The sequence below is a fragment of the Pseudomonas sp. MIS38 genome (assembly GCF_019891575.1).
Taxonomy (GTDB): Bacteria; Pseudomonadota; Gammaproteobacteria; order Pseudomonadales; family Pseudomonadaceae; genus Aquipseudomonas; species Aquipseudomonas putida_A.
Map to the genome: position 1 here is coordinate 56,077 of NZ_JAFLXF010000004.1, position 114,769 is coordinate 170,845.

Sequence of the window (114,769 nt, forward strand, 5' to 3'; positions counted from 1 at the left end):
CGACTATCGTGGTGACGCGCTGCGTATTTCCGGCGACTTCGCCTACCAGAAAGAACGCGTCAACGGTGGCCGCAACTCGGTCAACCTCGGCACCGCCACGCACATTCCGGACGCGCCGTCGGCCGACACCAACTACGCGCCAAAGTGGGGCTACACCGACATCGAAGACACCTTCGGCATGCTCCGCGCCGAGTACGACCTGAACGACAACTGGACCGCGTACGTCGCTGGCGGCGCCAAGCACACCCGCGAGGTCGGGCGCTACAATTCGACCACGCTGGTGGGCAACAACGGCGCCTCCTACACCACCGGCTCGTTCATCCCCCACGATGAGGACAACACCAGCCTGATGGCCGGTCTCAACGGCAAGTTCAACACCGGCGCCGTCAGCCACAAGCTCAATTTCGGCCTCAGCGGTCTGTGGGCCGAACAGCGCAGTGCCTATGATTTCGACCTGACCAAGTACGCCAACAACATCTACCACCCGGTGGAAACGCCGTCGCCGGTCGGCAATTTTTCCGGCGGCGATCTCAATGACCCGGGCATCGTCGGCAAGACCTTCAACCGCAGCCTCGCGCTCTCCGACACCCTCGGTTTCTTCGATGATCGCCTGCTGATCACCGCTGGCCTGCGTCGCCAGCAACTGGTGGTGCAAGGCTACAACTACGCCAGTTACGGCAGCGGCAGCCGCAAGTCGAGCTACGACGAATCGATCACCACGCCGGTCTACGGCATCGTGTTCAAGCCGTGGGAACACGTGTCGTTCTACGCCAACCACATCGAAGGCCTGGCCCAGGGGCCGACCTCGCCGACCAGCGCCGGCGGCTTGCGTGTGACCAACGGCAACGAAGTCTACGCGCCGGCGCGCTCCAAGCAGACCGAGGCCGGGGTCAAGGTCGACATGGGCACTTACGGCGCGAGCCTGGGCGTGTATCGCATCGAGCAGCCGAGCGACGGTTACTGCGAAATCAACAGCGCCACCACCTGCACCTACGTGCGTGAAGGCGAGCAGATCAACAAAGGCATAGAGATGAACGTGTTCGGCGAGCCGATCAACGGCCTGCGCCTGATCAGCGGCCTGACGCTGATGGACACCGAACTGCGCAACACCCAGAACGGCGCCAACGACGGCAACCGTGCCATCGGCGTGCCGAGCTTCCAGTTCAACGCCGGCGCCGACTGGGATGTACCGGGCCTGCAAGGCGTGGCGCTGAATGCGCGGATGCTGCGTACCGGTGGCCAATATGCCGACGCGGCCAACAACCTCAGCCTGCCAACCTGGAACCGCTTCGACGCGGGTGCGCGTTATGCGTTCAAGGTCTCGCAGAAAGACGTGACCCTGCGCCTGGGCGTCGAAAACCTGGCCAACAAGAAGTATTGGGAATCGGCGCAGGGCGGTTATCTGACCCAGGGTGAGCCGCGGGTGGCGAAGCTGTCGGGCACTATCGATTTTTAAAGCTGAGAAGCCCTCACCCTCAAAAGCCCCTCACCCTAGCCCTCTCCCGTAGGGAGAGGGGACTGACCGCGGTGTTCTTTCGAGTCACGCCGACGTGTGCCACCGAGTCGAACTAAGGTTTTGAAAGGCACCCAAATCGGCTCCCTTTCCCCCTCGCCCCCTTTGGGGGAGAGGGCTGGGGTGAGGGGGCAAATTTCACTGTCACCAAATCTCCTGCCAAACACCCGAAAAAAGGCCCCACAGCCCCACCGCTGCGGGGCCTTTTTCCGTCTGACCGATCAACTGGCCACCCTTCCCATCTGATCCATACTTGCTGCACAGCAAACAGAGGACAGGCCCATGAACCGCAGCGACGTACTGATCATCGGTGCCGGCCCGACCGGTCTGGTGCTGGCCCTGTGGCTGAGCAAACTGGGCGTGCGCGTGCGCATCATCGACAAGACCTCCGCGCCCGGCACCACCTCACGAGCACTGGCGGTGCAGGCGCGCACCCTGGAGTTGTATCGCCAGTTGGACCTGGCCGACACCGTGGTGCGCAACGGCCACAAGGTCGCGGCGGCGAATTTCTGGGTCAAGGGCAAACCGGTCGCGCAGTTGCCGTTGCAGCGCATCGGCGAAGGCCTGACGCCCTACTCGTTCATCGAAATCTTTCCCCAGGATCAGCACGAACGACTGCTGCTCGAACGCCTCGAAGACTATGACGTGACGGTTGAGCGCAACACCGAGCTTGAGAGTTTCGAAGAAACCGGCGATGGCCTAATCGCGCATTTGCGCTTGCCGGACGGGCTGCAGGAAATCTGTCAGGCGTGCTATCTGGCGGGTGCCGACGGCGCACGTTCGGTGGTGCGCAAAACCCTCGACACCGGGTTCCCGGGTGGCACCTATCAGCAGGTTTTCTACGTTGCGGATGTGCAGGCCAGCGGCCCGGCGATGAACGGCGAGCTGCATCTGGATCTGGACGAAGCGGATTTTCTCGCGGTGTTCCCGCTGGCCGGTGAAGGCCGCGCCCGACTGATCGGCACCGTGCGTGACGAACGTGCCGACCGCGCCGAAACCCTGCAATTTGCCGACGTCAGCAGCCGCGCCATCGAGCACCTGAAAGTTCACATCGACGAGGTCAACTGGTTCTCCACCTACCGCGTGCATCACCGCGTGGCCGAGCACTTTCGCAGCGGTCGGGCGTTTCTCCTCGGCGACGCCGCGCACGTGCACAGCCCCGCTGGCGGCCAGGGCATGAACACCGGCATCGGCGATGCGATCAACCTGGCGTGGAAACTCGCCGCCGTGCTCAACGGCAGCGCCACGGCGAAGCTGCTCGACACTTACGAAACCGAGCGCATCGCCTTCGCCCGGCGGCTGGTGTCGACCACCGACAAGGTGTTCAGTTTCGTCACCGCCGAGGGGCGCATCGCCGATTTGCTGCGCACGCGTCTGGCACCGTTTCTGATCCCGAAAATGGCCACGTTCGAGGCCAGCCGCGAATTCCTCTTTCGCACCGTCTCACAGGTCACCCTCAACTACCGCGGCATGCCGCTGAGCCAGGGCACGGCCGGCCACGTCCACGGCGGCGACCGCTTGCCGTGGGCGCATGATGGTGAGGGGGATAATTTCGAGCCGCTGCGCCAGCCCTGCTGGCAGGTGCACGCGTACGGCGAAACCAGCGACGAGATGATCGCCTGGTGCAATGAACACCATCTGTCGCTGCACGTGTTCGACTGGCGGCCGGCGTTTGAAACGGCGGGATTGGGGCGTAACGGTTTTTACCTGTTGCGCCCGGATACCTATGTGGCGATTGCCGATAACAGCGCGGATCCGAAGGTGATCGAGCGGTACTTTCGGGATCACGGGATCCGACCCTACTTCCACTGCCCCTGACCCTACACAGTCCCAATGTGGGAGCGGGCTTGCTCGCGAAGGCGTCGTGTCAGTCAACCTATTCGTTGCTGATACACCGCATTCGCGAGCAAGCCCGCTCCCACAGGGGGTTGTGCGGTATTCGTCAGATCCCGGCCAGCGCCAGATCCATCGCAAAGTAAGTGAAGATCAGATCCGCACCCGCGCGCTTGATCGCGCCCAAACTTTCGCGCACCACGCGATCCTCGTCGATTGCACCGGCCTGCGCGCCGAACTTGATCATCGCGTACTCGCCGCTGACCTGATACGCCGACAGCGGCAGGTTCGAGGCTTCACGGATGTCGCGGATGATGTCGAGGTACGCACCGGCCGGCTTGACCATCAGCGCATCGGCGCCTTCCTGCTCGTCGAGCAGCGATTCGCGCAGGGCTTCGCGACGGTTCATCGGGTTCATCTGATAGCTTTTGCGATCACCTGTCAGCGCACTGCCACCGGCTTCGCGGAACGGACCGTACAGCGCTGAGGCAAATTTGGTCGAGTAAGCCATGATCGGAATCTGGGTGAAACCGGCGGCGTCCAGCGCCTGGCGAATCGCCTGCACCTGGCCGTCCATCGCCGCCGACGGCGCGATCACGTCCGCACCGGCACGCGCCGCGGCCACGGCTTGCTTGCCGAGGTTGATCAGGGTCTGGTCATTGTCGACTTCGTGGTTGTGCATCACACCGCAGTGGCCGTGATCGGTGTATTCGCAGAAGCAGGTGTCGGACATCACGATCATTTCCGGCACGGCGTCCTTGGCAATCCGCGACATGCGCGAGACCAGTCCCTCTTCGCGCCAGGTGTCGCTGCCGTTGGCGTCCAGGTGATGGGACACGCCAAAGGTCATCACCGACTTGATCCCGGCACGGGCATAACGCTCGATTTCACTGGCCAGCTTGCGCTCGGGAATGCGCATCACCCCCGGCATGCTCTTGATCGGCACGAAGTCGTCGATCTCTTCTTCGACAAAAATCGGCAGCACCAGATCATTCAGGCTGAACTCGGTTTCCTGGAACAGGCTGCGCAGGCTCGCATTGCGGCGCAGACGGCGGGGACGTGCTTCGGGGAACTGGCTGGACATGGATCTTCCTGAAAACGGCAGATGAGACGAAAGTCGTAGGGGGCGAAGCTTATGCCTTCGGTGGGCGCAGGTACAAACCTGGATCAATCAACAGTGCGTTACCGAGGACGCAATAATCTGCGGGCGTCATCACTATTCCTGTGGGAGCGGGCTTGCTCGCGAAGGAGGTGTATCAGAAAAAGACGTATTGACTGACACGGCGCCTTCGCGAGCAAGCCCGCTCCCACAGGGTTATGTTTGGCCTCAGGAAGGAATGGTCAACCCGCGCACCACAGCCGGGCGAGCCAGAAAGCGCTCCAGCACCCGGGTCACGTTCGGGAAGTTGCTGATGCCCACTAGATCCCCCGCCTCATAGAACCCGATCAGGTTACGCACCCACGGAAACGTGGCGATGTCGGCGATGGTGTAGCGCTCGCCCATGATCCAGTCGCGACCTTCCAGACGTTTGTCGAGCACGCTGAGCAGGCGTCTGCTCTCCTCGACATAGCGATCACGCGGACGCTTGTCCTCGTAGTCCTTGCCGGCGAATTTGTTGAAGAAACCGAGCTGGCCGAACATCGGGCCGATACCGCCCATCTGGAACATCAGCCACTGAATCGTCTCGTAACGCAGCGCGCCTTCCTGCGCCAGCAACTGACCGCTCTTGTCGGCGAGGTAGATCAGGATCGCGCCGGACTCGAACAGCGGCAACGGCTGGTCTTGCGGGCCGTGGGGATCGAGGATCGCCGGAATCTTGTTGTTGGGGTTCAGCGACAGGAACTCGGGAGACAGCTGATCCTGCGTGTCGAAGCCCACGCGGTGCGGCTCGTAGGGCAGGCCGATCTCTTCGAGCATGATCGAGACCTTGACGCCGTTGGGGGTCGGCAGGGAATAGAGCTGAATCCAGTCAGGGTACTGCGCGGGCCATTTGTGGGTGATGGGGAACGCGGACAGATCGGTCATGGGAAACATCCAGTCACATGGAAAGCGCTGATCATAATCCAGGAACCGTAACATTCTGCAGCTAGTGTGCAGAAGCCAGGATCGAACCAAGCGGCCTCAGTGGACTCTGAGCTATGTCTTTGCAAGGGAAGTACGACACGACATGGACAACACCCGGCGCTGGGAGCCCGCGGTGTAAGGGTTGGTCAGCCCCAACCGAATTTGCTGAAGAATCCTATATTCAATGACGAACCTCATGAGTTTCGCCAAACGCTTCAAACATCGCGCCTATGTGGCCCTGCCCTCCCTGCTGGCAGTCAGTGCGCTGACCTTGTCGCTCGAATCGAGCCAGATTCGCGCGCAACCGGTGGACGGTACGCAGACGCTGATCTTCCTGCGCCACGCGGAAAAACCCGAGGGCGGTCTCGGCCAGCTCAACTGTCAGGGTCTGAACCGGGCGATCGAGCTGTCGACCCTGCTGCCGGAAAAATTCGGCAAGGCCGATTACGTGTTCGCCGCCAACCCGACGCGCAATGTCGAGGAAGGCGAACTGGACAATTCCTACAGCTACATCCGTCCGTTGATGACCATCAGCCCCGCCGCGATCAAGCTCGGCCTGCCGGTGAACATCGAGTTCTCCGCCAACGACACCAGTGATCTGGCGCGCGAGCTGACCGAGGACAAGTACCACAACGCGACGATCTACACCGCATGGTCGCACGGCTATTTGCCGGAACTGATCAACAAGGTTGCCGGCAAGGCAGTCGGCGAAAAGCAGACCATCACCGATGACTGGGCGGCTGGCGATTTCGATTCGCTGTACGTGCTGACCCTGACCTGGCACAACGGCAAGGCCAGTTTGCAGAGTCACAGCTACAAGCAGGGGCTGGATAACGGCAAGGTGACTTGTCCGACTTGAGTTTTGCGCTGCCTGTACCGGCCCTTTCGCGAGCAAGCCCGCTCCCACAGGGGATCTGCGTCAGGCAGAAATTTCTGCCCAGTGGAGACCCAATGTGGGAGCGGGCTTGCTCGCGAAGAGGCCCGCAAGAGCACCCTCAAACCCGCTGATTCACCCGCTCACGCAAATACTCCAGCACCGCCCCGCGCTCCCCGGCAAACTCGATCCGCCCGCCCTTCTTCTCACGCTGGAACGCATACATCGGGTCGTAATATTCGCGCAGCAACACGCTGATCCAGTCACGAAACTGCTCGACCGAACCGCTGCGCGCCTGCTCCACCAAGGCCTCTTCCATCTGCAGGAACATCCGCTGATGGCGTTCGCCGCCCAGCCGGCGCTGGATATTGTTCAAACTCGCAATCAGCCGCTCGGCATACAGCGCAAAGCCCTGCTCGCCATGCACCGCGACAAACTCGGCGTGCAGGTTGATCACGTAATCCTGCAGAATCCGCTCGACCCGCTGCTCCAGGCTGTCTTCAAGCCAGACCATCGGCGCCACTTGCATGCCTCGGTACAGCGGCAATGGCAAGGCACAACTGCCGACTACCCGGCTCTCGTCTTCCAGCACAAACTGCTGGATCCCGCCGGCGCGTTTTTTCAGCACATCAACGGCCAGACGGTTTTCAAAATCGATGTTGGTCGGTTGGCCGGTGGCGCGCTTGCCGAAACTCGAGCCCCGATGATTGGCGTGGCCTTCCAGATCCAGACCATTACTCAACTGCACCAACAGTTCGGTCTTGCCGGTGCCGGTCATGCCGCCCAGCAGCACCATATCGCACTCGGCCACGGCGTGATCGATCGTCTCCAGCAGGAACGTACGCATCGCCTTATAGCCACCGCCGACACGCGGGTAATCGATCCCGCCCTCTTCCTTGATCCATTGCTGGACGATCTGCGAACGCAAGCCGCCGCGAAAGCAATACAGATAGCCGTCGGGGTGTGCCCGGGCAAACTCGACCCAGCCTTGAATGCGCTGCTCCCGCACTTCGGCAGACACCAGCCGCTCACCCAGGGCGATGGCGGCTTGTTGTCCATGCTGCTTGTAGCAAGTCCCCACCTGCTCGCGCTCGCGGTCGTTCATCAGCGGCAGGTTGACCACGCCGGGAAACGCGCCGTGGGCAAACTCGATCGGCGCACGGGCATCCATCATCGGCCGGTCGTTGAGGAAAATATCGCGGTAATCGGTGCAGTCGCGTGACATCAGTTCACCTCGACTGCGTGGGTCTGTCGCTCGACCAGCTCGCCGATCGGCGCCAGGTTCAGGCCCAGTTCGGCAGCCACGGCGAGGAATTCGGCGTTGCCTTCCGGTGTAACTGCAATCAACAGACCGCCGCTGGTCTGCGGGTCGCACAGCACGCGCTTGTGCAACTCCTGCAGACGGCCGAGCTTGCTCGAATAGCTGTCAAAGTTACGCAAGGTGCCACCGGGCACACAGCCCTGTTCGAGGTAGTACTCGACGCTGTCCAGACGCGGCACGTGGTTGTAGCCGATACGTGCGGTCAGGTGGCTGCCGTCGGCCATTTCCACCAGATGCCCGAGCAGGCCGAAACCGGTAACGTCGGTCATCGCGGTGACGCCGGCCAGTTTGCCAAAACGGCTGCCGGGTTTGTTCAGGGTGCACATCCAGTCACGGGCCACGCCAATGTCGCTGGAACGCAATTTGCCTTTCTTCTCGGCGGTGGTGAGGATGCCGATGCCCAACGGCTTGGTCAGGTACAGCAGGCAACCGGCGGTGGCGGTGTCGTTGCGCTTCATGTGGCGTTTTTCCACCAGACCGGTCACGGCCAGGCCGAAGATCGGCTCCGGCGCATCGATTGAATGCCCGCCGGCCAGCGGAATGCCGGCGGCGTCACACACCGCGCGCCCGCCGCGAATCACTTCCCGCGCCACTTCCGGCGCCAGCACATTCACTGGCCAGCCGAGGATCGCAATCGCCATCAACGGATCGCCGCCCATCGCATAGATGTCGCTGATCGCATTGGTCGCAGCGATCCGGCCGAAGTCGAACGGGTCGTCGACAATCGGCATGAAAAAATCAGTGGTCGACACCACACCGCGCTCGGCGTCGATCTCGTACACCGCCGCATCATCACGCGAGGCATTGCCGACCCACAGTTTCGGGTCAAGGTTCTGCGCACCGCTGCCGGCCAGAATCACTTCCAGCACCTGCGGGGAAATCTTGCAGCCACAACCGGCACCGTGGCTGTATTGGGTCAGGCGAATCGGCTCGCTCATGGGAGAGTCTCTGGCAGTTGATGGGGCGGATTCTAGCAGAGCGCGGGCCGGCTGATTTTTGCGCTGAATGTTCGGCCCCCTTCGCGAGCAAGCTCGCTCCCACAGGGGATCGCTGTCATCCACAAATCCTGTGTTCACTGAAGATCCAGTGTGGGAGCGGGCTTGCTCGCGAAAGCTATCGACGGGTCTCCACGGTTTCACGGCCGGGCACAAAAGTGCCCTGATGAAAAACCATCTGCCACTGCTCACCCTGCCGCCGCCATACCGAACTGCGCAAACTGTCCGCCGGCACCCGCTGGCCGCCAGCTACGGTATGGCAGTGATACGTCACCAGAGCCGAATCTTCCGACAATTGCTTGAGCGTGAACTGACTGACGGTACGTTGTGCGAACACTTGCTGCGGTAATGCTTCCAGTACATCGGATTTATTCCAGATGCCGCCGCTGGCGCCGAATTCGACAAAGTCGTCCGCGATCAATCTCGCCAGTTCTGCGGCATCCTCGCGCACGGCGCGCGACAGCAAGCGGTTTTCCAGATTTAACAAATGCTTCGACAGATCCATCTCGTTCCTACCTCAGTGCAGAAATCACTCGCCACAAAGGCTTTCGATTGTGCAAAAAAAACCGCCCTTTCGGGCGGCTAAAGTACTTCGACCATGATTCAGAAGCTTTGACTGAAGCTGATGTTGAACGCGCTGTCGTTGTTGTCGCTCGACACCTGGCCTGAGTAGCCGATGCCCAGCTTGCCGGTCGGGGTCACCTGGAAGTCGATGCCGGCTTCGAGCAATGCGCTGTCCTTGGCGATGGGTACGCCCTGGGTGCTGAACGAGGCGCCGCCGTCGATGAAGGTCAGGTCGGCGTCAGGTTTGGTGTCGCCGTAGGCATGCCGCCAGCCGATGGCCGCGCGTGGCGTCAGTTGGCTGCCGTTGGCCAGGGTCACCAATTTGCCGACACGCACACCGAGGGTCGAGTAGGTGATGTCCTGATCGGCGTCGGCCTTCAGGCGCCCCACTCCACCTTTTTCCTTGCCGGTGTCGCTGTCGTAGTTGACGTAGGCAAGCCCGGCGAACGGTTCGATGGCAACGCCTGCTGCGCTGATCGCGTAACCCACTTCACCGAACACCTGCGCACTGCGCGCGTCGTAATCGGCCTTCAGGCGATCGTTGTAAGTACCGACGCTGACATCGCGTTTGGTCTCGATGCTGTGCCAGCTGTAAGCCGCGCCGAGGCGCACCGCCAGTGCATCGAATTGCGAGTTCAGATAACCGGCCAAGTGGTAGCTGTCGACCTTGGCATCTGAGTTGCGATCGTGCGCATTGAGGTTACTGCGGGTGTAGCCGGCCGCCATCCCGGCACGCCAGGTGTCATCCAGCGCCTTGTCGGTGCCGAGCATGAAACCGCCAAGGTTGCGATCGACTTTCGCCGTGTTGCTGTCGCCGCCCATGTCGCCCCAGGCACCGATAGCCCGGATCCAGCCGACCATTTCCCCGTGGCAGCCGTTGCTGCTCAGTTGCGTGTCGCTCGGTGCCAGGGTTTTGCGTGGATCATCCGCGGCGCTGCACGATGGCTGGCGCATGCGGTCATTGACCGCCTCGCGGATGAAGCGCGAGTCCTCCAGCATGGCGCTGGCGGTGCTGGCGTGGATTTCACCCGACAGGCTGTCGAACGCATTGCGCGCACCGGCGACGCTGAGGTTGACGATCTGGTTCTGCAACGCCGCGCCGGCCGCTCCGTTATTGGACAGTGCCGTGGCGGTGCCGCGCTGGTTGCCCGTGGCAGCGACATCGGCGAACGAGTTGCCGTTGCGGCTCACGGCCAGGGTCACCGAATCGGCACCGTAGATCAGCGAGCTGTTAAGGAACGCGTACTGCGGCAGATCGGTGGCACTGAAGGTATCGGTCACCCCACCGCCCGCAGTGATCAGCGAGTAGGTGGTGTTGCCGGTGAATGGCGCCAGGCTGTTGACCACCAGACCGCCGCCCAATGCCGCCGTACCACCCACCGCCAACGGTGTCGCGGTTGGCGAGCTGACGGTCAGCGCCAGTACACCATCGCTGCTGTTGGTCAGGTTGCCGGCCACGCTCAAGGTGCCGTCAGCGCCACCGGAAGCCACCACACCGTGGTTGACCACCGAACCGACGCTGCCGTTACCGCTCAGGCCTGCGCCGTTGGCGACCGTGACTTGTGCGCCCAGCGAAGCCCGGGCCGCACGGCTGCCGACTTGCAGCAGGCCTTGATCGACGGAAACCGTACCGCTGAACGGTTGATTGCCGACCATCAACAGGCGACTCACGCCGCGTTTGAACAGCGCGCCGGTGCCGTTGAGCACACCGTTGAACTGGCCATCGGTGTTTTGCTGGAACACCAGCGTGGCGTTGTCGGTGATGTTGCCTTGCAGGCTCGTGGTGTTACCGATCAGCGTACCGCCACTGACGGTGGTGCCACCGCTGTAGGTGTTGGCGCCCGTCAGCACGAGGGTGCCGGAATCGAGTTTCTCGATACCGCCGGTGCCGATCAGCGGCACGTCGATTTCAGCATTGGCTCCGGCATTGACCCGCACCGGCGCCAGGCTGCCGTCGGCACCGTTGACTGGTGTCAGCGTACCGCCAGCGCCCGGCACCAGGCTGTAGCCGCCGGTGAGGAACTGCAGACCGGTGAAGTTCTGATTGCCCTGCACAGTGACGGTACCGGCCTGGCCACCAAACACTGCGAATTGACCATTGGACGCCAGCGCCTGCGTACCGCTCGGATCGGTCCAGTTGGTGCCCGGGCCCCACACGCCACTGCCGCCACCGATGCTGCCATCAGGGTTGGTAGTGCCGCCGTTCCAGAACTGCACCTCACCCGGCGTGCCTTGTACCAACAGGTTGACCTGATTGGCGATCGCGGTTTGCAGGGTCAGGTTGGCCGCCGACACCGGCAGGCTCCCGTAGACCAGCCCGTTGTCGGTCAGGCTGCCACCGTAGCGGAACAGTTGATAGACCCCGGTGCCGAAACCGCCGGCGTTGCTGATATTCAGCGTGCCGTCGAGGGTCAGGTTACCGGCGACGTTGACCACCGTGGTGGAGCTGGCGGCCGAGCCGAGGCTGAAGTCCAGGTTGGTGCCCGAGGACAGCGCCAGCGAGCCGACCGACAACGGTGTAGCCGTGCCGCCACCGGTCAGCGTCGCACCGCTGGCCAGTTGCACGTTGCCGCCCAGTTGCCCGCTGCCACCGACTTTCGCACCACTGGCGACGTTGACGTTGGCACTGTTGAGCACGCCGTTAACGATCAGGTTGCCGGCCTGCACCGAGGTATCACCGGTGAAGGTGTTGTTGCCGGTCAGGAGCAATTGGCCGGTGCCGGTTTTGTTCAGCGTGCCGGCGCCCGTCAAGTTGCCGGTGTAGCTGCCGTCGGCGTTCTGCGCGAAGGTCAGCGCCGCGTTGTTGACGATGGCGCCTTGCAGGCTGCTGGTGTCGCCGGTGGTAGTGCCAGCGTTCAGCGTGGTGCCGCCGCTGTAGGTGTTGGCGCCGCTAAGCACGAGGTCACCGTTGCCGTTTTTCACCAGACTGCCGGTGCCGGTGATGGCGCCGAGCAGCGTGGTGTTCTGGTTGCCGGCCAGGGTCAGTTGCGACCCCAGATTGATCGCGTTGGCCAGTTGCAGCGCCGAGGTGCTGTCGAGGCTGCCGTTGCCGGTCACGCTCAGTGCACCGCTGCTGATTGCGCTGTTGTTGCCCAGCACCAGCGTACCGCCAGCGAGCTGAGTACCACCGCTGTAGGTGTTGCTGCCGTTGAGGGTCAGGCTCGAAGCGCCGGACTTGATCAGGCTGCCCGCCCCACTGACTACACCGTCGAGGGTCAAGGCGTTACTGCCAGCGACAGTCAGGCCACCGTTCACCACCACATCGTTGCCCAGCGTGACGGCCGCGTTGCTGTCCAGCGCGGTGCCGTCCGCAGCGGTCAACACACCGCTGCCGAGCGCTGCGTTGTTGCCCACGACGATCTTGCCGCCATTGAGCGCGGTGCCGCCGGTGTAGCCGTTGGCGGCGTTGAGCACCAGCGTGCCGGTGTCGTATTTGCCGAGGGTGCCGCTGCCGTTAAGCGCAACGCCGACGGTCGCGGTGGCGTTCGGATCGACTCGAACCGTGGCGTTACCCAACGAACCGTTGACCAGATTCAGCGAACCCGCGGTGCCGTCCTGCAGGCTGTAGCCATCGGTGACGAACTGCATGCCGGTGATGGTTTGTGCGCCGTTCACGGTGACCGTGCCCGCCGTGCCCTGGAACACCGCGAAGTTGTTGGTCCAGGCCTGATTGGTGGTGCCGTTGACGTCGGTCCAGTTGGTGGTGCCGGCGCCCCAGGTACCGCTGCCGCCATCCACCGAACCGTTGGCGACGAGTTGATTGCCGTCCCAGAACTGCACGGTGACGCCCGGTGCGGTAACCAGCAGGTTGATCTGGTTGGCCAGCGCGGTTTGCAGGGTCAGATCGCCCGGAGTGACGCTGCCCGGCACCGTGCCGATCAGCATGCCGTTGTCGGTCAGGCCGCCGGTGTAGTTGATCAACCGGTACACACCGCTGCCGAAACCACCGATGTCGCTGACATTGAGGTTGCCGTCGAGGGTCAGGTTGCCGCCGACGTTGACCAGCGCGTTGCCGCCACCGGAGACCGGCGTGCCCAGTCCGACATCGAAATTGGAGTTGGCGTTGAACACCAGCGAGTTGACCGACAAGGTGCTGCCGGTGGCGCCGGCCAGATGACCGCCATCCGCCACGGTTACCGCCCCGCCGAGCGAGCCGCCGCCGGTCAGGGTGCCGCCGCTGTTGACCAGTACGCTGGCGCTGTCCAGCGCGCCACTGACGTTCAAGGTGCCGGCGTTGACCGTGGTGTTGCCGGTCAGGCTGTTGAGGCCGGTCAGGGTCAGCGTACCAGTGCCGAGTTTGCTCAACTCGCCGGTGCCGGTGAGCACGCCGTCAAAAATGCTGCTGGCGTTGTTGCCGCCGATGCTCAGGGTGTTGCCGCCGCCGATCAGCGCTGTACCGCTACCGGTCAGGCTGGCGAGACTGCCGGAGCCGCCGAGGTTCAGCGTCGCCGCAGCGCCGAGATTGACTCCGGCATTGCTGCCCAATGCCGAGTTGCCCAGTGTCGTGAGGCTGCCCGACTGCACATCAAAGGTGCCGCTGAAGGTGTTGTTGCCGGACAGCGTCAGGTCGGCCAGACCATTCTTGGTCAGGGTGCCCGCCCCGGCGATTACGCCACCGAGCGTCAGGTTGTTGTTGCCAGCCACGCTCAGGTTGGCATTGACGTTGACGTTGTTGGCCAGCACCAGCGGCGCGGTGGTGTCGAGGGTCGACGCACCCGCCACGGTTACCGCGCCGGAGCCCAGGCCCGCCGAGGTGCCAAGGGTCACGGTGCCGGCGTTCAGTGTGGTGCCGCCGCTGTAAGTGTTAATGCCGTTGAGCGTCAGGTTCGACGCGCCGTTCTTGATCAGACCGCCGGTGCCGCTGACCACGCCGCTGAGCGCTACGTCGCTGCTGCCGGTATTGGTCAGATTGGCATTGAGCACCACGTTGTTGCCCAGCGACACCGAGGTGTTGCCGTCCAGCGCCGAGGCACCGGCCACGGTCAGGTTGCCCAGGCCGAGTGCGCCGTTGCTGCCGACGGTCAATGTGCCGGCGTTGAGAGTGACGCCGCCGAGGAAATTGTTAGCCCCGCTCAGGATCAGGTTGGCCGCACCATTCTTGGTCAGGCTGCCGGCGCCATTGATCGCACCGCTCAGTGTCAGATCGTTGCTGCCGACGACATCAAGGTTGCCCGCCAGATTGATCGCGTTACCCGCCGTAAAGGCGCCGCTGGCATCCAGTGTGGTGCCGCTCGCCGCGTTCAGAGTGGCCGAGCCCAGCGCGCTGTTCGACGCCAGAATCAAGCCGCCCGCATTCAGCGCCACCGGCCCGAGGAAAGCGTTGTTGCCGCCGAGGGTCAGGCTGGCCGCGCCATTTTTGATCAGGCCACCAGTCCCGCCGATCACGCCGTTGAGGGTCAGCGCATTACTGCCGACCACCGTCAGATTGCCATTGAGCGTTGCCGCGTTCGCCAAAGTGACCGCTGTGTTGCTATCGAGTTGTGTGCCAGCGTTGGCGGTCAGCGTGCCGCTGCCCAGCGCGGTGTTGCTGCCGACGATGATCTTGCCGCCGTCCAGTTGCGTACCGCCGCTGTAGGTGTTGGCGCCGTTGAGCACCAGGGTGCCGGCATCGAGTTTGTTGAGGATGCCGCTGCCGTTGATGTCCACGCCGACCGTGGCGGTCACGCCCGGATCAACCCGCATCGCCGTGGTGCCGCCGCTGCCGTTGACGGCGGTCAGCAGACCCGACGTGCCGTTGACCACGTTGTAGCCATCGGTGAGGAATTGCATCCCGGTGAACAGTTGCGTGCCGTTGACCGACACTGTGCCGGCCGTGCCCTGGAACACCGCAAAATCGCCGGCCCAGGTCTGGTTCAGCGTGCCGTTGGAATTGGTCCAGTTGGTGCCGCCGGCAGTCCATGTACCGGTGCCGCCGTCCACATTACCGTTCGGGATGGTCTGGCTGCCGTCCCAGAAGCGCAGGTTCGTGTTAGGCGCCGACACCACCAGATTCACCTGATTGCCAAGGGTCTGCACAAGGATGTCACCGAGGCCATAACCCACCGGCACACCGGCCACGGTCAGGCCGTTGTCGGTCAGTGCGCCGATGTAGTTGAACAAGCGATAGACACCCACGCCAAAGCCGCCGGCATCGGTGACGTTGAGGTTACCGTCGAGGGTCAGGTTGCCGCCGATATTCATCAGCGAGGAGGTCGATGGCGTGGCAAGGCTCGCGTCGACATTGCTGTTGGCAGTGAGAATCAGCGACGAGGTGGACAAGGTATTGCCCGAGGACAACGCCAGATGACCGCCGCTGTTGATGGTGATGAAACCAAGCGCCGAACCGGTACCTGTGAGGGTCGCGCCGTTGTTGATGTTGAGCTGGGTGCTGGCCAGCGAACCGGTGAGATTCAGCGTACCGGCGTTGACGTTGGTGTTGCCGGTGATGCCGCTGCTGCCGGTGAGGTTCAGCGTCCCGGTTCCGACTTTGGTCAGCGCACCGCTGCCGCCGAGGTCGCCGTCGAAGGTGCTGGTGCTGTTCACGCCGCCCACCGTCAGGGTATTGCCTCCGGCGATCTGCACACTGCCGCTGCCGCTCAAGCCGTTGAGGCTGGCGCTGCTGTTGAGATAGAGATTGGCACCGGCGCTGATGTTGGCGCCGGAGGTGTTGCCCAGCGCCCCGCTGCTCACGGTGGTGACGCTGCCGGAGGCGATGTTCAGCGCACCGGTGAAGGTGTTGTTGCCGCTGAGCGTCAGATCGCCAAAGCCGTCCTTGGTCAGGCTGCCGGCGCCATCGATCACGCCGCTGATGTTCAGGGTGTTGCTGCCGGCCAGGGTCAGGCCGGCGTTGAGGGTGATGTTGTTGCCGACGCTCATGCCGGTGCTGGTGTCCAGCGTCGAAGCGCCACCGACGGTCAGGCCGCCACTGCCCAACGCAGCGGCCGAGCCCAGTGTCAGCGTACCCGCGTTGAGCGTGCTGCCACCGCTGAAGGTGTTGGTGCCGTTGACGGTCAGGTTGGCGCTACCGTTCTTGACCAGTTGGCCGGCGCCGCTGATCACGCCGCCGAGGGTCAGGTCCTGGGTGCCGCCGACGCTCAGCGCCGCATTGAGCACGACCGCGTTGGCCAGGCTGACCAGCGGCGAACTGCTGTCGAGCGTTGCCGCGCCGCCAACGGTCAACGCACCGGTGCCGAGCGCCGAACTGTTGCCGGCGGTCACCGTACCGGCGTTCAGCGTGGTGCCGCCGGCGTAGGTGTTGGTGCCGTTGAGGTTCAGATTGGCCGCGCCGTTTTTCACCAGGCTGCCGGCTCCGGCGACAGTGCCGGTGAGGGTCAGGTCTGCGCTGCCACCGATGTTCATCGCACCGGCCAGGTTGACCTGATTGCCCAGCGTGACGGCAGTGTTGGTGTCCAGCGTGGTGCCGGCTGCCGCGTTCAGCGCACCGCTGCCCAGCGCGGTATTGCTGCCGACGATCAGCTTGCCGACGTTGAGTGCGGTGTTGCCGAAGTAGGTGTTGGCGCCGTTGAGAATCAAATCAGCGGGGCCACTTTTGGTCAGGCCGCCAACTCCGGAAACCACCCCTGCAAGCGTCAGCGCATTGCTGCCGCCGATTGTCACGTTGCCGCCGAGGTTGACGTTGTTCGCCAGGCTGGTCGCGGTGCTGGCGTCCAGCGTGGTGTTGTTGCCAGCGTTGAGCACGCCGGTGCCGAGCGCGGTGTTGGAGCCGACGATCAGTGTCCCGGCGTTCAGCGACGTAGAACCGGTGTAGGTATTGGCGCCGGTGAGGGTCAGGGTCGAAGCGCCAGTCTTGATCAGGTTGCTGCTGCCGCTGATCACGCCGCCGAGGGTCAGCGGGTTGGCACCGCCGGCAGTCAGGTTGGCGTTCAGGGCAATCGCGTTGTTCAGCGTCACGTTGGCGCTGCTGTTAAGCGTTGCGCCCGCACCGCCCACGGTCAACGTGCCGGTGCCGAGTGCCGCGCCGTTGCCGACGGTCAGGCTGCCGGCGTTGAGCGCGGTGCCACCGGTGAAGGTGTTGGCGCCGTTGAGGGTCAGGTTGGCCGTGCCGTTCTTGATCAACTGGCTGGCGCCGCTTAGCACGCCGCCGAGGATCATGCCGTTGCTGCCGCCGATGGCCAGGTTGCCGTTGAGGGCGACGTTGTTGTTGAGGATGACCGAGGTGTTGCTGTCGAGGGTCGCGGCGTTCGCGACGGTCAGGTCGCCGCTGCCCAATGCGGCGGCGTTGCCAACGGTCAGGGTGCCGGCATTCAGCGTGGTTCCGCCACTGAAGGTGTTGGCGCCGTTGAGAATCAGGTTGGCCGCGCCGTTCTTGGTCAGCCCGCCACTGCCGCTGACTATGCCGCCGAGAGTCAGATTGGCGTTGCCGGCGATGTTCAGGTTGCCGCCGAGGGCGACCGCGTTGCTCAGCGCCACGGTGGTGCTGGCGTCGAGGGTGGTGCCCGCCGCCGTGGTCAGTGCGCCGGTGCCCAGCGCGGTGTTGGAGCCGACGATCAGCGTGCCATTATTCAGCGCGGTGCCACCGGAGAACGTGTTGTTGCCGCTGAGGGTCAGGTTCGCAGTGCCGCCCTTGATCAGGTTGCCGGCGCCGCTGATGACACCACTCAAGCCAAGCGCCTGAGTGCCACCGATGGTCAGCCCGCCTGCCAGCGCGACGGCATTGGCTAACGTCACGGCGGCGGTCGCATCCAGCGTGGTGCCGGCCGCCGCGTTCAATGCGCCCGTGCCGAGGGCGGTGTTGCTGCCAACGAGCAAGCTGCCGCCATTGAGTGCGGTGGTGCCGCTGTTGGTGTTGTTGCCGGTCAGGGTCAGGCTGGCGCTGCCGCTCTTGGTGATCGCACCGGTGCCGGAGACGATGCCGCCCAGGGTCAGCGCATTGCTGCCGAGCACGTTCAGCGCACCGGTGATGCCGACGTTGTTGCCCAGTGTCACGTTGCCGGTGCTGTCGAGGCTGGTGCCGTTGCTGGTGTTGAGCACACCGGTACCCAGTGCGTTGTTGTTGCCGACGCGCAAGGCCCCGGCACTGAGACTGGTGATCCCGGTGTAGGTGTTGATGCCGTTGAGGGTCAGGCTGCCGCTGCCGGTCTTGGTCAGGTTGGCGGCGCCGCTGATTACCCCGCCCAAGGTCAACGCACCGGTGCCGGTTGCGGTGAGGGTGCTGTTGAGCGTGATCGCGTTAGCCAGTGAAATCGGTGCCGTCGCTGAAATGCTCGAAGAGCCGCCAACCGTGATGCCACCGGTACTGAACGACTGGTTGTTGCCCACCAGCACCACACCGCCATTGAGCACGGTGTTGCCGGTGTAAGTGTTGATGCCGTTGAGGTTGAGCTGGCCGCTGCCGATCTTGGTCAGGCCGCCTGTGCCGGAAATCACACCGTTGAGGGTCGTGCCGTTGATGCCCTGCAGGGTCAGGCCGCCGGCGCCCAGGTTGATCTGGTTGGCCAGCGTCAAACCGGCATTGCTGGCCTGGAGGATCCCGCCGTTGGACGTCAGCACGCCGCTGCCGAACGCCGCGTTGTCGTTAAACTGCGCGACACCGCCATTGAGGGTGGTCGCACCGCTGACCAACGGCCCCTGCAAGGTCCAGGTGCCGCTGTTGAGGGTCAGGTTGTTGAAGTTGACGTAGGTGGCGCTGGACGCCGTGCCCGTCCCGGTGGTGCCGCCGCCAAGGCCGATCGGGTTTTGCAGAATCAGCGTGTTGGTACCCGCCGCGCCGCCATCGATCGTTCCGGTCGGGGCGAAGGTCAGGTTGATGCCGATCAGGCCACCGAGGCCGACGGAGACTTGCACACCGTCGCCGACGTTAACGCTGGAACCGGTGATCGCGTAGAAGGTGTTGGTGCTGCCCGCCCCCATCGACACACCGCCGGTGATGTTGCCGGCGTTGGTGAAGGTGTTGCCCGCCACTGACGTTTCGAACGCAATCCGGCCATTGATGGTGCCGCTGGCACTGTTGGTCATGTTGACTTGCGAACCGCCATACACCCCGACCACCGGGGTATCGGCCAGGGTGATGCCGCCGACCGACAGCCCGGTGGAGGTGATGGTGCCGTCGTTGGTGATGGTCGTGGTGCCCGACACCGAGTTGTTCACGGCAATCCCCAGCCCGTCGATGCTGGTCAGGTTGAGCCCGAGCAACATGCCGGTGCCGCGAATCAGCCCGGTGGCGTTGTTGACGATGCTCACCGTGCTGGTCGCGCCGGTACCGATGAACGCACCGCCACTGAGGATCGACACCAGGCCCAGCAAGGCCGGGTCGAGGGTGCCGGAGTTGTTCAGGTTGATGTTGGCCCCGGTCAGGTTGAGCACCTTGCCGCCCAGGGTGGCGTTCATCTGCGCTCCGTTGGTGACGTTGACCGTCAGGCCGCTGGTGGCACTGCTGTAGTCATTGAGAAACAGCGGCAGCGTCGGGACGCCCGAACAGGTAATCGTCGAACCTGCCGCCGAGCAGGTCGCGAGCGCCTGCTCGCTGACGCCGCCGAACAACAGTCCGGCAACGCTCAGGTGCACAGCAAGGGAAAGTGGGGAAAAACGCGAAACGAGGGCGACACCAAACCTTGCTTCCACGGGCTACTCCTTGTCGTGGCCAAATTCTTCCTTGAAGGCGTGGGAGACGTGCTTATTCCACACGCGAATCAAGACTGCGACGGTCATCACAAAACCGCGTCTTGGCTGACAAGCTAGTAGACGCCCCGCGATGGGGCACTGATTAAATGGTGTTAATACTTTAATACTAGGGCCTTCTAAACCGCGGGTTTCGGCCAGTAAACACTGGGTTTGGCGACACCTGACTAACCCTGTGGGAGCGGGCTTGCTCGCGAAAGCGGTGTAACTGAGAAGGATGTGTCACCTGACCCGACGCCTTCGCGAGCAAGCCCGCTCCCACAGGAGAATTTCAGCGTTTAAAAGAAACTGGTACGCCTTGTGCAAACGTTTGCGACCTGCCGATAACGGCTTTTTCGTAACAAAACCGTACAGACCCGCAGAACCCGGGCCTCGATCCGAAAAAAAGGACTTTGAATGCACGTTGCTTCCCTTCTTCGCGCCCCGTTTGCGCGCACGTTTGCTGTTTCCCTGCTACTGACCGGCGTTACCGGAGTTCTCAGCCACAGCGCGTTGGCGCAACCGGCGCTGCCCGACGAATCCGCTCAGGGCGAAGCCCTCAGCCCGGAAGCTGCCCCGCCGAAAAAAGGCGTGTATCTGTCGGACTGGTACAACCAGGACCTGACGCTGATCGGCAGCAAGGACATCAGCTTCGGGCCGCAACCGGCCGACGATATCTACCTGGAATACGAGTACTTCGGGCGCAAGGGTCCGTTCGAGCTGTACGGCTACGTCGACATTCCGAAGATCTTCAACATCGGCAACAGCCATGACAAAGGCGTGTGGGATCACGGCTCACCGGTGTTCATGGAACACGAGCCGCGCATCTCTATCGACTACCTCGCCGGCCGCAGCCTGGCCATCGGCCCGTTCAAGGAATGGTACGTGGCGTTCGACTGGATCTACGATCACGGCAGCCGCAAGGAGAACCGCGCCAACACCCTGTACAGCGGCTTCGGCACCGACATCGACACCCATTCGCGGGTCAACCTGTCGGCCAACCTGTACGGGCGCTACCAGTGGGAAAACTATGGCGCGAGCAATGAGTATTCGTGGGACGGCTACCGCGCGCAGCTCAAGTACATCGTGCCCATCGACAAATTCAGCAATGGCGCGTCGCTGACCTACATCGGTTTCACCAACTTCGACTTCGGCTCGGACATCCACAAGGACAACCCGGCGCGCACCGCCAATGCCACGGTGGCGACCAACGTGTTGCTGTATTCGTTCACCCACCTGCGCTTCACCCTGGTCGGCCGTTACTTCCATAACGGCGGCAACTGGGAGGACGGCAGTGAGTTGAACTTCGGCGACGGCAATTTCCGCGCGCGCTCCAACGGTTGGGGTTACTACGCCGGCATCGGCTACCAGTTCTGAAATCAGGAGATTCTCATGCAAGCAATGACGCGTCTGACCCTGGCCGCTGCGGCCCTGCTCTCTTCCACGGCGTGGGCGGCTGAAGCGCCGATCCAGCCGAAAGTCGTACTGATCACCATGTTCGCCCCCGAGGCGCAGAACTGGATCGAGCGCCTCGACCTAAAACAGGAAATCCGCGTACCGGGGCTGTCCGCCGAGTACCCGAGCATTCGCTGCAACAGCCAGCAGGTGTGTCTGCTGACCACCGGCATGGGCCAGACCAACGCTGCCGCCTCGACCCTGGCCCTGGCGCTGTCGCCGAAATTCGACCTGCGCAAAAGCTACTTCCTGATCGCGGGTATCGCCGGCATCAGCCCGAAGCACGGGACCATCGGCACCGCCGCGTGGGCGCATTACCTGGTGGAATTCGGTACCCAATGGGAACTGGATTCGCGCGATGCGCCGGCGAGCTGGCCGACCGGTTACCTCGGTATCAACACCAAGGGTCCGAACGAAAAGCCGCCGCTGGACTACAAGACCGAAGTCTTCGAACTCAACCCGACACTGCAGGCCAAAGCCTTCGCCCTGAGCCACAAGGTCGAACTGAGCGAGAGCAAGGAGTCGGCGGCGTGGCGCCGGAAATACCCCTCGGCCCCGGCCAATCAGCCGCCCGTGGTCACGCGCTGCGACACGCTGGCGGGCAACACCTGGTTCTCCGGTACACGCCTGAGCGAACGCGCCGAGGTCTGGACCAAACTGCTGACCGATAACAAGGGTGAATACTGCACCACACAACAGGAAGACAACTCCACCTATGAAGCGCTGCTGCGTGCCAGTCGCGAAGGTCTGGTGGATGTGCAGCGTCTGGCCGTGGTGCGTGCCGGCTCTGACTTTGATCGGCCGGCACCGGGCGGCAGTGAAGTGGATAATCTGCTGAAATACGCCGATCAGGGCGGGTTCGTGCCGGCGCTGGAAAACCTCTATCGCGCCGGCAACCCGCTGGTGCAGGACATTCTGAAACACTGGTCGGCGTGGGAAAACGGCGTTCCGCAATCCTGAGTACAACACGGTAAAAATGTGGGAGCGGGCTTGCTCGCGAATGCGGTGTATCAGCCAATACTTGCTTCGCTGACACACCGCTTTCGCGAGCAAGCCCGCTCCCACAGTTGTTTTGCGGTGTCAGGGAATCAGGATGACCTTGTCGCCACTGCCCTGATTCACCTGCGCGTAGCTGTCCACCCCCTCCGCCAATGGCACCTGCACCAACCACTGCGGCAACGGCAACAGATCCTCATCAAAGAACCGCCCAAACTGCTCGAGCATCGCCGCACAGGCTTGCACGCCGTACAGCAGCGAGTTGATCCCGACCACCGAACCGCCCTTGCGGTACAACGCCAGCGCCGGCAACTGCACATGGCCGTCGACCGGTGCGGCGATGATCGCGATGCGGCCGAACGCTGCCAGTGCCGCCACCGAGGCCGGCAGCCAGAAGCCGGTGGTGTCGAAGATCACGTCAGCGCCACCGCTGTACACCGCGTTGACCTGCGCGCCGAGGTCTTCGGGTTTATCCAGCTGAATCGTCTGGAAGCCCTGCGCCTGCAACTCCTTGACCTGCTCCGGCCGCCGCGCTGCCGCGAGGATCTGCGCACCGCGCACCTTGGCCAACGCCAATGCCGCCGTGGCCACCGCGCCGCCACCGATCACCAGCAAACGGGTTTCAGCCGTCACCAAGCTACGCTCCAGCGCATCCCACGCCGTGGTGTACGGCACGCCGAGGCTGGCCGCCTGGGCGAAACTCAAGTGCGACGGTTTGTGCGCCACGCCATTGGCTGGCAGTTTGACGAACTGCGCGTGCGAGCCATCGGCGAAAAAGCCCAGCTCACGCCCGGTGCCCCAGACTTCCTGACCGAGCAACGCCTGCGGGCCTTCGACCACGACACCGGCAAAATCACGCCCGGGAATCCGTGGCAACGTGGTGTACGGAAATCGCCCGAGCACGTTCTTCACATCGCTGGGGTTCAGACCGGCCGCCTTGATCTCGACCAGCACTTCATCAGCGCCGGGCACCGGGGTCGGTACGTCGACGAAATGCAGGGAAGACAGATCGCCGGTTTTATCGAATTGCAGTGCTTTCATGAGGACATCCATCAAAGGGAAAAAGGAATTCAGGACAGCCAACCGGCGACCAGTTGCCGGCCCATCGGCCACAGCTGCTCACCCGCGAGCATGCCCAGCAGCCCCACCAGCGCGATGGCCGGTGGTGCCGGGGAACGAAAATCCAGCGCGCCATAGAGCAGGCCGACACCGAGACCGATGGCCAGCGAAATCAGGTAGTTCATGGAGGAAACTCCGCCGCGTGAAAGGAATGGGCAAAGTCTAGGGAAGGATCGGCAGAGGTGTCGGCCAAGGACTTCTGAATTTCGGCCAATTCCCCGCGTTCACTGTCGTCCCCTGTGGGAGCGGGCTTGCTCGCGAAGGCGGCGGGTCAGTCACTTTATGCTTCACAGACAAACCGCTTTCGCGAGCAAGCCCGCTCCCACAGGGATTGCGTTCAGGTGGCCGTAAATTGCGAAGGCGCCACGCCCAGCTCGCGCCGGAACATGTCACTGAAACTGCTCGGCGAGTATCCCAGCTCGCGAGCGATCGCGCTCACCGGCACGCCCTGAATCAACTCGGCCACCGCCGTCGCCAGTTGCACCTGCCGCCGCCATTCGGCGAAGCCCATGCCGAGGCTGTCCTTGAACAGCCGCGCCAGCGTGCGCACGCTGGCCCCGGCGTTTTCCGCGTGCTGTTCGAACGGGATCTCCAGCGACGGTGCCGCCATCACCGCCTGGCACAGATTCATCAGACGCCGGTCGGAATCGTCCGGCAGCGGGATCTTCAATTGCGAGCGCCGGGCACGCTTGAGCTCTAGCAACGCCAGCCCGACCAAGGCGTCGTAATAAGCCGGCTCACCGCTGTCGCCCTGCTCCACCAGCCCGACGATCAACTCACGCAACAGCCCACCGACCTCGATCACCTGCACCGTCGGATCCAGCGTTGCCGCCAGCACCGGGCGCAGGTAGATATTGCGCATTTGCAAGTCCGAGACCACGCGAATTCCATGCGGCACCCCGGGCGGCAACCACACCGCCCGCTGCGGCGGCACCACCAGCGCCTCATGCGGGGTTTCGACCCACATCACCCCGCTCATCGCATACAGCAACTGCCCCCAGACATGCTCGTGCGGCTCGATGAACAAACCACGCGGATAGGTACGCGCCAGCGGTTGCACCGGCACATCGGTATCCGTGAGATCGGGGGGTGCGGCGAGGGCCATGGCGAGCATTCATTGGGGTTGGCGGAAGGCGCATGGTAACCAGTCGGTCACAGCGTCGACAACGATAGATACCGTCGGACAATCCGAGTGAATTTTCCCGACGCGCCGCGATCCTTCTAATACCACAGGGAGGATTACGGGCTTTATGAACAACGCAAAACTGTTTGTCATCGATTACACCCTTCACGGCACGCCTAAGTCGTTCATTATCCGCTCGGACAGAATGGACAACGCCGAGGCGTGGCACTGGGCAAGCTGCGACGCCGGTGTGGGTCGCATCCCGCGTTTCGGCCGGGAAAAAGTGCAAAAGACCAGCAAACCGATGGCGGAGAAATTCGGCGTGGAAAACGTCACATGGCGACCGGCGAGCTAGACTCTCGTCAGGCGATGGGGACTCTTTGGGGGCGTACACAATGACCAGCATCTTCAGCCCGGCGCATCTGGATTACGGACTGGACACCCTGTTCGGACGTATCACCAAAAGCGTGGACTGTCGGGTGGGTCTTGAGGCTGTCGAAGACGACCCGTATAGCTTCGCCCTGCGTGTGCCGGCGCCGTTACCGGAAGACCTCGACCAGGCGAAAACCGTGGTGGTCAGGGTTGACGGGCGACGACTGCAAGGCACGGTGCGCCGTACCGAACGGCTGGATGATGAAAGCCTGAAACTGCAAGTGGAGCCTGATTAGGCTCCACTTTTTTTGCGCGCGGTTATTTGGGGTGGGCGCAATGGCAGCCTTTGCTTGAACACTCTTCACCGCCCTTGTGGTGGTGCGCGCAGGCTTCACAGCAATAGTGTTTGCCGTGCACGGCGTAGGCGTGGTCGCCTTCCTTGATCGTGCATTTGCAGTTGGGGCAGTCGCATTTTCTATCGGGCATGGGGGCAGACTCCTTTTTTTGGTGGTTGTCTGGGCTTTTGGGATAAGCCGTAAATACCAGTGTAGGAGCTGACGAAGGCTGCGATCTTTTGATTTTGCTTGGGTGCGATTTGGATACTTGGTTTTTGGGTGTATATCCGTTTTTTCGGGTGCTGCCGCTGGCGGTTTCGCTCTTACAGCGAGTCACCTTTTCCAAACGCCGAAAAGGTAACCCAAAAGGCTTTGCCCCGGCGTACGGCACTTCGCTTAGGCTCAGTGTTCCCTCGCTACGGTGTCCATCCGGGGGCATCGCCTCCGGTTTGCTTCGCTGCACCTCCTCTCGATGTATGCGGCTTCGCCGCATGGCGCTGCGCGCCTAACCCCCGGATGAACACCTACGCTCGGCCTGCCGAAGGGGCAAAAGATCAAAAGCCAAAGCCACATCAAAAGCCAGATCAAGAGCCCCTCACCCTAGCCCTCTCCCGGAGGGAGAGGGAACTGATCGCGGTGTTTGGGAGAGGTGCGCCGACGTGAAACACCCAGTCGAACTCAGGTTCTGAAAGGCTCAAAAATCGGCTCCCTCTCCCTCGGGAGAGGGCTGGGGTGAGGGGTAGATCCAACACAGAACACAAGCCGACCGCATGCTTTTCCACCACTCAACAGGATGAGCGCAAGCTCGGCTGCAGCTTTTGATCTTGATCCACGGGCGACGTCGGAAGGCTGAGTGGAGGGATTCATCCGGGGGTGGGAGCGCAGCGACCGTTTGGCGCAGCCAAACACAGCGAGAGGAGGTGCAGCGAAGCAAACCGTAGGCGCTGCGCCCGGATGAAGCCCGGAGCGAAGGGCCCCCGAGCCCCAGCGAGCGGGCCGAACGTAGGAGCAAGCGTTTTTTTGCTTACTTTTTTTAGGCGTTTGTAAAAAAAGTGAGTCGCCGTAAGGGCGAAACCCTAAGCCGCCGTTACCGCAGCAACGGATATACACCCAATCTCAATCAGAACGACGAACACTACTCCGATACATAAAGACCAAAGCCAACCCCAGACACACCATCGCCAACACCCGCGAGGACGAAAGCTCGATCGCCGGATTCCCCAGCCAGCCAAAATTATCGATCAACATCCCCATCCCAAGTTGGCCAACAATCACCGCAACAGTCGCCACCGCAGTCCCCACAACAGGCACCGCGCCAACCATGACCATCATGTAAACCACGCCAAACAGCGCCCCGCAGACCTGCCACTTCGGCACATCAAGCAAACTCACCGCATGCGCCGGTTCAAAAAATACAATCAACAACCCGGTGACCACAGCCCCGACGAAAAACGTCAGCAAACTACTGCGCAACACCCCGACGGTCTCGCCCAAGCGCCCATTGATCGCCGCCTGCACACTCAACACCGCGCCAGCCAACACCACCACTGCCAACAAAATAACCAGACTCATATTCTCAACCCCGCGCAATCAGAACCAGTGCCACCACTATCAACCCCAACGCCAGCCAGCGCTCGGCATTGACCTTCTTGCGCGTCGCGCCGAACCAGCCGAAATGGTCGATCAGCACACTCTTGCCGACCTGCCCGGACAGGATCGCGATCATCGTCATCGCGATCCCGATATGCGGCGTCGCCAGGGTCAGCACCACCACGTACATCGGCCCGAGAAAGCCGCCGATCAATTGCCAACGCGGCAGATCGGTCAGCGCCGGGCCTTTCTGCGGGCCGGCGAACAACAGCAGCAAAAACAGAATCGCCGAACCCACGCCGAAGATGCTCAAGGTCGCCCACAGATGCCCGACCTGCTGCCCCAGCGGCCCCAGTAACCCGGCCTCCACCGACAGGCCCATGCCGGCCAGAATCACCAGCGGCAGCAACAACAGGCGCAACCACGACCGGGTCGCCGGCGCCGGCACACTCACTTCATCCAATGTCTGCATCATCCAAAACCCAAGCAAGTAAACGATGGCGCGGATTATCGGCTGGCGTAGCTGTGCGATAAATGGGAGCATCCGGACAACACTTTTGCGCAATGCGCACAGCAGGACGATCCATGCACGGGCTGAACGAACTAGGATTCAAGGCGCTGAGGCTGTTTGTGGCGGTGCTCGACCACGGCAGTTTTTCCGAAGTCGCCCGCCGCGAGGGCGTGGCGCCCTCTTCGATTTCACGGCAGATCCAGTTGATGGAGCAGGCGCTGAACCAGCAATTGCTCTACCGCCACACCCGCGCCGTGACGCCGACCGAGGCCGGGCGCATGCTCGGCCACCATGCGCGGCTGGTGCTGGTGCAACTGGAAGAGGCCGAGCAGGCGTTGCAGGAACAGCAAAGCGAACCCACCGGGCTGGTGCGGATCAACGCGCCGGTGGTGTTCGGCCAACGGCATCTGACGCCGTGGCTCGGTCAGTTGTGCGCGCGCTATCCAAAGCTGCAACTGGACATCCAGCAGACTGACCATTACGTCGACCCGTTGCAGGAAGGCGCCGACCTGCTGTTTCGCATCGGCCCGATGCACGACTCGAGCATGCAGGCGCGGATTCTCGCGCCGCACCGCTTTCAGGTCGCGGCCAGCCCGACTTATCTGAAGCGCCACGGCACACCGCAACATCCCGACGAACTCGCGCAACACCAGTGCCTGGCCTACAAAGGTGCGACCGGTCAGCAACGCTGGTTTTTCCGTCAGGATCAGGACGACTGGACGCCTTACTCGGTCAAAGGCCCGATCACTGGCAACCACGCCGACACCCTCACCCAGGCCGCCGAACAAGGCTTGGGGCTGGTGATGTTTCCGTCCTGGTTGATTGGTGAAGCGGTGCGCGAAGGCACGCTGGTGCCGGTGTTGCGCGAGTATCAGGTGTCGAACAGCCTGGAGCCGCAGCAGATCGCAGTGCTGTGGCCGGGGAGTCGAAGGTTGTCGGTGAAGGTGCGGACGGTGATTGATTTCTTTGTTGAGTGCTTCGGCGAAGTGCCGTACTGGGACAGACCTTGAAGCTGAAAATCAAAAGCCCCTCACCCTAGCCCTCTCCCAGAGGGAGAGGGGACTGATCGGGGGATAGTCAAGAGATACGCTGACATGAGTGTTGACGCGTGACCTAAATCATACCCAAGAAGCTAGATAAACCCGACACATGCCGGGCTACCCTGGCACAAACTGGGACACCATCTGCAATTCCCTTACACCCAGTGCAATGAAAATCGCCCCGTCAGTCATCAACCGACGGGGCGAACAGATCCGCCTGTCGACGCGCCACCTCATCCTTCCTCACAGCCTTCACAATCTTATAAATCCATTGCAGCGACACCGAATACCTGCGCGCCAGATCACTATGATTCGTCCCATTGAACGCCTCAAAGATCTCCCGATCTCTCCGACTCAACTTACCCGCCAGCCCCATCGGAAAATAGACATTCTGCCCGCCCCAATGCGCCGCCATCCGATCGGCCACCTCCTGAGCCACATGCCGAGCCGCCCCATCCTCCATCGACACCAGCTCGACCAACGAGGCAGCCACATGCTCAGTCAGATCAACCAACAACTCTGGCCCCTTACTACGGAAGTCACTCATACCCGCACCGCCGCACGCTCGAGGCCACCGATCATTGCGCCTGCTCCCTGACCAACGTGAGCCAAGCCACATCAACCCCACGCACAGTCACCGTATTACAAGTGAACTGCCCCGCAGACGAATAACGGACACCCCGCAAAACATCCCCGAACTGCTCAACGAACAGATCCGCACTAGCCTCATCAATAAACACCTTATTGTCCAGCAGCACCTGCTGCTTGACCTCAATACCAGCCCCACGCAACTCCCGGACCACTTCGTTGAAGGCCGAAAGCATGACCGCAAACCCCTCAGCCAAAATACTCAACGGCTCACGCCTCAACCGACCCGCCAGATTAAGAGACTCCAAATCACACCCCCTTAACCACATCAGCAGTCACCTTGGGCACCCCCAACTGAACCGCCAAATTCATCGCCGCAATCACCAGATTCCCAATCGCCAACGGATACAACAGCGAAACAGTCGAATCCCTCCCACCCTGGCGAGAGGACTGAGACAACCGCGCCGCAATCGCCTCAATAGCGCCTTGATCGACCACATCGCCCAGCGCCTTACCCACCCGATCAAACCGAAAGGTCAAAAACTCCCCCAGCCGCGAATCATCAACCGGTCCCAACGTCACACGCTCACACCGCTGCACCACCTCCCGCACATCGGCATTGCGCTCGCTCAACTTCACCCCCAACTCCGGCTGGCCGATCATGATCACGCTCACCAACTTCGTGAACCCGACCTCAAGCTCCAAAATTCGCTTCAAATGCTTAAGCGTCGGCACCGGCAAACTATGCGCCTCCTCAATCACCAGACAATGGCGATACCCGGCCGCATGCGACTCCTTCAACGCCCGATGCAACTGAGCAAACCGCGCCTCAGGACTGCTCTTAGGTTTGGCCAACGGCGCCACAGCCGCCATCATCGACTCCGCGATATGCGTACTCTTAAGCGATTTCCCCTTCGAATCGTTATCCTCAGACGCCAACACATACGGCTCAATAACCAGCACCGGATCACTGTTCTCAGCAAGGCGATTCACCAGGTCCCGGCGAAGCGTACTTTTACCGGCCCCTGATTCCCCCTCAACCGCCAAAAAACCACCATGGCGCGCCGTCTGATACATCGCCTCACGCACATAACGAATATCCGGACTCACCCACATATCCTGAGCACACTGCAACTCATCAAACGGATCACGAAACAGACCAAAAGCCTTGCGAGTAGCAGGTTGTAGCGTTTGCTTAGGCAACAACATCAATTCGTCCTCCTTGGACAGCTCCATCACCGCGGCCGGAATATCGGCGCTTACACACGGCACATCCACTTCATCAAAAGCCCCCTCAATCGCGGCATCATTCGCACCAGAAGCCGACAAAAAACGCCTGATACGAACCCGCAACTCATCACCGTCCAGACTGCGAGGCCAAAGACTGTGATTCACCAACTGCGCAACCGTGGCACTACTCAACCTCAACGACTGCGCCAACGCGGCTTGCGGCCGGCCCACATCCTGCAAAATCCCTTTCAGCTTCAACATCACTCACCCCCAACCGAACTGACCGGCCTACGCCTCACCTCAACAGGCCGCTTCAACTCAGCCTCAATCGCCTCAAGCTGCTCCTGAGCAACCCCATCGGGGAAACGCTCCAACAACCAGCCATACGTCTTCGGCGACCATAAATGGCCCAAGCGCGGGCGCAACAACTTCGCAGCCTCAACCAAACTCAGCGGGGGAACTTCAACAGTCGGGGTATTCACAGTCAGATTCGAACCACGGCGTGGCAAATAAGCCGGCAACACCGTGTCACTCACATACTTATGCGGATCAATCCGCCCACCAAACGGCACAGCCTTCGCCTTACGCGCGGCCTGCGCATCCGCCTCACAACTCGTACCAGTCGCCAACTGCTCCAACACCTTGCGCGACACCTGCGCCGGCGTATCCGCATGGCGCTTATAACGCCCACCGATCATCGCCGCCGACTCAGCAAACCCAAACGAATCAAAGCCGATACGCTCAATCACGTGATACGCCTCACGCCCGTCATCGCCCACCAAAACAGCCAGCGCGGAGTCTTTATCCCGCCAACAATTACGCGTAATCAGCAGCTTTTCACCCACCATCACCGATGGCACCGAACTCACATCAAACGAATCACCGCGGAACGACACCCGCAACAAATTACTCACCTTGCGATACTCAGGCGTACTAACCGCCAACTCGCGACACACCTCAACACTCGGCGCCAAGCGCAACTGCTCAGGCCTAATCAACTGCCAAACCCCATATCGAGTTTGCCGCGTGCGGGTATGAACAGCCGTCCCATTAAAAAACCGCATCCACTGGCCGGCCCACGAATTAACCTGCTCCAATGTCCTGGCCGCCTGAAACCTCAAAGCACTCTCAAACTCCCGCTCAACCAAATTGTGCGCCTGCTCAACCTGACCTTTCGCCCGTGCATTCCCGACCCGATTAATCACCAAATCAATCGACAACGCCCGGCAAAGATTACGGAAAATCCCACTCGTCATCGCCGCCCCGGGATCAGTCATCAACACCCACGGCACACCATGAAAAGGATCAGACTCACCGCGCTTCTGCATCGCATTAATCAACACACTGCACAAATTCTCGGCCGACTCGGCGCCCAGCACATACTCCACATACAGCGTCCCGCTCGTATGATCGGTCACCACATATCGCCACAACCGCTGACGCTCAATTCTCTTCAGATTCGCCGGCTTACCGTCATAAAACTCAGCCTTACTCATCACCCGCGCGCCATCATCGGCCAAATAAAACTGCGTCGAAATCGAAGCATCCACCTGCCACACATGATTGGGATGCAAACTCGCCAACGACACCGCCGGGGCATCCTGCAACAACTGCGAGGGATGCAACTTATAAGCGACCAATGCCCGACAAATCGCACTGCGGCTCAAAGGCCGAAACACACCCGTTGCCTCATCCACACGACCCGCCGAAATTAGACCATTACTGCGCAAACGCTCAACCGCCCGCACAATCGTCGACAACTGCTTATCGTTCGCCCGAATCGACTCCAGCAACAACGCCGAAATCAACCTAGCCTCCTCAAGCGGCAACGCACTGGATCCCGCATCACGACGACGCTTACGCGGCTTCGCCACACTCACCAACTTCAACTGGCGCTGCAGAGTAGAAAGCGACACCCCAAGCGCCAACATGCCAGCCTCATAAATAGCCGCACGCTCGCCATGCGCAGCCGCATCCAAACGCCGTGCAACCTCCATCAACTGCTGAACCTGAACAGGATTCATATCAAGCCTCCGCAGCCGTCAGCCAAACCGCCGAACCATCCACCCGATCCAGCAAATTAAACTCACTGCGAACCGCCCCCAACGTGACCTCCAACTGCCCAATCAAACCGGCCTTGAACACCCGATGCTCCTCACCGTCAGCGCCCAACGCCCCCAACTTCGCAAACCCCTCACGCAACGGCCCCAACACACAGGCCTCTGCCTCAAAAGCAATCGCCGCCACCTCAGCGCGCAACGCCTTCGCCACCTCATCGGCCGGCATCCCCTGAACCTGCTGCCGCGAACGCTCCAGCGCACGGCGAGCGTCATCCAACTCACCAGACCTCTTCGCCATCAACAGCCCTTGCGCCGTGTAATCGGCATTCACCGCCTCAAGGCGCTGGCCCAACGCATCCTTCTCCCGAGCATGCTTGGCAATAATCTCCTCAGCCAACTCAACAAACGCCTCCTTATCACCGGCCTTCGCCACCGCAATCAGCGCCGCCTGCTGGTCCTGCGGCAACTGGCGATACTGACGCAACTCCCGATACCCAATCCCCATCCGGGACATCGAATCCAGCGCCTCCTCACCAAAGGCCCGCACATTCGCAATATCCCGATCCACCTGATCAACCGAACGCCCCAACAACCCGCAAAACTCCGCCCACGTACCGCTCAACACCTGCGCACCGTGCGGACATTTACCCCCCGCAATCGCCCGATACAGCTTGTTCTCCTTAACAAACGCCAACTTCGAAATCCGCACCGTGCGGGAAAACGCCTCCAACGCACCCGCCATCTGCGCCTGGCCCAACACCTGATTCACCACATCCCGCTCATCACCGTGCAAAGCCTGCAACGACGCCATCGCATTCTGATCAGCCATCAACATCGCCCCATCCAGCGCTGGCAACACCAACGCCTCTGCACAACTACTTTTGCTCCGTGCCATACAACACTCCTTAAACCTGCGACCCCGCCGCAATCAACTGATTGATTTCCTGCATACGCCCCGTCAAACGCGCCATGTGCTCGACATGCGCCTGCGCGATCTGCAACACACCCACCGAATGAGCAAAGCGACCGTTATCCAACTTCAGCGCCAAACCTTCCTCAATCAGCGCCTGCATCGCCCGTGTCACATTGCTCGGGCTGTCCTGCGTCAAAACAGCCAATTCCGCATTACTCAAGCCCGTCACCGTGTGCCCCTTCAACGCTTTCAGCACACGCAACACCCGAGCCGACGCCGACACCGGCCGCCTCAAGACCTGGCCTCCAAACCCGCGCCGCTCAAACCCGACACAGTTCGCACAAAAAAATCGGGTAAATTGGCACCCTCAACACCAGAGTCAGGCGCTGCCCATTCATTAAGTCGCCCACGGGCAGTCCCCAAAAAAGTGGCATTTGGTGTGTTTTTTGTAGGAAATCTCTCTATTTGCACCGCGCACCGTCTCGGCGAACGTTTAAAAGCGGTAAATTCCCGATAGTCGATATGATTTTTCATCTAGAGCCTCACGCCACATAACGCGAAGGCTCAAGGGCCGCCGCCGGATCAACACAAATTTCTCCGGCCTTAAGCCCTAACTTGATCGCAATCTCGTGCGTCTGACCGCGTACACACTTCTTGCGTCCACCCAACACCTCAAACACCAGGTTGGGCGAAAAACGATTAGCGATTGCCCATTGAGTGATCGAAATACCTTTGGCCCTAAGCTCAGCTCTGGCCTCATCCGCAGTACGTAGCACCATGAAATCCCTCCGGGGTACAGCACCAGCCTTGGTGCCGATTAAGTTACCGTTCGTGGTCGGACGGTGTGAACCCATCATGGAACCGAGCGGTTCCCATGTAAAAGGATTTAGGCAACCGAATGGTTTCCTTTTGTGAACGGCTACGCGCCGAGCGGACACGGCTAGGCCTCAACCAAACCGACTTCGCCGCCTTGGCCGACGTAACCAAAAAAACCCAAATGCTCTACGAAGCAGGCGAACGCGTCCCCGACGCCGACTACATGGCCGCCATCGCCAACGCTGGCGCCGACATGTACTACATCATCACCGGCCAAAAAATCATCGACCCGACACAAGCCCCCCTATGGGCCCCCATCGACGGCGAAAAACTCGGACGAATCATCGAAATGCTCGAAGCCGCCGCCAAACAGGCCGGCCGGCGCTGGCCATCCAGAAAACTGGCCGAAGTGGCCGCAGAAATCTACAACGCGCTCGGACACGAACACACGTTCGACGAAGCGCGCGTTGAGCGCATATTGAAATTGGTAATAAATCGCTGAAACAGCAAAGGAAGACTATGCCAAGCGAGGACGGAGACCTGGTCAGCAAACTATCTGCCAGGCTTTCAGAGGAAATACAAAACCTCCCCAAGGATGGAAAAGAACATCAACTCACCATCAAAATCAAAGGCAACCGCGGCCACATCAACCTAGGCACCCAGACCTTCGACATCAACACCACCACCAAACACCCACCACCCCACGACAGCGACCGATCCCGCCAATGCCCCCAATGCGACCGTGACACCTGGCGCTACACCCAACTGTGCATGCACTGCGACTACAACCTGCATACCCACGACCACATTGCCGCCCAAAAAACAGCCCACGCCCGCCAGCAGCGCAACAACCGAATCATCCTGAAAGTCTGCGTGGCCTGCATCGGCCTCGCCGCCATAAGCTTCTCAATCAAAGACCACCTGCCCGACGCACTCAAAGCCTACGCCCTCATCACAACAGGCGCGTTCGGATGCCTCGCTTTCATGCTCGTAGCAGCACACTAAGCAACACCCAAGGACGAAACACCCACAAGGAGATTCAAAATGCCCCAGAACACCGCCACAAAACCGCAAAAAACCATCGCCAAAAAAATCGCACCACTGCTGACCTGGGCAATCCTCGTCGCCATAGGCTGGTATGGGCTCACCCCAAACAAACCCACCCCCGTAGAACCCGTTGTCGCCCAAACCAGCGAAACGCAGCCTCCACCGGCCGCCTACACCAGCGCCAGCCCCCAAGCCCTTGCCAGCGCCACCCAATACCTCGCAGACCTCGATACCGCTATGGCCCAAGGCCTGCCAATCCTCAAAGCCAACAACCTCAAAGACCTGTCGACCCACAGCCAACACTTCAAAACCCTGCGTGAAGCCGGCCAAGCTCAATTCGGTCGTTCCGCCTTCGAACCTTTGGGCAACTGCGCGTCAGCCGGCATCTTTGCCAACAGCTGGTGGCAGGCCCAAGTCGGCGCTGTGCGGCAAGGGGGCGAAGAGACTGTTCCTGGCGCTATCCAAAGTCATCGAGATGAGTACGACACAAATAAAGAAGCCTGCCTTCAGGCTGTTGGCGCGAGAGAACATCCCAACGGCGCATGAAAATGTGCAAATCCACTCAAAATCACATTAAAGTGCTGCCCGAAACCAAAAAGCCATCACGCGCAAGCTGTTACGGCGAATAACCAACGCAAGGAGTGAATAGAATGACAAAGGATTACGACAAAAATCAGCCGGACACCGACAAACTCATCGATAGCAATGAGGAAACAAGCTCCAACGAGGTGTGGCAAAACCCTTGGAGAGATACTGGCCTTGGCAATCGAAAAGATTCTTTTAGCAATGAGATCCCCTTCGGCGATGGGCCTGACGACATCAATGAAGTGATGAACACTTTGCCGGCGCCACGTCCGCGACCGGGCAGAGGCTGAAGCCGTGCTCGATGAGAATGCGGACCTAAAATTCCGCTGGGGTGACCAACTCTTCGACATACAAAGGTCAATCCGCTATCACCAACGTCGCCGCGGCTTCTACGACCGACTGGATAAAACATCCAACATGCTGTCCTTGATCTTCGGCTCAGCGGCGATATTTGGCGTTCTTCAAGACAAATACAAAGTCGTTGCGATTGTCGCCTCGGGTGTAGTCACCGTTGTCTCATCTATCAACCTTGTCGTTGGCAGTGCACAACGTGGGCGCGACCACACCGACTTCATGCGCAAATACGTTGAATTGGAAAAAAGCATGCTCGGCGAGGCTACTGAAGAGCGTCTACTCGCTATCAAAGAAGCACGCCTTTGTATCGAAGCCGAAGAACCACCAGTCATGCACGTACTCAATGCGATCTGCCATAGAGAACTCATGCGAGCGATCGGATATCCGAAAAAAGAGCTGCCACAAATAGGCTGGTTCCAATCTTCGATCGCCCAAATTTTCGACTTCCGAGAAAGCAGCATTCACGCGCCGAAATCCAAACGCAAATGCAAATGCCAAACCGCTGAATCTCCCTAAACCCATTTAAAAGCCCTCCAACCCCACGCCGCCCACCATAGCGGCGTGTGTATTTCTGGCACCCGCAAACCCGCGTGCCCTGACCGGAGGCAACCCCATGCGCCCGCAATCCCCCCGCAACACCCCCTTCACCACCCGGGGCCCCACATGAACCTCCAAGACCTCAACACCATCCTCCAAATCGTCCAATGGCTAATCCTCACCGTCCTCAGCCTCTACACCTGGATCGCCAAACGCCAAGCCGCCAGCGCTCAACAACTGCTTGAACTCGGCACCCGCATCGTCGCCCTCGAAGAACACGTCCGCCACCTGCCAGACCAAAGCGCCATCGCCGACCTGCTTGGCGACATGAAAGCCATCCGCGCCGAACTCACCGGCGTCAAAGACGCCCTCAGCCCACTGGCCCGCGCCCTCGACCGCATCAACGACTACCTCCTGCGAGAAAAACCATGACCCCATACACCGACTACCTGCGCCACGACATACGCCTCGTCATCCTGCGCTTGCTCGCCGACATGCCCGGCTACCGCGCCAACAGCTCCGTCCTCAACACCGCTCTGGACCACTACGGCCACAGCGCCAGCCGTGACCAAACCAAAACCGAACTGCACTGGCTAGCCGAACAACACGCCATCACCCTCACAGACATCGGTCCCATCCTCGTCGCCACCCTCACCGAACGCGGCCAAGACATCGCCGCCGGCCGAGCCCGCGTCCCCGGCATCCAACGGCCGGGCGCCTGACCATGGCCGGCAAATCCACCATCAACCGCCTGCCGGCCGACGTCAAAGCCTACCTGCACAAACTCCTGCGCGAAGACCGTCACACCCTCGACGCCATGCTCACCGACATCCAGGCCCGCTTCCCCAGCCAAAAGCCCCCCAGCCGCAGCGCCCTGGGGCGCTTCAAAGTCGGCTTCGACCAACTCACCGACAAAGTCCGCCAACAGCGAGAAATGGCCGAAGCCTTCGTCGGCGCCTTCGGTGAAGACGCCTCCGACAAAACCGGTGTACTCCTCGTCGAAGCCATCTCAACCCTGACCTACCAAGCCGCCTTGGGCGCCCACGAAAAAGACGACATCACCATCGCCGAAATATCCGCCTTGGCCCGCGCCGCCAAAGCCACCATGGAAGCCCGAACCCTCAGCGTCAAAGAACGCCAAACCATCGAAACAGCCACCCGCGAACGCCTCCTGCAAGAACAAGCCGCCCAACTCGACAACGCCGTCAAAACCCAAGGCATGACCGAAGACCAAGCCCAGTACTGGCGCCAAACCTTCCTCGGCGTCAAACCATGAAACCCTCCGCCAGCACACTACGCGTCATCGAATGGGACGAACTGCCGCCCAGCGTTCGCCAAATTCCCGAAGGCTACAACCCGCAAACCGAAGGCCTACTCATGGCCCACCAAGCCCAATGGCTCGCCATCGACGCGCAAATCAAACTCTGTGAAAAAGGCCGGCGCACCGGCATCACCTTCGCCGAAGCCCTCGACAGCGTCATCACCGCCGCCTCGCAAAAAAGCGCCAGCGGCATGGACTGCTTCTACATCGGCGACACCAAAGAAAAGGGTCTCGAATTCATCGGCTACTGCGCCAAATTCAGCCGCGTCATCGCCCAGGCCCAAGCCTCCGGCGTCAGCCAAATCGAAGAGTTTTTATTCCTTGATCAAGACGAGGCAGGCAACACCCGGCAGATCAACGCCTACCGCATCCGCTACGCCTCAGGCTTCAAAATCGTCGCGCTCTCCAGCAACCCCGCCAGCGTCCGCGGCCTGCAAGGCAAAGTCATCATCGACGAAGCCGCCTTCCACCGAAACGTCTCCGCGGTACTCGACGCCGCCACCGCGCTACTCATCTGGGGCGGGCGCATCGTCATCATCAGCACCCACAACGGCAAGGCCAACGCCTTCAACCAAATGGTCAGCGACATCCGCGACAAACGCTACGGCGACAGCGCTCAGGTCTACCGCGCCACCTTCGACGACGCCGTCGCCAACGGCCTGTACGAACGCGTCTGCTACATGGCCGGGCAAGTCCCGACCGTAGAAGGCAAAGAAGTCTGGTACAAAAAAATCCGCAACGCCTACGGGCCGCGCAAAGCGCAAATGCGCGAAGAACTCGACGCCATCCCGCGCGACGGCAACGGCGTCTGCATCCCCGGCGTATGGATCGACGAAGCCATGCGCCCGGGCAGCAGCGTCCTGCGTCTGGCCCTCGACGACGCCTTCACCCAACAACCCATCCATCGCCGCGAAGCCTACATAACCGACTGGATCGAACGCTACCTGACCCCCGTCATGCAACAAGACCTGACGCCCGACGTGCGCCACTTCCTGGGCATGGACTACGCCCGACACCGGGACTTCTCCATCATCTGCCCCATGTCCGTCGACCAAGCGCGGCACCGCGACGTACCCTTCGTCGTCGAACTGCACAAAGTGCCCACCCGGCAACAAAAACAAATCCTCTTCTACATCCTGCAAGGACTGCCGCGCTTCATCGGTGCCGCACTCGACGCCACCGGCAACGGCGAAACCCTCGCCGAAGAAACCGCCGACCAGTTCGGCCACAGCCGCATCCAACAAGTCAAAATCAGCCGCGCCTGGTACGGGGCCTGGATGCCCAAATTCGTCCAACTCTTCGAAGACGCCAGCCTCACGCTGCCCCTCGACGACTCCCTGCACCAAGACATCCGCGCCATCGAAACCATCGACGGCATCCCCATGATCGCCAAAGCCCGCCAACAAGACCTCAAAAACCCCGACCTCTACCGCCACGGCGACTTCGCTGGGGCAGGCGCCTTGGCCCACTTCGCCACACTCGAAGTCGCCGCCGGCCCCGTCACCGTCAAATCACGTCGCCCACGCCAGGGCACACGCATCACCCAAGGGTACGCATGAACAACCAAGGCCTATGGATCAGCCCCACACAATTCGTCAGCTTCACCGACGCCAAACGCAAGCCCGCACTCAAGCGCCACATCGCCACCCGTAGCCGCATCGAGGCCGGCAGTTTCGCCACCCAACTGCCAAACCCGGACCCCATCCTCAAAGCCCAAGGCAAAGACATCAAGGTCTACCGCGACCTGCGCAGCAGCGCCCTGGTCGGTGGCAACATCCGCCGTCGCAAAGCCGCCGTCCTCTCCTTGGAACGAGGTCTGAAACGCGGCGAAGCCTCACCCAAAATCGAGCGCTTCATCAACGACTGGCTCGCCGACCTCGACCTCGATCGCATCCTGCGCGAACTGCTCGACGCGCCGCTCTTCGGCTACCAACCTGTCGAACTGCTATGGCAGCCACTCGGCAAACACTGGGTGCCGCAAGACCTGCTCGGCAAACCGGCCGAATGGTTCTTCTACGACCAACACAACACACTGCGCTTTCGCGCCAAAGACGCCGGCCCCGACGGCGAGCCCTGCGACCCGCAACGCTTCATCGTCGCCCGCCAAGACGCCACCTACGCCAACCCCTACGGCTTCCCGGACCTAAGCATGTGCTTCTGGCCCGCCACGTTCATGAAAGGCGGGCTCAAATACTGGGTCCAATTCACAGAGAAATACGGCAGCCCCTGGGTCATCGGCAAACACCCACGCGGCGCCACCGACGACGAAACCAACCTGCTACTCGACAGCCTCGAAGCCATGGTCCAAGACGCCGTCGCCGCCATACCCGACGACGCCAGCGTCCAAATCATCGAAGCCGCCGGCAAAGCCGGCAGCGCCGACGTCTTCCGCCAACTACTCGAGTACTGCCGCAGCGAAATCAACGTCGCCATGCTCGGCCAAAACCAGACCACCGAAAAAGACAGCAACCGCGCCAGCGCCACCGCAGGCGCCGAAGTCACCCAAGACATCCGCGACGGCGACGCCGGCATCGTCGCCTCCGCACTCAACGCCTGCATCCGACTCGTCGTCGACCTCAACTTCGGCACCAACGTCGCCGCCCCGGTCTACGCCCTGTGGCAACAAGAAGAAATCGACAAAAGCCTCGCCCAGCGCGACAAAGCCCTCACCGAATCCGGCGTCAAATTCAGCAACGCCTACTGGCAACGCACCTACAACCTGCAAGACGGCGACCTCCAACATACGCCAGCACCGCAGGGTTCAACCGCATTCGCCGAACCCAACGTCAGGCCCATCCTCGACCAAATCGCCCTAGACCAAGCCATCCAAAGCCTGCCCGCCAACACCCTCCAACAATACAGCCAACACGCCATCGCCCCCTTGATCCAAGCCCTACAGCGCAGCCACGACCATACCGACGCCCTCGGCCAATTGGCCGAAGCCTACCCACACATGGACACCCAAGCCCTCGAACAACAACTCGCCCAACTCATCTTCATCGCCAACACCTGGGGCCGCCTCAGCGCCAACGCAGACACGGAAGACTGACATGGCCACCCACACCAAACGCCTCAACCCCCTCGACCTCAAAGCCATCTTCGGCCTCGAACCCGCCAACGCCATCGCCTACCTAAAAGCCAAGGGCTACGCCATCACCTGGCACTGGCAAGACCAACTCGACCAAGCCCACGACCAAGCCTTCACCGTCGCCAAAGCCATGCGCCTCGACCTGCTCTCCGACATCCGCGCCGCCCTCGAAACGGCCCTGCAACAAGGACAAACCCTCAAACAATTCACCGCCAACCTACAACCAACCCTCCGAGCCCAAGGCTGGTGGGGCAAACAAATCATCGTCGACAGCCAAGGCACCGCCGAGCCCGTACAACTCGGCAGCCCACGCCGCCTCAAAACCATCTACCAAACCAACCTGCAAAGCGCCTACATGGCCGGCCGCAAAGCCAGCATGGAAACCACCACCGACACCCACCCATACTGGATGCTCGTCGCCACCCTCGACGGCAAAACCCGCCCCAGCCACCGCGCACTCCACGGTCAAGTCTTCCGCCACGACGACCCAATCTGGCAATTCATTTACCCACCCAACGGCTTCAACTGCCGCTGCCGCGTCGTCGCCCTAACAGAAGCCGCCGTCAAACGCCGAGGCCTCACCGTCCAAACCAGCCAAGGCCGCACCTTCACCGAAACCGTAGAAACCGGCCACAACAAACACACCGGCGAAATCCGAACCGCCACCGTCACCGGCCTACGCCTCACCAACGCTCAAGGCCACAACATCACCTTCAAAACCGACCCCGGCTTCAACCACGCCCCTGGCACAGCCCTAAAACAAACCACCACCGACCACCCACCCAACTGAAACACCGCATCCCCCTGTAGGAGTGAGCCTGCTCGCGATAGCGCACAACCAGCCACCGCAACACCAAAGCCGAACTCTCACCCCTGTAGGAAATGGCGAAGCCTGCGATCTTTTGATCCTGACTAACCAACCCCACTAACAAACCCATCACCCAGAAACAAAGCCCCCATGCTCACCATCGAACTAAAACACCAACACCTACAACAAACCCTCAGCCAAATCGAAAACGTTATCGGCGACCTCAACCCTCTAATGCAATCCATCGCCGCCGAACTCGCCAGCCAAACCGAAGAAAACTTCGAACACGAAGGCCGCCCCGAGTGGCCCGAGCTCTCGGATGTCACCACTGAGAAACGTGCAAAGCACGGCCACTGGCCGGGGCAAATCCTGCAGGTCAATGCTGCTGGTTTGGCGGCCTCGATAACCACGCACGCAACCGACAGTTCGGCCATGGTTGGCAGCAACAAACCGTATGCGGCGATGATGCAGTTTGGTGGAGAACAGGCGGATTTTCCGCAGCTGTGGGGTGACATACCGGCGAGGCCATATTTGCCGATGGACAGCGAAGGCCACCTGCAACCACAGGCCGCTGACGCTATCCTTTCGCTGATGCTCGATTATTTACAAAGCGCGGTATCTGAGTGAAGGCCTACCGCCAAAAGGGAGGAAAAAGGGAGGCTTCGACCCTGCCGCCTGATTATTTCGCTCCGAAGACTGCAGCTCTCACGACGCATGCTGTGTAGCATTTGTATAGCTTGGTATTGACAAAAGCTACACAAGAGGTTAATATTGTTCTCAGTGGCACCACATCTGCCCTTACCCTTGAAGCCGACAGGCACTTAGGCTTACTGAAGCCAAACCGTGTGTACACACAAACTACCCTAAATGGAGTGGAACAATGAAAGTGAAAATTAACGTTTTGGGAATGATAAAGTCCTAAGGAGGAAGTAAGGAGCGAAACTTAACGCTAGTTTGAAGTTGGAATATTAAATTATGAAATCAGAATTAGAAATTATAAGCATGAAGGAAAAGCCAGCCGCGATAAATATGCGGGTGGACATAAAAAAACGAAACCTGATCGATATGGCAGCTGCAATATTGGGGAGTGACAGAACAAGCTTTATTGTGGATGCAGCCTGCCAAAAAGCGGAGGATGTAATTCTGGATAGACGATTGTTTGTGCTCGACGATGTAGCATTTGACCAATTCGAGAGGGCTTTAGAAGACAACCCAATCGGAGAAAACAAATGTCTCAAGGAACTACTGCAAAGACCAAAAATCTGGAGTTGAGTGCTCCCGAAAAACTGAACGAAATGCATGATTTTAGCGCTTTCGAATGCGGTGAAGCCTCAATCGACACATACGTCAAACGGGCTCTCAAAGCACAAGCGGCTAAAGACGCTGTCATTTACGTGACGTGCCGTAAAGGTTCAACCCAGGTGCTGGGCTTTTACACGCTCACCAATGGCGCGGTCGTGCGTGATGAAGCTCCAAAAAAGCTGCAACGCAATGCCCCAAATCCATGCCCCGTCACGATTCTTGGTCGCTTGGGTGTCGATAAAACGATCCAAGGACAAGGCGTGGCAAAAGCTCTGTTGCAAGACGCCATCGAGCGCTCAATCGCAGCATCAGAGACTGTAGGATCGCGCGCGCTTTTGGTTCATGCGCTCGATCAAGATTTGGCGAACTTTTATAAAAAGTACGCCGGATTCATTGAAAGCTCTATTTCACCTTTGACGCTGATGCTGTCACTGAAATAACCGCTTCGGTTTGGTCGAATCCAGAACCCCATCGAAGGTAATACTTCGTTGGGGTTGATTTATTCTACTAATGAGCTTGCCCAACACCTGATTAAGTCAAGAACTAATTGATTGTCCGCAAGTTAAACTTAGAGCAGAATATGTTCGCAATAGAATCATTACATATAGGGATTACCTTTAGATTTGTCTGGGCTTTAATACTGGCCGTGATCGGACTCCTGACTTTCTATTACATCGGGTCAACGATCATCGCAAAAAAAAATGGAAAAGACCTTTCGCATAGACTCAAACAATGGTGGCACATACTGCTTCTGAAGTCATTTAATGTATGGGGAATTCGAGTACTGCTCATATCCGTGGCATTCTGCGGTTCTTTGATAGGTTTTATCATACTTCATGATCTAATCAGTGCAGCAATGGGCACAGGTCTAGGCTTTGAATATTTGCCTTATCATAACTATCTTCCGAATATGGGAGGGTTAGCCTTTTTAGTAATCGGCCTAGTTATTCAAACTTTGTTAGGAAACGAGGGAATGCCTATTCCTATAGGAAATGGCTTGACGCTGAGCTACGACAAGGGAGCTGTTCTGGCTTTTCATTTAGATGAAGGCAGCCCCGATCTTCGCGTACAAGAGTTGCAAATAAAGAAAGAGATCGCCCGACTCAGGCTTAATGGCCACAATAATGCGATTAGAATTAAAAGCTGGTTGTGCGTTTCACGCTTGCCTAGAGATAACGCAGCAGTCAGGGATGTCAGACATTTATTTAGCGAACTTTTAACACTTCGCCTTTTCCTCTCCAGAAAAATGCCACGTACTTGGGCGTATATTTCCACAAGAAAATGGTACAACTCTAGTCCATGTATGCGACCGCTGAGAACTCTTAATAAGCTAATCACCACATTTATGGTGGCGACTCACACGTTAATAAATGCGCGAAAAATTCGCAAGGCAATTAACTGCCTACCAAAGACCCATATCAATCAGTCTACTATAAGAATGATGAACACGATTCGTTTGGAAATGGGTGAGGTTGTCTCGCCTATCAATGTGTCACCGGTATCGATTTTAACATTCATGAATCTTGGTTTAAATCTACCCGGTATCAGAAAAAAATTCATGGGGTTAGATGCTGGCTTTACAGTAAAACCTAAGTAAGGCGAAGCCCGTAAAGCTTACGGGCTCAATTAAGAAAATTAATGTCAGACCTCTGAGCCGATTCGTTTGAGGTAGTCCAATTTCGACTCATAAAGCATCTTCTGTATTTTTGCCTCTAGATGGCGGTAGCCATGGCCAGAGATAAGTCCTACGCGCTGAAAATGAAGCGAAACTTCTTTTTCAACATAATTATTGAATGCCTCATCTGCATCAGCAATTCTATCAATAAGCTTTTCTTTTGATTCTTTGTCGAGTTGCCACTCTGTTTCCCATTGACTTACTAATATCGCTGTCTGATCGCCGATTTTTGAAAAAAAATCCCCTGCCTTTTGCAAAGCTTGAACAGAGCTTCCGAATGCGTCACGTGATGCCCCTGGCCTGAGCTTCTGTTCAATTATCTCATGTGTTGCGCAAGCAAATTGCATAGCGCTCTCAAACCATCGGTGCAGCTGCTCTGCGCTGACTAGTCGAAAATTTGCTTCATGAGCCGCGATATGTCGTGCAGTAAATATGTCTTGAATATCGCCAATCAATTTATTTACGTCATCGACGACAAGCTCGCCATATTCGATCTTGTATTTACTGGGGTCATTCATTATGGCCTCTTCAGGAGGCTCTATGAACTCGCGCACCGTAGCTAAGGAGTGTTTGAAACTCCTATATCCATCATCTCCTTCGAATAGGGTATCAAAGTGCTTGATTATTTGGTCAGCACTGCTGATACCTACGATGTGAGCAACGAGATCTCCAAAAGATATCTCCTTACGACTCAATGCCTTGGTAAGCTCAAAATCAAAAGGCAAATCTTTGAATTTCTTCGCTCTTTCCAAATATGGACTTTCATCCGCATCAATCAGAATCTTCAGGCACGCCTTGGAAAAAGCCTCAATGCAGGAGGCAATAGCCACAACGTGAAGCGATATTTGATAGGGCTCCGGACTACTTAGCGAGCAGAATCCGCTATCCAACGTTGCAAGCTCACTCCAACCAGCATATTCCCAATTATCCGATCGAGCCTTCTTCTCAGCGATATAAAGCAATGGGTTCTTCTTGGACATGGCTCCCTCACGTTCTAGGTTGAATGCAACTGAAAAATGCATGGCAAAGGGGCTTCGACATTTTCGTGAACCTCTCTTGCATCGGCGATGCTCGCTGAAGAATGGCTGCTCATAATCGAGGAGTCAAAGTGCCACCCATTGCCTCAACAAATTCTGGATGGCAACCTGCCGCCGTTCACCAAGGATCGGAACAAGGAATCAAGGATTGAGTGGCTACGTCCCCAACCCGCCCAAGGGTTACCGCAACACCGGCGTCGACCCAGTCGACATCAACGCCCAACACTGGGCGCAGTACAAAGACCTCCCACCAGCGCCAGACACAAAACCCACCCCCATGGGCTGCGTCTTCGCCAAAAGCTGCAACCTGCCCGACGGCGAAATCAACCACACCAACCCCGCAGGATTCGTCCCCGTTGAAAAACTGGCGGACTACGGCCTATGGGCCGTAATGGCCACAGGTACAGCAATCACCGCCGAAGGCACCTCGCTCCAGTTAATCGCCGGTTCCACGACCGGCAGTGCCATCACCCAACGACTAGGCGGCTCCCTAGCGCTAGGTTTGCTTGAAAGTGCAGGTACATTGGCAGCAGGCGCCGCCGTCGGCACCGTCGCGCTATTAATGCCCAACACCAGCCTCGCACCCGACAGCGCCTTCTATAAAACCGACCAATACGCCACGCTCGAAACCGGTCGCACGCGTGTCCGCGTCAACGTTAAGACCTTGCCTGACGGCTCCGTCAACGCCTACGGCTTCTACACCGGCGGCAAAAAAGACTGGGAAAATGTCCCCGTCATCAAAGCTGAAAAGAATGGCGAAAAATACATAGCCGACATAGGCAATGGCATAGGCCTAACCTGGACGCCCGCAGCAAGCCCAGACGGAGTACTGGGTATCCCTGCTCTCGAAGGCGCCCCCCAATTACCCCCGGTATGGGTATACCCGCCGACAGCACAGTCAGACACGCTTCTGGCCAACCCGGCGCACCCGCCCGAGTTCCAAGACGCAATCATCTGGTTCCCCGATGATGCAGGCTTAGAGCCCATCTACATCGTGCTCAGCACGCAGCTAGAGAAGAACAAACAAAAGGGTAAAGCGTTCGAAGAGGCGTCCTTTGACGAGTTCAGCAAGACCAAACCTGAAGCCGCCCGAGAGGTCACAGTTAAAACCGACAGCGGTGTACGGACACGCATTGATATGATGGGCCGTGATGTCGATGGCAACATCTCATGCGTCGAATGCAAATCATCAGAAACAGCGCCGCTGACCCGCAATCAAAAACTTGGCTTTCCAGAAATAGAAAAGACCGGTGCAACCGTCGTCGGCAAAGGCAAACCCGGCTTCACCGGCGGCACCAGAATTCCACCCACCAGAGTCGACATCATTCGACCTGACCCGACCCTCTGAGGGAGCAGACATGTCCATCACCGAAACCAAAGTCGTCGACATCATCGCAGTACCCGAGTGGGAGCCAGATAACGTCGTACTTGTGATCACCGATCATCTGGAATGGGGTGACAAAGCCCAACAAGGCGAACACCTGCTGTTGCTTCAAGAGAAGATCAACACCTATATCGCTTTCATTGAGAGCGGCGAATTGCTGGAAAGCTATCCGCCAGCCAAGGGCAAAAACCCCAAGATTCGTATCAACGGCTTGTATGAGCTACCTGAACAAGGTGAGACCTTCATCGATCGCGTCACAGAAGTGCTCAAAGGTGTGGGTATCGGTGTGGAGTTTGTACTTAAAGACAGCTTGGGAACTCGCCATTAATTCGGGCTGAGCTCAACTGAGATCACACAGGGCTATGAGCAGCCCTGTGAGCGTCGACAGCGGCAAGAAGTCGCGGCAGCCGAACTAACCAAATCGAGAATTGGAATGTCCGGAGCGGCCCCGGAGCATTGACATCTGGGCACCCCAAATCGGAGCAACGGCAAGGGCATCTTACATACAGTGAATAACTGTGAAGGGCTCGAACAATCATCCGTTTTTGATCCAGAAAAGAGCCGCAAAAAACGCAAGTATTACTCCCAAACTCATCAGCCCAGAGTACTCGATATAGAGCCGCTTTAAAGCCCAGCGCAATGGCCGAGACTCGGCCTTTTTCAGCTCTTCCCTTAAATACGTATTTACCTGATCACGCGCTCCAAGCTCCAGCTGGACATGGTCGAACGCATCCAAACGTTCGCCCAGGTAGTCAAACATTCTGTGCTCGGAAATATTTTTTTCCCAACCATTCACAACAGTTAGGGATTTAACCTGCATTGGACGGGACACGCCCTCACGCTGCCCCGAATCTGAGTAGTCAAAACGCAGGCCAAATTGTTCATAGAATCTGTTACGCCGAGCCTTATTGTCACCTTTGGCCTGACCGCGGAGCAGCTCAATAGCGTTAACGTCAGCCTCTGGCCATTGCTGCACCCACTGGACGATTTCGTTCATCAAATAAGTGCCAACTCGCTGTCCTCGTAGCTCTGGCAAGTCTAGAAACACCGCCCCCTTGGCCATGGAGCTCGACGTAAGCGAAACCGCGTTAAAAAAACGCGAGTAGCTGCCGCAGAACTGGCCCTTGCCGTAGTCATAGGAAGAGCGTCTAGCCGTTATGGTTTGGTAAGACAGGCGTATTGAGGCCTCACAAACCTCACCATTGCCGGGGTCGCGTTCGTATGTTTCCTCACGCTCGACAACAACCCAGCCAATCGCGGGTGCTTCCATACGTTCTTTATCTTTAACCTCAAGCACCAAAATGCGTGGTTTGATTTTTTGCCCGTTACGCCAAGCCCAATCAAATGAGGGGAATGCCATTAACCTGCCTGCTTCAGTAAGTCTGAATCTGGGAAAACCAACTCATCCACTCTCGCGATGATGCGCAGCACGATAGGTTTCAATTCCTGTCCCAACGATCTGATACCGTCCGCGGTATCGCCCATTCCTAACTGAGCGGCCATGAACCCCACGCTGCTCTCGATGACCTGCTCTCGCATTTCGTCAGTTAATTCTTTGCCTTGATCGCGCGCGCGCTGCATGTAATCGCTCAAGTAACTCCGACCGAACTGAAGGGCTTGTTCGTAATCTCGATTGTTGATTTCGATCATCGCAATCACACCCTTTGCCCGCATGTAGAAGTAAATGATGTCCTTGGCCAGCTCGCGCGGTAGAAGGTTTAGCGCTTGCGGTGCCGATTCGAAAATCGGAAACGGTGAGGCGCCTAAGGGCATAATCACCAAAAAAGGAGTTTCAGGCGGGTGCAGTGATAAGGCTTGGCCGTACTCTTTCATGAAAATCTCCCACGCCGTGGCTATCTCTGTGCGCAGGAGCATCAGCGTTGTAATCATTTTCTCCCTGTCCGCCGCTTCCTCTTTTTTCAACGCCAGCTCATGCGCTTTTGTTGCGCCTTTCAGAGTGAAAAGACCACCGATGATAGCCCCGGAAAGACCTGAAAAAAGGCTCACGTAAACGTCAGTACTTCCAAGATCCATGTTTTTATTCTCCAGTAATCCTGCCCAGACGAGTCAATCACAACGGCGCTGCATAGACCGATTCAATCATCGCAGGCACGCTGAGATCTATTGACGAAAAAAGTGAGTCATAAACACTTTATAAAAGCTTCTCGCCGCATTCTGCCTCACACGCCAGCCTTCGTGGCTTGGCTGATGTGATTCCCCCCAAATTTCAGGCATGTCCCTAATCTCGATTAAAAGCCTCACCACAATCACCACCCCAAACTGCGCCCACCATCTCCAAACTAAAGCGCAGCCCTCATGAACTCCCTCCACATCTTCAAACCCGGCCTCCACACCGCCTCCTGCGGCACTACCCTAAACTTCACCCAATCCGACCTGACGGCCACCGTAGCCGCCTACAACCCAACCCTCCACGAGGCCCCGCTGGTCATCGGCCACCCCCAGCACGACGCCCCCGCAGCCGGCTGGGTGAAATCACTGACCGCCACGCCCGAAGGCCTGATCGCCACCCCCCAACAAATCGACCCCACCTTCGCCGAACAAATCGCCGCGGGTAGCTACAAAAAAATCTCCGCTTCCTTCTACCACCCAACTGCGCCCAACAACCCCGTGCCCGGCGTCTACTACCTGCGCCACGTCGGCTTTCTCGGCGCCCAGCCGCCGGCCGTCAAAGGCCTGCGCCCGATCGAACTCGCCGAAAGCGAACCCGGCGTCATCCACTTCAGCGAAAGCGCACCCGCGGCGCCGGCACCGCAACCCATTCCCCAAACACCGCCAACCACTGCGCCCGACACAGCCACCCTTCAGGCCGAAAACCACCGCCTCAAAACCGAACTCGCCCAACGCGACCAAACCGCCCGCATCACCGCCCAACAAGCCATCCACACCACCAGCGTCGCCTACGCCGAACAACTCGTCGCCGCCGGCATGAAGCCGCTGCACGTGCCGGTCGTCATTGCCGCCCTCAACGCCGCCCAGTCCGGCGCAACACCACTGCACTTCGGCGAAGGTGACCAGCGCCAGCCCCTAAGCGACGGCCTCAAAACCCTCTTCAAAGACCTCACCAGCGCCATCAGCTTCAGCGAAGTTGCCACCAAACACCGCGCAGATCCTGCCCTCGGCCAAACCACCAACCCCTTGCTGGCCGACGCCGAAGCCCGCACCCAAAGGCAGGGCTAACCATGGCCACCTACAACCAACCCAAAGACCTCGGCAACCTGCTGCTGGTGCAAGTCAGCCCCGGCTGGACCAAAGACAACATCACGCTTTTGGGCGGCAGCGTGTACGCCTTGGGCCAAGTTCTGGCCAAAGTCGACAACAAATACCAAGCCCTCGACCCAGCCGGCAGCGGCCCTGCCAACAAGGCCGTCGCTGTCCTGGCCGAACCCATCGACGCAACAACGGGCGACAAACCCGCCGTCGTCATCGCCCGCGGCGCCGTCCTAGCCCTGGCCGAACTTACCTGGCCGGCCGGAATCACCGCGCCGCAAAAAGCCGCCGCCCTCGACGACCTCAACACCTACGGCATCGTCACCCGCGCCACCCTCTAACGGAGCCCCCCATGAACCTGCAAGACCTCTTCACCGTCGCCAACCTCACCGCGGCCGTCAACAAACTCCCGGCCATCCCCGGCAAAGTCGGCGCCATGGGCCTGTTCGATGAAAAAGGCGTGACCACCACCAGCGTCATCATCGATGAGCGTGAGGGGCGGTTAGTGCTTGTGCCCAATACCTCCCGTAACGACGACCCGGCGCCCGTCAAAGCCAACAAACGCAAACGCCGCACCTTCGAAACGCTGCACCTGCCCATCAGTCGGCCGCTGCTGCCCAGCCAGTTACAGGGCATCGCCGCCTTCGGCCAGGAAAGCGCCACCGCGCCCATGGCCACCGTCATCAACGACCACCTGCAAGACCTCAAAAACAGCATCGAAACCACCCGCGAATTCCAACGCGTCGGCGCACTGCGCGGCCAACTGCTCGACGCCGACGGCTCGCTACTCTTCGACCTGTTTGATGAATTCGATGTCCAGCAAAAGAAAGTCACCGTTGACCTCAGCAATCCCGATACCGACGTGCGCAAAGCCTGCCTCGACGCCAAGCGCCACGCCGAGTCCAAACTCGGTGGCGTCATGGTCACTGGCTTCCGCTCGTTCTGCGGGCCGGACTGGTTCGACGCCTTCACCGCCCACGCCAGCGTCAAAGAGGCCTTCGCCCACTATCAAGAAGCCAAGGATCGGATCGGTGGCGACATGCGTTCAGGCTTCACCTTCGGCGGTGTGGAATTCATCGAATACGACGTCACCGTCAGCGGCCAACGCTTCATCCCGGCCGACGTCGCCCAGGTCTTTCCTGTCGCCCGTGGCGTCTTCCGGTTGTTCAACGCCCCAGCCAACTACAACGAAGCCGTCAACACCTTGGGCCAGCCGTTCTACAGCAAAGCCGAGCCACGCAAGATGGGCAAAGGCTGGGACGTCGAAGCCCAGGCCAACCCGTTGGCCCTGTGCCTGTTCCCCGAAGCCTTGGTCGAGCTGAAGGTGGGCTGACCCATGCGCTACTGCACCCGCGCCGACCTCGGCAACGCCATCCCGTTAATGACACTCACCCAGCTGTCCAACGACGACCCGGCCGCGCACCAGCCCAACGAAAGCGTCATCGACAACAGCGTTCGTCAGGCAGAAGAACTGGTCGACGGCTACCTGCGTGGTCGTTACAACCTGCCGCTCGACCCGGTGCCCACCGTCCTGCGTGACGCCGTCGTCTACCTGGCGCGCCACTGGCTCTACCAGCGCCGTCCCGAAGGCGCCTTGCCCGACGCCGTCATCAGCGGCCGCAAAGACACCCTAAAACTGCTCGAAAGCATCCGCGACGGCGTCATCACCTTGGGCCTGCCCACCGGTCAAGCCGTGGCAGAGCCCGGCGAGATCCGCGTCCGCGCACGCCCACAACAATTCACCGCACAGGCGTGGGAGCACTACGAGTGAGCACGCCGCCCAACACCCAAACCGAACAACTCATGGACGCCATGCTCGCCCGGCTACAAGCCGACTTCAGCGATCAACTCATGATCGAGCGCTTCCCCGAAAATCCGCAGCAATACCGCCTCAACCACGCACGCGGCGCCGTCCTGCTGGCCTACGGCAAATCAACCTTCGGCCACACGCAAAGCACCGACGCGATCGTCCAGGCACGTCACCTGGTGCTACGCCTCACGCTGATCTTCCGCCAACTCAACGGCCAAGATGGCGTGGTCAGCTACCTCGACCGCCTGCGCGCCACGCTCACCGGTTGGCGTCCACCGCACACCGACCAAGCCTGCCACCCCATCGGCGAGCAATTCATCGGCCACACCAATGGCCTCTGGCAATACGCCCAGGACTACGCCACCCGCGCCACCCAATTGCAAACCATCACCGACGAAAACGGCCCATTACTTAAAAGCACTGACTTCCAGGAGCACCCATGACCCTCACGACATACCGCTACGCCGGCCCCACCAGCGCCGTGTCGCTGCACGTAGGTGAAGCCTGCCAAAAGCTCGACGTGCTGTTACACCCCGGCAAAACCGTCGAGCTGCCCGCCGACCACGTCTACACCCGGGCCTTGCTCGCACTCAACCACCTGCACCCGCTGCCCACACACGCCAAATCCACCGCCAAGACGCGGCTGCTTCAACAACCCGCCAAGGACTAACGCCCATGCCCGCCAACTACCTGCACGGCATCGAAACCACCGAAATCGAGCGCGGCCCGCGCCCCATACGCGTCGTCAAATCGGCCGTCATCGCCCTGATCGGCACCGCGCCCACCGGGCCCATCAACGAGCTGACCCTCTGCCTCAACGACACCCACGCCGCGCAATTCGGCGCACACACCGCAGGCTTCAGCATCCCCGAAGCCCTGCAAGGCATCTACGACTTCGGCGCTGGCACCGTACTCGTCGTCAACGTACTCGACCCGGCCGTCCACACCAGCACCGTCGCTGGCCAGCTCAAACCGTTCGCCGACAACAACCAACTCCAGCTCGACCACGGCCGCTTGCAACGGCTGCAACTCAGGCCCGCCGAGGGCACCGACGCTTACCAGCAAGGCACTGATTACACCGTCGCCATGCACACCGGCCAAGTCACGCGCTTGCCCACCGGCACCATCCCCGCCAACGCACAAGTCAGCGTCGAATACACCTACACCGACCCTGGCAAAGTCACCCCAGCCGACATCATCGGCAGCATCACCGAAGCCGGCCGACGCACCGGCTTAAAAGCCTTTCAGGACAGCTACAACCTGCTGGGCTTCTTCCCCAAAATCTTCATCGCCCCAGGCTTCAGCCCCCTCGACGCCGTCACCGCCGGCTTAGCCGTCGCGGCCACACAGGTCGGCGGCGTCACCTACGTCGACGCGCCCATTGGCGCCACCGTGCAACAGGTAATCGCAGGCCGCGGCCCGGCCGGCACCCTCAACTTCAACACCAGCAGCGATCGGGTGCGCCTGTGCTACCCCCACGTCAGGGTCTACGACGCCGCGAGTAACGGTGACCGCCTGCAACCACTATCCATCCGCGCCGCCGGCCTGCGCGCTAAAATCGATAACGACCACGGCTACTGGTGGAGCAGCTCCAACCAACCGCTGCTGGGCGTCATCGGCCTCGAACGCCCACTCACCGCACGCATCGACGACGCCACCAGCGAAGTCAACCTGCTCAACGAAAACGGCATCACCACCGTCTTCAACGCCTATGGCACCGGCCTGCGCTTGTGGGGCAACCGCACTGGGGCCTGGCCCTCCGTCACCCACATGCGCAACTTCGAAAACGTGCGCCGCACCAAAGACGTCATCGACGAATCCATCCGCTACAGCGCGCTGCAATTCGTCGACCAACCCATCACCACCGCGCTCATCACCAGCATCACCGAAAGCGTCAACCTGTTCCTGCGCAAACTCATCGGCGACGGCGCCTTGCTCGGCGGCGAATGCTGGTACGACCCAGCCCGCAACCCACAAACCGAACTGGAACAAGGCCACGCACTGTTCAACTACAAACTCACCGTACCGCTGCCGTTCGAACGCGGCACCTTCGAAACCGAAATCACCGGGGATTACCTCGTCAACCTGGGGGCCGCATAAATGGCAGGCTTTAGCGCACACCGCATTACCAACGCCAACCTGTATCTGGATGGCGCCAGCTTCTTTGGCAAGTGTGAAGAGATCGACCTGGGCACCCTCAAAACCGTCATGAGCGACTTTCAGGGGCTGGGCATGGTCGGGCTGATTGAGCTGCCGGATGGCATCGACAAGCTGGAAGGGAAAATCACTTGGAACAGCTTGTATTTTGAAGCGGCCAGGAAGCTGGTCACGCCGTTCAAGAGTGTGCAGTTGCAGTGTCGGTCCAACGTGCAGGTGTTCAATAACGGCGGGCTGATGAACGAGATTCCGTTGGTCACGACCATGACCATCACCGGGAAGGAGTATCAGCTGGGCACGCATAAGCCGCGGGATCCGACGAAGTATGAGACACCGTTTTCGGCGACGTATGTGCGGCAGATGATCAATGGGGAAGAGGTGGTTTTGTTGGATTATCTAGCCAATATTTTTCGAGTGGGTGGGGAGGATCAGTTGGCGAGGTACAACAGAAATTTAGGAATTTCTTGAAAGCGATTTCCGACCGCGTTACCTGGCCCCAGCCATGAGTTGGTGTAGACTAATTTTTTATAAGGCATACAGGATGTTTTGAAGTAATGGGGGCTTTAGGTCACTATTACTGCCTACAAAACGAGCCCTCGAGGCAGCGCGAGCCAAATTATGACGGACGAAACCCATGACTCAACGGATGAAATCAACACCGCCGCGGCCAAAGACGAGACCGAAGAGCAGGTGAATGCAGCGAAGGAAAAGATCGAAGAGCAGGTGATTGCGGCGAAGGAAGAGATCGAAGAGCAGGTGAATGCCGCGAAGGAAGAGATCGAAGAGCAGGTGAATGCCGCGAAGGGAGAGATCGAAGAGCAGAAAAATGCAGCGAATGAAGAAGTCATGCCTCGCCCAGAACTCCAGGTTGGTAACCGCGAAGTTATCACGGATTTTTACGTCCAAAAAGATATCACGAATCAACCTGTAGACTATGCATTTAAGATTTATGTTCGACTAAACGCCATTAAAATGACGTTTCGCAAAGTGTCTTTTCAGCACTGCGTTTTTGATGGTTGTTATTTTAATAATTGCGTATTCGATACCTGCGACTTCACTGGATGTCGTTTTATCGGCTGTAACCTACATCAGTCTTCATTTCCCGGATGCAACTTCAAGTATGCGACCTTCGAACGCTGCCAGATTGACGACGATATTTTGGAGAGAGAAGCACCACGGGAGGAAAATCTAAAGCTGCGGTTTGCCAGATCTCTCCGGATGAATTTCCAACAAACGGGCGACGCTAAAGCCGTGAACAGGGCCATCTCTCAAGAGCTGGACGCTACATCTCACTACTTGAAAAAGTCTTGGTCCTCTAGTGAAAAATACTACAGAGAAAAATACCCAGGCTGGAAAAAAATCCCTCAACTTATAAAGTGGATTGAATTTAGAGCCCTCGATATGATCTGGGGGAACGGCGAAAACACTCTAAAATTATTAAGAACAATCTTCTTTATTCATCTGCTGATCGCGTTTTTTGATACCTACAATTACCACAATCCGTTGGATTTAAAGTCTTACTTTGATAGTTTTCTCGCCTCGCCAGGTGTATTTTTTGGCATAAGTATCCCAAAGGAATACCCGACTTGGTTTTCATCGATCATCGCTGCCACACGCCTGGTTGGTTTTGCATTTCTTACTGCAATTTTAGTAAAACGGTTTGGACGTCGATGAATATGCATATTTATGCTTTTGGCTCTATTTGCCGCGGGGAAATTGACATGGGCTCGGATGTCGATCTTCTTGCATGCACTGATAGGCCGGCGCCCAATATCGATACTGAAAAATATTCACTGTATAGATATGATCGGCTAAAAGCGCTTTGGAAAGAAGGCAATCCCTTTGCCTGGCATCTGCATTTAGAGTCAAAGCTACTTTTCTCTCCTGATGGTTCGGATTTTTTAAAAGATCTTGGCAGTCCCGCAAAATATCAAGCAGGGACGGAGGATTGCAAGAAGTTCAAAATACTGTTCGAAAATGCTTATAAGGAATTAATGCTCTCTTCAAATAGTGCAACTTTCCATTTGTCTTGCATATTTTTGGCAGTTCGTAATTTTGCAACATGCCACTCGCTATCCATCGGCAATCCAATTTTCTCTAGGAAATCTCCGTTGCTTGTTGAGCCGAGCCTGGTAATCGAACCTCAAGTATTTGAGGTGCTCACGCGTGCTCGCTTGCTTTCTACCCGCGGTTACGGAGAAAGCATCACCCCTGAGGAAGTCAGTGCAGCGATACAAGCTGTCAATGTCGTCCCACATTGGATGGAGACTCTACGGAGGTCAATCTTACAATGATCGAATTTAACAACAGGATCGACGCTCAGCGGGCGGTTCTCAATTATGTTAATCGGGTTGCCTGGCACGAAGAATTGCACGGTCTCTCTCGCGGCGCTATTGATCGTTGGGTACGAGTCAATAACATTGATCCGGATGGAGAGCTCGTTTTAGCGATACTAGAAGCAGCAGGCAAACTTTTCTTTCTGGCGAACAAAAGCCAAGAGCAAGTGACGGATGAGTATCGCCTACTTTCAGTCAAGGTTAATGATCTTACTTTAAAAATCGCAAACATCCTTAAAAAAATCAGCTGATAATTGATCGAGCGAGACGACTGCTGCAGCGATGGCAGTGTTAAGCTCGATCAAAAATCCAGAACTTCTAGCTTGCAACATCACACATAAGCAACTGACCGCTTCCACTCTTGCCGCAAGAAAATAGCTTTACAGGTATATAATGAAAGAGTGCTACGCATGCAAGGAAGAGATAAAAGACAAAGCGGTAAAGTGCCGTCACTGCAGTGCAATCCAAGGTTGGATGCGCCTCCTGAGTGCGCCAATCGTAATAACCGGATTGGTTTTAACTATTGTTTCAATTTACGCGTCAGAGCCAATTAAAAAATTTCTGGACCCCAAGAGCGCAGTCATCGAAGCAGTAATTCCTAGCGGAAACTTTCACCAAATTAGTATTACACTTACCAACGAGGGGACCCGTACCGCTACGCTATTGAATTTTAAAATTGAGGGCAGGACTAACCAAGGAAGAATGACGAGTTACCGCTTGAAAAGTGATTTGGATGGAAAGCTAATTGAACCCGGAAAACCCTACGCTGCTATCGCTTCCAACAGTGAGTTGATCCCCTCGTTTATTGAGCGCATGCGGAGCGCACCTCTGAAAGAAATGCATGGATTTAAAGAAAATTGTCGCTTATTGATTGATTATGTCGATTTTAATGGCCAGGAACTGATTAAGCCCTTTCCCTTTATGTGTGACCCGTTAGACTCTGATCCTCGACCAGGGCTCCCCATTACGACTGAGCCGAGGGGCATACCTCTAAAGCTAATTGATTGATCGCGTACATTCTTACGTACATCATCGTTCGATAAATTTAGTCACACTTCCACGACAACGTCCCTATCGCAATGAACTGACGAATTCCAAGAGATCCCCGTTCATTGCGTGCCTTGGAGCCCGGTCGTTCTAATGCGGCAACCACTGCAGCACGACTTGCCTCGTACATCGCAAACGCATTGAATTCCGAATCCAGCAAAACCAGCAGCACAGCATCAAAGGGCTTAGTCAAATCGATGCTACCCAAGCGACCATTGATCTTGGCTGGATTGGCGATACATCGCCCTTTGATCTGTATCTGTAATTCGTGGCCATTGCGCAAGATAGTCGCGTCGTAACCAGCCTGTCTGGCGCTATGCAATTTCAAGCCTAGCTTCGTAGCGGCCTCATACTCAGCCACCTCGCCAGTAATCCCCAGTGGTTTCCCGGTAAGCCGATAAAAGCGTCGGGCGAGGATTTTAGCTTCACGCAAGACGTCAAGAATTTCGCCATCTACACCTGCGAGATGAGGTCGAATCTCAGCAGCACGATCACACTCGAAAATCCTCGCCGACATACCTAACTCCCCTTATTTTTTATTCAAACTGACGAGACGCGCGTAACCCTTCAAATGCACCAACGCAGCTGACTCAACAGGCAACCCACGTAACTCAGTCGATCGCGCGTCACCGTTGGGCAAGTAGACCGTCAACGTGTCCCCAAACACGCTGTAGGTAGCAGTGTATTCGACACCTTCGTACTCAAGCGTGATTTCCTCATCCATCTACAAAACCTCATTGTCCATGTTCATTGATTGCCGCCGGCCACCGCCTCAAGTGGACCACTCGGTCGCAGTTGGCGGCAACGTTGCAGCCACACTAACTGCCACGCTTACGAAGGCCAACCTTAAAAAGTTGTAGTCGGTTTCGCTTGCGAACTTGCGCTACATACCGCGTCCTTCAAATGCAGCCCTATAAGGCTACCGAATCCGTTGCAATTACCTACAACCAAGACAGAATCCCCCGGCAGCGCATCTGTCAGCCCACCGGTATATTGTCTCCCGTCACCGCCCACAGTGACCAAGCAGAGCAACCAGTAGCACGCAAGTGCCTCTATGGACAGGACCGGTTGCTCACTGCCTGAGCTTTTGATGACGACTGTACGCCGGCCCCTTGATCACTCCGGCATTGCGAAATCCGCAACTCAATCGCTGGCATACAGTCGCCATTTTTTTTACAAACCGGTCACGTTTATGGTGGCTGTGCGAGGGTGCCAAAATGGGCATTGAGTCGCTTTGTTGGCGCCTCGCATAGCTGCCTCCCTTTGCGTCAAAGGGAAGGCTCCATCCCCGACCGCAGTAACTACCTACCAACAATGTGTTTCGGGCGAACGCCCAACGCTAGTACCCACTCAAAAGCCTACGCTCACGCGTACGTCATCCACTGGATTTTCCAGGTAGGATTGGCGTCACGTAGCGGCATCCAATCAAACGTCATGCTCGCGATAAACCACCAAATGTGGGTCGGAAGATTCTAAGGATTTACCGCGCTTAAACACGGCTGATTGATCGCGTTTAAATTACACCAACTGTTACGCCATAAAGGCTACAGCACCTTGCGCCGTTGCCTACGGGTGCTTCAGAATCCGCCGGCTTACACGGCTATGGGATGGGCTATATCGTTTTCCTGTCACTGCAAAACAGTGATCGGGTTTGGTAGCCCGTTTCTTGATAGCCGTATGGCGGCCCTAATGCAGTCTCTATTTTGAGGCTCAGCTTTTTATGGTGGCCATGCGTGGGGCTCATTCGTGAGCGCCGGGGTTTGCTATCTTGACCGGTCTACCAACCCACGCGTGGCCGCCACCCTTCGTTTGGTAGCGAGAGTGACGGCTCTTCATTCTTTAAAGATAGAGAGTCGATATGTTCAAGGTAACGCCAAACCCTCCGGATACTGATCCGATCCCGTACGATCCAGCGCTTGAACCTCAGAAGATAAAAGAGGCGACAGACCGCGCCATCAACTTTTACCTCAATCCTGGGGCATTGAAGATCTCGATACCTTCGCGTAAGTCAAACAGGATATTCCTGATTGATCCAACGGTGGACGAAGAAACCTTGCTCGTCGAAGCCTGCGAGTCGCTTGCCGCCGCCACTGACATGGCGCGTGATATCGGCGACGCCGTCGACCAGTCACAGCGCCGTGCCATGCTGATGCTGCATCAGGTAATCATGCTCAGTGAGCTCATCGTCAATCGAGTATTGGATAGCCGCCGTTTGCCAAACTAGTGGTCAGGCAGATAAGTGAGGGGGCATGCCCCCTCATCGAACAGAAGGCGTCAACGGCTATGGCCGTAGCACTTCACACTTTTTCAAGCGGCTTTTTTCGGGAGTTCCAGCTGATGTCCACGAATCCACCTACGGCGCCTGCCACCGACCCGGTGTCGCCTTATGAATCACTCGATTCGAAAAAACTCCACGAAGCGGCCGAGCGTGCGCTCGACCACTACCTCGCACCCGCAAAGATAATGTCCACCCCCTATAGCCCCAGCGATATGTTCATGGTCAACCCGCAATCCGATACCGAATCGCTGCTGGCGAATGCCTGCGAATCCTTGGCGTCAGCCGCCGTCATGCTTGGTAATTTTGCGGGGATGCTGGAAGGTTCAAACCGCAATACTTTGCTAGGGATTGCGCAAGTGGTGATGCTGGGGGAGCTTGCGGTCAACAAAGCCTTGGATAACGTTGTGCCAACAGCGTGAATACGGCCTGTAGGCGCATTACCTCAATGCGGTGTGGTGATTAAAGGCAGCCAGTCTGACAACTGACTGCCCCTTTTTTTATTTTTTTTGAGCTTCCAGTATGGACTCATACTGCTCTACAGATTTGGACGTCGCAACGTAATGGTCAGGCTTGCTTCCAACTCTGATAAAACCTTCAGCGACTAACCAGTCAAGCGTATCCCTCAGTAAATTCTCTTGTGATTTAGCGCTGTTGAAGGAATTGGGGATGTCGCATGCGTCGAACGACTCAGTGTCAATACCAAATGCATTAGCATTGAGCTCGACCTGCGCTGGACATGCATCTATAACTTTTTTCAGAATTTGAATGATCAGTGAATTGAGTTGCTCTTTGTGATCAGTACTCATCCTGCCTTACTCCTTTTTGGCTACAGACTTGTGTTTGGCCGGATGATCATAAGGCAATTTCGCCACGCGATGCCGCCTCTTTAAATCTGATTAAAAGTCAGCCGCTCAGCGTTCCACCACCATCAGCGCTCTTCTGACAGGCCACTGATGAACCTGGAGCAATGACCATGACCGACGCACTGACCTTCACCCTCAAATTCCCCTTCACCAGCGCCACTGGCGAGCTCGTCTCGACGCTGCCCATCACGCGCCTCAAACGCAAAGACATCAGCGCCGCACAGGCGGTGACCAAAGACGAAGGCGCGATGGAAGACCTGCTGGTCGCCAAGCTGCTAGGCATTACGCTGGAAGACCTCGGCGAGTTCGACATTGCCGACTCAACCCTTGCCACCGAGGTGTTGCGGGAAATGGCAGCCGGCAGAGCCCTTGCTCCAGTCCTGGGACGAAGCACTGCTGCTGGTGCTGAAAATGCAGCCGTCTGAGATCGAACGGCTCGACATGGTCGATTACTGGCGCTGGGTCGACGTGTGTCAGCGTGAGATTAATCGCCGGCTCGAGCTCGCCGAGCAATGAACAGCTGATCAGTGTCACCAGTCCCGCCACCAACCCGGCCAGCAACGCGCCGCCCGCAGCAATCGGGGCGGCCGCCATGGCCAAAAGGGGCAGCCCCAAACAGAACGCGACCACCGCCGCCCACCACGGCAGATGCATTAGGCACAGCCAGGCAAGCCAAAGCACACCGGCGCCAACGGCCAGTGCATACAGAATTTGCGCGGTGCGTAGAGCGGTTTTTTCAATCATTCCCAAAGCGTAGCAATGATGGCGAACGAAGTCCTCGTCGGTTTAAAAATTGGTGCCGTGGTTTCCGGCAGCCTCAACGCAGCGTTTGGCTCGGCGAAAACCACCGTGCGCCAATTAGGCCACGCCATGGAGGGGCTCACGGCCAAGCAACAGCAAATCGGCAACCAGCTCTCGGCGTCCTTGGCCCGTGGCGGTGTGGGCATCGAACGGCTGCGCCAGCAGTACGATGCAGTGGGCCAGACCCTCGAGCAGCTCAACGCCAAACAGCTACGCCTCACGGCCAGCATGGCCCGCGGTGCAGCGCTGAAAACCCAACGCGGTGACTTACGTGGCCAAACCATGGAAACCGCCGGCACAAGCGCGGCGTTGGGTGCGCCCATCGTTCAGTCGATGAAAACCGCCATCAACTTTCAAGACCAGACCCGCGACATTGCCATCACCGGCGGCTTCAACCCGGCGCAAGAAGCCCGCCTCAGCATGGCCATGCGTGGCGCCGCACTGGAGTGGAACCAGGCCCAAACCGACGTCGCCAAAGGCACCGCGGTGTTAATCGCCGGCGGCATTGCCAACCTCAAAGAGTTAGCGGCCTACGCCCCGGTCATGGCCAAAGCCGCAACCGCCACCCGCGCCAGCATGGATCACTTGGGGGCGGTGGCGATTGCGCTCAATGACAACCTCAACATCGGCGCCGCCGGCTTTGAGCGCTCGATGAACATGCTGGCCTTCGCTGGCAAAAGCGGCCAGTTCGAGCTGGCCGACATGGCCAAGTGGCTGCCGCAATTAACCCCGCAGTTTGCCGCGCTGGGTATCACCGGGGAGCGCGCCGTGGCAGAGATTGGCGCCTCGTTACAGATCGCCCGCCGCGGCGCTGGCAGCAATGACGAAGCCGCCAATAACTTCAAAAACTTCCTGTCCAAGATCACCGCGCCCGACACGCTCAAGGCGTTCGAAAAAGCCGGCATCGATCTAAAAGGCAGCATGAAGAATCTGGTCAGCCAGGGGCTGTCGCCCGCCCAGGCCATGATCAACATTCTCACCCAGCACCTGGGTCAAAAAGCCCCGGCCGCAGCAGCGCAGTACGGCAAGGCGCTGCACATCAAGGATGAGCACGAGCGGCAAATTGCACTGGCGCGGCTGGACGAGGCTTACAAACTCGGCGAGTTGTTTGCGGATCAGCAGGTGTTGTCTTTCATTCGTCCGGCGCTGGCCAACCAAAAAGATTTGGGCGGCATCCAGCAGGGCGGTAAAGACGCCGCCGACAAAGGCGTGCTCGATGACGATTGGGCCAAGCGGATGGGCAGCGCCAAAGAGCAATTGAAAGAACTGCGTATCAACTTGGCCGACATCGGCATTTCGGTCGGCAATGCGCTGTTGCCCGCGATCGTCGAGGTCAGCCGCGCGGTGGTGCCATTGATGCGTTCGTTCTCGACGTGGGCGGCTGAAAACCCGGCCTTGATCAAGGGTGTGGTCGGCTTGGTCGGTGGCCTGCTGCTCGGCAAAATGGCCTTCATCGGTCTCGCGTATGGGGCCAACCTGGTCATGGCGCCGTTTGTAGCCATGTCCACCGCGGTCACCTCGTTGTCCGCCAAGTTCACCTTGCTGCGCAGTGCGTGGCATATGGGCCGGTTCGTCCCGTTGATCACAGCGTTAAAACGCATGGGGGCGGGGTTTGGCACGGTCGGCAAATACGCTGGGCTGTTCTTGCGCGGCATGTTCATCGCCTTGACCGGCCCACTCAAGCTGGTCGCTCAAGGCGGATTGTTGTTAGGCAAGGTGCTGGGCGGGACATTGTTATTCGGGATAAAGCTCGCGGGCCAAGCCATCCTCTGGCTGGGCCGGGCCTTGCTGATGAACCCGATCGGCTTGCTGGTCACCGGCATAGCGTTGGCGGCGTATCTGATTTACAGGCATTGGCAGCCCATCAAGACGTTTTTCACCGGCTTATGGCAAGAGGTGAAATCGGGGTTTAGCGGTGGCCTGTCTGGCATCCTCGCTGTGCTCGTCAATTTCTCCCCCCTAGGCTGGCTGTACCGCGCATTTGCTGGCGTTATGAGTTACATGGGCGTTGAACTGCCCGGCAAATTCACCGAGTTCGGCAGCCTGCTCATCACCGGTCTCGTCAATGGCATCAGAAGTCGCGCTGGCGCCTTGAAAGAAAGCGTGATCGGCATCGGCGCCGCCGTCAAAGGCTGGTTCACCGAAACGCTCGGCATCGAGTCGCCCAGCCGTGTGTTCATCGGTTACGGCACCAACATTAGCCAAGGCGCGGCCATGGGCATCAGCGCTCATGCGGGCTTGGTGCGCCAGGCGGCGCTGGGCATGGCTGCGCAAAGTCGTGTCGACATGGCGCCACCTAATCCCCTGCTAGTGTCCAAAGCCAGCACGATGGTCGCCTCACGCGTTGTGTCCGGTGGCGCAAGCGCAGGGGCAGCCGGCCAAATGACTTTTCATTTCTCGCCGCAGATCAACATCCCCGCAGGGGTTGGCACCGATGCGATCCAGCAAGGGCTACAAGCCGGCTACACCGAATGGATGCGCATGATGGAACGCTACCTTCACGACACCCGCCGCCGAAGCTACGGGCCGTCAGAGCTGAGGGGCGTTTGATGTTTGCCATTCTGGGCGACATAGAGTTCACCGTGACCGGTGGTATCACCGCCATGGAACACAGCGGGTCCGCCGACTGGGCCGAGCACTCACGTATTCAGGGCAAGCCTTTGCTGGAATGGATCGGTGAAGGCCTCAATGAATGCAACCTCACCCTCGAACTGCACCCGGTGTTGGGCAATCCCGAACAACGCTTGCGCGCTTTGCGCCAGGCCAAAAGTCAGCACCAGCCCCTGGCGTTTGTGATGGGCAGCGGCGAATACCTGGGGCCTTACGTCATTACGCACCTGAGCAACACGGTGCGCCGTGCCACGGCCACCGGCCAGTTGATGGCCGCCACGGTGCAAATCAGTCTGCGCGAATACACGGGGGCGTTTACTCGCAAGCCCCATCACCCGGGCTTACTCGATCCCACTGTGAGCGACACCGCGGCAGCACACGGTTCGCCGGGGGTGATCTCACGCCAGGCGTCGGCGCCCAGCACGGCCCAGCGCGTCATCAGCCAGGCCAGATCCGCCGGCAACGTATTGCGCGCCGGACAAAACCTTTACCAAGCCGTCAAAACCGGCAACCCCTCAATCATCCTTGGCCAAGTCCCGCAATTACTGGGCGTCACGGCACGCGCCATAGAGCCGCTGCAAAGCTTCATCAACATGGCAGGCCTGTTGCGTGACGGCGCCGACTTATCCCGGCTGGGCGAGGATGTTTTAGGCAGCGTGATGGGCGCACGCGCCAGCCTCAACCCGGTCGACTTGGCCAACATCGTCGACCGCCTCGGCGCCTCACACGATGCCCTCGACAACGCCGTCACCGTGTTGGACAGCGCCAACACCCGCTTGGCCGAGCTGGCGGCCGACGTCCTCACCCGGAGAGTCTGATGTTCATTCCCCACCTCACCACCGAAGGCGAGCGCTGGGACCAATTGGCCTGGCGCTATTACGGCGATGCCCATCGCTACTGGCCCATCGTCGAAGCCAACCCGAACGTGCCGCTCAGCGGCACGCTGCCCTCGGGCCTGACCTTGGTCATACCGCTGCTCGCAGCACAACCCACCGCACAGGATCTCCCGCCATGGATGCGCTAAACCCGCAACAGGTCCCACAAGCCCGCTTTGTGCTGACCTACCAACAACACAACATCACCCGCGATGTCAGCGAGCACCTGCTGTCACTGACCTACACCGACCACCTGACCGGCCAGGCCGACAGCCTGGCCGTCGAACTCGAAGACACCCAAGGCCACTGGCGCGACGCCTGGTACCCAGGCCACGGCGACACCCTGACCTTATCCATCGGCTGGGAAGGCGCCCCCATCCGAACCCTCGGCCGTCTGGAAGTCGACGAAGTAGAACTCAACGGCCCACCCTCGACCGTCACCATCCACGCCCTGGCCACCGGCATCACCGGCCCGTTGCGTACACTCGAACACCGCGCCTACGAAAACCTCACCCTGGCCGCCATCGCCCAACAAATCGCCACACGCCAAGGCCTGACCTTAGTTGGCCACATCGAACCTATCCCGCTCGACAGGCTGACCCAACAAGAAACCGACCTGACCTTCCTGCGTAACCTTGCCGCCACCTACGACTACGCCTTCAAAATCACCGGCCAGCAACTCGTCTTCCACGCCATCAGCCAACTTACCAACGCCGCCCCCGTCGCAACACACCGCTTAACAGATCTGGCCAACATCCACCTGCGCGACCAAATCAAAACCCTCCCCAAAGCCATCGAAATCAAACACAAAGACCCGGTCAAAAAACAACTCATCACCTACACCCAGGTCAACAACCAAACCGTCGCCGCCCCCAGCAGCGCCACCCAAACCACCACCAGCGCCGACACCCAAAAAAGCCGCCAACGCACCACCTCCACAGAACAATCCCAAGCCCAGGCCAAAGCCCAACTTGCTCAAGCCAACCGCCAACGCACTACCGGCCAATGGACCACCAAAGGCCAACCCCAGCTCACCAGCGGCAACGTCATCACCTTACTCACCACCGGCCAACTCAACGGCCGCTACCTCATCACCTCATCCACCCACCGCATCACCCGCCAAGGCGGCTACACCACCACCCAACAAGTCACCCGAATCCCACACCCATAACCCAAACACCCCACAACTACTTGTAGGAGTGAGCCTGCTCGCGAGAGGCCAGCCCATTCACCCCAAACCCATCAGAGAAAATGAGCCCCCCCATGACCACCCACCTCGAATACGGCGAAGTCACCGCACTGGACCACAAAACCTGCCGCATCCGCGTCCGCCTAGACGACCGCGACGGCCTCCAGACCTACTGGCTCCAAATCCCCCAACGCAACACCCAAGGCACCCAACGCCGCCCACTCATGCCCGAACTGGGCGAACAGGTGGCGGTGCTGCTGAATGCGGATGGCGTGGGTGGGGTTTACCTTGGCGGGATCTATTCATCCGCAGAGCCACCACCGGTGGTGGATGAGGACACGGACTATGTGCGGTATAGCGATGGAACGGTGACCAAATACGACCAGGCGACCGGGTTGATGACGCTGGAGTGTGTGGGCGCTTTAATTCTGAAATGCGGAGGGAATATCACAATTCAAGCGAATCAACCGGTGGTGGTAAAAGCGCCGACGGCAACTCTCGACATCCAACAGGTTGCGTTTAATGGCAACCTGCTGGTGAAAGGCAATGTCTACGCGACAGGAACCGTGATGGACGGAGGAGGAAACTCTAATCATCACAAACACTAGGGCTTCTTCGTTGGAGGAGATTTCTTCTTTTTGTAGTTTTTTGTGAGGGCCATTGAAAGTGGGGTACCACTGCCAATACGTTTGAAATATTTGATGTCACTTTCCATTGTCGCTTCCAAGCTTTTCCATGTGCCAGCGGGGCCAAGTGCCGAAAGGTCGAAATTGTGTTCGATCAGCGCTTGCAGCATCTCTGGATAACGTTTGTAGTAGAAGTCCCAAGCAGTTAAAAACTTCACTCGCACGAGCGGAGACTTGTGAGAGCGCATTTGAACATAGACATCTTTCAAAAAACGCACCTGCCACGGCACATAAGGCGCGTAATCGTCACCCGGTAGTTCGAGATCGAATGGATAGCGGCCAGTTGAGAGCTTGTTCAGCGTTTCCAAGCTGCGATTGAGATAGACGAACTCGAACTCATCACTGAATGGAGCGGTACGGAAAAAACGGTTGTATTTAACGCACTCCGTGCTCATAAAAAGGCCAAGCGAAGGAATACCTTTTTCAGCGTTGTGCGCATCAATCAACGCACCACCGAAAAAGCATTCAACGTTATCCAGTTTGTAATGAGTGAAGTCCCCCTCAACCAAGACAGCACGAAAATAGATGTCCTGCCCCGTCAATCGGTGATGAAGATCCTCAGCGAATTCCGTCAGCAACCATACGCAATCCTCTCGCGCATGATCAGTATCCGCATCGGCTGTGTTGTAAACCAAAATGGTGTCGGAAAAAACGATAGTGCTGAAGTTGGTTTGATGATGGGCATTGAGCGTATCGAGGATCGAATAGACCCTTGCTACTTTCCGAGGCTCGGCCCGGGTCATCTCGGAGAACCCTAAGATATCGATGTAAAGAAGAAACCGGCTCATTCCATGCCCTTTTATTGGTTTTAGCGCCAGATACTGCCTCTCTTTAAACGCGATTAAAAGCTTGTTGCCCTAAGGCTTTCGCATCATGGGCCAATGACAACGCCCATCCCCCACACAAGCATCACCGCAGCCCACTGGCAGCCCGCACTCGGTACCACCGGCGAAGTCGTCGAGGGCCTACGCGACATCGACCAGTCCTTGCGCATCATCCTCACCACCCCCAAGGGCAGCGACCCACATCGCCCAGAATTTGGCAGCAACTTACACCTCTACCTCGACTGGCTCACCAACCGCGTCACGCCACACTTGGTACGCGAGGCCATCGAGTCCATCCGCCACTGGGAGCCGCGCGTTTCAGTAATCGCGGTACTCACCCAAATCAACGCCCAGCAAATCATCGTGCGCGTGCAATGGCGTGTCACCGGCCAGCTACCCCAGCTAACCGAGGTCCCTTATGCGCGAACTGCCTAAACCCCAATTCATCAAAATCGACCCCGCAGCACTCGAGGCTGAACTGATCGCCCGCTACGAACAAAAGTCCGGAAAAACCCTGTACCCAGCCCAAATCGAACGGCTCTACATCGACCAGATCGCCTACGCCGTCTCCCGCTTACAAATGAGCATCCAACACGCCGGCGAACAACTCTTGGTGCGATTCGCCCGCGGCCCAATCCTCGACTACCTCGGCGAACTGGTCGCCACACCCAGGTTGCTGGCAAGAGCCGCACGCTGCACCTTACGCTTCAGCCTACCGACCACACCAACCCAACCACTATTGATCCGGACCGGCACACAGGTCAGCACCCAAGACGCCAAGCTGATTTTCATTACCGACAAAGACGTGATACTGGCCGCCAACCAAACCCAAGTGACCGTCACCGCCAACTGCCTGACGGCGGGTGAACAGGGCAACGGCTGGACGGCTGGCCAGATCAACGTCCTCGGCAACCCACCCATAGCAGGCCTCATCGCCAGCAACACAACAATCACCGCCGACGGCGTCGAAGATGAAAACGACGACCGCTACCGCGAACGCATCATCCTGGCCCCCGAAGCCTTCAGCAACGCAGGCAGCCGAGCCGCCTACCGCTACCACGCGCTGGCCGTGCACCAATCCATCGTCGATGTCGCCGTACACGGCCCGGACGAGGGCCAACCCGACGGTCACGTGGCGTTGTACCCACTGACCGCCGACGGCCTGCCAACACCGCAACTGCTACAAGACATCCAGCGCCAGATCAGCGGCGAAAAACTGCGCCCGCTATGCGACACCGTCCACGCCATTGCCCCGATCGAAGTCAAATATGAAATCAATGCAAACCTCACGTTCTACGAGACCGCCGATCGCAGGGCCGCCATGGCCGCAGCCCAAACAGCAGCCGACACCTACGCGAAGGAGTGCAGCGCCGCACTCGGACGCGACCTCGTACCCGAACAACTCACCGCCACACTACAAGTCCCGGGCGTATATCGCGCCGACCTGCAAATGCCGCAAAAAATTCGTGAGCTGAACAGCAACGAGTGGGCGCACTGCACCGCAATCAAACTGATCGACACCGGGGTGGTCCATGGCTGACCAACCGCTATCACCTGCGTTGGCCGGCGACGAACGTTTCGCACTGCTGTGTCAACTGATCGACCATTCATTAGCCGACCTCGACCGCAACGCTATGCTGGTCTACCTGATCGACCTGGTGAAACCCAAACTACTGTCACACCTGGCCGACCAGTTCTCACTGCTCGACGAAGCCGCCTGGCAACTAGCCGAATCCGAACAAGCTAAACGCAACCTCATCAAAAACGCCATCGAACTTCACCGTTTCAAGGGCACCCCTTGGGCGATCCGTGAGGTCATCCGCCTGCTGGGCTTCGGCGAAGTCACCCTCCAAGAGGGGGCACAAACAAACCCCGACACCGGGCAGAACACCCAAACGATCTGGCCGCTGTATCGCGTCATCCTCAAACGCATCATCACCAACGACCAAGCGGTGCTCCTGCGCCGCGTTCTTCTGTCCGTCGCGCCGGCACGCTGCCGCCTGGTCTCACTCGACTACCAGTCTGTCGCCATCCGCTACAACGCAGTCGCCCGCTACGACGGCCAATACAACCATGGAAGCAGCTAATGGCCGACTTACCCGAAACCAACGAATGGACGCCCGGCGTCTACCAGATCGAAACCTCCGACCCGGTCGTAGGTGGACCAGACGGCGTTACAAACCTGCCGATCAAACAACTGACAAACCGCACGCTGTGGCTCAAAGAAAAACTCGAATCACTGCGAGCCGTTGCGGAAAAAATTATTCATGCCACCGAAAAAGCAGCAGGTATGGCGCGCATCGCGACCAAGTACGCCGTTAAAGCCGGAACCGAAACCAACACCATCGTCACCCCTAAAACCCTCGCCGACCTTTACCCGTTTCGAGGTCGCAACGTCTATTCCAAACCTGGCGTTTACAACTGGGACGTACCCTCAGGCGTGACCAAAGCATGGGTCGTCGTAATCGGTGGTGGTGGCGGTGGTGCGCGATCCTCTACCTTTCCAGGTCCCTCAGGTGGTTCAGGCGGCGGCATCGCCAGAAAGCTTGTCGACTTACGCGGCGTGGTCTCCGTAACGATTACCGTAGGTGCGGGCGGTACAGGTGCTACCACTCCCGACACCACAGGTGGGGGTGGCAGCAACTCTTCATTCGGTACCTACCTGATCGCCACCGCTGGAAGAGGCGGTTTACTAGATGGCAACGCACCGCATGGCGGTACCGGCATGGGCGGAGACGAAAACGATTGCATTGGCGTCGCCGGGCATCCTGTCGGAAACGCTCGAAACAGCGGCTTCCTTGGCGGCGCCGGCGGCGGCGGCGAATCCGGCGCATCCTGGAACGACGACCGCAAACCCCAAACACCAGGCCACGGAGGCGGGGGGCGTGGTGGTAGCTCCGCTCCAGACGGTGCCGACGGACGCGTAACTATCCAATGGTGATCAACACCAAGAGTCGAACTGACGACTCCGCAACGCAATGGACATAACCATGCAAGACATCCGCTGTGGCCAATGCCACCGCAAACTCGCCACCGCGCGAGGCTTCACCGAACTGCAAATCAAGTGCCCGCGCTGCGGAACACTCAACCACCTGAAGGCCCCGAGCCTCCTATCCGAGTGCCCTGAGCATCTGCCCACAAGAGCGCAGAAATGCCCCAGCCCACCATTGGAAGCCTGTTCGCAGGCATAGGAGGATTTGATGCAGGATTCGAAAACGCAGGCTATCGCACTGCCTGGCAAGTGGAACTCAACCCCACCAACCGGGCTGTCCTTACCGACCGATTTCCACACGCCACCCAATACGAAGACGTGCGCCACTGCGGCGCGCACAACCTCAGCCCCGTTGACGTCATCACCGCAGGTTTTCCCTGCCAAGACATCAGCATCGCCGGCAGCAGACCCGGCAACCAAAAAACCCGAGGCCTGCGCGGCCAACGAAGCGGATTGTTTTGGGAAGTCATACGCATCCTCCAAGAAACACAACCTCGCTGGGTGGTGCTTGAGAATGTCGTTAACCTGCTCGCTATCAACGATAGCCAAGACTTTGAAACAGTCATCCGGGCCCTTGCGGACGGCGGGTATGTGGGATTCTGGCGAGTGCTTAATGCTCAATATTTCGGAGTCCCCCAGCAACGTCGTCGAGTATTCCTGGTCGCAGGTCATCGAAGAATGCCCCCCATGGAGCTGCTGGCTGACGCTGCGCCAGTGGAAGCAATACTTCCAGCGTCTCAGTCGCAGCACTGGCCACGCCCCGCGGATGCATGGGCTGCCAATACTCTATTGGCAAACAAAGCCGGCTCCCAAATCGCTATGGGCTGTACCACTTTCATCGCTCAACCGAACGGATGGCATCAGATGGCTGAGCGGCAGCGAGCGTCTGAAAATGATGGGCTTTGCCTCGGACTGGATGCGGCCAACCTTGCAGAAGCTTTCGCTGCCGGAAACGCCGTCGTCCCGCAAATCGCACAATGGATCGCCGAAAAACTCATAAAGGCAAACTAAGACCAACAGCGGGAACCCAGTTCCCGCTACCATTCCCGCAATACCTTTGCACCCCACGCAAAAGAACCCAACCCCAAATACCGCGCACTAAGGCCCAAGTTTTAAGCGCGCGGCATCACATGAGCGATCGGCTTTGAATCCATAATCGACTGGTTTTTTCAGGTCGATGTATGACGCGAGACGCTGCGGTCGGTTCCCTCTCCCCCCGGGAGAGGGCTAGGTTGAGGGCCCGCTTGAGGATTCACACAATTATCAGATGCGGAACTGGCCCACCAGCTTGCCCAATCGCTGGCCAAGTTCGGCCAGGCTGCGCGAAGTCTGCGCGCCCAACTGGGTCTCATCCGCCACGCTGTCCACCGCCACCGCGATCTGATGCACGCTGCGGTTGATCTCTTCGGCCACCGCGGTTTGTTCCTCGGCTGCGCTGGCGATCTGCGCGTTCATCGAGTTGATCGTCGCGATCAGGTCAGCCATGGCATCCAGCGACGCCCCGGCCTGATTGGCCTGCGCCGAAGTGCCATCGCCCGCTTCACTGGAACGGCGCATCGCCTCGACCGCCGACTGCGTGCCGGCCTGCAGGCGATCGATCATGCCCTGAATTTCCTGAGTGCTGATCTGCGTGCGGCTGGCCAGTGCCCGCACTTCGTCCGCCACCACTGCAAAGCCGCGCCCGGCCTCCCCGGCGCGTGCCGCTTCAATCGCCGCGTTCAGCGCCAAGAGGTTGGTCTGCTCGGCAATCGAACGGATCACCCCAAGCACGCCGACAATCGACGACACGTCCTGCTGCAGGCTGTCGAGCGACACGCCGCTGCTGCGAATGTCATCCACCAGCGCATGAATCTGTTTGATGCTGCCGGCCACCACGCGTTTGGCGCTCTGGCCTTCTTCGTCGGTCTGCTGCGCGGCGACCGCAGCGTTCTGCGCGCTCTTGGCGACTTCCTGGGCAGCGGCGGACATCTCGTTGATCGCCGTGGCGACCTGATCGGTCTCGTGGCGCTGACGCTCCATCGCCTGATCGGAACGCTGGGCCTGATCCGACACCTGGGTCACCAGGCCGGTGAGTTGCGTGGTCATCTCGGTGATCTGCCGCACCAGACCGTGGATCTTGTCGACGAAGCGGTTGAACGAGCCGGCCAGTTCGCCGAGTTCGTCCTGGCTGGTGATGTTCAACCGGCGCGTGAGATCGCCCTCGCCCGCCGCGATGTCGTCGAGGTTGGCTTTCATCAGGTTCAACGGGCGCAGAATGGTGTTGGCCAGCAGCATCCCCGCGATGGCAATCACCAGCAGCACCAGCACCGCCACGCCGACGATGCTGAGGATCACGCCTTGCATGCGCTCCTGCACTTGCGCCTCGACCACTGCCACTTGCGCTTCAATGCCGTCGAGGTTGACCGAGGTACCGACCGCCATATCCCACTTCGCCAGGTACTCGGTGTAGCCGAGTTTCGGCACCAGCACGCTGGCATTGCCCGGCAGCGGCGAGCTGTATTGCAAATAGTGGGTGCCTTCCTTCGCCACTTTCACCAGGCCGAGGTTGACGTAGACGCCATTCGGGTCGCGGTTGTCCTTGAAGCTTTTGCCCACGCCTTCGGGGTCGTTGGCCTTGAACAGGCGCACGGTCTCGGAGTCGTAGCCGAAGAAGTAGCCGTCCTTGCCGTAGCGGATGCCCGACAGCAGCTTGATCGCCTGCGCCCGCGCCGCGTTGTCACCGGGGGCGGCTGCGTCGTACAGCGGTTTGATCGTGGTCATGGCCACAGCGACGTAACTTTGCAGCGTGGCCTTGGCGTCGGCGAGCAGGCGCTCGCGGGTCTGTTCGACTTCGGTGTGCGCCTGTTGCTGGAGGATAAACAGCGTGGTCAGGCTGATGACCAGCGCAAAGAGCAGCACCGGCAGGACGGCAAGGGACAGGACTTTGGCCTTGAGACTCAAGCGCATGGGGGGGCTCACTCTTTTGGTTTTATTGGCGTGGTTAAAGGCGTTAACGGCACGCGAAAGCAAAAGTTGAGCGGGGGTTCACCGCATTCCTCTGTGGGAGCGGGCTTGCTCGCGAAGGGCGTCGTGTCAGTCAACATTTATGTTTCTGATACACCGCTTTCGCGAGCAAGCCCGCTCCCACAGAGGATTGGCGGGTTTAGAGGACCATCGCGGCCACCCAACCGAACGCCAGCAGCGGCAGGTTGTAGTGCAGGAAGGTCGGGACCACGGTGTCCCAGATGTGGTGATGCTGGCCATCGACATTCAGACCGGAGGTCGGGCCCAGCGTCGAGTCCGAGGCCGGCGAGCCGGTGTCGCCCAGCGCCCCGGCGGTGCCGACGATGCACACGATGGCCATCGGGCTGAAGCCCAGCTGCACGCACAGCGGCACGAAAATCGCCGCCAGAATCGGCACCGTGGAGAACGACGAGCCGATACCGATGGTCACCATCAGGCCCACCAGCAGCATCAACAGCGCGCCGATCGCCTGGCTGTGATCGATCCACGCCGCCGCGCTTTCGACCAGCGAGCGCACTTCGCCGGTAGCCTTGAGCACTTCGGCGAAACCCGAGGCGGAGATCATGATGAAGCCGATCATCGCCATCATCTTCATGCCTTCGGTGAACAGGTCGTCGGTCTCACGCCACTTGACGATGCCCGAGGCCGAGAAAATCAGGAACCCGGCCAGTGCGCCGATAATCATCGAATCCAGCAGCAACTGAATGATGAACGCGGCGGCAATCGCCAGACCGGCAATGGCGATGGTCTTCGGGTTGTACGCCACGCTGACTTGCTCGACTTGTTCGATCTTCTGCAGATCGTAAACGCGCTTCTTGCGATAGCTGAAAAACACCGCCAGCAACAGGCCGAAGACCATGCCCAGCGCCGGAATCGCCATGGCGTGCATGACGTTGATCTGGCTGATATCGACCCCGGCCTTGCTGACGTTGGCCAGCAGGATCTGGTTGAGGAAAATGTTGCCGAACCCCACCGGGAACACCATGTACGGGGTGATCAGGCCGAAGGTCATGACGCAGGCGATCAACCGGCGATCCAGCTGCAACTTGGTCAGTACATAAAGCAGCGGCGGCACCAGCAGCGGAATGAACGCAATGTGGATCGGCAGGATGTTCTGCGAGGCAATCGCCACCACCCACAGCAGGCCGATCAGCAGCCACTTGACGCTGCCGCCGCCGGTCGAATGCTGACGATCGACCATCGCCAGGGCCTTGTCGGCCAGCGCATGGGCCAGGCCGGACTTGGCAATCGCCACGGCGAAAGCGCCGAGCAACGCGTAGGACAACGCCACCGTCGCCCCGCCACCCAGGCCGCTGTTGAACGCCTTGAGCGTGGCGTCAATGCCCAGACCACCGGTCAGGCCACCGACCAGCGCACCGACGATCAGGGCGATCACCACGTGCACACGGGACAGGCTGAGGATCAGCATGACGCCGACCGCAGCAATCACTGCATTCATTTCACTACCTCAAAAACACTGCGATGAAATCATCACCGCCAGACAGGATGAGTCCGCCAACGGTTAACCGGCGGATTTGCAAAGAGGGTCTTATTAGAAGGGCGCGCACTGTGCCGCAGAGTGGCGGCGGTGTCAAAGCGAGCGGCTGAACTGAAATGTAACGGGCAATGGAGAACCCTGCGGTAAGGAGATCAATGTAACGGGCAATGGAGAACCGTGTGGCGAGGGGATTTATCCCCGATCGGCTGCGCAGCAGTCGCCAAACCTGACTATGCAATTTCTCTGAACGATTGTGAGGGCGGCTTCGCCCCCCCATCGGGGATAAATCCCCTCACCACAGGTATCTGATCGCCAGCATGCGGCAATTGGTCATATTGCGCTTGAACAATAAAGAAAGCCGAAACGCGGCCGTTACAGTGCAAAGTCTCAGATATTTATCGAATAAGGACGTCTCCATGTCGCTCAGACAACTTTCCATTCAATGGAAAATCACCCTGCTCGCCGGCCTGTGCCTGGCGGGCATCGTGACCCTGCTGGTGGGTCTTTCGCTGTATCGCATGGAGCACAGCTCCGAGCTGGTGAAGGCTTCGAGCATGGAGATGCTGACCGAGTCGGCCCAGGCGCGCATTGAGTCGCAGGGTGAGGTGCAGGCTGCCGGGATTCGTCAGCAGTTCATGGACGCCTATCAATACGGTCACGGTTTCTCGCGGCAGGTGCTGTTTTTGCGCGAGCAGGCGGAGAAGCGCTTCCTCGATGCCTTCGACCTGCGCGAAGACATGACCCGTCAGGTCAAGTCCGCGCTGCAAGCCAACCCGGATCTGCTCGGTCTGTCGCTGGTGTTCGAAGCCAACGCGCTGGATGGCAAGGATGAACTGTTCGCCGGTCAGGCCGAGCTGGGCAGCAACGACAAGGGCCGCTTCGCCCTGTACTGGTCGCAGCCGACTCCCGGCAAAGTCACCTCGATGGCCCTTCCGGAAAGCGACATGGCCGACACCAGCACCGGCCCCAGCGGTCAAGCCGCCAACGCCTGGTTCACCTGCCCGCGCACCACGCTCAAGCCGTGCGTGATCGAGCCGTACTTCTATGTGATCGACGGTCAGAACGTGCTGATGACCAGCATCGTCTTCCCGCTGATGGTCAACGGCAAAGTCATCGCCTCGCTGTCGGTGGACATCAATCTCAACAGCCTGCAGGCGATCAGCCAGGGCGCGAGCAAAAAACTCTACGACGGCCAGACCGCCGTGAGCATCATCAGCCCCACCGGCCTGCTCGCCGGCTACAGCCCGGACGCCAGCAAACTGAGCAAGCGCCTGGATGCCGTGGATACCGTCAGCGGCGCTGAACTGCTGCGTCAACTCGCCGCCAGCAGCAGCGTCAGCAGCCTGCACAGCAACGGCCAGTTGAAAGTGCTGTCGCCGTTCCAGCCGATCCCCGGCGGCCCGTCGTGGGGCGTGTTGCTCGACGTGCCGGAAAAGGTGCTGGTCAGCCGCGCCGAAGCGCTCAAGCAGCAACTGGACGCGAGCAACAACTCCGGCACCCTGATCGAACTGAGCCTTGGCGTGCTCGCAGCCCTGGTCGGCCTGCTGCTGGTGTGGCTGATGGCGCGCAGCGTGACCAAACCGATCCTCGGCGTGGCCAACATGCTCGAAGACATCGCCAGTGGCGAAGGTGATCTGACCCGGCGTCTGGCCTATGACAAGCAGGATGAACTCGGTCAACTGGCCGGCTGGTTCAACAAGTTCCTCGACAAGCTGCAGCCGATCATCGCCGAAGTGAAACGCTCGGTGCAGGACGCACGCAACACCGCCGACCAGTCTTCGGCCATCGCCACCCAGACCAGCGCCGGCATGGAGCAGCAATACCGTCAGGTCGATCAGGTCGCCACCGCCTCCCACGAAATGAGCGCCACCGCGCAGGACGTCGCACGCAGCGCCGCGCAAGCCGCCGAAGCCGCCAAGGACGCCGACCGCGCCACCCGTCAGGGCCTGACCGTGATCGACCGCACCACCGCGAGCATCGACACCCTCGCCGCCGACATGAGCGCGGCGATGGTTCAGGTCGAAGGCCTGGCTGCCAACAGCGAGAAGATCGGCACCGTGCTGGAAACCATCCGCGCCATCGCCGAACAGACCAATCTGTTGGCGCTCAACGCGGCGATCGAAGCAGCGCGTGCCGGTGAAGCCGGGCGTGGTTTTGCCGTGGTCGCCGACGAAGTGCGCAACCTCGCCCGCCGCACGCAGGAGTCGGTGGAAGAAACCCGTCAGGTCATCGAACAACTGCAGACCGGTACCCAGGATGTGGTGGGGTCGATGGGCAACAGCCATCGTCAGGCGCAGGGCAGTGTCGAACAGGTCGGGCAAGCGGTGACCGCACTGCGCCAGATCGGCGACGCGGTGACAGTGATCAGCGACATGAACCTGCAGATCGCCAGCGCGGCGGAAGAACAGAGCGCGGTGGCCGAGGAGATCAACAACAACGTCGCGACCATTCGTGACGTGACCGAATCGCTGTCCGGACAGGCCAATGAGTCGGCGCGGGTGAGCCAGTCGCTGAACAGCCTGGCGAATCAACAGCAGAGTCTGATGGATCAGTTCCGGGTCTGAAAACCATCACCGTCCCTGTAGGAGTGAGCCTGCTCGCGATAGCGGTTTGTCAGACACATTGATTTCGAATGTATCGGCGCAATCGCGAGCAGGCTCACTCCTACAGTTCTTTGGCAGGCAGGGGTTAGCGTTTAGGCAACTCGATCACCACCTTCAACCCGCCCCACTCACTCTCGCCCAGCACCAGCAACCCGCCCCACGTCTCGACGATATCACGCACAATTCCCAGCCCCAGGCCATGCCCGTCAGTCTGCTCGTCGAGCCGCGTGCCACGACTGAACACCTGAGTGCGTTGCTCCTCAGGAATCCCTGGCCCGTCATCTTCAACGCTCAGGGCGTAGCCATCTGTTCTTTCGATCACACTCAGACGCACCTCGGCGTCCGCCCATTTGCAGGCGTTGTCCAGCAAGTTGCCGAGCAGTTCCAGCAAGTCCTCGCGGTCCCACGGCAGTTGCAGCCCCGGCGGCGCGACGTAACTCAACGCCAGATGCTCGCCGTGGATCATGTTCAGCGTTGCCAGCAATCCCGGCAGTTCCGCGTCACAATCAAACAGCGCGCCGGGCAGCGCATCACCTGACAACCGCGCGCGATTAAGCTCGCGATTGAGCCGCTGTTGCACCTGCTCCAACTGTTCCTTGAGGATCTTGCGCAGCTCCGGGTGGGCATCGAGTTTTTCGCTCGACGCCAGACTCAAAAGCACCGCCAACGGCGTCTTCAGCGCATGTCCCAGATTGCCCAGCGCATTGCGTGAACGCTTGAGGCTGTCCTCGGTGTGCGCCAGCAGATGGTTGATCTGCGCCACCAGCGGCTCCAGCTCGACCGGCACCTGATCGTCCAGTTGCGAGCGCTGGCCCTGCTGCAACTGGGCGATCTGCTCGCGCGCCCGTTCCAGCGGCTTCAACGCGCGGCGCACCGTCAGCCGTTGCAGCAGCAGAATCAGCAGCAAACCGGCCAGGCCCAGCCCGAGGCCGATCTGGCGCATGCGCTGGAAACTCTCGCGCACCGGGGTGTAATCCTGGGCGACGCTGATCGAGATCGACTGCCCCAGACGTCGATAGTCCGAGCGCAATACCAGCAACTGCTGACCGTCCGGGCCCAGTTGCAGGTTGCTGTGCAAACCCGGGTGCTCCAGCAGCGGCAGATCCTGATCCCACAGCGAACGCGAGCGCCAGTGGCTGTCGGCAAAATCGATGCGGAAGTAATGCCCGGAAAACGGTCGCTGATAGGCCGGTGACAGATGCCGCTCATCCAGTTGCAAACCTTGCGGGCCACGCACCAGCGCGACCAGCAGGCTTTCGCTGTCGTTGCGCAGACCGGCCTCGAGATAACGCTGCAACCCGACTTCGAACAACCACAGACTGGTTTGCGCCAGCACCAGACCGACGATCACCATCACACTGATCAAGCCCAGGCTCAAACGGCGCTGGATCGACCTCACGAAGCTTGCCCGCCGAACAGGTAACCCTGGCCGCGACGGGTTTCGATCACCGCTTTACCCAGCTTGCGCCGCAGGTGGTTGACGTGAACTTCGAGGACGTTGGAATCGCGCTCGGTTTCGCCGTCGTAGAGGTGCTCGGCGAGGTGGGTTTTCGACAGGATCTGTTCCGGGTGCAGCATGAAATAACGCAGCAGACGGAATTCGGCGGCAGTCAGCTGAATCTCGCTGCCGTCGCGGATCACGCACTGGCGACCTTCATCCAGATGCAGGCCGGCCGCCTTGAGCGTTGGCTGATTGGCCTGGCCCTTGGAGCGGCGCAGCAACGACTGCACCCGCAAGTGCAGTTCTTCAGGATGGAACGGTTTGGTCAGGTAATCGTCGGCGCCGGCCTTCAGGCCTTCGATGCGCTCGGCCCAGGAATCGCGGGCGGTGAGGATCAGCACCGGGGTCGACAGGCCACCGGCGCGCCATTGCGCCAGCACCTCCAGCCCGGGAACGCCGGGCAGGCCGAGGTCGAGAATGATCAGGTCATAGGGCTCGCTGCTACCCTGATAGACCGCATCGCGTCCGTCCGCCAGCCAGTCCACCGCGTAGCCTTGGCGCTGCAGGCCGGCGATCAGTTCGTCGGCGAGCGGCACGTGGTCTTCCACCAGAAGCAAACGCATCGGTCAATCTTCCTTGTCTTTGAGTAATTGGCCGGTATCGGCTTTCAGGTGCAGCTCGCGCGCCACGCCCTCGACCGTCAGCAGCTCGACTTCATAAACATAGACGTCGTGCTTTTCCTCCAGCTCGACCTCCAGCAGTTTGGCCCCCGGATAGCGATCCAGCGCCTGTTGCAGCACCTGCTCCAGCGGCAGGATCACGCCCTGCTGACGCAGCTTCAGCGCTTCGTCCTGATCGAGGTCGCGGGCCATCGCCGCCGAGCAAACAATTACAAGCGCCAACGCCGTGCGGCTGGTGGCGCGAACATTAACCTTCATTACGTATCCTGATGATCCTTGAGAACCTGCCCAGTGACCGCGTCTAATTCCAGATCCCACTCCAGCCCTTGCGGATCACGCATTTCGACCTGGTAGACATACTTGCCGTACTCCTCTTCCAGCTCGGTTTCGGTGATGGTCGAGCCCGGGTGTCTGGCCAGCGCCGTGGCGTTGAGCTTCTCGAAGGAGACGATAGTACCAGCGTCGCGCAGGCGCAGGGCTTCATCGGGGCCAAGATCGCGGGCGTGGGCGAGGCTGGCGGTCAGGCCGATGATCGCGGCAATGGACAGGGCAGTCAGGGTTTTCATGGGTGTCTCCGTGTTTTTATGTGCAGCTACGGTCGGCACCATAGCGGTGCGAACTTAACTGAAACTGAATTGCCATCATTGCGCCTGACACCAACCTCATTTGCAGATTCATGCAAAACCCTGTGGGAGCGGGCTTGCTCGCGAAGGCGGCTGGTCAGCAATAATGATGGCGACTGACACACCGCTTTCGCGAGCAAGCCCGCTCCCACAGGGTCAAGTAGTGCGCCTATAATCCAAAGCTTGCTAACGATCGAGACCGGTATGACTGCCATCCACATCAAGTTCCCTGCCCTTACCCTCAAGGCCGGCCCTCGGGCCATGGCGCGCATTCGTGCCCAAGGCCTGAACGCCGCTGACGTCGGCACCCTGCCCGGTGCGGCCGGCGGGCCGAAGGCATTGGGGATTCAAGGGCTGGATCTGGCGTTGTTCGGTGAGTGGCTGCCGAGCGCGCCGCGTGAGCGCTCGCTGATCGGCGCGTCGGTCGGTTCCTGGCGCTTCGCCAGCGCCTGTCTGCCGGACGCCGCTGAAGGCATCCGCCGCCTCGGTCAGTTGTACGCCGAGCAGAACTTCAACAAAGGCGTGACCATGGCCGAGATCAGCCAGAGCTCGCAGCGCATGCTCAATGACCTGCTCGACGGCCGCGACGCCAGCATCCTCAACAACGCCGACTACCGCCTGAACATCATGGTGGTGAAAAGCCACGGACGCCTGGCCGACGATCATCGTGGCCGCCTCGGTCTGGCGCTGGGCTCGGTGATTGCCGATAACCTGCGCGGTCGCGCGCGGCTGTCGCGGCACTTCGAACGCCTGATCATTCACGACCCGCGCCTTGCCCCGCCGTTGAATGCGCTGAATGACTTTCCGTCGCGCTTCGTCGCCCTCGACGCCGGCAATCTGCGCCAGGCGCTGCTGGCCTCGGGATCGATCCCGATGGTCATGGAAGGCGTGCGTGACCTGCCGGGTGCCGGTGCCGGCACGTTCCGCGATGGCGGGCTGCTCGACTACCACCTCGACCTGCCCTACAGCGGCGACGGCATCGTGCTCTATCCGCACTTCACCGACCGGGTGATTCCGGGCTGGTTCGACAAGACTCTGCCCTGGCGCAAGGCCTCGGTCGAGCGCTTGCAGGACGTGCTGCTGCTCGCGCCATCGAAGGAATATCTGGCGCGCCTGCCCTACGGCAAACTGCCGGATCGTAACGACTTCAAGCGCTTCATGGGCGATGCGCCGAGTCGGCAGAAATACTGGCACGCGGCGATGGACGAAAGCCGGCGACTGGGCGACGAGTTTCTCGAACTGGCGGCCAACGGTCGCCTCGCCGAGCGCTTGCTGACCCTTTAGTCAGTGTTTTCCCGCATCGCCAAACACAAGCTGGTAAACTCGCCGCCTGCCCGAATCGCTGCGGCGAACGCCACCTGAACAGAGCCGAAAATACTGTGGAAATTTTCAAAGAGTTTACTTTCGAATCCGCCCACCGCCTGCCGCACGTACCGGACGGCCACAAGTGCGGACGCCTGCACGGTCACTCGTTCAAGGTGGCGCTGCACCTGAGCGGCGACCTCGATCCGCACACCGGCTGGATCCGCGATTTCTCCGAGATCAAGGCGATTTTCAAGCCGCTGTACGAGCGTCTGGACCACAACTACCTGAACGACATTCCCGGCCTGGAAAACCCGACCAGCGAAGTCCTGGCCAAATTCATCTGGAATGAAATGAAGCCCCTGCTGCCGGAACTCAGCGCGATCCGCATTCACGAGACCTGCACCAGCGGTTGCATCTATCGCGGTGAATGATCCAACACAATCCCCCCTGTAGGAGTGAGCCTGCTCGCGATAGCGGTTTGTCAGACACATTGATTTCAGATGTGCCGATGCCATCGCGAGCAGGCTCACTCCTACAAAGGATTGATGTTTTGTCAGGAAAATAGAGAACAGCCCCCGAGGCTGTTTTTTTATGCCTGTGCTTTTTGGCTTACCGCGACATCCCCGACATCTGCCCCCCACACAGTTCAAAACTGTGGGAGCGGGCTTGCTCGCGAAAGCCGTGTATCAGTCGCCATCTGCATTGGCTGACCGGGCGCATCCGCGAGCAAGCCCGCTCCCACATTGGGCCTGTATGTGTTCTGGTGCACTGCTTTCGCGCCGAAATCCCTGACTCGGCTATACATAATCCGCATAACGGTCTTTGGCACGACCACTGCAACTTGCTTCGCGTCTCCCCAATCCAGCAAGGAACGCCCCATGACGCAGAACGACCCCGGCAACGACTACCCCCTCAGCGAAGTCCCGATGCATGCGCGAAAAGGCCTGGCCTCGACCGCCATGGTGCTGCTCGGTTTCACCTTCTTCACCGCAACCATGTTCGCCGGCGGCAAGCTCGGTGTGGCGTTCAGTTTTGGCGAGATGCTGGCGGTGATCATCGTCGGTAACCTGCTGCTCGGTCTGTATGCGGCAGGCCTCGGTTATATCGCCTTCAAGAGCGGGCTTAATTCGGTACTGATGGGGCGGTTCTGTTTTGGCGAAGTCGGCAGCAAGCTCAGCGACCTGATCCTCGGTTTCACCCAGATCGGCTGGTACGCCTGGGGCACTGCGACCGCCGCCGTGGTGCTCGGCAAATACTTCGATCTGGGGCAAGGCACAGTGCTCGGCTTGATGGTGCTGTTCGGCCTGGTGTTCTGCGCCACGGCGTATATCGGTTATCGCGGCCTGGAGATCCTGTCGTACATCGCGGTGCCGGCGATGATGTTGCTGCTGATGCTGTCGATGTGGGTCGCGACGGTAAAAGTCGGTGGCCTCGAAGGTTTGCTCAGCGTGGTGCCGACGAGTTCGCTGGACTGGTCGACCGCGATCACGCTGGTGTTCGGCACCTTCGTCAGCGGCGCGACCCAGGCGACCAACTGGACACGCTTCTCGCGCTCGGCACGGGTTGCCGTGCTGGCGAGCCTGATCGGATTTTTCATCGGCAATGGCTTGATGGTGCTGATCGGTGCCTACGGCGCGATCGTCTATCAGCAGCCCGACGTGGTTGAAGTGTTGCTGCTGCAAGGTTTCGCCATGGCCGCAATGGCCATGCTGCTACTGAATATCTGGAGTACCCAGGACAACACTATTTACAACTTCGCCGTCGCCGGCTGCAACCTGCTGCGCACCGGGCGGCGCAAAACCGTGACCCTGGCCGGCGCGGTGATCGGCACCCTGCTCGCCCTGCTGGGCATGTACGACATGCTGGTGCCGTACCTGATTCTGCTCGGTACGGTGATTCCGCCGATTGGCGGGGTGATCATGGCCGACTTTTTCTTCCGCTGGCGCGGGCGCTATCCACGTCTGGCCGACGCACGGCTGCCGGCGTTCAACTGGCCGGGGCTGGGGGCTTACGCGGTCGGCACGCTCACTGCGTTCCACTCGCCCTGGGTCGCGCCGCTGGTAGGGATTGCCGCCGCCGCGCTAACGTATGTCATCGTCACCAGCCTGCTCGGCGCCCGTCGCGCCAGTGCGCCACTACCAGACCTATAAGAAGGATTCGCCTGATGCACATCATCAACGCCCGACTGCGCAACCAGGACGGTTTGCACGAATTGCACCTGGAAGACGGCCTGATCCGCAGCATCGGCCGCCAGACCGAAGCCCCGACCCTCAACCCCGGCGACCTCGACGCCGGCGGCAATCTGGTGGTGCCGCCCTTCGTCGAGCCGCACATCCACCTCGACGCCACGCTGACCGCTGGCGAGCCGCGCTGGAACATGAGCGGCACGCTGTTCGAGGGCATCGAGTGCTGGGGTGAGCGCAAAGTCACCATCACCGAAGAAGACACCAAGACCCGCGCGAAAAAGACCATCCAGGCCCTGGCCGCACACGGCATCCAGCACGTGCGCACCCACGTCGACGTCACCGATCCGCAACTCACCGCGCTCAAGGCGATGCTCGAAGTCCGCGAAGAATCCCGGCACCTGATCGATCTGCAAATCGTCGCGTTCCCCCAGGAAGGCATCGAGTCGTACCGCAACGGTCGCGAGCTGATGGAAGAAGCGATTCGCATGGGCGCCGACGTGGTCGGCGGCATTCCGCATTTCGAGTACACCCGTGATCAGGGCGTCAGTTCAGTGAAGTTTCTGATGGATCTGGCCGAGCGCACCGGGTGCCTGGTCGATGTGCATTGCGACGAGACCGACGACCCGCACTCGCGCTTTCTTGAGGTGCTCGCCGAAGAGGCGCGCAGCCGCGACATGGGTGCGCGGGTCACGGCCAGCCACACCACGGCAATGGGCTCTTACGACAACGCTTACTGCGCCAAACTGTTCCGCCTGCTCGGGCATTCCGGGATCAGTTTCGTCTCGTGCCCGACCGAAAGCATTCACCTGCAGGGACGTTTCGACAATTTCCCGAAACGCCGTGGCGTGACCCGCGTGAATGAACTGCTTGAGGCCGGGATGAACGTGTGTTTTGGCCAGGATTCGATCGTCGATCCTTGGTATCCGCTAGGCAACGGCAACATCCTGCGGGTGCTGGAAGCCGGGTTGCACATCTGCCACATGCTCGGTTACCGCAACCTGCAGAACGCGTTGGATCTGGTCACCGACAACAGTGCCAAGGCCATGCACCTGGGCGAGCGTTATGGCCTGGTAGAGGGGCGCCCGGCGAACCTGCTGATTCTGTCGGCGGACAGCGACTACGAAGTGATCCGCAGCCAGGGCCTGCCGCTGTATTCGATTCGTGGCGGCAAGGTGCTGATGCAGCGGCAGATGCCGGTGGTGGCGTTCAGCGGCGGACAAATCTGAAACTTTTGTCAGGCTGATGGCCTCATCGCTGGCAAGCCAGCTCCCACAGTATCCAGCAGTGAACGCGTGATTTGTGTTCACCATATAACTCTGTGGGAGCTGGCTTGCCAGCGGAGGCGATTGCCGCTTCAGTCGATCAATCGAGCCGTACCAAACAGCCTGACCCGCACCAATTCGCCCTGCTCTTCTTCGAGCAACACCGGCGCCGTCCCGCCCGGCATGACGACGTGCACTTCGCCGCTCGCCACCCAACCCACCGCCCATGCGGCACACGCCACCGCACTGGCGCTGGTGCCGGAGGACGCTGTCGGCCCTTCGCCACGCTCGAATACTCGGGCGACGATGCGCTGCGCTGACGCAAGCGCGGCCCATTGCAGATTGATGCCCGCCGGGCATGGCTGGCCGGCGCCGGTCGGCATTGCGTAGGCGATTCGGGTCAGGCCTTCAGCCCAGGGCGATTCGCGCATTTGTGAGTTGCTCGGCAGATCGGCGACGTCGCTCAACAACGTCACGCAATGCGGATTGCCGATGCGCACGAACTGGCTGTGCTGCCACGCGGGATCGAGCTGCGCCAATGGTTTTACATGGCTCACTTCATGACCATTGAATTCGCGGTTTTCAACATTCCGGGCGGTCACCGCTGAAGGCCCGAAGCCCGGTTGACCGAGGTTCAGCCAGAAGCCGTGAACGCCTTCGACTGCAGCTGGTTTCACCGAAGTTTCCACGGCGTCGCCCTTGTCGTGATGCACTCGCAGCGACGCCCCTTCCGCCGGCATCAGCCCCTGCTCCAGCAACGACTGGGAAAAAATCGTCAGGCCATTGCCGCTGCGCTCGGCCAAGGTGCCGTCGGTATTGACGATCAGCACGTCGAACGGCGCTGCCGACTGAAACGGGCCGATCAACAGACCATCGCTGCGGTGCGATTTGCTCCCCGCCGGACGCTGGCCCTCCGGCCAGTCGCAGCACAGCGCAATGGCGGCCTGACTCCATGCCTGTCTCGACACAGCACACTGCGCGGCACCGACCGGCAAATCGATCCCCGCCTCACGAAGTGCCTGGGGCGAAATCACCCCGTAAATATTGCCCCGCGCATCGTAGAACTGCGTCATCACCGGCCTCACTCACCTTGTCGAAGCCATCACTGTAAACCGCGATCCCCTGTAGGAGTGAGCCTGCTCGCGATAGCGCAGTGTCACGCACCCTGGTCATTGCCTGAGCCACCGCCTTCGCGAGCAAGCCCGCTCCCACAGTGATCTGCGCATGACAGCAAATTTGTGAGCGCCCGCCATTTAATGTGGGAGCGGGCTTGCTCGCGAAGGCAGTGTGTCAGTCACTATATTCTTTAGCTGACACAGCACTATCGCGAGCAGACTCATCCCTACAGGTTAGGATGTCGACTGCACTTCCCCGAGACTTGCGATCGAACCTCGACGCGCTATCACTGTCATTCGGGGACGCGACGTTTTTTGCCAAGGATCGATATGACCAGCCTCAACCCCCAAGACACCTTCGTCCCCGGACGCCTGCAACAGGTGTCGACGCGCATCGCTTTTTTCATCGCCGGCCTGGGCATTGCCGCGTGGGCACCGCTGGTGCCGTACGCCAAGGCCCGCGCCGGGCTCGATGAGGGTACGTTGGGCCTTCTGCTGCTGTGCCTGGGGGTCGGCTCGATTCTGGCGATGCCACTGGCGGGGATTCTCGCCACACGCTTTGGCTGTCGCAAAGTCGCCACCGGCGGCACCCTGCTGATTTGCGCGGCGCTGCCGTTGTTGGCGACGGTGTCGTCGATACCGGCGCTGATCGCCACGCTGTTCATGTTCGGCGCCGGTTTGGGCACGGTGGATTCGACCGTCAACCTGCAAGCGGTGATCGTCGAACGCGCCAGCGGCAAGCACATGATGTCCGGCTTTCATGGCCTGTTCAGCCTCGGCGGGATCGTCGGCGCGGCCGGTGTCAGCGCCCTCCTCGGCCTCGGCCTGACGCCACTGGCGGCGATGCTGGTGGTGGTGGCGGTGTTGATCGGCGCGCTGGTCAAAGCGGTGCCGCACATGCTGCCGTACGGCAGTGAAAGCTCGGGCCCGGCATTCGCCATTCCCCACGGTATCGTGCTGTTCATCGGCGGGATGTGTTTCATCGTGTTCCTCACCGAAGGCGCGGCGCTGGACTGGAGCGCGGTGTTCCTCGCACAGGAACGCGGGATCGACACGGCGTATGCGGGCTTGGGTTACGCCGCATTTGCCCTGACCATGACGGTGGGACGCCTGCTGGGTGACCGGATCGTGCGCAGTGTCGGGGCTACGCGGATCATTCTGTTTGGCGGGCTGCTGGCAGCGGCAGGCCTGTTTCTGGCGACCTTCGCCCCGAGCTGGGAAGCCGCGCTGCTGGGGTATGCGCTGGTCGGCGCCGGCTGTTCGAACATCGTGCCGGTGCTGTATACGGCGGTGGGCAAGCAGACGGTGATGCCGGAAAGCATTGCGGTGCCGGCAATCACCACGCTGGGTTACGCAGGGATTCTGGCGGGGCCGGCGGTGATCGGTTTTGTCGCGCATGCCAGCAGTTTGAGTTTTGCGTTTGGCTTGATGGCGGTGTTGTTGGTGGCGGTGGCCATCGGCGGCAAGACCTTGAAAGTCTGAACATTGGCGCGGTACCTGTCAGGTTTGACAGTAGACAAGCCCTGCCCCCAATCATAGGGTTGATTTCCAGCTCAGGAGGAAAGGAAATCCGGCATGAACATTGGAACAGGATCAGTTATTGCGCTAATCACTATTCTCCAGGGATGCGCTTCCGTTAATCGATACGACTGGGGCGAAGGCACTGCCAATTTTGCGCCTGCTGAGCGGCTGGCCAATGCCAGCGGGAACTATGCGCATTGGCAAGCCATTGGCCGTGTTGAAGTTGAAGGCGGCATGACCTGCTCCGGCACGCTCATTGACACACGAGAACCCGATACAGTGTCGCAACCCGCCTACGTACTGACCTCCGGACACTGCACACACCCGGAGATAGCTAATAACGAGATCATCGTCAATCAACCGGCAAAGGGTCGGGTGACGTTCAATTATTTTTTTGACACGCAACCGCAAAGCCATTCCTACAGCGTCAGTCGCATTGTCTGGAGCACGCTACGCGGTCAAGACCTCTCTATCGTTGAACTTCAACAGCCTCTCGAACAGTTGATCAGAGACGGTATCCAGCCGTTGAAATTGGCGCAGACCCCGCTGGTCGCCGAAGACAATATTCTGATCACCGGCGCGCCCATGAGCGGTTTCATTCAGCGCATGGCCTGCAAGCAGGAACACTCGGCAGCGATCATTGAAGGCCCATGGCGTTGGGTCGGACAACCAAGCAACCGTTGCCTCGATGTTGTCAGTGGGCTTTCAGGCTCGCCATTGCTTGCGCGTTACACCAATGAAGTTGTGGGTGTGCTGGGCACCACCACTCGCGGGAGTGAGCGCGATCGCTGCAACAAAGGCGCGCCCTGCGAAGTCTCGAGGGGACAGGTCGATAAACGCAGCGATACCAACTACGCCTCCACAACCGATGGACTGGGCGCCTGTTTCGCCAAGGGGCATTTCAATCCACGTCTGGGCGGTTGCCCGCTTGGAGAGAACTGGTCGTTTCCTGGTTCGCCGAAAAACAGCGGTTACATTAAGGTCGAGCGCGACGAACATGGACAAGTCGTGCCTTGGCGATGGCTGCAAACTTTCACCACAACCGCGCCTTACTACCGCTATCGCTTTACGCGCAGTCTGGACGAATGTCAGAACCTTGATGGCTACAGCCCAGTGCAAACGGCTGAACCGGACGCTGATAATCAATTGAGTCATGAACTCAAAGACGGCTCAGGCCTGTACTTTCTCTGCCTGATTGGCCAACAGCGACCTACGGACGCACCCGGGCAGTGGGCCGGAAGAACCCCTAGCGTCTATTGGCGCTGGTTGATGGAGGCGCCCGCACCGCTGGAGCCTGCCTATCATGTCGAATTTGTGGGTGGCGACGAATACGACATCAGAGTATTTCCGGTTGTACCGGATCTGGATCCCTCCGGATTTCAATACAAGTATGGCCAGCCCGGAAGCATCAATTGCAATGATGGGCAGGGATTTCAACATGTATCACCCTCCACAGGTGTGTTCCATGTTTCCGTCGCCAATGGCCGGCAAAACGTCTGCCTCAAAGGCGCAGACCTGGCGGGGAATCCCGGACCGACCATCGACATTCTGATTCCTCAATAGCTCAGGCCTGATGTAGCTGAGCCGTGTGAAACCGGTTCAGCGCCTCCCAGCGCTAGAATCCGACGCTGGCCTGCACAAAGAACGTGCGCGGTGCGCCCACATACATCCCCGAATTGTTGTCGCTGGAACGGGTGAAATACTGCTTGTCGAAGATGTTTTTCACCCCGGCGCCGAGCTTCAGGTTCGACACCTGCGGCCCGAAGTCGTACCCGCCGCGCACGTTCCAGGTCACGTAACCCGGGATGTCGCCGTACTGCCCGTCGGCCGTGCCTTCGGTGATGTAGTTGCCGTTGAAGCTGCCATCGGCGTTGACCCCGGTGCCCGGCGAGCGCTGTTTCGACTGGGCAAAACCGTCGATGTTGTAGGTCCAGCGATTGACGTCGTAGCGCAAGCCCACGGTCGCCACCTGCCGCGAATAGAACGGCAGATCACGGCCCTTGAAGCCCGGAATCTCGCCTTCGTAAGTCGCTCGGGTGTAGGTGAAACCGGCGTTGGCGGTCAGACCGTCGAGACGCGGATCAAGCGCCGCCATGTCGTAATGCACCGATGCTTCGATACCCTGGTGCTTGGTCGCGCCGAGGTTGGTCCAGCCGACATCGTTGCTGATGTATTGCAGTTCGTCATCGAAGTCGATGTAGAACAGCGTCACTTCCCCGCCCCACACGTCATCGTTGTAGCGCGTGCCGATTTCGTAGGTCTTGGCCTTTTCCGGCTCCAGGCCGTTGGCGGTCTGGTCACCCGAGCCGCCCTGGCCGAGCTGGAAATACTGCAGGCTGCCGAACGAGGTTTCGTAGTTGGCGAACAGTTTCCACGCGTCCGACAGGTGATACATCACGCTCAGCGCTGGCAGCGGTTCGTTGCTTTCGATGCTGCGGTTTTTCTCCGGCACGCGTTTGCCTGCAGTGTCGAGCACGGCGCGGTCATGCCAGTCAGTGCTGATGTGTTCGAAGCGAATGCCCGGGGTGATGGTCCAGTTGCCGACGTCGATCTTGTTGTCGACATACACCGAGTTGGCCTCGGTGCCGCCGGTGCGGTCCTGGAACACATGGCCGTCGGACGTCGGCGTGACCACCGGCTGATTGTTGACCAGCGCCAGACGGCTCGACTGCTCGTGCATCGCCTCTTTCAGGTAGCGATAACCAACGCTGACTTCCTGGGTGGTCGGGCCGACGTCAAACACCCGCGACACCCGCGGCTCGACACCGAGGGTGTAATAGGAACGCGGGTACGAGCTGAGGGTTTTCTGATCGCGGGCGGCGATGGTGCTGCCGCGAAAGCTGTCGGTGTAGTAGGTGAGGATTTCTGCCTGAGTGCGCTCGTCGATCTGCCGAATCCACTTGAACGACACGTCTTTGCGCCGACCGCTGAAGTTGTCGTAATCGCGCACCGAATCATACGGTTTGTCGTCGTACTGCTTCTGCGTCAGGCCGCCGGGCATGTCGGCGCTGGCGTCGTAGTAATGGAAGTTGAGGCTGAAGTCGTCCTGATCGGTCGGCGCCCAATGGGTCTTGAGCAGCACGTCGTCGATGTCGTTACCGTTGTTGCGCTCGCGGTAACCGTTGCCATTGACCCCGGAATACAACAGCGCCACGCCCATGCCGTTGTCGGCGGTGCCGCCGAGAAACGCCGTGTCGATGTGCTTCCAGCCGCCGTAACGGGTGGTTTCCAGGGTGGTGCCGATTTCCCCGGTGGCCTTTTCCGGGATGGCGCGGGTGACGAAGTTGATCACCCCGCCGACGTTCTGCGGGCCGTAACGCACGGAACCGGCACCGCGTACCACGTCGATGCTGTCGAGGTTGCCCGAGGAGATCGGCGCCATCGACAGTTGCGGCTGGCCGTACGGTGCGAACGCTGCCGGCACACCGTCGATCAGCACGGTGGAGCGTGGCGACAGGCGCGAAGTCAGGCCACGCACGCCGACGTTCAGCGCGATGTCGCTGCCGCCGGTGCCGTTGGAGTCCTGCACCTGTACGCCCGGCACACGTTTGAGCACATCACTGACGTTCATCGCGCCCTGCTCGACCATGGCTTCGCGGCGGATCACCGTGCGTGCGCCCGGGTGGTTCTGCACCACGGCGGCATCGGCGTCGCCGAGCCAGTCGCCGACCACTTTGATGTCGGTCACGCCCAGTTCCAGCGGGCTGTTGCTGGCGGCGGTCGCGACTGGCGCCAGAGTCACCGAGCCTTCGTTTATCTGATAGTCGAGGCCGCTGCCCTGAAGCAATTGGCGCAGCGCCTGCTCGGGGGAAAGATTGCCGTCAACCGCCGGCGCCTGTTTGCCGGCGACCAGATCCGGGCTGAAAAACACTTGCAGCGAAGTTTGCTGGCCCAGTTCGCTCAGGGCCTGACCCAGCGGCTGGGCGCGGATGTGAATGGCCTCGGCGGCATAGGCCAGCGGCATCGCAGCATTGACCGCCAGCGTCAGCGCCAACGGTAACCAAGGGGATTTTTTGTTGTTGGTTGAGGTGTTTTTCACGTCGAACGTAGTCCTGTGGAGCGCAAGAGTGTGCGTCTGTTAATGCAAACCAGTTGCAGTTGAACAGGAAGACGATGAACTCGAAAAAAACCTGAATGTTATTTTGAAATTATTTCCTGACTGCCATCGGCCAGGGTGCGAACGGCCACCGGCAGGATGTTTGGCAGGGCCTTGAGCAAGGCGTCGGTGTTGTCGGATTTGAACACGCTGGTCAGGCGCAGACTGGCCACGGCCGGGTTGCTGACCGTCAGCGGCTTGTCGCGATAACGCGAAACTTCCGCTGCCACTTCGCCGAGGCTGGCGTTGTTGAACACCAGTTTGCCGCTGCGCCACGCCGTCAGTTCGGCGGGGTTGACCGCATATGCGGCGGCGACGCGACCCTCGGCATCGACGTGGGTACCGAGACCTGCCGTCAAGTTGATGAACTCGTTGTCCGGCGCATTGCGCCCCTGCACCTTGACCGTGCCCTGCTCCACCGCGACCCGGGTTTGCATGACATCGCGGCGCACATCGAAACGCGTGCCGGTGACCGTGACCTTGCCGCTGCCGGCCTCGACCACGAACGGCCGCGCCGTGTCGTGCTGAACGCTGAACAGCGCCTCGCCTTCACTCAATTCGATCAACCGCCGGTCCTTCTCATAACGCACCTGCAGACGGCTGCGGCTGTTCAGGTCGATCACCGATCCGTCCGGCAGCGCCACATGCTTGCGCTCACCCAGCGCCGTCGCGAACTCGGCGCTGTAGCCGTCGGGGTGATTCAGACCGCTGAACAGACCGAGGCCGAGCGCCACCGCCAGCACACTGGCGGCCACGGCATAGCGCAGCAGCGGGCGACGTTCGCGACGGGCCGGCGGGGTTTCGACGAGGGCCTTGAGGCGTGGCGCCGGCAGCAGATCCGCCGCCGTCCACAGGCCTTGCAGCAACTGGAATTCGTCACGGTGTTGCGGATGCTGGTTCAGCCAGGCGTCGAAGCGCTGCTGTTCGTCGGCACTGATCAGCGGTTCCTGCAAACGCACAAACCAGCGTGCCGCCTCATCGCGCACCGTTGTTTGCCCGCACGCGCAATCACGGGTATCCATCATGGAATGTCCTGTCGGGCTGGGGATGAAACGCGGTGGCCGCTCATGACTGCATGCCGTCGAGGCGATCGCGCAAGTGGCGCAGGGTGCGGATCATATACTTTTCGACCATGTTCCTCGACAGCCCCAGGCGTTCGGCGATTTCCGCCTGGGTCAGCCCTTCGATCTTCTGCCAGACGAAAATCTTCCGGCAGTTGAGCGGCAGCTCCTGCAGCGCCCGTTCGATGGAGTCGGCCAACTGGATCGCCTGCATGTAATGCTCCGGGTCGCCGGTTGACGACACACTGTGATCGATCGCCTGCGACTCCATGGCTTCCCGTCGATCCTCACGCCGATAACCGTCGACCGCGATGTTGCGTGCGGTCTGGTGCAGATACGCCCGTGGCTGCTGCACCGCTGCCGAATCGGATTCGAGCACCCGCACAAAGGTGTCGTGCGCCAGATCCTCGGCCTGCGCGCGGTTGCGCAGACGCCGAGTCCAGGTGCCGATCAACTCTTCGTAATGCTCGAAAAAGCCGGGTCTGCGGGGCAGCATGGGGTTCATGACAGCGTGCTGGGGAAAGAGTCGTGAATAGTAATGCTTCCTATTAAGGCCGGCAATTCATTCCTTGGAGACCCGATCCGCCGTTCATCTCCAGGTCATCGTGCTTTTGCAATCACCTCACTCATGTATTGATGCAGATCGCGAAAATCCTGAACGCTCCAGGCGTGCGGCGCGATCTTCACGCCGTTGTCCTGCAAGGTTTTTGGAATCAGGTTTCCATTGGGACGAAGGATGATCGAGGACACGATGACGCCCGGATAATCCTTAAGGCGTTTCTTGAAGGTGGCTGTTGTCAGGTCAGGCGTTGGCGGATTGCTTTTATTGGCCAATGGCCCGGTTGCCTTGATATCGGCGCCGTGGCACACAGCACAGCGCTGGACATAAAGATTTTTGCCGTTGGCATTTTCCGCAACGGACAGGGAGGTCTGAATGACTGATAACAAAGCGAATAAGGTGACGAGGGTTGTTTTCATTTTTATAGAGCAGAGGCTGAAACGGACGACGCACAGCTAAGCACACATCAGGAAGCCAATTTCCACGTATCGAGAAATTGCCGGGCAGCGACCCACGTCGTCGAGTTTTTCGCAGCCGTCCCGCCTATTGTGTAAAATGCCGCCCGGGTGCCACCGCAACAACGCGGCAGGGCAGGTTTAATTCAGCGCAGGTCGGGCCGCCGCGCGGAGTTGCTGTGCCTATGAGCCACGATCCGTCACGCCTGCAGGCTGCCCGTCAGGAGTCGCCTTCTGCCCTGGCCTTTCTCTCGCGATTTTTCGCCGCCGAGTCCGCCGGTGGCCTGATTCTGATGGCCGCTGCCCTGGCCGCGCTGCTGGTCGCCAACTCGCCTTGGGCGGCCACGTATTTCTCGACCTTGCACATCAAGATCGCCGGTCTGTCGATCGAGCATTGGGTGAATGATGGCCTGATGGCGATCTTCTTCATGCTGGTGGGCCTGGAGATCAAGCGCGAAATGCTCGCCGGTCAGTTGTCGACCTGGGGTCAGCGCGCGCTGCCGGGCTTCGCCGCGCTGGGCGGGATGCTGGTCCCGGCCCTGATCTACGTCGCGATCAACTGGGGCAATCCGCAGACCCTGAGCGGTTGGGCGATCCCCGCCGCCACCGACATTGCTTTCGCCTTGGGCGTGCTGTCGCTGCTGGGCAAACGAGTGCCCGTCTCGTTGAAAATCTTCCTCTCGGCGCTGGCCATCCTCGATGACCTGGGCGCAGTGGTGATCATCGCGATTTTCTACACCAGCGGCCTGTCGGTGAGCATGCTGCTGGCCTCGTTGGCGGTGATTGCACTGCTGGTAATCCTCAACCGCTGCGGTGTCAGAAAGCTTTGGCCATACCTGATCGCCGGCGCCTTCCTGTGGTTCTTCATGCTGCAATCGGGGATCCACGCGACCCTCGCCGGGGTGATTCTGGCCCTGTGCATTCCGCTGGGAAATCCCGAAGACGAGCACAACTCGCCGCTGCTCTACCTCGAAGAAAAAATGCATCCGTGGGTGGCGTTCGCCGTGGTGCCGATTTTCGGCTTCGCCAACGCTGGCGTGTCATTGGCCGGCATTTCTCCGAGCAACCTGCTTGAGCCGGTGCCGCTGGGCGTGGCGCTCGGGCTGTTGTTCGGCAAGCAGATCGGAATCCTCGGCCTCGGCGCCCTGGCGATTCGCAGCGGCCTGGCGCAACTGCCGCAAGGCGCGAACTGGCTGCAACTGTACGGCGTCGCCCTGCTCTGCGGGATCGGCTTCACCATGAGTCTGTTCATCGGCGCGCTGGCGTTCCCGGGCGCGCCGCATCTGGTCGACTCGGTGAAGGTGGGTGTGTTGCTGGGTTCGATTTTGTCCGCGCTGCTGGCGGTGGTCGTGCTGATGAGTGCGGGTAAGGCGAAGGCTTCGAGCTGACCGCCAGATCGGGTCGAGACAGAAAACCAATGTGGGAGCGGGCTTGCTCGCGAAAGCGTCAATTCAGTCAGCTAATTTATCGACTGAACCACCGCCTTCGCGAGCAAGCCCGCTCCCACAGTTTTTACAGCGGTGCTGCTCAGCCTTTTTCGTCGATCCCGGCCTGTAGGGTCTGGCTGTCCAGATTGCCGCTCAGGGTCACCGGACCGACTTTCAGATTGCCGTTATCGAACGATACCTTCGGTGCGTTCTCCTCGGTTTTCTGCGGCAGATCCAGTCCGGCTTTTACCCCGTAGTTACGGTTGACCAGATCGCTGCTACTGACCTTCGAACCGCCCAGATCCACCTTGCCCTCAGGCGATGAAATCCGCGCGCCAGTCAGCTGCGTTGCGCCGCCCACCGCAAGATTCACGCCCTGATTGCCACTGATGCCGGACGCCTGCACCACGCTGTCCTTGTGCGCGTATTCGCCTTGCGCTTTCAGCGTCGGTTTATAGTCGGTGCCGGCGAGTTTTTCCTTGTCGCTCGGTGGATTTTTCTTCGCCGTCAGGCCCAGATCAACATCGACCTTGGCCTGCGTCTTCGAGTCCTGACGGCTTTCGACGGTCAGATCACCGGCAACCTTGCCGCCGACAGTGTTCGCGTCGATCCGCGCGCCAGACAGTTGTGCATCGCCTGCGCTATTGAGTACCACGCTGTCAGCCTTGATATGGCTGTTCTGCTGGGTGGTGCCTTGCAGGTAATCGACGCCGACCTTGGCCCCGGCGTTGAAGCCGTGGTCACTGCTGGCCTTTTCATCGGCTGCGGTCGGGGTCTTGCTGCTCAGGTTGCCGCCGGCATTCAGCGCGACGTTCCAGTTGTTGCGGCTCTCGGTGGACTGCGCCGATTCCTGAACCAAACCGCCCTTCTGCGCATCGATGCTGACGTTCGGCGCGCCGACTTGCGTGCCTTGCAGGTGCACCGCGTCACCGCTCAAGGCGACGTTGCTCTGGCTGTTGAGCTGGCCACCGGTCAGGGTTTGCGAGTTTTCGTTGACCCGACCAATGTTGAAGTTACCGCTCAGATTACCGCCCTGATCGCGACTCTTCTCGCTGCTGGATTTGCTGCCGCCGCCCTTCAAACCGCCGCCGAGATTGCTGCCAGTCGCGGTGTGGATATCAACGGCCGCTTGCAGATCGAGTTTGCCGTCAGCGTGCAGCTCAATGCCGCCGGCGCTGTCGATCTGCGTGCCTTGCTGAACCTGATTGCCACCGCTGCTCAGTTGCACCGGGCCGTTACCGCTGATGCTCGCCACGTGAGCCTGGGTGTCATTGGTCTGCTTGCCGGTGTGATCAAGCTGGAAGCCAGCGCCGAGGTCGACGTTGGTGCCGTCGGTGCCCGGCAAGGTGCCGACCGTCAGCGAGCCGTTGCCGCGCAGGCTGGAGTCGCTGCTGCTCTGGCGGTCGGTAGCCTGATTCAGCGCCAGATCGCCGCCGGTCTTGATGTTCACACCGCCCTGCCCGCCGTCGAAACGGCTGCCAGCGAACTGCGCATCACCGCCCACCTTGATGTTCACGCCTTGGCTGCCGGCAAAACCGCCGACCACTGCGGTGCTGCTGTCCTTGCTGCTGTAGCTGTTGCCACCCGCGCCGCTGCCGGCGACGTTCACGTCCTCGCCGGTCTTGGTGTAGACGCGCACGTCGACCTTGGCGTCCACCGAGTTATCGGTGCTGCTGTGAGTGTTGCTCGCGGCATCGGCAACCAGTTTGTCAGCGCTGATGTTGACCATGCCGTTGCTCGCACTGTACTGGGTGCCCTGGTCGTGCAGGTTGCCGGCGGTTTTCACGTCGACACTGCCGCCGTCGAAACGGCTGACCACAGCGTTGCTGCTCTGCTCGGTCTTGTCGGCGCTGCCGTGACCGATCGCCACGTCGAGGCCGACGTTCGGCTGGCCGAGATTGCTCAGGGCTTCCTTGTCCGGCACCTTGCCGTTGAGCACATCCTTGACCGCACCGGCAATCGGGCGGGCGATGTCCTTGTACTCGACGTTGGCGCCGATGTCCGCCGACCACTTGCTCTGGTTGTGAGTGCTGCTTTCGGTGTTGCTGGCGGCGCGGTTGTCGACCTCGTTGGCCGCGACGTTCAGACCGTTGCCAGCCTTGACCTGCGCGCCTTCGGTCAGCAGTTTGTCGGCATTGATGTTCAGGCTGCCGCTGCTTTGCACGTGGGTGGTTTGCGCGGTGGTTTTGCTGCTGCTGTCTTGCGTGGTGCTGTGGGCAAAGTCGACGCCACTGCCAGCGCGGTCGAGGCCACCGGTGTAGTAGAAACCACCGCCGGTGCTGGAGGTGTCGGTCGAAGTTTTGTGGCTGTCCTGTTCGGCCAGCAACGACACGTTCTTGCCACTCAGCGTGGTATCGCCAGCAGTGGATTTGACTTCACCGCCCTTGATTGTCAGATCGCCGCCGGCCTTCACTTGCACGGTGGTGCCGCTGAGACTGGAGCCTTGCTGGTTGACGTCGTTGCGGGTGACGGTCTGCTGCTTGTCTTCGTAGTGCACCCCGGCGCGGTATTGCTCCGGCGTTTGCTCTTTGGCGTAGGCATCGAAGCCACGGGTCTCGGTGGTCGAACTGCTGTCGTGGGTGTTCTGCGTGGAATGCACGTTCACATCCCCCGCAGCGTCCGCCGTCAGCGCGCCGCCAGCCTTGACCGTGGAGCCGGCCACTTCGATGTCCTTGGCGCTCTTGAGTTTGAGGTTGCTGTCGGAAACCAGCTCGCTGCGCACCGTGGTGCTGTCCCTGGAATTCTGCCGCGACTCGTCCTTGGTGATACCGAAGAATTTGCTGTCCTTGTCGTGGTTGTTGCTGTGCGAAGTGTCCTGCACACCGTCGATCACCAGCGAACCCTGATCGCTGATCACGCTGGCCTCGGTGCCGCCACGGACCTGGCTGCCGCTGATGCGCACGTCGTCAGCCTTGACGATCAGTTTGCCGGCCGCATTGATTTTGCTGCCCTGATGCCGGGTCTGGCCCTTGTCGGCATCACCGGTCTTGCCGAAGAATCCGCCGCCAACCAGGTCGCCGGAGTAACTGTTGTTATTGCTGCGACTGGTGCGGGTGGCCGTGGTGACGTCCACTTGCTTGCCCGCCAGTTTCACATCGCCGGCACTGTTCAGTTCGGCACCTTCGGCGCGCAGCAACGCGGCGGTTTGCAGAGCGATATTGCCGCCCTTCAACTGACTGCCGATGCTGCGCTGTTCTTCGCTGCTGTTGTTCCAGTCGGCCTTCCACAGATGCTTGCGATGGTTGCCCTGATCAGTCTGGGTGTGGCTTTCGGTGGCCGCGGTCAGGCGCAGATCGCCGCCACTCTGCACATCGAGATTTTTCGCCGCTTCAACCTTGGCCGCTTTGAGTTCGGTGTCTTTGCCGGAGGTCAGCTTGACGTCGCGGCTGGCGACGATCTGGCTGCCGTGCTGGCGAGTTTCACTGTCGGTCTGGGTCCGGTCGTAGGTTTCCCAAGTGATGCCGATGGTGCTGTTGCTCCAGTTCTCGCGTTTTTCCTGAAGCTTGCGGCTTTCTACGGTGCTCAGGGTCAGGTTGCGCTTGGCATTGACGTTGACGTCGCGACCACTGACATCGGTGGCGGCCAGCGTCAGGTCGTTGCCGCTGTGCAGGCCGACATCACCCTGACTGCTGCGAATGCTGGCACGCGTCACTTCGAGGCTGTTGGGGATGGCTTCACCGCTGACGCTGAGATCGCCAGCGGAACGGATCTGCACGCCGTCACGCCCGGCCACTTGCACCGCCCCCACACGCACGCCCGCGCCTTCGGCGGTGCTGACGATATTGATGCGCCCGGCCTGCATCGCGCCGAACAGGCTGGCGTCGATGCGCTGATCCTGGGTATTGCCCGCCGGGTCCACGGCTTTGACCTGACCGCTGGCGTAATCGACCTGATTGCGCCCGACGGTGAGGTTCAACTGATCGCGGGCATCGATGCGGCCCTGGCTGTCGATACGCGGGGCGATCAGATTGACCGAACCCTCGGCGTTACGCAGGCCGCCACTCTGGATCTGCAACTGACCGCTGGCGTCGCGGGTGTTCAAGGCTTGCAGTTTGCCGTCGTTCAACTCCGGACGACCGACCAGCAGACTGGCGTTAGGCGTGTTGATGAAACTGCCGCCGTTCACCGAAATGCCGTTGGGGTTGGCCAGCACGTAATCGGCGGCGCGGCCGAAGATTTCCTGGGCGCCGTTGATGGCCGAAGGGTTGCGGCTGATCACCTCGTTGAGGATCACGCTCGCGGCCTGCCCCTGCAGTTGCGGGTTGGCTGCCAATTGCCCGGCGAGCTGCGATTGCCCGGCCTGCAAGGCGTTGTTCAGCACCAGACCCTGACGGTCGACGTTGTAGTCGAGGAACTGGTTGTGCGACAGGCCCGAGCCGTTGGGCGCGACGATGTTGACGATGGGCACGCCGCCCTGGGTCTGCAGTTGCGCGGTGCCGCCGGGGCCGGGAGCGACCACCACACCGCCGGCGATGGCGCTGGGCAGGTGCACGGCGAAGAACAGGCTGGCGATCGCCCAGCGCAGTTTGCCCCGAGGAGAAAGATGGAATGCAAAGGTGTGTGCTGGCATAAAAACGTCTCCATGTAAGTACGGCATCACGGCACGCGATTTGGTCTTGGCCGTGGCTGTCGCGCTCAGATCCGACGGCGGTTTGTTCACTGCTTGATGAGTCTCGCTGGTGCTCATATCTGCAACCCCACGCGCATCAGCCAGGTCTCTGGCTCGTGCTGCAAACCGTTGGGGGTGTTGAGGGCGCGTTGGTAATCGACGTCCACTTGCAGATTCTTCCAGCCCAGATTCAGCCCGACGCTGGCGCCGCTCAGGCGCTGGCCCTGGGCGCCGTGGTCGGCCTTGAGCCAGCCGTTGTCCAGGCCCACCCGCGGGGTGATCTGCACCGGCCAATCGCTACGCAGCGGCAGACGCAAGGTGTTGCGCCAGATCGCGCCGCTGGCGCCGGATGCGCTGCTGACCCGATAGCCGCGCACCGCCGAATCATCGGTGCCGAGCAACTGTTCGATGGCCGGTAACGGGTCGGGGCTGTATTGCAGATTGAGCTGGCTCTGCCACTGCCACGCTTGCGCGCCGAACTGGCCGTTGCGCCATTGGCTGAGGCCAGCGCGGTACTTGCGAAACTGCGCTTTGGGCAAATTGTTGACCGCATGATTGGCGTCGTCATCAGCGCCCAGCCAGCGCAGGCCTTGCGAATAGGTGAAGTCGAGGTTCCACACCGCACGGTCGAGCCAGAACAGATTGAGTCCGGCTTCGGCCACGGTCAGGGTCGGGCTTTGAATGCCCAGACGGACATTTTCCAGATAGCTGTCGACGTCCTTGTGTGCCAGTTGCAGGTTTGCGCTGAGCTGACGGCTCTGGTCGCGCCACAACACGCGGTCGGCGCGCAGGCTCAGTTGATCGGTGAGGCCGGTGCTGTACAAGGTCGCACTCGGCAGCTTGAACGGCGCGCGGTATTCGGCGTGGCTGGCGAACGCGCTGTAGGTCCAGTAGCCGTAGGGAATCGCGTAATACAGGCTGGCGTTGCGACTGTAGCGGTCGCCCTGATTCAACGTGTCGCTGGCACTGAGGCTCAACAGATCGTTGAGTTGCAGCGGGCTGTCGAAGCTCAGGCTGACGGTATTGCGATCCCGCCCGGTGCTGGCGCTGCCAAGGTTGTCCATGCCCAGGCCCAACGCCCAGCGCGACTGCCCGGAGGTGCGCGAGCGCAGGATGATTCGCGACGCGCCGGGCTGGCTGCCGGGGGCGATGTCGGCGGTCAGGTCGATCGAGCGCAAGCGGTTCAATTGATCCAGGCCCTGCTCCAGATCGCGCAGGTTCAGCGGCTGGCCGAGCATGTGCGGGAACGCGCCGCCCAGCGAAACGGGCAGGCTCTGATCGGCCAGTTCGATGGACTCGATGTAGCCCTCGTCGATCATGATGTCCAGCGACTGCCCCGCCGCCGGCGCGCTCAACAGGTACGGGCGGCTGGCGATGTAGCCCTGCTCGACGTAGCTCGCGGTGATGGTCGCCAGCAGATGGTTGATCTGGCCGACGCCCATGCACGGCGCCAGCAGCGGTTTGATCCGGGCGTTGAGCTTGGCGCTGTCGATCAGCGTGACGCCACCGATACGCGTGCCACTTAGCGGCCAGCAGCGCTCATCGGGGGTGACGGTTTGCGGGATCGCCGGGGTGACCGGTGCCGGGCCGAACGCACCGCGCTCCAGTTGGCGCTTGCGTTGTTCCATTTGCAGTTGTTGCAGATCGCGCTGTTGCTGTTGCTGCTGGCGCAGCACTTCCTGGCCCGGCGCAACAGGATCAGCCGCTTGAATCGAGGAGGCACACACACTCAACACAAAGGCCGACAACAGCGGGCAAAGCGTGGAACGACGACGGAAAACAGCGCAAAGCAAATACGGCACGCAACATCCTTGCAATCATAAAGTAGCGTAATGCCACCTCATCAATGCGAGTGATAGTCAGAGCCTTCCTACACAAATGCAAGACGCTTCCTACAACGCTTACATTTCTTAAACATTTGATTTTGCTGTGTTCAACGTCAGTCCCTCAGGGGTTCCCCGAGGGCTTTCATCGAGTTCTCGAAGATTTGGCCCCGTATTACGGGCGCTGTCGTTTGTCGAAACCGCTCCAAACCCCGAGGCCGGGTAAGCAACTGACGATCGGCACAAAAACATAATTGCCACAAAATATTACTTGCGTCATATTACAGCCGTAATAACAGCCCGTTTCCGCAGGTATTACGCCATGACCAGCATGCCAACCGTTGAGCCAGACCTGTCTGCCCCGGTCACCCCCGCCAAGCCGCCACTGCGCAAACGCCTGCTGCTGACCGGCTCTGGCTTGGTCGCGCTGGTCGTGGTCGGCGTTTACGCCAGTCATTGGTGGGGCACCGGGCGTTTTCTTGAAGAGACTGACGATGCCTACATCGGTGGCGACGTGACGGTGATCGGGCCGAAGGTCGCCGGTTACATCGAAGAAGTGCTGGTCAGCGACAACCAATCGGTCAAGGCCGGCGACGTGCTGATCCGCCTCGATGCGCGCGACTATCGTGCCAATCTCGCCAAAGCCGAAGGCGCCGTTGCCGCCGAGGAGGCGCTGCTGGCCAACCTCGACGCCACTGAACAACTGCAGCAAGCGGTGATCGGCCAGGCCCGCGCCGGCATCGATGCCGCCGGTGCCGAAACCGCCCGCTCGCGGGATGACAATGCGCGTTACAAACGTCTGGTCAGCACCAATGCCGTGTCGGTGGAAAGCGCCCAACGCGCCGACGCCACCTTCAAGACCGCTCAGGCCCTGAGTGCCCGCGCCCAGGCCGAATTGCTTGCCGCACAGCGCCAACTGGCGGTGATCGACACCCAGAAACAACAGGCCCGCGCCGCCCTGCAACAAGCCCGCGCCGAGCGTGATCTGGCGCAGTTGAATCTCGGCTACACCGAGCTGCGCGCGCCGGTTGACGGCGTGATCGGCAACCGCCGCGCGCGGGTCGGCGCCTATGCCCAGGCGGGTTCGCAACAGCTGTCGGTGGTACCGGCCAGCGGTCTGTGGGTCGATGCCAATTTCAAGGAGGATCAACTGGCGCGGATGAAACCCGGGCAACGGGTGAGCATCCGTGCCGACGTGCTCTCCGGCCAGGAATTCCACGGCCGCCTCGACAGCCTCGCCCCGGCCACCGGCTCGCAATTCAGCGTGCTACCGCCGGAGAACGCCACCGGCAACTTCACCAAAATCGTCCAGCGGGTACCGGTGCGAATCCTCCTTGATCCGGCTGACGGCGTGCTCGGCCATCTGCGGCCGGGGCTGTCGGTGACCGCTGAAGTCGACACCCGCGCACAAGCCGAAACCAGCGCCGTGGCTATCGCGCCATGAGCACCGCCCTCGCCGCCCCGGCGCAACCGTTCAACGCCGCCGACATGGCCACTGCGACCAAAGTGTTTGCCTTCGCCACCATGTGCATCGGCATGTTCATCGCGCTGCTGGACATCCAGATCGTCTCGGCCTCGCTGCGCGACATCGGCGGCGGGCTCTCGGCCGGCACTGATGAAACGGCGTGGGTGCAGACCAGTTACCTGATCGCCGAAATCATCGTGATTCCACTGTCGGGCTGGCTGTCGCGGGTGTTCTCCACGCGCTGGCTGTTTTGCGCCTCGGCGGTCGGCTTCACCTTGGCCAGCCTGCTCTGCGGCGTGGCCTGGAACATCCAGAGCATGATTGCCTTTCGGGCGCTGCAAGGTTTTCTTGGCGGCTCGATGATTCCGTTGGTGTTCACCACCGCGTTCTTTTTCTTCACCGGCAAACAACGGGTGATCGCCGCCGCGACCATCGGTGCGGTGGCTTCGCTGGCGCCGACCCTGGGTCCGGTGATCGGCGGCTGGATCACCGACATTTCCTCATGGCACTGGCTGTTCTACATCAACCTGGTGCCGGGGATTTTCGTCGCCGTGGCCGTGCCGATGCTGGTGAAGATCGACCAACCGGAACTGGCGCTGCTCAAGGGCGCGGACTACCTGAGCATGGTGTTTCTCGCGCTGTTTCTCGGCTGCCTGGAATACACCCTCGAAGAAGGCCCGCGCTGGAACTGGTTCAGCGATCAAACGATTCTGACCACGGCATGGATCAGCGGTCTGGCAGGTCTGGCCTTCATCGGACGCACCTTGCACGTGGCCAACCCGATCGTCGATCTGCGCGCGCTCAAGGATCGCAACTTTGCCTTGGGCTGCTTCTTTTCCTTTGTCACCGGGATTGGTCTGTTCGCAACGATTTACCTGACGCCGCTGTTTCTCGGCCGGGTGCGTGGATACAGCGCGCTGGACATTGGTCTGGCGGTTTTTTCCACCGGGGTGTTCCAGATCATGGCGATTCCGCTGTATGCCTTTCTCGCCAATCGCATGGATTTGCGCTGGATCATGATGATCGGCCTGGGCCTGTTTGCCGTGTCGATGTGGGAATTCAGTCCGATCACCCACGACTGGGGTTCCGGCCAGTTGATGCTACCGCAAGCGCTGCGCGGGATCGCCCAGCAACTGGCGGTGCCGCCGGCGGTGACGCTGACCTTGGGGGGCTTGGCACCGGCGCGCTTGAAGCACGCTTCGGGGCTGTTCAACCTGATGCGCAATCTGGGCGGAGCGATCGGCATTGCTGCGTGCGCGACCATTCTCAATGACCGCACCAACCTGCACTTCACCCGCTTGGCCGAGCATTTGAACAGCAGCAACGAGGCGATGAATCAGTGGCTGGCGCAGGTCGGTGGCAACCTGGCGACACTGGGTCAGAGTGGTGACGTCGGCGTCACCGCAGGCCTGCGTCAACTGTGGCTGCTGACCTACCGCGAGGCGCAGACCCAGACCTACGGCGATACCTTTTTGATGATCATGCTGTGCTTCATCATTGCCACGGCGATGGTGCCCTTGATGCGCAAGGTGCAACCACCGGCCGCGCCGAGTGCGGATGCGCATTGATCACCCTTCTGAAGTTTTGCACTTTTCACTGTGGGAGCGGGCTTGCTCCGGGCGGCGATCCGACGAAGGCGGTGTGTCAGATAACCACTAAGGTGACTGACACGACGCCTTCGCGAGCAAGCCCGCTCCCACAGTTTTCGACCGTGAACTGTCAGAGCTGTGGGGTTTTGCGGAAGCCCACCGCCAGACGGTTCCAGCTGTTGATGGTGCTGATCGCCACGCTCAGGTCGACCATTTCCTTGGGCGTGAATTGCGCCGCGACGATGTCGTAGTCTTCGTCCGGGGCGTGGGTCAGGCTCAGCTGGGTCAGCGATTCGGTCCACAGCAGCGCAGCGCGTTCGCGCTCGGTGAAGAACGGCGCTTCACGCCACGCGGTGACGGCGAACAGTCGACGCGGGGTTTCGCCGCCCTTGATCGCGTCAGCGGTGTGCATGTCGATGCAGAATGCGCAGCCGTTGATCTGCGAAGCGCGCAGCTTGACCAGTTCGACCAGGGTCTTTTCCAGCGGCAGTTTCGAGACCGCGGTTTCCAGGGCGATCATCGCTTTCAGGGCGTCTGGGGAGGCGGTGTAGAAATCGGTACGAGCTTTCATGATTGAGTTTCCGGGGCCAGTGAATGTGTGACTAAGGTAGTCCCGCACTTGCCCCGGACAAATAGCCAATCTCCCGGAAGACGAGTAGACCACCCTGTCACACCCGATTGCGCAACCAGTGCAGGAACCCGGTTTTCGCCACCACGGTCGGCACGTCCTGGGTCAGGCTCTGGGCCTTGTGCAGGCGATAATCGAGCAAGGCCTTCATCGCCTCATTGATGTCGTGTCGGGCATCCAGGCACGGCTTCAGGTAGGTCTTCTCGATGCGGTACAGCGCACAGAAGGTTTTCGCCGCAAAGGTCGCCGGCACCGACGAATCGGAGAGGATGCCGGCCTCGCCGATCACCTCCCCCGGCCCCATGCGCCCGGATTCGAACGGGCTGCCATGGCGAGTCAAGGTCACGCTGACCACGCCCGATTCGATGATGAACAAATGATCGCTGACCTCCCCGGCGTCGAGGATCGTCTCGCCGGCACGGAAGGTTTGCAGGGTCATGTTCTGGCTGAAGGTGTCTTTCTCTTCCTGGCGCAGCGTGGAGAAAATCGGCGAACTGTCGAGCAGCGCCCGCGGCCGCGAGAGGTTGCCGGCGACGATCGGTTCGACACTCGACAACAGATTGATCCCGGATGCCTGCAGATGCCGGTAAGCCAGATCGAACAGCTGATTGCGCACTGAGCGCTTCTGATCCATCGACGAGACAAAACCGCTGATTTCATATTCCGCGCCGGCGCTGCTGGAGCTTTTCAGCGCGACACTTGGCGAGGGATTGTCCAGCAGCGGGCGGCAGCCCTGCATCGCCCGCTCCAGCGCATCGATCACCGTATTGGGCCGGGCATGCGGGCTGACCTGGACACTGACGGCCACCCCGAACATGTTGCTCGGACGGCTGAAGTTGATGATCTTGGCCTTGGCCGCCAGCGAGTTGGGAATCACCGCCATGCTGCCCTGACTGGTCTGCAGACGCGTGGCGCGCCAGTCGATGTCGATGACCCGGCCTTCGGTGCCATCGATCGAAATCCAGTCATCGATCTGATAGGGCTTGGTGGTGTTGAGCACGATCCCGGAAAACACATCGCTGAGGGTGCTCTGCAACGCCAGACCGACGATGATCGCCAAGGCCCCGGACGTCGCCAACACACCTTTGACCGGCAGATCCAGCACGTAGGCCAGGGCCGCGATAATCGCGATCAGGAAAATCACCGCACCGAGCAGATCCTGCAACAGCCGTCCGGTGTGGCCGACCCGCTGCATCATCACCGCGCCGATCAGCACGGTCAGGGTGCGCGCGCCGAACAGCCACCAGCCGATCTGCAACCCGGTCGCCGCCAGGTGCAGCGGCACGTTGTCGGCCCACGGCGCCGGCTCCATCGGATTCAGGCCTTCGTTGAACAACAGCACGCTGAACAGGCTGAAAATCAGTACCCGCACCAGCAGCTTCCACTCGCTGCCACGGGAGCTGATCAGGCGCCACAGCCCGAGATCGAGGAGGATCAGGATCAACGCGCAAAACAACGGATGTTCGGTCAAAAAAGACAACATCAAAGCACTCCGACAGGGCCCGGTCGCGAGAAGATCGCACAGATTGGGCAAGTGTAGGAGTAATTGATTTCAGAGGCAGAACACCAGCGCAAAAACACCGGAAAGCCCCTGTGGAAGCGAGCCTGCTCGCGAAGGCGGTGGATCAGTCAGACATGCATTGACTGGCACTGCGCTTTCGCGAGCAAGCCCGCTCCCACAGGGGTGAAATTTACCCGTGCATTTGGCCAAAACGTCCCGACTGGAAGTCGGCGAATGCCTGATGAATTTCCTGCTCGGTGTTCATCACGAACGGGCCATGGCCGACAATTGGTTCGTCGATTGGCTCGCCGCTGAGCAGCAACACCACTGCGTCTTCACTGGCCACAAGGGTCAACTGACGACCGTCGCGCTCGAACAGCACCAACTGCCCGACACCCGCCGTTTGCGCACCGTTGATCTGCACCGAACCTTTCAACAGCACCAGCGCGGTGTTGCGTCCCTCGTGCAGATCGAGCGTCAGCAATTTGCCGGCGTTCAGCCGCAGGTCCCAGACGTCGATCGGCGTGAAGGTGTGCGACGGGCCTTTATGCCCCTCGAACTCACCGGCAATCAGCCGCAGCCGGCCGGCGTCGTCCTTCAGCGCGATATTCGGAATATCGCCGTCGAGAATGGTCTGGTAGCCAGGCGCAGCCATTTTGTCCTTGGCCGGCAGGTTGACCCACAGCTGCACCATTTCCAGCTTGCCGCCGGTTCTGGCGAAATCATCCGAGTGGAACTCCTCGTGGAGGATCCCGGACGCGGCGGTCATCCACTGCACATCGCCGGGGCCGATGGTGCCGCCGCTGCCGGTGGAGTCGCGGTGCTGCACTTCGCCGTCGTAGACGATGGTCACCGTTTCAAAACCACGGTGCGGGTGCTGGCCGACGCCACGGCGCTCGGTGGTCGGGGTGAATTCGGCCGGGCCTGCGTGATCGAGCAGCAGGAACGGGCTGATGTGTTTGCCCAGGTTGTCGTAGGAAAACAGGGTGCGCACCGGGAAACCATCGCCGACCCAATGGCCGCGAGGGCTGGTGTAGATACCGATGATGTTTTTCATGGTTGCCTCCAGAAAAGGTGGGTGACGCAATGGATTAAGCTTAAATCCATAGCGTTTTGAGGACTAGACGGCAAAAACCGGCTTTAGTGTTCCATTTATAGAACAGTCCCACCGTTGAGTCTCGATCCTTGCGGGAGCGGGCTTGCTCGCGAAGGTGCCAGTCCGGACAACACAACTATCGGGAAAGATTCATGACTTCTGCTCAACAGTGCTTTGCCCCAGCAGCGGTTTTTCCCAAGCACGCAGACGCGGATACTCCTGCCCATTCCCACTGCAACCCTGGAGTCATCAATGTCTGTTCCCGCTTTTGGTCTGGGTACGTTTCGCCTGCAAGGTCAGGTGGTCATCGATTCGGTGCGCACCGGCCTTGAACTCGGTTACCGCGCCATCGACACCGCGCAGATCTACGAGAACGAAGCCGAGGTCGGCCAGGCCATCGCCGCCAGCGGCATTGCTCGCGAAGAGTTGTTCATCACCAGCAAGATCTGGATCGCCAACTTCGCCAAGGATCGTCTCATCGACAGCCTCAAGGAAAGCCTGCAGAAATTGCAGACCGACTACCTCGACCTGACGCTGATCCACTGGCCGTCGCCGGAAGATCAGGTGCCGGTCGCCGAATTCATGGGCGCGCTGCTCGAAGCCAAGCGTCTGGGCCTGACCCGGCAGATCGGGGTGTCCAACTTCACCATCGACTTGATGCAACAAGCCATCGCAGCGGTCGGCGCGGAAAACATCGCCACCAACCAGATCGAGCTGCACCCGTACCTGCAAAATCGCAAAGTGGTCGAGTTCGCCCGCAGCCAAGGCATCCAGATCACCTCCTACATGACCCTTGCCTATGGCGAAGTGCTGAAGGATCCGGTGATTCAGCAGATCGCTGAACGCCTGCAAGCGACCCCGGCGCAAGTCACCCTGGCCTGGGCGATGCAGTCGGGTTACGCGGTGATTCCATCGTCGACCAAACGCGCCAACCTGCAGAGTAACCTCGGCGCCACCACGCTGACCCTGAGCGAATCCGGCATAGCGCTGATCGCCGGTCTGGAGCGCGGCCATCGTCTGACCAGCCCGAAAGGCATTGCCCCGCAGTGGGATTGATCGCTCAGTCCTGAAGCCGCTGCGCGAGGTCGAGCATGGCCGTGCGCAGCGCATCCGCCGAGCGGTGGACAGCCAGGGTTTCGGCGTCGCGGCACGCCTGTTCGAGATCGCTGCACGCCGCCGCCACTCGCGCCGCACCGACCATTTGCGCACCGCCCTTGATGTGATGCGCCAGGGTGCGTAATTCGCTCAGATCCTGTGGCTGGCGCGCAGCGTCCAGCCGTTGCAGATCGTCGTGCAGACTGCGCAACACTTGTTCGCGCAGGCGCTGCATCACTGCAGGATTGTCCCCGGCCATCTGCTCAAGCGCGCTCAGGTCGATCTCGGGCAACGGCGGTGCCGGGTCCGACAGTTGGTCCCCGTCGCCGCGACTGGCCGCCTTCAATGCCTGTTGCAGATCGTGCAAGCGAATCGGCTTGAACAGACAATCGTCCATGCCGGCCTCAAGACAACGGACTTTCTCCTCGACCTGCGCGTTGGCAGTGAAGCCGAGGATCAGGCAGCGTGCCCGACCGCTCGCCGCCTCTTCTTCACGAAGTGTCCGAGCGAGTTCGTAACCGTTGCGCCGGGGCATGTTGCAATCGGTGATCAGCACATCGAAAGCCTGTGTTCGCCAGCGCTGCAAGCCCAGCTCACCATCCTCGACATCGACCGTAGCGTGGCCCAGTTCACCCAGTTGCCGGCACAGGAGCAAGCGGTTGACCGGATGATCGTCCACCACCAGCACGCTCAGCGAACGCGCTGGCGTGTCCGCCACTTGCGGGCCTGCCGTCTCGGGTTCGAGCGCGGTCAACAGCGGCAGCTGCAGGTTTACCTCAACCCGCGTTCCATGCCCCGGCTCGCTGTCCAGGCGCAGTGTGCCGCCCATCATTTCGCAGAGGTTACGGCTGATCACCAGGCCCAATCCCGAGCCGCTACGCGCTGACTGGCCCTGGTTAGCGGCCTGGACGAACGGACTGAACAGGCGTTTGCGGTCATCGGCACTGATGCCGATTCCGCTGTCTGCAATCACCACCACGACCGCCAGGATCCCGGACGGCATCGCAGAGCATAACAAACGCAGGCTCACCTGACCCTGCTCGGTGAACTTGATCGCGTTGCTCAACAGGTTTGACAGCACTTGCTTGAAGCGTGTCGGGTCGAGCATGACGTCGACGTCACTGTGCGCATCCAGTTCGACCTGCCACAGCAGGCGTTTCTCCCGCGCCAGCCCTTCGAATACGCGGCACACCGCGATCACTTGTTCGCGCAGATTGGCCCGCTGCGGCGCGAGGGACAAATGCCCGGACTCGATGCGTGCGATATCGAGAATATCACCGATCAACGCCAGTAATTGCTGGCCGGCAGCGGACGCGACCTCGATTGCCAGCTTGTCGGTGACGCCCTCCTCGGCACGCTTGAGGGCCATTTCGAGCATGCCGATCAGGGCATTCATCGGCGTGCGGATTTCATGGCTCATGGTCGCCAGAAACGTAGTCTTGGCCCGATTGGCGTCGTCGGCGGCAGCCTTGGCCTGCTGCAACTGCTGCAGCCACTGTTGACGCTGACGCAGCTGCGAGCGCTGAAAACCGATCCAGGCCAAGGCCAGCAACAGCAGCCCTGCCGCACCGGCAAACGCCAGCAGGATTTCGCGGCGATGACGCTGCCAGTAGCTCTCTTCCACGACCACGTCATGGCTCCAGCGCTCGACCAGTTCGTCCATCTGCTGCGGCGCGATGCTCAGCAACGCCTTGTTCAGAATCGTGTGCAGCGCCGTATCCTGCGCTGCGGTCGCCAGGGCAATGCGTGCCGGCTGATCGCCGATCGTGTTGGTGATGCGCAGGCGCTCGCGGTAATGGCGGGCGATCAGAAACCGCGCCACCAGCAGCGAGCTGACGGTCACGTCGGCCTGGCCTTTGGCGATCTGCTCCATGCCCTCGGCCGGGCTGCGCACCTCCACCAGGCGAATCCCGGGCACCTGCTGCAGAATAAAGTCGTGCAATGGATGACCGCGATAAATCGCCAGCCGCTTGCCCGGCAGATCGGCGAGGCTGCGCGGGCTGCCGGCCGTCGTCGCGCTGACCAGCACAAACGGATTGTTCAGGTAGGCACGGGTGAATTGCAGCTCGGTTTCCCGTTCGCTGCTCGGGGTCACCACCGGCAGCACGTCGAGCTCACCGGCCTTGAGCTGCTCAATCTGACGATCCAGCGAACGCCCCCTAACCACCTCGAATTGCAGCCCGGTACGCTGACTGATCAGGTTGAGCAACTGCGCCGACAGCCCGTTGAATCGTCCGTCGGCATCAAAAAACGTCAGCGGTGCGAAGTCTTCGATCACGCCGACCCGCACCCGCGGATGTTGCTCCAGCCACTGCTGCTCGCTGGCACTGAGGCGCACCTGCGACTGCGCGGCCATTTGCGCGCGCCCTGCGCTCCAGCGCTGCTCGATCAGTTGACGACGCTCCATGGGAATCGCCGCCAGCGCCTTGTCGATAATGCGTTTGAGGCGTACGTCACTGCGCAGCAGGGCGAAACCGAAGGGATTGGCATCCAGCCCCGACGGCCCGGCCAGTTGCAGGTCATTGCGGTAATTGGTGTTGATCAGGTAATTGGCACTGATCAGATCGCCGAGATAGCCGTCATCGACACCGAACGCCACCGCACCCAGCGCATCCATTGCCGAGGAGTAACGCTGCACCTTCGCGTCGGGGTAGAACGCCTGCACGCTGGTCAGCGGCAGATAGTCCTCGACCATGGCGATGCGTTTGCCTGCCAGGTCGGCCGGCAACGTTTCGTCGAGCCGGGTCACCAGCATCGGTTGGTCTTCGGCGTAGGGGCGCGACAAGATGAAATCTGGATCGGCCAGCTCGAAATTGTTCGAGGTGCCCAGCAGATCGAGTTCGCCGCGCTTGAGTGCGCTCATCACCGCGTCGCGGTTTGCGTAGCGTTGCACCTCGATCCGCACCCCGAGCAGTTGCGCCAGCAACTCGGCATAGTCGGCGGTGAGACCTTCCAGCTCCTGCCGATTCCGCGTGATCTCGAACGGTGGATAATCGGGCCCGGAAATCCCCATGTGCAACGTCGAATGGCGGCGTAGCCACTGTTGATCCTGGGGGTCGAGCGGGACTTGAATGTTCTCCAGTGCTGCCTGGCTCAACAACTCCAGAGGCTGCGGCGACTCACTGGCCCAGCAGGTGGCCGTGATGCTCAACCAGAGCACGCACCACCAGCGTCGCAGATTCACTGTGCTACTCAGATCAAATCGTTGCGCTTGGCGAATTCGCGCAAGTACACCGCTGACTTTGAGTGCAGACCCAGCTTTTTTATCAAGCGGGTTTTGTAGGTGCTGACGGTCTTGTGGCTGAGGAACATTTCAGCGGCGATTTTCTTGTTGGGCTTGCCCAGGGCCAACTGCACGAGAATGTTCAGTTCTCGGTTGGAGAGCTCGTCGATCAGCTGTTTTTCGCTGCGGTGCGACGGGGTCGACACAGAGCCGCTATCAGGCAGTGCAGCAAAATAGGAGTAGCCCGACATCAGCGCCTGGACAGCCTTGTGCAATTGCAGCAACTGGTTGGTTTTAGCCACGTAACCCATGGCGCCACTACGCAGACAGCGATCCTGATAGTGCAGCGGATCCTGAGAAGTAAAAATCAGCACCCTGCATTCGGGGTCGTTGGCCTTGAGCCGCTCCAGCGCTTCCAGTCCACCCACCCCCGGCAACTTGAGATCGAGTATCACCAGTTCCGGTTTGTGCTCACGGCTAAGCTCCAGGGCTTCGCTGGCGCTCGACGCTTCATGAATCACCCTGAACCTTTCGGCTTCGAGCACAAGTTTCACGGCAGCCCGCACCACCGGATGATCGTCGACGATCAGCGCTGACTTCATGACCGCTCCCAGGGCAAAAACAAAACGATGGCGCCACCGGTAGCGGCTGTTCCGCCGGGGTGGCTGCGCAAGAACTGTTACACGGGAAGCCAGCCGTATCTACCTGTCAGATCTGACAGTTGCGCAAAAACGTAATTCGTGCTCAAGCCCGGCATTGCAAGGCTGGCGCCGGGTTCCAGGCATTAGCTGCACACACCGGGGCAACGTCGACCCGCGCCATCAGGTGCTTGATCGCGGCCGCATTGGGCAAGGCGACGGGGCTGATCTGCAGGTTTTCCTGAGCGAAGCCGGCGGGTGTCAGCGCAGGCGCCGAGGGCTCGTTATAGATCAGCGCGTGGCGCACCTGCGGGTTGTTGAGGAATAACCCCGGCAGGTCCAGCGATCCGGCCGCCAGCTCGGCGTTGATAACCACCGCATCGAAGGGTTCACAGCCGTACTCCACCAAGGTCAGCAGCTCAAGCAGACTCTGTACCGGAGCGATGCGGAAGTATTCAAGGCCATTGAACAGGCGCTCGATTTTCATCCGGTGAAAATGCTGCGGATCGGCAATCAGGATGCGCAGGGTTTTATTGATCATGCTCGATCTCCTGGAGGTGGACGGGTGCGCCAAGACTACGCAAGCCTCAGGAGCAGTTCTGTAGGACTTTTCCTAAAAAACCGGTCATTCATCCGCACTCATGAGCCACGCCGAGTGGCGGCTCGAGGTTGTTGCCTTATTCCGTGGTACTCGGACTCCAGAACGCCTGCACCACCAGCGCTGAAGTCGAAATCCGCGCTACCAGCGCATCGAGTTCATCGCCGTCGACCGAAGTCGTCGCCAGCGTCGCTTCGATCTCGATTTCGTCGGCACCGAAGGCGTGTACATCGACATCGCTGGCCGGGTAGTTGCTGCGCTCCAGCTCGGCTTCGAGCAGGGCGAACACGGCTTTCTGCTGTGAGCGCCGGGCGATAACGTAAACGATGTTGGTGACTTCGGCCGAGACCACGTCCAGTGGCTGGCGGTTGATGTTGTTGACGATCGGCCGCAGCAAAGTATTTGCGGCGAGGATGAACAGCGTGCCGAGCACCGCCTCGGCCAGCAGGTCGGCACCGGCGCAGGCGCCAACGGCGGCGGAAGTCCACAGAGTCGCGGCGGTGTTGAGGCCGCGCACGTTGCCTTCTTCGCGCATGATCACCCCGGCACCGAGAAAGCCGATGCCGGAGACCACGTAGGCGACCACCCGCACCGCGCCTTCAGCACCGCCGAGACGGTTGGCCATGTCGACGAAAATCGCCGCACCGACCGCCACCAGCACGTTGGTGCGCAGGCCGGCGGTGCGTTGCCGGTACTGGCGCTCGAACCCGATCAGGCCGCCGAGGATGAACGCTGCGCTGAGGCTGACCAGCGTGTCGAGCAAAGAAGTCAGGTTGAGGTTGTTGATGGCTTGCATAGTCTTGTCCTTGAAAACATCCGAATCCCCTGTAGGAGTGAGCCTGCTCGCGATAGCGGTGTGTCAGTCGTTGAAATTTTGACTGACAGATTGCTATCGCGAGCAGGCTCACTCCTACAGAGGGAACAGC

General features: G+C 60.0%; 107 protein-coding genes and 3 pseudogenes (1 of these 110 cut by a window edge). 63 read left to right on the forward strand and 47 right to left on the reverse strand.

Annotation, left to right across the window (positions count from 1 at the left end; translation table 11 throughout):
* Together J1G18_RS07185 and J1G18_RS07190 are read left to right on the forward strand one after the other, a co-directional pair.
* On the forward strand, nt 1-1,456 hold the 3' portion of the coding sequence (locus J1G18_RS07185) for a TonB-dependent receptor (protein ID WP_223007304.1). The gene continues 749 nt to the left of window position 1, outside the view; only the last 1,456 of its 2,205 coding nucleotides appear in the window; its start codon lies off the left edge, out of view; its stop codon occupies nt 1,454-1,456.
* Nucleotides 1,457-1,795: 339 nt separating this feature from the next.
* Nucleotides 1,796-3,331, forward strand: a complete 1,536-nt coding sequence (locus J1G18_RS07190) for an FAD-dependent oxidoreductase (RefSeq protein WP_223007305.1) — start codon at nt 1,796-1,798, stop codon at nt 3,329-3,331.
* Between the two features lie 124 nt (nt 3,332-3,455).
* Here the strand turns inward: J1G18_RS07190 and hemB are convergent, their stop codons facing one another.
* Nucleotides 3,456-4,430, reverse strand: a complete 975-nt coding sequence (gene hemB / locus J1G18_RS07195) for a porphobilinogen synthase (RefSeq protein ID WP_223007306.1) — start codon at nt 4,428-4,430, stop codon at nt 3,456-3,458.
* A gap of 243 nt (nt 4,431-4,673) precedes the next feature.
* Nucleotides 4,674-5,372: a glutathione S-transferase family protein gene (locus tag J1G18_RS07200; protein ID WP_223007307.1), complete on the reverse strand. Its 699-nt coding sequence runs from the start codon at nt 5,370-5,372 to the stop codon at nt 4,674-4,676.
* 223 nt (nt 5,373-5,595) lie between these two features.
* Here J1G18_RS07200 and J1G18_RS07205 point away from each other — a divergent pair, with 223 nt between their 5' ends.
* Complete coding sequence (locus tag J1G18_RS07205) at nt 5,596-6,270, forward strand: histidine phosphatase family protein (RefSeq protein ID WP_139055740.1); 675 nt, start codon at nt 5,596-5,598, stop codon at nt 6,268-6,270.
* 136 nt (nt 6,271-6,406) lie between these two features.
* Here J1G18_RS07205 and mnmH read toward each other — a convergent pair whose 3' ends face one another.
* From mnmH to J1G18_RS07225, 4 genes are all read right to left on the reverse strand, one after another.
* On the reverse strand, nt 6,407-7,510 hold the full coding sequence (mnmH, locus tag J1G18_RS07210; RefSeq protein ID WP_223007308.1) for a tRNA 2-selenouridine(34) synthase MnmH: 1,104 nt from the start codon (nt 7,508-7,510) through the stop codon (nt 6,407-6,409).
* Complete coding sequence (gene selD / locus J1G18_RS07215) at nt 7,510-8,544, reverse strand: selenide, water dikinase SelD (protein WP_096797393.1); 1,035 nt, start codon at nt 8,542-8,544, stop codon at nt 7,510-7,512. Before selD ends, mnmH begins: the two co-directional genes overlap by 1 nt.
* A 175-nt stretch (nt 8,545-8,719) precedes the next feature.
* A complete protein-coding gene (locus tag J1G18_RS07220; RefSeq protein ID WP_223007309.1) occupies nt 8,720-9,106 on the reverse strand; it encodes a DUF4440 domain-containing protein in 387 nt (128 codons plus the stop codon).
* Nucleotides 9,107-9,204: 98 nt separating this feature from the next.
* Complete coding sequence (locus J1G18_RS07225; RefSeq protein ID WP_223007310.1) at nt 9,205-19,725, reverse strand: autotransporter-associated beta strand repeat-containing protein; 10,521 nt, start codon at nt 19,723-19,725, stop codon at nt 9,205-9,207.
* A 453-nt stretch (nt 19,726-20,178) separates the two neighbouring features.
* Between J1G18_RS07225 and J1G18_RS07230 the strand changes: the two genes are divergently transcribed.
* Nucleotides 20,179-21,138 carry a nucleoside-specific channel-forming protein Tsx gene (locus J1G18_RS07230; RefSeq protein WP_223007311.1) on the forward strand — a complete coding sequence of 320 codons (960 nt, stop codon included), beginning with the start codon at nt 20,179-20,181 and terminating at the stop codon, nt 21,136-21,138.
* Nucleotides 21,139-21,153: 15 nt separating this feature from the next.
* A complete protein-coding gene (locus J1G18_RS07235; protein ID WP_210557544.1) occupies nt 21,154-22,176 on the forward strand; it encodes a purine-nucleoside phosphorylase in 1,023 nt (340 codons plus the stop codon).
* Between the two features lie 120 nt (nt 22,177-22,296).
* Here J1G18_RS07235 and J1G18_RS07240 read toward each other — a convergent pair whose 3' ends face one another.
* The 3 genes from J1G18_RS07240 to J1G18_RS07250 all read right to left on the reverse strand — a co-directional run bounded on the left by J1G18_RS07240 (nt 22,297) and on the right by J1G18_RS07250 (nt 24,445).
* Nucleotides 22,297-23,253: a zinc-binding alcohol dehydrogenase family protein gene (locus J1G18_RS07240; RefSeq protein WP_223007312.1), complete on the reverse strand. Its 957-nt coding sequence runs from the start codon at nt 23,251-23,253 to the stop codon at nt 22,297-22,299.
* A gap of 29 nt (nt 23,254-23,282) precedes the next feature.
* Entirely contained in the window at nt 23,283-23,456 is a 174-nt protein-coding gene (locus J1G18_RS07245; protein ID WP_007969534.1) for a DUF1427 family protein, read from the reverse strand.
* Between the two features lie 212 nt (nt 23,457-23,668).
* Nucleotides 23,669-24,445, reverse strand: coding sequence for an AraC family transcriptional regulator (locus J1G18_RS07250; RefSeq protein WP_223007313.1), 777 nt, complete (start codon nt 24,443-24,445; stop codon nt 23,669-23,671).
* A 136-nt stretch (nt 24,446-24,581) separates the two neighbouring features.
* Between J1G18_RS07250 and J1G18_RS07255 the strand changes: the two genes are divergently transcribed.
* Together J1G18_RS07255 and J1G18_RS07260 are read left to right on the forward strand one after the other, a co-directional pair.
* On the forward strand, nt 24,582-24,809 hold the full coding sequence (locus tag J1G18_RS07255) for a DUF6555 family protein (protein ID WP_027613849.1): 228 nt from the start codon (nt 24,582-24,584) through the stop codon (nt 24,807-24,809).
* A 40-nt stretch (nt 24,810-24,849) separates the two neighbouring features.
* A complete protein-coding gene (locus J1G18_RS07260; RefSeq protein WP_098968039.1) occupies nt 24,850-25,122 on the forward strand; it encodes a hypothetical protein in 273 nt (90 codons plus the stop codon).
* Between the two features lie 22 nt (nt 25,123-25,144).
* Here the strand turns inward: J1G18_RS07260 and J1G18_RS07265 are convergent, their stop codons facing one another.
* The 3 genes from J1G18_RS07265 to J1G18_RS07275 all read right to left on the reverse strand — a co-directional run bounded on the left by J1G18_RS07265 (nt 25,145) and on the right by J1G18_RS07275 (nt 27,223).
* The gene (locus J1G18_RS07265; RefSeq protein WP_081730276.1) at nt 25,145-25,312 is read right to left on the reverse strand and encodes a metallothionein; all 168 of its coding nucleotides are present in this window, start codon (nt 25,310-25,312) and stop codon (nt 25,145-25,147) included.
* Nucleotides 25,313-26,277: 965 nt separating this feature from the next.
* Entirely contained in the window at nt 26,278-26,733 is a 456-nt protein-coding gene (locus tag J1G18_RS07270; protein WP_098968038.1) for a DMT family transporter, read from the reverse strand.
* Nucleotides 26,734-26,737: 4 nt separating this feature from the next.
* Nucleotides 26,738-27,223, reverse strand: a complete 486-nt coding sequence (locus tag J1G18_RS07275; protein WP_223007403.1) for a DMT family transporter — start codon at nt 27,221-27,223, stop codon at nt 26,738-26,740.
* A gap of 113 nt (nt 27,224-27,336) precedes the next feature.
* On the opposite strand from J1G18_RS07275, the gene J1G18_RS07280 reads away from it, so the two are divergent.
* On the forward strand, nt 27,337-28,272 hold the full coding sequence (locus J1G18_RS07280; protein ID WP_139055733.1) for a LysR family transcriptional regulator: 936 nt from the start codon (nt 27,337-27,339) through the stop codon (nt 28,270-28,272).
* Between the two features lie 214 nt (nt 28,273-28,486).
* On the opposite strand, the gene J1G18_RS07285 is transcribed toward J1G18_RS07280, so the two are convergent.
* The 7 genes from J1G18_RS07285 to J1G18_RS07315 all read right to left on the reverse strand — a co-directional run bounded on the left by J1G18_RS07285 (nt 28,487) and on the right by J1G18_RS07315 (nt 33,872).
* A complete protein-coding gene (locus tag J1G18_RS07285) occupies nt 28,487-28,849 on the reverse strand; it encodes a Mor transcription activator family protein (RefSeq protein WP_223007314.1) in 363 nt (120 codons plus the stop codon).
* A 31-nt stretch (nt 28,850-28,880) separates the two neighbouring features.
* Nucleotides 28,881-29,156 (reverse strand): hypothetical protein, encoded by a 276-nt coding sequence (locus J1G18_RS07290; protein ID WP_262415532.1) that lies wholly within the window; start codon nt 29,154-29,156, stop codon nt 28,881-28,883.
* Between the two features lie 43 nt (nt 29,157-29,199).
* Nucleotides 29,200-30,381 (reverse strand): ExeA family protein, encoded by a 1,182-nt coding sequence (locus J1G18_RS07295; RefSeq protein ID WP_223007316.1) that lies wholly within the window; start codon nt 30,379-30,381, stop codon nt 29,200-29,202.
* Nucleotides 30,381-32,144 (reverse strand): integrase catalytic domain-containing protein, encoded by a 1,764-nt coding sequence (locus tag J1G18_RS07300; protein WP_223007317.1) that lies wholly within the window; start codon nt 32,142-32,144, stop codon nt 30,381-30,383. Before J1G18_RS07300 ends, J1G18_RS07295 begins: the two co-directional genes overlap by 1 nt.
* Nucleotide 32,145: 1 nt before the next feature.
* Complete coding sequence (locus J1G18_RS07305; protein ID WP_223007318.1) at nt 32,146-33,075, reverse strand: hypothetical protein; 930 nt, start codon at nt 33,073-33,075, stop codon at nt 32,146-32,148.
* A gap of 10 nt (nt 33,076-33,085) precedes the next feature.
* On the reverse strand, nt 33,086-33,388 hold the full coding sequence (locus tag J1G18_RS07310) for a helix-turn-helix domain-containing protein (protein ID WP_223007319.1): 303 nt from the start codon (nt 33,386-33,388) through the stop codon (nt 33,086-33,088).
* Nucleotides 33,389-33,635: 247 nt separating this feature from the next.
* Complete coding sequence (locus J1G18_RS07315; RefSeq protein ID WP_223007320.1) at nt 33,636-33,872, reverse strand: DNA-binding protein; 237 nt, start codon at nt 33,870-33,872, stop codon at nt 33,636-33,638.
* Nucleotides 33,873-34,063: 191 nt separating this feature from the next.
* On the opposite strand from J1G18_RS07315, the gene J1G18_RS07320 reads away from it, so the two are divergent.
* From J1G18_RS07320 to J1G18_RS07390, 15 genes are all read left to right on the forward strand, one after another.
* Nucleotides 34,064-34,411 (forward strand): hypothetical protein, encoded by a 348-nt coding sequence (locus J1G18_RS07320; protein WP_223007321.1) that lies wholly within the window; start codon nt 34,064-34,066, stop codon nt 34,409-34,411.
* A gap of 17 nt (nt 34,412-34,428) precedes the next feature.
* The gene (locus tag J1G18_RS07325; protein ID WP_223007322.1) at nt 34,429-34,914 is read left to right on the forward strand and encodes a hypothetical protein; all 486 of its coding nucleotides are present in this window, start codon (nt 34,429-34,431) and stop codon (nt 34,912-34,914) included.
* A 39-nt stretch (nt 34,915-34,953) separates the two neighbouring features.
* The gene (locus tag J1G18_RS07330; RefSeq protein WP_223007323.1) at nt 34,954-35,502 is read left to right on the forward strand and encodes a hypothetical protein; all 549 of its coding nucleotides are present in this window, start codon (nt 34,954-34,956) and stop codon (nt 35,500-35,502) included.
* A gap of 104 nt (nt 35,503-35,606) precedes the next feature.
* Nucleotides 35,607-35,831 (forward strand): hypothetical protein, encoded by a 225-nt coding sequence (locus J1G18_RS07335; protein WP_223007324.1) that lies wholly within the window; start codon nt 35,607-35,609, stop codon nt 35,829-35,831.
* A gap of 4 nt (nt 35,832-35,835) precedes the next feature.
* Complete coding sequence (locus J1G18_RS07340; RefSeq protein ID WP_223007325.1) at nt 35,836-36,411, forward strand: hypothetical protein; 576 nt, start codon at nt 35,836-35,838, stop codon at nt 36,409-36,411.
* Between the two features lie 147 nt (nt 36,412-36,558).
* A complete protein-coding gene (locus tag J1G18_RS07345; protein WP_223007326.1) occupies nt 36,559-36,864 on the forward strand; it encodes a DUF2730 domain-containing protein in 306 nt (101 codons plus the stop codon).
* Nucleotides 36,861-37,154: an ArsR family transcriptional regulator gene (locus J1G18_RS07350; protein WP_223007327.1), complete on the forward strand. Its 294-nt coding sequence runs from the start codon at nt 36,861-36,863 to the stop codon at nt 37,152-37,154. Before J1G18_RS07345 ends, J1G18_RS07350 begins: the two co-directional genes overlap by 4 nt.
* Before the next feature lie 2 nt (nt 37,155-37,156).
* Complete coding sequence (locus J1G18_RS07355; protein ID WP_223007328.1) at nt 37,157-37,708, forward strand: phage protein Gp27 family protein; 552 nt, start codon at nt 37,157-37,159, stop codon at nt 37,706-37,708.
* Nucleotides 37,705-39,312, forward strand: a complete 1,608-nt coding sequence (locus J1G18_RS07360) for a hypothetical protein (RefSeq protein WP_223007329.1) — start codon at nt 37,705-37,707, stop codon at nt 39,310-39,312. Before J1G18_RS07355 ends, J1G18_RS07360 begins: the two co-directional genes overlap by 4 nt.
* Nucleotides 39,309-40,802 (forward strand): DUF935 domain-containing protein, encoded by a 1,494-nt coding sequence (locus tag J1G18_RS07365; protein ID WP_223007330.1) that lies wholly within the window; start codon nt 39,309-39,311, stop codon nt 40,800-40,802. The genes J1G18_RS07360 and J1G18_RS07365 overlap by 4 nt, the downstream gene beginning before the upstream one ends.
* A gap of 1 nt (nt 40,803) precedes the next feature.
* Nucleotides 40,804-41,631 (forward strand): phage minor head protein, encoded by an 828-nt coding sequence (locus J1G18_RS07370; RefSeq protein ID WP_223007331.1) that lies wholly within the window; start codon nt 40,804-40,806, stop codon nt 41,629-41,631.
* A gap of 168 nt (nt 41,632-41,799) precedes the next feature.
* Complete coding sequence (locus tag J1G18_RS07375) at nt 41,800-42,276, forward strand: phage virion morphogenesis protein (protein WP_223007332.1); 477 nt, start codon at nt 41,800-41,802, stop codon at nt 42,274-42,276.
* A gap of 348 nt (nt 42,277-42,624) precedes the next feature.
* Nucleotides 42,625-42,921 (forward strand): DUF1778 domain-containing protein, encoded by a 297-nt coding sequence (locus J1G18_RS07380; RefSeq protein WP_221399029.1) that lies wholly within the window; start codon nt 42,625-42,627, stop codon nt 42,919-42,921.
* A complete protein-coding gene (locus tag J1G18_RS07385; RefSeq protein ID WP_262415533.1) occupies nt 42,879-43,391 on the forward strand; it encodes a GNAT family N-acetyltransferase in 513 nt (170 codons plus the stop codon). The genes J1G18_RS07380 and J1G18_RS07385 overlap by 43 nt, the downstream gene beginning before the upstream one ends.
* Before the next feature lie 140 nt (nt 43,392-43,531).
* The gene (locus J1G18_RS07390) at nt 43,532-44,548 is read left to right on the forward strand and encodes a hypothetical protein (RefSeq protein ID WP_223007333.1); all 1,017 of its coding nucleotides are present in this window, start codon (nt 43,532-43,534) and stop codon (nt 44,546-44,548) included.
* A gap of 44 nt (nt 44,549-44,592) precedes the next feature.
* Here the strand turns inward: J1G18_RS07390 and J1G18_RS07395 are convergent, their stop codons facing one another.
* Nucleotides 44,593-45,606: a hypothetical protein gene (locus J1G18_RS07395; protein WP_223007334.1), complete on the reverse strand. Its 1,014-nt coding sequence runs from the start codon at nt 45,604-45,606 to the stop codon at nt 44,593-44,595.
* Nucleotides 45,607-45,811: 205 nt separating this feature from the next.
* Between J1G18_RS07395 and J1G18_RS07400 the strand changes: the two genes are divergently transcribed.
* Nucleotides 45,812-47,011, forward strand: a complete 1,200-nt coding sequence (locus tag J1G18_RS07400; protein WP_223007335.1) for an S-type pyocin domain-containing protein — start codon at nt 45,812-45,814, stop codon at nt 47,009-47,011.
* A gap of 10 nt (nt 47,012-47,021) precedes the next feature.
* Complete coding sequence (locus J1G18_RS07405) at nt 47,022-47,375, forward strand: DUF6572 domain-containing protein (RefSeq protein WP_223007336.1); 354 nt, start codon at nt 47,022-47,024, stop codon at nt 47,373-47,375.
* 207 nt (nt 47,376-47,582) lie between these two features.
* Here J1G18_RS07405 and J1G18_RS07410 read toward each other — a convergent pair whose 3' ends face one another.
* Entirely contained in the window at nt 47,583-48,407 is an 825-nt protein-coding gene (locus J1G18_RS07410; RefSeq protein WP_223007337.1) for a hypothetical protein, read from the reverse strand.
* Nucleotides 48,407-49,081 carry a hypothetical protein gene (locus J1G18_RS07415; protein ID WP_223007338.1) on the reverse strand — a complete coding sequence of 225 codons (675 nt, stop codon included), beginning with the start codon at nt 49,079-49,081 and terminating at the stop codon, nt 48,407-48,409. The genes J1G18_RS07410 and J1G18_RS07415 overlap by 1 nt, the downstream gene beginning before the upstream one ends.
* A gap of 282 nt (nt 49,082-49,363) precedes the next feature.
* Here J1G18_RS07415 and J1G18_RS07420 point away from each other — a divergent pair, with 282 nt between their 5' ends.
* The 12 genes from J1G18_RS07420 to J1G18_RS07475 all read left to right on the forward strand — a co-directional run bounded on the left by J1G18_RS07420 (nt 49,364) and on the right by J1G18_RS07475 (nt 57,586).
* Complete coding sequence (locus tag J1G18_RS07420) at nt 49,364-50,245, forward strand: phage protease (protein WP_223007339.1); 882 nt, start codon at nt 49,364-49,366, stop codon at nt 50,243-50,245.
* A gap of 2 nt (nt 50,246-50,247) precedes the next feature.
* Entirely contained in the window at nt 50,248-50,616 is a 369-nt protein-coding gene (locus tag J1G18_RS07425; protein ID WP_223007340.1) for a head decoration protein, read from the forward strand.
* 11 nt (nt 50,617-50,627) lie between these two features.
* Complete coding sequence (locus tag J1G18_RS07430) at nt 50,628-51,608, forward strand: major capsid protein (protein WP_223007341.1); 981 nt, start codon at nt 50,628-50,630, stop codon at nt 51,606-51,608.
* 3 nt (nt 51,609-51,611) lie between these two features.
* Nucleotides 51,612-52,046 (forward strand): gp436 family protein, encoded by a 435-nt coding sequence (locus tag J1G18_RS07435; protein WP_223007342.1) that lies wholly within the window; start codon nt 51,612-51,614, stop codon nt 52,044-52,046.
* Nucleotides 52,043-52,528, forward strand: coding sequence for a Gp37 family protein (locus J1G18_RS07440; protein ID WP_316851771.1), 486 nt, complete (start codon nt 52,043-52,045; stop codon nt 52,526-52,528). Before J1G18_RS07435 ends, J1G18_RS07440 begins: the two co-directional genes overlap by 4 nt.
* Nucleotides 52,525-52,755, forward strand: coding sequence for a hypothetical protein (locus J1G18_RS07445; protein WP_223007343.1), 231 nt, complete (start codon nt 52,525-52,527; stop codon nt 52,753-52,755). Before J1G18_RS07440 ends, J1G18_RS07445 begins: the two co-directional genes overlap by 4 nt.
* A 5-nt stretch (nt 52,756-52,760) precedes the next feature.
* Entirely contained in the window at nt 52,761-54,185 is a 1,425-nt protein-coding gene (locus J1G18_RS07450) for a phage tail sheath subtilisin-like domain-containing protein (RefSeq protein ID WP_223007344.1), read from the forward strand.
* Nucleotides 54,186-54,710, forward strand: coding sequence for a phage major tail tube protein (locus J1G18_RS07455; protein ID WP_223007345.1), 525 nt, complete (start codon nt 54,186-54,188; stop codon nt 54,708-54,710). It abuts the gene before it with no gap.
* 150 nt (nt 54,711-54,860) lie between these two features.
* The gene (locus tag J1G18_RS07460) at nt 54,861-55,916 is read left to right on the forward strand and encodes a pentapeptide repeat-containing protein (protein ID WP_223007346.1); all 1,056 of its coding nucleotides are present in this window, start codon (nt 54,861-54,863) and stop codon (nt 55,914-55,916) included.
* Nucleotides 55,913-56,536 (forward strand): nucleotidyltransferase domain-containing protein, encoded by a 624-nt coding sequence (locus tag J1G18_RS07465; RefSeq protein ID WP_223007347.1) that lies wholly within the window; start codon nt 55,913-55,915, stop codon nt 56,534-56,536. Before J1G18_RS07460 ends, J1G18_RS07465 begins: the two co-directional genes overlap by 4 nt.
* Nucleotides 56,533-56,829 (forward strand): hypothetical protein, encoded by a 297-nt coding sequence (locus tag J1G18_RS07470; protein ID WP_223007348.1) that lies wholly within the window; start codon nt 56,533-56,535, stop codon nt 56,827-56,829. The genes J1G18_RS07465 and J1G18_RS07470 overlap by 4 nt, the downstream gene beginning before the upstream one ends.
* A 142-nt stretch (nt 56,830-56,971) precedes the next feature.
* The gene (locus J1G18_RS07475) at nt 56,972-57,586 is read left to right on the forward strand and encodes a hypothetical protein (protein WP_223007349.1); all 615 of its coding nucleotides are present in this window, start codon (nt 56,972-56,974) and stop codon (nt 57,584-57,586) included.
* 37 nt (nt 57,587-57,623) lie between these two features.
* Here J1G18_RS07475 and J1G18_RS07480 read toward each other — a convergent pair whose 3' ends face one another.
* A complete protein-coding gene (locus J1G18_RS07480; protein WP_262415534.1) occupies nt 57,624-58,142 on the reverse strand; it encodes a hypothetical protein in 519 nt (172 codons plus the stop codon).
* A 12-nt stretch (nt 58,143-58,154) separates the two neighbouring features.
* On the reverse strand, nt 58,155-58,349 hold the full coding sequence (locus J1G18_RS07485) for a hypothetical protein (protein ID WP_223007350.1): 195 nt from the start codon (nt 58,347-58,349) through the stop codon (nt 58,155-58,157).
* A 1,134-nt stretch (nt 58,350-59,483) separates the two neighbouring features.
* On the opposite strand from J1G18_RS07485, the gene J1G18_RS07490 reads away from it, so the two are divergent.
* Nucleotides 59,484-59,849, forward strand: coding sequence for a DUF6124 family protein (locus tag J1G18_RS07490; RefSeq protein ID WP_223007351.1), 366 nt, complete (start codon nt 59,484-59,486; stop codon nt 59,847-59,849).
* Nucleotides 59,850-59,962: 113 nt separating this feature from the next.
* A complete protein-coding gene (locus J1G18_RS07495) occupies nt 59,963-60,322 on the forward strand; it encodes a DUF6124 family protein (protein ID WP_223007407.1) in 360 nt (119 codons plus the stop codon).
* A 78-nt stretch (nt 60,323-60,400) separates the two neighbouring features.
* Here J1G18_RS07495 and J1G18_RS07500 read toward each other — a convergent pair whose 3' ends face one another.
* Entirely contained in the window at nt 60,401-60,709 is a 309-nt protein-coding gene (locus J1G18_RS07500; protein ID WP_223007352.1) for a hypothetical protein, read from the reverse strand.
* A gap of 167 nt (nt 60,710-60,876) precedes the next feature.
* On the opposite strand from J1G18_RS07500, the gene J1G18_RS07505 reads away from it, so the two are divergent.
* The 6 genes from J1G18_RS07505 (at nt 60,877) to J1G18_RS07530 (ending at nt 66,849) form a co-directional block, all read left to right on the forward strand.
* Nucleotides 60,877-61,191 carry a phage tail assembly protein gene (locus J1G18_RS07505; RefSeq protein WP_223007353.1) on the forward strand — a complete coding sequence of 105 codons (315 nt, stop codon included), beginning with the start codon at nt 60,877-60,879 and terminating at the stop codon, nt 61,189-61,191.
* Between the two features lie 334 nt (nt 61,192-61,525).
* A complete protein-coding gene (locus tag J1G18_RS07510) occupies nt 61,526-64,117 on the forward strand; it encodes a phage tail tape measure protein (RefSeq protein ID WP_262415535.1) in 2,592 nt (863 codons plus the stop codon).
* On the forward strand, nt 64,117-64,995 hold the full coding sequence (locus J1G18_RS07515) for a phage tail protein (RefSeq protein WP_223007354.1): 879 nt from the start codon (nt 64,117-64,119) through the stop codon (nt 64,993-64,995). The genes J1G18_RS07510 and J1G18_RS07515 overlap by 1 nt, the downstream gene beginning before the upstream one ends.
* Nucleotides 64,995-65,201: a tail protein X gene (locus J1G18_RS07520; protein ID WP_223007355.1), complete on the forward strand. Its 207-nt coding sequence runs from the start codon at nt 64,995-64,997 to the stop codon at nt 65,199-65,201. Before J1G18_RS07515 ends, J1G18_RS07520 begins: the two co-directional genes overlap by 1 nt.
* A complete protein-coding gene (locus J1G18_RS07525) occupies nt 65,189-66,223 on the forward strand; it encodes a phage late control D family protein (RefSeq protein ID WP_223007356.1) in 1,035 nt (344 codons plus the stop codon). Before J1G18_RS07520 ends, J1G18_RS07525 begins: the two co-directional genes overlap by 13 nt.
* A gap of 92 nt (nt 66,224-66,315) precedes the next feature.
* Complete coding sequence (locus J1G18_RS07530) at nt 66,316-66,849, forward strand: phage baseplate assembly protein V (protein WP_223007357.1); 534 nt, start codon at nt 66,316-66,318, stop codon at nt 66,847-66,849.
* Here the strand turns inward: J1G18_RS07530 and J1G18_RS07535 are convergent.
* Nucleotides 66,846-67,715 (reverse strand): hypothetical protein, encoded by an 870-nt coding sequence (locus tag J1G18_RS07535; RefSeq protein WP_223007358.1) that lies wholly within the window; start codon nt 67,713-67,715, stop codon nt 66,846-66,848. The two genes, J1G18_RS07530 and J1G18_RS07535, sit on opposite strands and share 4 nt — an antisense overlap.
* 93 nt (nt 67,716-67,808) lie before the next feature.
* Between J1G18_RS07535 and J1G18_RS07540 the strand changes: the two genes are divergently transcribed.
* Genes J1G18_RS07540 through J1G18_RS07565 form a run of 6 tightly spaced genes read left to right on the forward strand, consistent with a single transcriptional unit; the run spans nt 67,809 to nt 71,754 of the window.
* Entirely contained in the window at nt 67,809-68,186 is a 378-nt protein-coding gene (locus tag J1G18_RS07540; RefSeq protein WP_223007359.1) for a GPW/gp25 family protein, read from the forward strand.
* Nucleotides 68,170-69,291, forward strand: coding sequence for a baseplate J/gp47 family protein (locus J1G18_RS07545; protein ID WP_223007360.1), 1,122 nt, complete (start codon nt 68,170-68,172; stop codon nt 69,289-69,291). The genes J1G18_RS07540 and J1G18_RS07545 overlap by 17 nt, the downstream gene beginning before the upstream one ends.
* Nucleotides 69,284-69,838 (forward strand): phage tail protein I, encoded by a 555-nt coding sequence (locus J1G18_RS07550; protein ID WP_223007361.1) that lies wholly within the window; start codon nt 69,284-69,286, stop codon nt 69,836-69,838. Before J1G18_RS07545 ends, J1G18_RS07550 begins: the two co-directional genes overlap by 8 nt.
* The gene (locus tag J1G18_RS07555) at nt 69,838-70,692 is read left to right on the forward strand and encodes a glycine-rich domain-containing protein (protein ID WP_223007362.1); all 855 of its coding nucleotides are present in this window, start codon (nt 69,838-69,840) and stop codon (nt 70,690-70,692) included. The genes J1G18_RS07550 and J1G18_RS07555 overlap by 1 nt, the downstream gene beginning before the upstream one ends.
* Nucleotides 70,693-70,741: 49 nt before the next feature.
* On the forward strand, nt 70,742-70,942 hold the full coding sequence (locus J1G18_RS07560; protein WP_223007363.1) for a Com family DNA-binding transcriptional regulator: 201 nt from the start codon (nt 70,742-70,744) through the stop codon (nt 70,940-70,942).
* The gene (locus J1G18_RS07565; protein WP_223007364.1) at nt 70,903-71,754 is read left to right on the forward strand and encodes a DNA cytosine methyltransferase; all 852 of its coding nucleotides are present in this window, start codon (nt 70,903-70,905) and stop codon (nt 71,752-71,754) included. The genes J1G18_RS07560 and J1G18_RS07565 overlap by 40 nt, the downstream gene beginning before the upstream one ends.
* A gap of 252 nt (nt 71,755-72,006) precedes the next feature.
* On the opposite strand, the gene J1G18_RS28365 is transcribed toward J1G18_RS07565, so the two are convergent.
* The 3 genes and pseudogenes from J1G18_RS28365 to J1G18_RS07575 form a co-directional block, all read right to left on the reverse strand.
* Nucleotides 72,007-72,828: a methyl-accepting chemotaxis protein gene (locus tag J1G18_RS28365; RefSeq protein ID WP_400496309.1), complete on the reverse strand. Its 822-nt coding sequence runs from the start codon at nt 72,826-72,828 to the stop codon at nt 72,007-72,009.
* A gap of 36 nt (nt 72,829-72,864) precedes the next feature.
* Nucleotides 72,865-73,689 (reverse strand): annotated as a pseudogene (locus tag J1G18_RS28370) (cache domain-containing protein); the annotation flags it as partial.
* Nucleotides 73,690-73,885: 196 nt separating this feature from the next.
* Entirely contained in the window at nt 73,886-75,205 is a 1,320-nt protein-coding gene (locus J1G18_RS07575) for a Na+/H+ antiporter family protein (protein ID WP_097087731.1), read from the reverse strand.
* Nucleotides 75,206-75,981: 776 nt separating this feature from the next.
* On the opposite strand from J1G18_RS07575, the pseudogene J1G18_RS28375 reads away from it, so the two are divergent.
* Together J1G18_RS28375 and J1G18_RS28380 are read left to right on the forward strand one after the other, a co-directional pair.
* Nucleotides 75,982-76,950, forward strand: a pseudogene (locus tag J1G18_RS28375) (HAMP domain-containing protein); the annotation flags it as partial.
* Nucleotides 76,951-77,214: 264 nt separating this feature from the next.
* A pseudogene (locus J1G18_RS28380) lies at nt 77,215-77,808 on the forward strand (methyl-accepting chemotaxis protein); the annotation flags it as partial.
* A gap of 124 nt (nt 77,809-77,932) precedes the next feature.
* Here J1G18_RS28380 and J1G18_RS07585 read toward each other — a convergent pair.
* From J1G18_RS07585 to J1G18_RS07600, 4 genes are read right to left on the reverse strand one after another with little or no spacing between them, the layout of a single operon-like run.
* Nucleotides 77,933-79,246, reverse strand: coding sequence for a sensor histidine kinase (locus J1G18_RS07585; protein WP_098968034.1), 1,314 nt, complete (start codon nt 79,244-79,246; stop codon nt 77,933-77,935).
* A complete protein-coding gene (locus tag J1G18_RS07590) occupies nt 79,243-79,911 on the reverse strand; it encodes a response regulator transcription factor (protein ID WP_003223514.1) in 669 nt (222 codons plus the stop codon). The genes J1G18_RS07585 and J1G18_RS07590 overlap by 4 nt, the downstream gene beginning before the upstream one ends.
* Nucleotides 79,912-79,914: 3 nt before the next feature.
* Nucleotides 79,915-80,226, reverse strand: coding sequence for a PepSY domain-containing protein (locus J1G18_RS07595; protein WP_027613999.1), 312 nt, complete (start codon nt 80,224-80,226; stop codon nt 79,915-79,917).
* The gene (locus tag J1G18_RS07600; protein ID WP_223007365.1) at nt 80,226-80,534 is read right to left on the reverse strand and encodes a PepSY domain-containing protein; all 309 of its coding nucleotides are present in this window, start codon (nt 80,532-80,534) and stop codon (nt 80,226-80,228) included. Before J1G18_RS07600 ends, J1G18_RS07595 begins: the two co-directional genes overlap by 1 nt.
* A 261-nt stretch (nt 80,535-80,795) precedes the next feature.
* On the opposite strand from J1G18_RS07600, the gene J1G18_RS07605 reads away from it, so the two are divergent.
* The 4 genes from J1G18_RS07605 to codA all read left to right on the forward strand — a co-directional run bounded on the left by J1G18_RS07605 (nt 80,796) and on the right by codA (nt 85,308).
* Nucleotides 80,796-81,875, forward strand: coding sequence for a patatin-like phospholipase family protein (locus tag J1G18_RS07605; RefSeq protein WP_098968033.1), 1,080 nt, complete (start codon nt 80,796-80,798; stop codon nt 81,873-81,875).
* 95 nt (nt 81,876-81,970) lie between these two features.
* Complete coding sequence (gene queD, locus J1G18_RS07610) at nt 81,971-82,327, forward strand: 6-carboxytetrahydropterin synthase QueD (protein ID WP_007915588.1); 357 nt, start codon at nt 81,971-81,973, stop codon at nt 82,325-82,327.
* A gap of 447 nt (nt 82,328-82,774) precedes the next feature.
* Nucleotides 82,775-84,046, forward strand: coding sequence for a cytosine permease (gene codB, locus J1G18_RS07615; protein WP_223007366.1), 1,272 nt, complete (start codon nt 82,775-82,777; stop codon nt 84,044-84,046).
* Nucleotides 84,047-84,060: 14 nt separating this feature from the next.
* A complete protein-coding gene (gene codA / locus J1G18_RS07620; RefSeq protein ID WP_134785910.1) occupies nt 84,061-85,308 on the forward strand; it encodes a cytosine deaminase in 1,248 nt (415 codons plus the stop codon).
* A gap of 128 nt (nt 85,309-85,436) precedes the next feature.
* Here codA and J1G18_RS07625 read toward each other — a convergent pair whose 3' ends face one another.
* Complete coding sequence (locus J1G18_RS07625) at nt 85,437-86,417, reverse strand: diaminopimelate epimerase (RefSeq protein WP_223007367.1); 981 nt, start codon at nt 86,415-86,417, stop codon at nt 85,437-85,439.
* A 372-nt stretch (nt 86,418-86,789) separates the two neighbouring features.
* On the opposite strand from J1G18_RS07625, the gene J1G18_RS07630 reads away from it, so the two are divergent.
* Together J1G18_RS07630 and J1G18_RS07635 are read left to right on the forward strand one after the other, a co-directional pair.
* The gene (locus J1G18_RS07630) at nt 86,790-87,941 is read left to right on the forward strand and encodes an MFS transporter (protein WP_223007368.1); all 1,152 of its coding nucleotides are present in this window, start codon (nt 86,790-86,792) and stop codon (nt 87,939-87,941) included.
* A gap of 93 nt (nt 87,942-88,034) precedes the next feature.
* Nucleotides 88,035-89,543, forward strand: coding sequence for a trypsin-like serine peptidase (locus J1G18_RS07635; protein ID WP_223007369.1), 1,509 nt, complete (start codon nt 88,035-88,037; stop codon nt 89,541-89,543).
* A 52-nt stretch (nt 89,544-89,595) separates the two neighbouring features.
* On the opposite strand, the gene J1G18_RS07640 is transcribed toward J1G18_RS07635, so the two are convergent.
* From J1G18_RS07640 to J1G18_RS07655, 4 genes are all read right to left on the reverse strand, one after another.
* Complete coding sequence (locus tag J1G18_RS07640) at nt 89,596-92,019, reverse strand: TonB-dependent siderophore receptor (RefSeq protein WP_223007370.1); 2,424 nt, start codon at nt 92,017-92,019, stop codon at nt 89,596-89,598.
* Nucleotides 92,020-92,117: 98 nt separating this feature from the next.
* Nucleotides 92,118-93,101 (reverse strand): FecR family protein, encoded by a 984-nt coding sequence (locus J1G18_RS07645; RefSeq protein WP_210557530.1) that lies wholly within the window; start codon nt 93,099-93,101, stop codon nt 92,118-92,120.
* Between the two features lie 40 nt (nt 93,102-93,141).
* On the reverse strand, nt 93,142-93,642 hold the full coding sequence (locus J1G18_RS07650; RefSeq protein WP_003223490.1) for a sigma-70 family RNA polymerase sigma factor: 501 nt from the start codon (nt 93,640-93,642) through the stop codon (nt 93,142-93,144).
* Nucleotides 93,643-93,737: 95 nt separating this feature from the next.
* Nucleotides 93,738-94,115 (reverse strand): c-type cytochrome, encoded by a 378-nt coding sequence (locus J1G18_RS07655; protein WP_098968023.1) that lies wholly within the window; start codon nt 94,113-94,115, stop codon nt 93,738-93,740.
* Between the two features lie 221 nt (nt 94,116-94,336).
* Between J1G18_RS07655 and nhaA the strand changes: the two genes are divergently transcribed.
* On the forward strand, nt 94,337-95,539 hold the full coding sequence (gene nhaA / locus J1G18_RS07660; RefSeq protein ID WP_223007371.1) for a Na+/H+ antiporter NhaA: 1,203 nt from the start codon (nt 94,337-94,339) through the stop codon (nt 95,537-95,539).
* Nucleotides 95,540-95,678: 139 nt separating this feature from the next.
* Here the strand turns inward: nhaA and J1G18_RS07665 are convergent, their stop codons facing one another.
* Nucleotides 95,679-100,148, reverse strand: coding sequence for a hemagglutinin repeat-containing protein (locus J1G18_RS07665; RefSeq protein WP_223007372.1), 4,470 nt, complete (start codon nt 100,146-100,148; stop codon nt 95,679-95,681).
* 113 nt (nt 100,149-100,261) lie between these two features.
* Nucleotides 100,262-101,989, reverse strand: a complete 1,728-nt coding sequence (locus tag J1G18_RS07670) for a ShlB/FhaC/HecB family hemolysin secretion/activation protein (protein WP_098968021.1) — start codon at nt 101,987-101,989, stop codon at nt 100,262-100,264.
* Nucleotides 101,990-102,332: 343 nt separating this feature from the next.
* On the opposite strand from J1G18_RS07670, the gene J1G18_RS07675 reads away from it, so the two are divergent.
* Together J1G18_RS07675 and J1G18_RS07680 are read left to right on the forward strand one after the other, a co-directional pair.
* A complete protein-coding gene (locus J1G18_RS07675) occupies nt 102,333-103,454 on the forward strand; it encodes an HlyD family secretion protein (RefSeq protein ID WP_223007373.1) in 1,122 nt (373 codons plus the stop codon).
* Nucleotides 103,451-105,043 (forward strand): DHA2 family efflux MFS transporter permease subunit, encoded by a 1,593-nt coding sequence (locus tag J1G18_RS07680; RefSeq protein ID WP_223007374.1) that lies wholly within the window; start codon nt 103,451-103,453, stop codon nt 105,041-105,043. Before J1G18_RS07675 ends, J1G18_RS07680 begins: the two co-directional genes overlap by 4 nt.
* A gap of 151 nt (nt 105,044-105,194) precedes the next feature.
* Here J1G18_RS07680 and J1G18_RS07685 read toward each other — a convergent pair whose 3' ends face one another.
* The 3 genes from J1G18_RS07685 to J1G18_RS07695 form a co-directional block, all read right to left on the reverse strand.
* Complete coding sequence (locus J1G18_RS07685; protein ID WP_007968280.1) at nt 105,195-105,635, reverse strand: carboxymuconolactone decarboxylase family protein; 441 nt, start codon at nt 105,633-105,635, stop codon at nt 105,195-105,197.
* Between the two features lie 97 nt (nt 105,636-105,732).
* Nucleotides 105,733-107,175 (reverse strand): mechanosensitive ion channel domain-containing protein, encoded by a 1,443-nt coding sequence (locus J1G18_RS07690; protein ID WP_134785898.1) that lies wholly within the window; start codon nt 107,173-107,175, stop codon nt 105,733-105,735.
* A 208-nt stretch (nt 107,176-107,383) separates the two neighbouring features.
* Nucleotides 107,384-108,250, reverse strand: coding sequence for a pirin family protein (locus J1G18_RS07695; RefSeq protein ID WP_098968017.1), 867 nt, complete (start codon nt 108,248-108,250; stop codon nt 107,384-107,386).
* 291 nt (nt 108,251-108,541) lie between these two features.
* Between J1G18_RS07695 and dkgB the strand changes: the two genes are divergently transcribed.
* The gene (gene dkgB / locus J1G18_RS07700; protein ID WP_223007375.1) at nt 108,542-109,345 is read left to right on the forward strand and encodes a 2,5-didehydrogluconate reductase DkgB; all 804 of its coding nucleotides are present in this window, start codon (nt 108,542-108,544) and stop codon (nt 109,343-109,345) included.
* 4 nt (nt 109,346-109,349) lie between these two features.
* On the opposite strand, the gene J1G18_RS07705 is transcribed toward dkgB, so the two are convergent.
* From J1G18_RS07705 to J1G18_RS07720, 4 genes are all read right to left on the reverse strand, one after another.
* On the reverse strand, nt 109,350-112,568 hold the full coding sequence (locus J1G18_RS07705; protein ID WP_223007376.1) for a transporter substrate-binding domain-containing protein: 3,219 nt from the start codon (nt 112,566-112,568) through the stop codon (nt 109,350-109,352).
* A gap of 8 nt (nt 112,569-112,576) precedes the next feature.
* Nucleotides 112,577-113,209, reverse strand: coding sequence for a response regulator transcription factor (locus J1G18_RS07710; protein ID WP_098968015.1), 633 nt, complete (start codon nt 113,207-113,209; stop codon nt 112,577-112,579).
* 142 nt (nt 113,210-113,351) lie between these two features.
* On the reverse strand, nt 113,352-113,786 hold the full coding sequence (locus tag J1G18_RS07715) for a chemotaxis protein CheY (RefSeq protein ID WP_223007377.1): 435 nt from the start codon (nt 113,784-113,786) through the stop codon (nt 113,352-113,354).
* A gap of 136 nt (nt 113,787-113,922) precedes the next feature.
* Entirely contained in the window at nt 113,923-114,639 is a 717-nt protein-coding gene (locus J1G18_RS07720; RefSeq protein WP_007968289.1) for an MgtC/SapB family protein, read from the reverse strand.
* Nucleotides 114,640-114,769: the final 130 nt, after the last annotated feature.

Excerpts from the sequence above, each read along its gene's own strand:
- J1G18_RS07190 (WP_223007305.1), top strand. The coding sequence starts at position 1,796 with ATGAACCGCAGCGACGTACTGATCATCGGTGCCGGCCCGACCGGTCTG.
- hemB (WP_223007306.1), bottom strand. The coding sequence starts at position 4,430 with ATGTCCAGCCAGTTCCCCGAAGCACGTCCCCGCCGTCTGCGCCGCAAT.
- J1G18_RS07200 (WP_223007307.1), bottom strand. The coding sequence starts at position 5,372 with ATGACCGATCTGTCCGCGTTCCCCATCACCCACAAATGGCCCGCGCAG.
- J1G18_RS07205 (WP_139055740.1), top strand. The coding sequence starts at position 5,596 with ATGACGAACCTCATGAGTTTCGCCAAACGCTTCAAACATCGCGCCTAT.
- mnmH (WP_223007308.1), bottom strand. The coding sequence starts at position 7,510 with ATGTCACGCGACTGCACCGATTACCGCGATATTTTCCTCAACGACCGG.
- selD (WP_096797393.1), bottom strand. The coding sequence starts at position 8,544 with ATGAGCGAGCCGATTCGCCTGACCCAATACAGCCACGGTGCCGGTTGT.
- J1G18_RS07220 (WP_223007309.1), bottom strand. The coding sequence starts at position 9,106 with ATGGATCTGTCGAAGCATTTGTTAAATCTGGAAAACCGCTTGCTGTCG.
- J1G18_RS07230 (WP_223007311.1), top strand. The coding sequence starts at position 20,179 with ATGCACGTTGCTTCCCTTCTTCGCGCCCCGTTTGCGCGCACGTTTGCT.
- J1G18_RS07235 (WP_210557544.1), top strand. The coding sequence starts at position 21,154 with ATGCAAGCAATGACGCGTCTGACCCTGGCCGCTGCGGCCCTGCTCTCT.
- J1G18_RS07240 (WP_223007312.1), bottom strand. The coding sequence starts at position 23,253 with ATGAAAGCACTGCAATTCGATAAAACCGGCGATCTGTCTTCCCTGCAT.
- J1G18_RS07245 (WP_007969534.1), bottom strand. The coding sequence starts at position 23,456 with ATGAACTACCTGATTTCGCTGGCCATCGGTCTCGGTGTCGGCCTGCTC.
- J1G18_RS07250 (WP_223007313.1), bottom strand. The coding sequence starts at position 24,445 with ATGCTCGCCATGGCCCTCGCCGCACCCCCCGATCTCACGGATACCGAT.
- J1G18_RS07255 (WP_027613849.1), top strand. The coding sequence starts at position 24,582 with ATGAACAACGCAAAACTGTTTGTCATCGATTACACCCTTCACGGCACG.
- J1G18_RS07260 (WP_098968039.1), top strand. The coding sequence starts at position 24,850 with ATGACCAGCATCTTCAGCCCGGCGCATCTGGATTACGGACTGGACACC.
- J1G18_RS07265 (WP_081730276.1), bottom strand. The coding sequence starts at position 25,312 with ATGCCCGATAGAAAATGCGACTGCCCCAACTGCAAATGCACGATCAAG.
- J1G18_RS07270 (WP_098968038.1), bottom strand. The coding sequence starts at position 26,733 with ATGAGTCTGGTTATTTTGTTGGCAGTGGTGGTGTTGGCTGGCGCGGTG.
- J1G18_RS07275 (WP_223007403.1), bottom strand. The coding sequence starts at position 27,223 with ATGCAGACATTGGATGAAGTGAGTGTGCCGGCGCCGGCGACCCGGTCG.
- J1G18_RS07280 (WP_139055733.1), top strand. The coding sequence starts at position 27,337 with ATGCACGGGCTGAACGAACTAGGATTCAAGGCGCTGAGGCTGTTTGTG.
- J1G18_RS07285 (WP_223007314.1), bottom strand. The coding sequence starts at position 28,849 with ATGAGTGACTTCCGTAGTAAGGGGCCAGAGTTGTTGGTTGATCTGACT.
- J1G18_RS07295 (WP_223007316.1), bottom strand. The coding sequence starts at position 30,381 with ATGTTGAAGCTGAAAGGGATTTTGCAGGATGTGGGCCGGCCGCAAGCC.
- J1G18_RS07300 (WP_223007317.1), bottom strand. The coding sequence starts at position 32,144 with ATGAATCCTGTTCAGGTTCAGCAGTTGATGGAGGTTGCACGGCGTTTG.
- J1G18_RS07305 (WP_223007318.1), bottom strand. The coding sequence starts at position 33,075 with ATGGCACGGAGCAAAAGTAGTTGTGCAGAGGCGTTGGTGTTGCCAGCG.
- J1G18_RS07315 (WP_223007320.1), bottom strand. The coding sequence starts at position 33,872 with ATGGTGCTACGTACTGCGGATGAGGCCAGAGCTGAGCTTAGGGCCAAA.
- J1G18_RS07325 (WP_223007322.1), top strand. The coding sequence starts at position 34,429 with ATGCCAAGCGAGGACGGAGACCTGGTCAGCAAACTATCTGCCAGGCTT.
- J1G18_RS07330 (WP_223007323.1), top strand. The coding sequence starts at position 34,954 with ATGCCCCAGAACACCGCCACAAAACCGCAAAAAACCATCGCCAAAAAA.
- J1G18_RS07335 (WP_223007324.1), top strand. The coding sequence starts at position 35,607 with ATGACAAAGGATTACGACAAAAATCAGCCGGACACCGACAAACTCATC.
- J1G18_RS07345 (WP_223007326.1), top strand. The coding sequence starts at position 36,559 with ATGAACCTCCAAGACCTCAACACCATCCTCCAAATCGTCCAATGGCTA.
- J1G18_RS07350 (WP_223007327.1), top strand. The coding sequence starts at position 36,861 with ATGACCCCATACACCGACTACCTGCGCCACGACATACGCCTCGTCATC.
- J1G18_RS07355 (WP_223007328.1), top strand. The coding sequence starts at position 37,157 with ATGGCCGGCAAATCCACCATCAACCGCCTGCCGGCCGACGTCAAAGCC.
- J1G18_RS07360 (WP_223007329.1), top strand. The coding sequence starts at position 37,705 with ATGAAACCCTCCGCCAGCACACTACGCGTCATCGAATGGGACGAACTG.
- J1G18_RS07365 (WP_223007330.1), top strand. The coding sequence starts at position 39,309 with ATGAACAACCAAGGCCTATGGATCAGCCCCACACAATTCGTCAGCTTC.
- J1G18_RS07370 (WP_223007331.1), top strand. The coding sequence starts at position 40,804 with ATGGCCACCCACACCAAACGCCTCAACCCCCTCGACCTCAAAGCCATC.
- J1G18_RS07375 (WP_223007332.1), top strand. The coding sequence starts at position 41,800 with ATGCTCACCATCGAACTAAAACACCAACACCTACAACAAACCCTCAGC.
- J1G18_RS07380 (WP_221399029.1), top strand. The coding sequence starts at position 42,625 with ATGAAATCAGAATTAGAAATTATAAGCATGAAGGAAAAGCCAGCCGCG.
- J1G18_RS07385 (WP_262415533.1), top strand. The coding sequence starts at position 42,879 with ATGTCTCAAGGAACTACTGCAAAGACCAAAAATCTGGAGTTGAGTGCT.
- J1G18_RS07390 (WP_223007333.1), top strand. The coding sequence starts at position 43,532 with ATGTTCGCAATAGAATCATTACATATAGGGATTACCTTTAGATTTGTC.
- J1G18_RS07395 (WP_223007334.1), bottom strand. The coding sequence starts at position 45,606 with ATGTCCAAGAAGAACCCATTGCTTTATATCGCTGAGAAGAAGGCTCGA.
- J1G18_RS07405 (WP_223007336.1), top strand. The coding sequence starts at position 47,022 with ATGTCCATCACCGAAACCAAAGTCGTCGACATCATCGCAGTACCCGAG.
- J1G18_RS07410 (WP_223007337.1), bottom strand. The coding sequence starts at position 48,407 with ATGGCATTCCCCTCATTTGATTGGGCTTGGCGTAACGGGCAAAAAATC.
- J1G18_RS07415 (WP_223007338.1), bottom strand. The coding sequence starts at position 49,081 with ATGGATCTTGGAAGTACTGACGTTTACGTGAGCCTTTTTTCAGGTCTT.
- J1G18_RS07420 (WP_223007339.1), top strand. The coding sequence starts at position 49,364 with ATGAACTCCCTCCACATCTTCAAACCCGGCCTCCACACCGCCTCCTGC.
- J1G18_RS07425 (WP_223007340.1), top strand. The coding sequence starts at position 50,248 with ATGGCCACCTACAACCAACCCAAAGACCTCGGCAACCTGCTGCTGGTG.
- J1G18_RS07430 (WP_223007341.1), top strand. The coding sequence starts at position 50,628 with ATGAACCTGCAAGACCTCTTCACCGTCGCCAACCTCACCGCGGCCGTC.
- J1G18_RS07435 (WP_223007342.1), top strand. The coding sequence starts at position 51,612 with ATGCGCTACTGCACCCGCGCCGACCTCGGCAACGCCATCCCGTTAATG.
- J1G18_RS07445 (WP_223007343.1), top strand. The coding sequence starts at position 52,525 with ATGACCCTCACGACATACCGCTACGCCGGCCCCACCAGCGCCGTGTCG.
- J1G18_RS07450 (WP_223007344.1), top strand. The coding sequence starts at position 52,761 with ATGCCCGCCAACTACCTGCACGGCATCGAAACCACCGAAATCGAGCGC.
- J1G18_RS07455 (WP_223007345.1), top strand. The coding sequence starts at position 54,186 with ATGGCAGGCTTTAGCGCACACCGCATTACCAACGCCAACCTGTATCTG.
- J1G18_RS07460 (WP_223007346.1), top strand. The coding sequence starts at position 54,861 with ATGACGGACGAAACCCATGACTCAACGGATGAAATCAACACCGCCGCG.
- J1G18_RS07465 (WP_223007347.1), top strand. The coding sequence starts at position 55,913 with ATGAATATGCATATTTATGCTTTTGGCTCTATTTGCCGCGGGGAAATT.
- J1G18_RS07470 (WP_223007348.1), top strand. The coding sequence starts at position 56,533 with ATGATCGAATTTAACAACAGGATCGACGCTCAGCGGGCGGTTCTCAAT.
- J1G18_RS07475 (WP_223007349.1), top strand. The coding sequence starts at position 56,972 with ATGAAAGAGTGCTACGCATGCAAGGAAGAGATAAAAGACAAAGCGGTA.
- J1G18_RS07480 (WP_262415534.1), bottom strand. The coding sequence starts at position 58,142 with ATGTCGGCGAGGATTTTCGAGTGTGATCGTGCTGCTGAGATTCGACCT.
- J1G18_RS07485 (WP_223007350.1), bottom strand. The coding sequence starts at position 58,349 with ATGGATGAGGAAATCACGCTTGAGTACGAAGGTGTCGAATACACTGCT.
- J1G18_RS07490 (WP_223007351.1), top strand. The coding sequence starts at position 59,484 with ATGTTCAAGGTAACGCCAAACCCTCCGGATACTGATCCGATCCCGTAC.
- J1G18_RS07495 (WP_223007407.1), top strand. The coding sequence starts at position 59,963 with ATGTCCACGAATCCACCTACGGCGCCTGCCACCGACCCGGTGTCGCCT.
- J1G18_RS07500 (WP_223007352.1), bottom strand. The coding sequence starts at position 60,709 with ATGAGTACTGATCACAAAGAGCAACTCAATTCACTGATCATTCAAATT.
- J1G18_RS07505 (WP_223007353.1), top strand. The coding sequence starts at position 60,877 with ATGACCGACGCACTGACCTTCACCCTCAAATTCCCCTTCACCAGCGCC.
- J1G18_RS07510 (WP_262415535.1), top strand. The coding sequence starts at position 61,526 with ATGATGGCGAACGAAGTCCTCGTCGGTTTAAAAATTGGTGCCGTGGTT.
- J1G18_RS07515 (WP_223007354.1), top strand. The coding sequence starts at position 64,117 with ATGTTTGCCATTCTGGGCGACATAGAGTTCACCGTGACCGGTGGTATC.
- J1G18_RS07520 (WP_223007355.1), top strand. The coding sequence starts at position 64,995 with ATGTTCATTCCCCACCTCACCACCGAAGGCGAGCGCTGGGACCAATTG.
- J1G18_RS07525 (WP_223007356.1), top strand. The coding sequence starts at position 65,189 with ATGGATGCGCTAAACCCGCAACAGGTCCCACAAGCCCGCTTTGTGCTG.
- J1G18_RS07530 (WP_223007357.1), top strand. The coding sequence starts at position 66,316 with ATGACCACCCACCTCGAATACGGCGAAGTCACCGCACTGGACCACAAA.
- J1G18_RS07535 (WP_223007358.1), bottom strand. The coding sequence starts at position 67,715 with ATGAGCCGGTTTCTTCTTTACATCGATATCTTAGGGTTCTCCGAGATG.
- J1G18_RS07540 (WP_223007359.1), top strand. The coding sequence starts at position 67,809 with ATGACAACGCCCATCCCCCACACAAGCATCACCGCAGCCCACTGGCAG.
- J1G18_RS07545 (WP_223007360.1), top strand. The coding sequence starts at position 68,170 with ATGCGCGAACTGCCTAAACCCCAATTCATCAAAATCGACCCCGCAGCA.
- J1G18_RS07550 (WP_223007361.1), top strand. The coding sequence starts at position 69,284 with ATGGCTGACCAACCGCTATCACCTGCGTTGGCCGGCGACGAACGTTTC.
- J1G18_RS07555 (WP_223007362.1), top strand. The coding sequence starts at position 69,838 with ATGGCCGACTTACCCGAAACCAACGAATGGACGCCCGGCGTCTACCAG.
- J1G18_RS07560 (WP_223007363.1), top strand. The coding sequence starts at position 70,742 with ATGCAAGACATCCGCTGTGGCCAATGCCACCGCAAACTCGCCACCGCG.
- J1G18_RS07565 (WP_223007364.1), top strand. The coding sequence starts at position 70,903 with ATGCCCCAGCCCACCATTGGAAGCCTGTTCGCAGGCATAGGAGGATTT.
- J1G18_RS28365 (WP_400496309.1), bottom strand. The coding sequence starts at position 72,828 with ATGACCACGCAACTCACCGGCCTGGTGACCCAGGTGTCGGATCAGGCC.
- J1G18_RS07575 (WP_097087731.1), bottom strand. The coding sequence starts at position 75,205 with ATGAATGCAGTGATTGCTGCGGTCGGCGTCATGCTGATCCTCAGCCTG.
- J1G18_RS07590 (WP_003223514.1), bottom strand. The coding sequence starts at position 79,911 with ATGCGTTTGCTTCTGGTGGAAGACCACGTGCCGCTCGCCGACGAACTG.
- J1G18_RS07595 (WP_027613999.1), bottom strand. The coding sequence starts at position 80,226 with ATGAAGGTTAATGTTCGCGCCACCAGCCGCACGGCGTTGGCGCTTGTA.
- J1G18_RS07600 (WP_223007365.1), bottom strand. The coding sequence starts at position 80,534 with ATGAAAACCCTGACTGCCCTGTCCATTGCCGCGATCATCGGCCTGACC.
- J1G18_RS07605 (WP_098968033.1), top strand. The coding sequence starts at position 80,796 with ATGACTGCCATCCACATCAAGTTCCCTGCCCTTACCCTCAAGGCCGGC.
- codB (WP_223007366.1), top strand. The coding sequence starts at position 82,775 with ATGACGCAGAACGACCCCGGCAACGACTACCCCCTCAGCGAAGTCCCG.
- codA (WP_134785910.1), top strand. The coding sequence starts at position 84,061 with ATGCACATCATCAACGCCCGACTGCGCAACCAGGACGGTTTGCACGAA.
- J1G18_RS07625 (WP_223007367.1), bottom strand. The coding sequence starts at position 86,417 with ATGACGCAGTTCTACGATGCGCGGGGCAATATTTACGGGGTGATTTCG.
- J1G18_RS07630 (WP_223007368.1), top strand. The coding sequence starts at position 86,790 with ATGACCAGCCTCAACCCCCAAGACACCTTCGTCCCCGGACGCCTGCAA.
- J1G18_RS07635 (WP_223007369.1), top strand. The coding sequence starts at position 88,035 with ATGAACATTGGAACAGGATCAGTTATTGCGCTAATCACTATTCTCCAG.
- J1G18_RS07645 (WP_210557530.1), bottom strand. The coding sequence starts at position 93,101 with ATGATGGATACCCGTGATTGCGCGTGCGGGCAAACAACGGTGCGCGAT.
- J1G18_RS07650 (WP_003223490.1), bottom strand. The coding sequence starts at position 93,642 with ATGAACCCCATGCTGCCCCGCAGACCCGGCTTTTTCGAGCATTACGAA.
- J1G18_RS07655 (WP_098968023.1), bottom strand. The coding sequence starts at position 94,115 with ATGAAAACAACCCTCGTCACCTTATTCGCTTTGTTATCAGTCATTCAG.
- nhaA (WP_223007371.1), top strand. The coding sequence starts at position 94,337 with ATGAGCCACGATCCGTCACGCCTGCAGGCTGCCCGTCAGGAGTCGCCT.
- J1G18_RS07665 (WP_223007372.1), bottom strand. The coding sequence starts at position 100,148 with ATGCCAGCACACACCTTTGCATTCCATCTTTCTCCTCGGGGCAAACTG.
- J1G18_RS07675 (WP_223007373.1), top strand. The coding sequence starts at position 102,333 with ATGACCAGCATGCCAACCGTTGAGCCAGACCTGTCTGCCCCGGTCACC.
- J1G18_RS07680 (WP_223007374.1), top strand. The coding sequence starts at position 103,451 with ATGAGCACCGCCCTCGCCGCCCCGGCGCAACCGTTCAACGCCGCCGAC.
- J1G18_RS07685 (WP_007968280.1), bottom strand. The coding sequence starts at position 105,635 with ATGAAAGCTCGTACCGATTTCTACACCGCCTCCCCAGACGCCCTGAAA.
- J1G18_RS07690 (WP_134785898.1), bottom strand. The coding sequence starts at position 107,175 with ATGTTGTCTTTTTTGACCGAACATCCGTTGTTTTGCGCGTTGATCCTG.
- J1G18_RS07695 (WP_098968017.1), bottom strand. The coding sequence starts at position 108,250 with ATGAAAAACATCATCGGTATCTACACCAGCCCTCGCGGCCATTGGGTC.
- dkgB (WP_223007375.1), top strand. The coding sequence starts at position 108,542 with ATGTCTGTTCCCGCTTTTGGTCTGGGTACGTTTCGCCTGCAAGGTCAG.
- J1G18_RS07710 (WP_098968015.1), bottom strand. The coding sequence starts at position 113,209 with ATGAAGTCAGCGCTGATCGTCGACGATCATCCGGTGGTGCGGGCTGCC.
- J1G18_RS07715 (WP_223007377.1), bottom strand. The coding sequence starts at position 113,786 with ATGATCAATAAAACCCTGCGCATCCTGATTGCCGATCCGCAGCATTTT.
- J1G18_RS07720 (WP_007968289.1), bottom strand. The coding sequence starts at position 114,639 with ATGCAAGCCATCAACAACCTCAACCTGACTTCTTTGCTCGACACGCTG.